Below are 111,159 nucleotides of genomic sequence, written 5' to 3' on the forward strand. Positions count from 1 at the left end.
GCGGATCCCGACGCCGACTCCCTGTTCGAAGCCTTCTCCACGTGGACGGCCGAGCGGGGCATCCAGCTGTACCCGGCCCAGGAGGAGGCGCTGATCGAGGTCGTCTCGGGCGCCAACGTGATCCTCTCGACGCCCACCGGCTCCGGGAAGAGCCTCGTGGCCGTCGGCGCCCACTTCACGGCGCTCGCCCATGGCCGCCGCAGCTACTACACCGCCCCGATCAAGGCGCTGGTCTCGGAGAAGTTCTTCCAGCTCATCGAGATCTTCGGCGCCGACAAGGTCGGCATGATGACCGGCGACTCCAGCGTGAACGCGGACGCGCCGATCATCTGCTGCACCGCGGAAATCTTGGCGAACATCGCGTTGCGCTTCGGTGCCGACGCGCCCGTGGGCCAGGTGATCGCCGACGAGTTCCACTTCTACTCCGAGCCCGACCGCGGCTGGGCGTGGCAGGTCCCGATCATCGAGCTGACGGGCGCGCAGTTCGTGCTCATGTCGGCCACTTTGGGCGACGTCTCGTTCTTCCAGAAGGACCTCGCCCGGCGCACGGGCCGCTCGACGGCGGTCGTCACGTCGGCGGAGCGGCCGGTGCCGCTGACGTTCCGCTACGCGCTCACGCCCATCCACGAGACCATGTCCGAGCTGCTCCACGGCGGCCAGGCGCCCGTGTACGTCGTGCACTTCTCCCAGGCCGCGGCCATCGAGCGGGCGCAGACGCTGATGAGCATCAACGTGACGACGAAGGCCGAGAAGGACGCGATCGCCGACCTCATCGGCGACTTCCGCTTCTCCGCGGGCTTCGGCAAGACACTCTCGCGGCTCGTGCGCCACGGCATCGGCGTGCACCACGCGGGCATGCTGCCGAAGTACCGGCGCCTGGTCGAGACGCTCGCGCAGTCCGGGCTGCTCAAGGTGATCTGCGGGACGGACACGCTCGGCGTCGGCATCAACGTGCCCATCCGCACGGTGGTGTTCTCCGCCCTGACCAAGTACGACGGCGTGCGCCAGCGCCATCTGAAGGCGCGCGAGTTCCACCAGATCGCCGGCCGCGCGGGTCGCGCCGGGTACGACACCGACGGGTACGTGGTCGTCGAGGCGCCCGACCACGTCGTGGAGAACGCGAAGGCCCTCGAGAAGGCGGGCGACGACCCCAAGAAAAGGAAGAAGATCGTCCGGAAGAAGGCGCCGGAGGGGTTCGTCAACTGGACGGAGAGCACGTTCGACCGCCTGATCGCAGCTGACCCCGAGCCGCTGACCTCGAGTTTCCGGGTCAGCCACTCGATGCTGCTGAACGTGATCTCCCGGCCGGGCAACGCGTTCGACCACATGCGCCACCTGCTGGAGGACAACCACTCCGACCGTCCGGCGCAGCGGAAGCTGATCCTGCGGGCGATCGCCATTTACCGGGCGTTGCTGGCCGCGGGTGTCGTCGAGCGTCTGTCCACGCCGGACGCTGATGGCCGGATCGTGCGGCTGACGGTGGATCTGCAGTTCGACTTCGCTTTGAACCAGCCGTTGTCGCCGTTCGCGTTGGCGGCGGTGGAGCTGCTGGATGTGGAATCGCCTTCGTACGCGCTTGATGTCGTGACCATTGTGGAATCCACTGTGGACGACCCGCGGCCCGTGCTGTCGCAGCAGCAGTTCAAGGCCCGCGGCGAGGCCGTGCAGGCGATGAAGGCGGAAGGTATCGAGTACGACGAGCGCATGGAGCTGCTCGAGGCGGTGACGTACCCGAAGCCGTTGGAGGAGCTGCTTTCCGCGGCGTACTCCAGCTACCGCCAGGGCCACCCGTGGGTCGCGGACTACGAGCTGTCCCCGAAGTCCGTGGTGCGCGACATGTACGAGCGCGCGATGAACTTCGTGGAGTACATCGGCTTCTACCAGCTGGCGCGCTCCGAGGGCCTGGTGCTGCGGTACCTGGCGGACACCTACGACGCCCTGCGCCACACCGTCCCGGACGAGGCGAAGACCGAGGCGCTGCAGGACCTCATCGAATGGCTGGGCGAGCTCGTCCGCCAGGTCGACTCCAGCCTGCTGGACGAGTGGGAAGCGTTGCGGCATCCGTCTACTGACGGTTCTCCTGTGGAACGCCGGCCTTCCGAGCCACCCGCGGTCACCCGCAACGAACGCGCCTTCCGCGTCCTGGTGCGCAACGAGCTCTTCCGCCGCGTCGAACTTGCCGCCCGCCGCAACTACTACGCCCTGGGCGAGCTCGACGCCGCCGCCGGCTGGGACGCCGACGCCTGGGAAGACGCTATCGAGGACTACTTCGACGAGCACGATTCCCTGGGCATCGGCCCCGACGCCCGCGGGCCCGCGTTGCTGCTCATCGAGCAGGAACCCGACGTGTGGCGCGTTCGCCAGATCTTCGACGACCCCGCCGGTGACCACGACTGGGGCATCAGCGCGGAGGTCGACCTGCGCGCCTCGGACGAGATCGGCTCGGCCGTCGTGCGCATCACGGACGTCAATCAGCTCTGACGACGCGCGTCCGTTTGAGTGAGGTTTGTCCAAGTGACCGTGGGGCTCCGCGGTGCGCCTTAGCGTTGGGCGCGCCGAGAAGGAGGAGGGACCATGGTGGAGGACAAGAACAACAGCGGTGGTGACGTCGAGGCCAAGCCGGCCAGTGGCGGGGATGTGGAAGCGAAGCCGGCGAGTGGCGGCGACGTCGAGGCCAAGCCCGCCAGCGGCGGAGACGTCGAGTGAACGAGCGGCAGCGTCAGGCCACGGCCAGGCGCTGCCGCCGCCCGCTGAGCAGGACGATGAGCATCACCAGGGACAGCGCGGGCAACGGGTAGCCCAGCACCAGACCCATGGTGGTGTCGAGAACCGGCGCGACGATCGCCGCCACGAACACCCACGTGGGCGCCGTCGCGGGTTTCGCGGCGGGGGACCAGGGTGTGCGGGACCACGGCTTCGCCACGGAAATCCACGCCTGCACGGCCAATCCACCCGCCATGAGCCCCGCGCCGGCGGCCTGCTGCCACGTCGGGGTGGCCGTCGCGGCGGCGTTCTCGAGGGCGGGTGACAGCAGGAAGATCCCGGCGTACAGCTGCACCAGCGTGAGCCCGAACTTCACCAGCACCCACCAGTGCCGGAAGAACCCCCAGGCCGTCGCGCCCGCCAGCACCAGCCCGGTGAACGCGGCGGCGTTCGCCATGGGTGCCAGCAACGCCGTGTCCAGGTGCCGCGCCATGTTCATCGCGGCGGCGCGCGTGGCCGCGTCGCCCTGGAGCGCCACGAGCGTCAGCGTCATGAGCCCGATCGCCTGGCTCATCCACGCGATCGACGACACCGCGTGCAGCCACACCACCGCCTGCCGCCACCGCGGCGAAACCCGAGTCACGGCAATAACAATCGCCTGGACACCACCGCGGGCACATCCGGTGAACACCCTGAGATCACCCCGAGACGAACGCCGCCCGCGTGTCGAAGACAGCGTCTGCGGGGGCCGGCGCGCATGCACAAAGGGTTGTCGCGGGTGGGTTGTGCTCGCTGTGGTCCGGGAAGTTCGCGGTGTTCGGTGGTGTCGTAGGCCCGGGTTTCGGCGCGCTGTGAACTGCCTCCAGCGACGTGGCCTGAGTCGCGGACTCTGCCTGCAAGTGCGGTGAGCTGCGCCCGCGCTGCCGTGGTGAGCTGCGGAGCACATCGGTGGGTGCAGTCGGGAGGTGCTGTCCGAGACAGCCCACCGGCTCGAGGCGCGTTGCGCTGGTGAGTGGCGGTGAAGGTTGATGTCCTCGTCGCGCGCGGTAAACCATGCTCGAACGTTCGGCCGACAACCGCCTGAGCGGCGACATCGACCGTCCGAAGCCGGCAACGCCTGAAGACTTCGTCACAAACCCTGCCCCAGCCGGACAAACCCAGGTTACCGTCCCCCGGGACGAAACCCGAGGAGGCGAGCCATGGTCGATTGGGCCGGATTTGTCCCCGCCGCGGTCCTGGTGTCGCTCATCCCGGGCGCCAACCAGCTGCTGGGCCTGCGCAACGCCGCCCGCTACGGCGTCGGCTACGCCATGGCCGGCATCGGTGGCCGGTTCGTGGCGTTCGTGGTCCTGATCGGTCTGGTCGCGGCCGGGCTGGGGACGCTGCTGGCCGCGTCCGCCGAGCTGCTCACGATCCTCAAGTGGATCGGCGTCGCCTACCTGCTGTGGCTCGGCATCAGCAGCATCCTCAAGGCCCGCCGCGAGATGAGCCAGACGCAGGATCCGCCCAAGAGCAGGAACCTGCGAGCCGTAGTGGTCAACGAGTTCGCAGTCGCCATCAGCAACCCCAAGGCGCTGCTGCTCTTCGCCGCCCTCCTGCCGCAGTTCACCACGACCGGCAGCCCGACAGCGCTCGCCGAGCTGGGCGCCGCCTACCTCGGGGTGGAGCTCGTCGTCGGCCTCGCCTACGTGCTGGTCGGCCGAGCCATCGGCGTCGCCGGCGTCAAGGCCAAGACCCAGCGGAAGGTCGACGCCGGCTCGGGCATCTGCTTCGTCATCCTCGCCGGTGTGCTCGCCGTCGACAGCTCACTCTGACAAAGGCCGCTTCTCCGCCAGCTCCAGCAACGGCACCGCGGCCGCCGCGTCCGTGATGAGCGTCGACACCATGCCGGACCTCAGCACGGCGTCCACCGCGGCCGCCTTCGGTTCGCTGTAGCCGATCGCGATCACCTCCGGCACCGCGAGCAGCTCCTCCGTGCTGATCGCCAGGACGTGGTGCGCCAGACCCGTCGACAAAGCGTTTCCCGATGCGTCGAACAGCCGAGCCGCGACCTCGGCCGTCGCCCCGCGCGCGGCGATGGCGGCGCGCTCGGCTTCGTCCAGGGCGTCGTACACGGTGGACTCGCCGGGTGACCAGGCGCCGATGCTCACCACGGCCTTCGTCAGCTTGCCGAACTGCCCGAAAGTCTCAGCGATGCCGGGCTGGTGGCGCAGGATCTCCGTGGTTCGCCGGTCCGGCAGCACGAGCGGGCCGAAAATCGGATAAGCGTCGCCGCCGGAGACCGAGGTCACGCGGCTCACGGTTTCGACGGAGCGCCCGCGCATGTCCATGCCGGCTTGCACTCCGCACAACTGCACGATCGGGCAGCGCGGAAGTGTTCTGATGGCCTCGGTCATCGCGTTGACCGACCGGGCCCACGACAGCCCGATGACGTCCGTCGGGCGGGCGATCTCCTCAAGGAGGTGAGCGGCGAGCGTCCCGACCTTCTTGCGCACGACCTCGCGCGGCTCCTTCGCCGCCGCTCGTTCGAGCACCAAAGCGCGGCGAAGCCCGTACGCGCGCCTGACCTCGTCGGACAGCTCCACGTCGAGCGGCGCGGGCAGGTCGAACTCCACCCTGACCAGGCCCGTCTCCCGGGCGGTGTCGAGCAGGCGCGCGACCTTGAACCGGCTCACGCCGAACTCTTCGGCGATCTCCAGCTTCGAGCGGCCCTGCACGTAGAAGCGGCGGGCCATGGTGGCCAGCTCCAAGCTCTCGGTCAGCAGCGGCCGGGCCTTCTTGCTGCTCATATGAGCACCATAGCGCAGAATCCAACCCGAAAGGTTGACGAAACCCCTAGAAAACCCCTGTAATGCTTTCACCAATTAGCTGCGCCACACGTTGATGCTGCTCAGATGAGCGCCTAGGAAGGGGATGAGGCATGCGTGCCGCGATCGTGGACCGGCCCGGGGAAATCCGGGTCGGCGACGTTCCCGATCCGAAGCCCGGAGAGCGCCAGGTCGTCGTGAAGGTCGGCGCCTGCGGGATCTGCGGGACCGACCTGCACATCGCCGACGGGCACTTCCCGCCGACGCCGTACCCCATCGTTCCCGGCCACGAGTTCGCCGGCGAGATCGTCGAGCTCGGCGCCGACATACCGGGTGAGTGGAAGATCGGCGACCGCGTGGCCGTCGACCCGTCGCTGTACTGCGGCTACTGCACGCCGTGCCGCTCCGGCCACGGCAACCTCTGCGCCAACTGGAACGCCACCGGCGACACGGTCAACGGCGCGTTCGCCGAGTACGTCGCCGTACCGGCCGACACGTGCCACAAGATGCCTGACTCGATGACGTGGGAACAGGGCGCGCTCGTCGAACCCGTCTCGTGCGCCGTGCACGGCGTGCGCCGCATCGGCGTCGAGGCCGGCGAACGGTTCCTCGTGGTCGGCGCCGGCACGATGGGCCTGATCATGCAGCAGCTGTTGCAGCGCGCGGGCGCCGAAGTCACTGTCGTCGACCGCAACGCGAGCCGCCTGCCGCGCGCCACCAGCCTCGGCGCCACCGCCGTGGCCGAGGACGTGTCCGCTTTGGACGGTGAGCTCTACGACGCCGCCGTCGACTGCACCGGCGCCGCCCCCGCCATCGAGTCGGCTTTCGACGCGCTGCGCCGTGGCGGCCGCCTGCTCGTGTTCGGCGTCGCGCCCGCCGAGGCCCGCGTGGCGCTCTCGCCCTTCCGCATCTACAACGACGAGATCACCATCGTCGGCTCCATGGCCGTGCTCAACAGCTACGCGAGCGCGCTCGACCTCGTCGCCAAGGGCTTCATCGACACCGAAGCGCTGATCACCGACACGCTCCCGCTGGAGCAGTACCCCGACGCGTTGGCCAAGATGCGCGGCGGCTCCGGCCTCAAGATCCAGGTGCTCCCCGGAGGTGGCCGTGCGTAAGCTCCTGTGCCTCCTTGCCGCAACAGCGTTGTTCGTCACGGGATGCGCCGGAGCCGGATCGTTCGGCAACGGTGGGCGGACGCTCGTCATCGCGATCGTCTCGAACCCCCAGATGAAGGACGCCATCTCGCTCTCGAGTGAGTTCGAGAAGGCGAACCCGGGCGTGCACCTCAAGTTCGTCTCCCTGCCGGAGAACGAGGCACGCGCGAAGATCACCGCGTCCACCGCCACGCAGGGCGGCGAGTTCGACGTGGTGATGATCAGCAACTACGAGGCCCCGCAGTGGGCGGCCAACGGCTGGCTCGAAAACCTCGAACCGCACATGAAGGCCACTCCTGGCTACGACGAGAACGACTTCATCCCCAGCATCCGGCAGTCGCTGTCGTATGAGAACCAGATGTACGCGGTGCCGTTCTACGGGGAATCGTCCTTTGTGGTCTACCGCAAGGACCTGTTCGCCAAGGCCGGGATCACGATGCCGGCGCACCCCACGTGGCAGCAGATCGCGGACTACGCGGCGAAGCTCGACGACAAGAACGCCGGCATCGCGGGCATCTGCCTGCGCGGCAAGCCGGGCTGGGGCGAGAGCCTCGCGCCGTTCACCACCGTTGCCAACACCTTCGGCGCGCAGTGGTTCGACAAGGACTGGAACGCCAAGCTCACCAGCCCGGAGTTCACGCAGGCGGCCAACTTCTACGTGAACCTCGTGCGCGACCACGGTGAGGTCGGCGCCTCCAGCGCCGGGTTCTCCGAGTGCGGCACGCGCTATGCCCAGGGCCAGGCCGCGATGTGGTACGACGCCACGTCGATGACCGGCACCACCGAAGACCCCACCAGCAGCAAGGTCGTCGGCAAGAACGGCTACGCGCCGGCCCCGGTCGAGAAGACGCAGGCCAGCGGCTGGCTCTACACATGGGCGCTCGGGATCCCGAAGGTCGCCAAGGACAAGGACGACGCCTGGAAGTTCATGGCTTGGATGACCGACAAGGCGTACGCGAAGAAGGTCGGCGAGACCTACGGCTGGAACCGCGTGCCGCCGGGCACGCGCCAGTCGACATACGAGATCCCGCAGTACCGCGATGCGGCCAAGGCCTACGCCCAGCCGACGCTCGACGGGATCGCCGACGCCAACCAGCAGAAGGCCATGGTGAGCCCGGTGCCGTACCCGGGGATCCAGTTCGTGGGGATCCCGGAGTTCCAGGACCTCGGCACGCGCGTCAGCCAGCAGTTGTCGGCGGCGATCGCGGGCCAGACCTCAGTAGCGGACGCGCTACAGCAGTCGCAGAAGTACGCGGCCACAGTCGGCGAGTCCTACCAGGCGGTGAAGCCATGAGTACGATTTCGGTCCCCGCCGGCACGGCGCCGGCCACCACCCACCCTGCGAGCACGAAGAAGGCCACCAACAAGGCGGGGAAGCGGCGGCTGCCCCTGTTGCCCGCGTTGATCTTCGTGATCGCGGTGACGCAGATTCCCTTCCTGCTCACCATCTACTACTCGTTCCAGTCGTGGAACCTGGTGCGGCCGGGTTCGTTCCACTTCGTCGGCTTCCAGAACTACGCCGACGTTTTCACCGACTCGACGTTTCTCGGTGCGCTGCTCAACACCGTGGTGCTCACCGTGGTGTGCGTGTTCCTGTCGCTGCTGCTCGGGCTGGGCCTGGCGATCCTGCTGGACCGCAAGTTCGTCGGCCGCGGTTTCGTGCGGACGCTGCTGATCACGCCGTTCCTGATCCTGCCCGCGGCCGGCGCGCTGCTGTGGAAGACCACGATGTTCGACCCGACCTACGGCCTGCTGCATTTCGTGTTCGGCACCGACGTCGACTGGCTTTCGCAGTTCCCGCTCGCCGCGGTGATGGCGCAGATCATCTGGCAGTGGACGCCGTTCATGATGCTGCTGACGCTCGCCGGCCTGCAGAGTCAGCCGAAGGACGTGCTGGAGGCCGCGTCGGTCGACGGCGCGGGCCGCTGGCGCACGTTCGTGTCGATCACGCTGCCGCACCTGTCGCGGTTCCTGCAACTGGCGACGCTGCTGGGCGCGATCTACATCGTGAACAGCTTCGACGCGATCTTCCTGATGACGCAGGGCGGTCCGGGCACGGCCAGCACGAACCTGCCGTTCTACATCTACCAGCGCGCGTTCGAGGGCTTCGACATCGGCCAGTCGTCGGCGATGGGTGTGGTGGTCGTGATCATCACGATGATCGTGGCGACGTTCGCCCTGCGCCTGATGTTCCGCGCGTTCTCGGTGGACGGAGGCACGAAATGACCACGGCTGTTTCCGAGGTTTCGGGGGTTTCCGGGCGCAAGCGCCGCTACGGGGCGGGTTCGCTCACGGTCGTCACGTGGATCGTCGCGATCCTCTTCGTGTTCCCGCTGCTGTGGATGATCCTCACGGCGTTCAAGCAGGAATCCGACGCCTACACGGACCCGCCGAAGCTCTTCTTCAGCCCGACCTTCGACCAGATCTCCGGGGTGCTGAAGGGCGGTTTCCTGCCGTACCTGGCGAACTCGGCGTTCGTGACTGTGGTGTCGACGCTGTTGGTGCTGCTGCTCGGCATCCCGGCGGCGTACGCGCTTTCGCTGGCGCCCGTGAAGAAGACGAAGAACGCCCTGAGTTTCTTCCTGTCCACCAAGATGCTGCCGATCGTCGCGGCCATCATCCCGCTGTACGTGATCTCCCAGAACACCAACCTGCTCGACACGGTGTGGGCGCTGATCATCCTGTACACGTCGATGAACCTGCCGCTCGCGATCTGGATGATGCGCTCGTTCTTCCTCGAGGTCCCCGGCGAGATGATCGAGGCGGCCCACATCGACGGCGCCAACCTCCCGACGCTGCTGCGCAAGATCATCATGCCGGTCGTCGCCCCGGGCGTCGCCGCGACGGCGCTGATTTGCGTGATTTTCTCGTGGACGGAGTTTTTCTACGCGGTGAACCTGACGGCCGCCCGTGCTGGGACGGTGCCGGTGTTTTTGGTCGGGTTCATCACGAGTGAAGGTTTGTATTGGGCGCAGTTGTCCGCTGCGGCGTTGTTGGCTTCGCTGCCGGTGATGATCGTGGGGTGGTTCGCGCAGAACCACCTGGTGCGGGGGTTGTCGATGGGTGCGGTGAAGTAGGTTCTGTTTTTCGGGTGGCCATCCTCGTCGGTTCGGGGGTGGCCACCTTTTTATGCCAGCGCGCCTGAAAGGACCGCCGCGACCATGGGACGCAAGGACGACGCATCGGGGGAGCGGTCGGCGAAGTGAAGGTGCCCGGCGCCCACCAAGGTCGGGGCGAGGGTGTCGACATCGGCGTCCGGGGTGAGGCGGCCGAGGGTGCGTTCGGCGGTGAGGTAGCGCGCGAGCATGCGGGCGGCGTCGGAGGCGAGGGGGACGCCGGTGCCGGGGCGAGCGGCGCGGAGGCGGGTGCGGAGTTCGTCGCGGAAGGTGATGAGGGCGACGATGGAGACGGCGACCGAGGTGAAGACCTGCTGGAGAGCCGTGGACGTTGTCGACCATCGAGCCGGTGCCTGCCGCATCCGTGAGGGTGTCGGAGAAGGCCCGGACCTGGGCGATGCGGTCGAGGACGAGTTCGGTCAGGAAGCCGTCGAAGTCAGTGAAGTGCTTGTGCCGCATGCCTTTCGTCCAGCCGGGTTCTGTAGTGCGCGGGAGTTTCGTCGCGAGTTGTCCACAGGGCCGTCGAGTTGTGGACTACTCGGCACATTTCCGTCTTGGGCCCGGGTTTCGTCGGGGGTGGCCAGTAGACTGGACATGGGCACGCCCCCCTAGGGAGGGCGGGGGCCTGTCTGAGGGGAGTGGGCGTGATGGGGGTACCTGAGCCGCACGAGTTGAGGAAGACAGCCGAGTCGTTCGGGATCGACGCCGGGCGCTACGACCGTGCGCGGCCGAGGTATCCGGAAGTGCTGATCACCGAGATCGTCGGAAACACCCCCGGCGCAAGCATCCTCGACGTCGGCACCGGCACCGGCATCGCCGCGCGGCAGTTCAAAAACACGGGCTGCCAGGTGCTCGGAGTGGAACCCGACGAGCGCATGGCCGAGTTCGCCCGAACCACCGGGATCGACGTCGAAGTCGCCAATTTCGAAGAGTGGGACCCGAAGAACCGCACCTTCGACATCCTCACCGCCGGCCAAGCCTGGCACTGGGTGGATCCGCGGAGGGGTGCCGAGAAAGCCGCCCAAGTGCTCAACCCAGGAGGCACCTTCGCCGTCTTCTGGCACCTTTTCCTGCCGCCGGACGACATCGCGAAAGCCTTCGGCGAAGCGTTCCGCAAGGTAGCCCCGAACTTCCCCATCAAGGTCGACAGAACCCCGAACAGAGAAGCCTACAAACCCATCATCGACAAAACCGAAGAAGCACTGCACAAAACAGGCTTCCACAACCCGCAAAGGCACTTCTACACCTGGCAACAGAACTACACCCGCGCCGAGTACCTCGATCTGCTCCCCACTCAGGGCGGCCTCACCCGCGTCCCGAAGCCACAGCAGGAAGAGGTACTGGCCGCCGTGGGCGCCGCCATCGACGCCCGCGGCGGTCAGTTCACCTGCGACTACACCACGGTGCTCTTCACCGCGGCCAGCTAACTCACTCCTGCAACGAAAGCGCCTGGCTCGGGCACACGTTCACGGCCTCGCGGGCCTTGTCCACGAGCTCGCCCTCGGGCGTCTCGTTGAGCACGATCACCGTGCCGTCGTCCTCGCTCTGGTCGAACAGGGCGGGCTCGGTGAGCACGCACTGGCCGGCGCCGACGCACTTGCCGGTGTCCGCGATGATCTTCATGACTTCCTCTTCCTGGCTCGTGGTGGGAGCAGACTGATCTCTACCAGGTCACCGGCAGCCGGTACAGCCCGTAGATCGACGCGTCTTCCTTGAACGGCAGGTCGTCCACGTCGACGGCGAGCCGTAGCGTCGGGATCCGGCGGAACAGCGTGTCGAAGACGATCTGCAGCTCGGCGCGCGCGAGGTTCTGGCCCAGGCACTGGTGCGGCCCGAAACCGAACGCGACGTGGTGGCGCGCCCCGCGAGTGATGTCCAGCTTCGAAGGCTCGTCGAACACTGCCGGGTCCCAGTTGGCGGTGTATCCGAGCGCGAGCACACCTTCACCCGCCCGGATGGTGACGCCGTCGAGCTCCACGTCCTCCACCGCGACACGCGCGGTGGCCGTGTCGACGATCGTGAAGTAGCGCAGCAGCTCCTCGACCGCGTCGAGCGTCTTGCCCGGGTCGGCTTCCTTGGTGGTGATCAGCCGGCCGAGGTAACCGCGCACACGCTCGAACGCCGCGCGCCGCTCGTCGAAGCTCACCGTGCGCTTGAGCAGCTTCGCCGTGTTCTCCTGGAAGAAGTCGTGCTCGGAGTACGGCACACCCAGCAGCTCGCAGATCACGAGCGACGGGACCGGCAGCGACAGTTTCTCGACCAGGTCCACCGGTCCCTCGGACGCGAGGATCTCGTCGAGCAACCCGTCGACGATCTCCTGGATCCGCGGCCGCATCGCGTTCACGCGCTTCACGGTGAACTCGCCCAGCACCGACTTGCGCGCGGGGCCGTGCTCCGGCGCGTCCATCGTGATCATCGTGCGCTCGGCGTTGGTCTGGCGGAAGACGTTGCCGCCCTTGACCAGGATCGGGAAGTTCGGGTTGAAGCGGTCGGAGGAGAAGCGGCGGTCGTTGAGCACCGTCCGCACGTCCTCGTGCCGCGAGACCACCCAGGCTTCCTTGCCGTCGGGGATCTTCACGCGCGTGATCGGCTGTTCCTCGCGGATCTGCGTGTACTCCTCGGGCGGTGCGAACGGGCACTTTCGCGCCACCGGCAGTTCGAGTTCCTCGGCCGTGGTCATCGCTCCTCCTTCACCGGGTCACGGGCAGTTCGTAGAGGCCGTAGATGAGCGCGTCGTCCTTGAACGGCAGGTCGTCGACGTCGACGGCCAGCTGCAGAGAAGGGATCCGGCGGAACAGCGTGTCGAACACGATCTGCAGCTCCGTCCGGGCGAGGTTCTGGCCGAGGCACTGGTGCGGCCCGAACCCGAACGCCACGTGGTGGCGCGCCCCGCGCTCGATGTCGAACGCCGACGAGTCCTCGAACGCCTCGGGGTCCCAGTTCGCCGCGTACGTCATCACCACCACGCCCTCACCGGCGGGAATGGTGACGCCGCCGATCTCGACGTCCTCCTTCGCCATTCGCGTGGTGTTGTCGACGATGGAGAAGTAGCGCAGCAACTCCTCGACGGCGGTCAGCGTCTTGGCCGGGTCGGCCTTGATCAGCGCCAGCTGCTCCGGGTTCCGCAGGAACGCGACGGTGCCGAGCGAGATCATGTTCGCCGTGGTCTCGTGCCCGGCCGCGAGCAGCAGGAACGCGAGGCTGACGAGCTTCGCCCGGTCGTACGTGCCGTCTTCGCGCCGCTTCGCGATCTGCCGGCTGATGAGGTCGTCACCAGGGTCGGCTTCCTTTTTCGCGATGAGCTCGCCCATGTACCGCTGCACGCGCTCGAAGGCGGCGCGCCGGTCGTCTGCCGAGGTGGCGCGATTGATGAGCTGCTTGGTGTTCTCCTGGAAGAACTCGTGGTCTTCGTAGGGGACGCCGAGCATTTCGCAGATCACGAGCGAGGGGACCGGCAGCGCGAGCTTTTCCACGAGGTCGACGGGCCCGTCGGCTTCGAGGATGTCGTCGATCAGACCGTCGACGATCTCCTGGATCCGCGGCTTCAGCTCGGCGACGCGCTTGACGGTGAACTCCCCGAGCACCGCCTTGCGTTCCGGGCCGTGCTGTGGCGCGTCCATCGCCAGCATCGTGCGCTCGGCCTCGGTGCGGCGGATGACGTTGCCGCCCGGGACGAGCGTCGGGAAGTCGGGGTGGAAGCGGTCGGCGGAGAACCGCGGGTCGTTGAGCACGGCTCGCACGTCCTCGTGCCGCGAGACCGTCCAGGCTTGCTTGCCGTCCGGGATCTTCACCCGGTGCACGGGCGCCTCTTCGCGCGTGGCCGTGTACTCCTCCGGCGGCGCGAACGGGCACTTCCGGGCGACCGGGAGTTCCTCCATCGTGCTCATGCTTCCTCCCTCACCAGGTGACGGGCAGACAGTGGAGACCGAAGATCGCGGAGTCGTGCTTGAACGGCAGCTGGTCGACCGGGGTGGCCAGCTTCAGGGTCGGGATGCGGCGGAACAGCGTGTCGAACACGATCTGCAGCTCCATGCGCGCGAGGTTCTGGCCGAGGCACTGGTGCGCGCCGAAGCCGAACGCCACGTGCTTGCGCCCACCACGGGTGATGTCGAGCTTTTCGGGCTCGGGGAAGGCATCGCCGTCGAAGTTGGCGGCGTAGCTGAGGCCGATCACGCCGTCGCCGGCCGGGATCGTGATGCCCGCGATCTCCACGTCCTCGGTCGCGACGCGCGTGGTCGCGAACTCGGCGATGGTGAAGTAGCGCAACAGTTCCTCGACGGCGTCGAGGGTCTTGCCAGGGTCGGCCTTGATCGCTTCGAGCTGGTCCGGGTTCTCCAGCAGCGCGACGGTGCCGAGCGAGATCATGTTCGCCGTGGTCTCGTGACCGGCGATGAGCAGCAGGAACGCGAGCGACGTGAGGTCATTGCGGTCGTACTCGCCCTCTTCGCGCTTCTTCGCGATCTGGCGGCCAAGGAGGTCGTCGGAGGGGTTCTCCTCCTTGTCCGCGACCAGCTTGTCGAGGTACTCCTCCAGCGCGATCACGGACTCGAGCCGCTCGTCGGAGGAGACCTCACGGCTGAGGATGCGCGAGCTGTGCTGCTGGAAGAAGTCGTGCTCGGCGTAGGGAACGCCGAGCTGCTCGCAGATCACGAGCGACGGGACCGGCAGCGACAGCGCCGAGACCAGGTCGGCGGGCTGGTCGCCGGCGAGGATCGCGTCGATGTGCTCGTCGACGATCTCCTGGATGCGCGGCTGAAGTGCCTTCATGCGCTTCACAGTGAACTCGCCGACGACCTCGCGGCGCGCGGGGCCGTGCTCCGGCGCGTCCATGTTGATCAGCGACGGGTTGAGCTTGCGCTCGCGCCGCGGCGCTCCGTCGCGGAACAGGACCGGGAAGCCCGGGTTGAAGCGGTTGGAGCTGAACCGGGGGTCGTTCAGCATCGAGCGCACGTCTTCGTGCTTCGACAGCACCCAGGCGCGCTGGCCCGAGTCGAGCTCGACGAGCTTCGCCCGCTCGTCCTCGAAACGCTCGTACTCCGGCGGCGGCGCGAACGGGCACGTGCGCGCCATCGGGAAGCTGGCGAGCTCGGGTTCGGCAACTTCTGTCATGGTGTGATCCCCTTTTGGTGGTTTTGAACCTTTACGCAATGTATGTGGAGGATTACATTCCGGTTCATTTCCCACGGTACCGAAGCGGAGGATCTTCGTCCACTAGCAAAGGGGTGACGGGTTGTGGTCGCGGTGCGTGGAGCGCTGTCCATGCGAGAATTTGCGCGCGTAACGAGTTCCCGGCGAGCGGAAGGTGGGCCATGAGTGCGGATCCCCAGGTCCCCTTGCGTGCGGACGCGCGGCGCAACCGCGACCAGATCATCGCCGCGGCGCGCACGATCTTCGCGGAGTTCGGGCCCGAGGTGCCGATGGAGGAGATCGCCCGCGCGGCCGGCGTCGGCGTCGGCACGCTGTACCGGCGCTTCCCCGACCGCGAAGCGCTGATCCGGGCGGTGGCCGTCGACAACTTCTCGCGGGTGCTGGACGACGCGCGCGAGGCGGCTGAACAGGAGCCCACGGCTTGGCGGGCGCTGGTGCGGCTGCTGCACCAGTCCGTTGAGCTGCACCTTTCCGTGCAGCTGGCGATGTTGTCGAAGAAGGCGCACGAGATCCTGAAGGAAGACCCGGCGATCGCGAGGTTGCGCGAAGAGCTGCTGGTCGAGCTGGAAGCGATGGTGCAGGGCGCGCAGAACGAGGGAACGTTGCGCCCGGACGTCGCCGAGGGCGACGTGGCCATGCTGTTCGCGCTACTGCTGCGTCAGCTGGAGTCCCGTTCGCCGGAAATCGCCCGGATGTCGACCGCACGCAGCATCGCGATCATGATCGACGGGCTGCAGGCCCGGCCGGGGACGCCGTTGCCGGGTCGGCCGCTGGGCCGGCACGACATCAACTGAACCGCCCTGACCAGCTGAACGGCACCGGTCAACTGAACCGCGCCCGCGCGCGTGTTCACTCTTTGTGACGCTTCGGGGTGGCTGGGGTTGCGTTTCTGCGGCTGATCCCACAGCCGGACATCCCGCCCGTGGCGTGGACGTCTTTCCTGGTGAGAGCGACCGAGGGGAATGAATCACCAAAACGGTCGTTCTGCCGGGCGGAGAGGCTGCCCGGGTTCGAACAGGGGAGAGTCCGAGATGACCACACGCAAGACCATCAGCCGCGTTGTCGCCGCCGTCGCCGTGGCCGGGATCGCCGCAGGGGCAACGGCTCTGGCTGCCGGGACCGCGAACGCCGCGCCGGCTTCGTCTGCTTCGCCTGCGTCGTCTGCTTCGTCGGTGCAGCCGTGCACGTCGAACCAGTTCACCTCGAAGCTCGTCTACGGCGGCGCGGGCGCGGGCAACCGCTACGGCGCCCTGCAGTTCACGGCCAACCCGGGCGAGCGCTGCTACCTGCCCGGCAACCTCGAGGTGGACCTCATCGGCGCGCACAACGTGCTGATCAACAACCAGGCCCCGGCCGACGCGCCCGCCGTGGCGCTCGTCGACGGTTCCTCGGCCTACGTGCCGCTGCACTGGACCGGCATCGAGCCCTACGCCCAGCAGCAGACGCCCAACGGGCTCAACGTCGTGGCGCCGTCCGACTCCAACCAGCACGGTGACTACATCAACCCGAACGTCAACGTGGACTGGACCCTCGGCGAGGTCGACGCCGACTCGGTCAGCCACACCATCGACGTCGGCGCGGTGACGCAGGGGCTCGCGCCGACTGCGTGACGGCTCTGGTTTCAGGGGCGGGCGGCACACCAGGGGGTGCCGCCCGCCCCTTTTCTATGTCTGGCTTTCAGCCCGGGATCAGACGCCCAGCGGGTGCCAGACGGTCTTCGCCTCCAGGTACCGGCGCAGCCGCGAGAGGTCCGGCGTCGGCGTCCAGTCGGGTTCGGCGTCGGGGACCGTGAGCACGCGCTTGACCGTGCCCGCCGCCTCGCGCGCCAGCGTGATGCGGTCCTCCGGTGTGGCGCCGGTCGGGTCGAGCGCGTTGACGTCACCGTGCGAAGCCAGCCACGGGCCGAGCTCGGCCGCGCGGCCGGTCAGCACGTTGGCGACACCGCCGGGCAGATCGGACGTCGCCAGGACCTCCGACAGCGTGATCGCCGGCAGCGGCCGCTCGGCGCTCGAGACGACGACGGCCGTGGAGCCACCGGCCAGCACCGGCGCCAGCACGCTCACCAGGCCGAGCAGCGACGACGCCTGCGGCGCGAGCACGCCGACCACGCCCGTGGGCTCGGGCACGGTGAACGAGAAGTACGGCCCCGCAACGGGGTTCGCCGCGCCGAGCACCGACGCGATCTTGTCCGTCCACCCGGCATACCAGACCCAGCGGTCGATAGCGGCGTCCACAAGGGACTCCGCCTGGCTCGGCGCGAGACCTTCCGACGCGGCGACCTCGCTCACGAACTGCTCGCGCCGGCCCTCCAGCATCTCGGCGACGCGGTAGAGCACCTGGCCGCGGTTGTAGGCCGTGGCGCCCGACCAGCCGGGGAACGCTTTGCGCGCCGCCACGACGGCATCACGCACGTCCTTGCGCGACGCGTGCGCTGCGTTGGCCAGGAACTTCCCCTGCGGATCGGTGACGGGGTAGACCCGGCCCGACTCCGAGCGAGGGAAGGCCCCGCCGATGTAGAGCTTGTACGTCTTCGCGACGGATATGCGCGACTCAGACTGCTTTGAATCAGACACTGAGGTAGGCCTCCAAGCCGGTGCGCCCGCCCTCGCGGCCGAACCCGGACTCCTGGTAGCCGCCGAACGGCGCGGCGGGGTCGAAGCGGTTGAACGTGTTGGCCCAGACGACGCCGGCCCGGAGCTTGTTCGCCATCCAGAGGATGCGCGAGCCCTTCTCGGTCCAGATGCCGGCCGACAGCCCGTACGGCGTGTTGTTGGCCTTCGCGACGGCCTCGTCCGGCGTGCGGAACGTGAGCACCGACAGCACCGGCCCGAAGATCTCCTCGCGCGCGATCCGCATCGACTGGTGCACGTCGGAGAACACCGTGGGAGCGAAGAAGAACCCGCGGTCGGGCACCGGGCACGGGCTGGTCCAGCGCTGCGCGCCCTCCGCGTCGCCCGATTCCACGAGCCCGCGGATCTTCGCCAGCTGCTCGGCGGAGTTGATGGCGCCGATGTCGGTGTTCTTGTCGAGCGGGTCGCCCATCCGCAGCGTCGAGACGCGGTAGCGCAGCTTCTCCATGACCTCCTCGGCCACGGATTCCTGCACCAGCAGCCGAGAACCCGCGCAGCAGACGTGGCCCTGGTTGAAGAAGATCCCGTTGACGATCCCCTCCACGGCCTGGTCCAGCGGCGCGTCGTCGAACACGACGTTGGCCGCCTTGCCGCCCAGCTCCAGCGTGAGCTTCTTGCGCGTGCCCGCCACCGTGCGCTGGATCAGCTTGCCGACCTCGGTGGAGCCGGTGAACGCGATCTTGTCGACGTCACCGTGTTCCACGATGGCCGCACCGATGTCCCCGGCGCCCGGCAGGATGTTCACGACACCCGGCGGCAGTTCGGCCTGCTGGCAGATCTCGGCGAACACCAGCGCCGTGAGCGGCGTGGTCTCCGCAGGCTTGAGGACGACGGTGTTGCCGGTGGCGAGCGCGGGCGCGATCTTCCACGCCAGCATCAGCAGCGGGAAGTTCCACGGAATCACCTGGCCCGCGACGCCCAACGGCTTCGGGTTCGGGCCGTAGCCCGCGTACTCCAGCTTGTCGGCCCAGCCGGCGTGGTAGAAGAAGTGCGCCGCCGCCGTGGGGACGTCGGAGTCGCGCGATTCCTTGATGGGCTTGCCGTTGTCGAGCGACTCCAGCACGGCCAGCTCGCGCGAGCGCTCCTGGATCAGGCGAGCGATGCGGAAGAGGTACTTCGCGCGTTCGCTGCCGGGCATCTTCGACCAGACGGTGTCGTAGGCTTTGCGCGCCGCGCGTACCGCGGTGTCCACATCGGACACCGACGCCGTGCCGACCTCGGCGAGGATTTCCTCGGTGGCCGGGTTCACCGTCTTCAGCGGCTCGCCCGAACCGTCGACGAACTCGCCGCCGATGAACGGCCGGTAGTGGTCCTTGAGGTTCGCGATGTCGCGCGACTCGGGCGCGGGGGCGTATTCGAAGATGCCCATGTCAGTCCACCGTCACGTAGTCGGGGCCACTGTAGTGGCCGTCCACCTGGGTCCGCCGCTGCAGCAGCAGGTCGTTGAGCAGGCTGGACGCGCCGAAGCGGAACAGGTCCGGGGTCAGCCACTGCTCGCCGGCCACCTCGTGCACGGCGACCAGGTACTTGATCGCGTCCTTCGCCGTGCGGATGCCGCCCGCGGGCTTCACGCCGCGCAGCTCGCCGGTCTGTTCGTGCCAGTCGTGCACCGCCTGCAGCATCACGTGGGTGACCGGCAGCGTCGCGGCGGGGGACACCTTGCCGGTGGACGTCTTGATGAAGTCACCACCCGCGAGGAGCGCGAGCCACGACGCGCGGCGGACGTTGTCGTACGTCGCCAGCTCGCCGGTCTCCAGGATCACCTTCAGGTGCGCTTCGCCGGACGCCGCCTTGATCGCGCGGATCTCGTCGAAGACGTCCATGTAGCGGCCCTCGAGGAACGCGCCGCGGTCGATCACCATGTCGACCTCGTCGGCGCCGTATTCCACGGCCAGCCTCGTGTCGGCCAGCTTGACCTCACGGCTGGTGCGCCCGGACGGGAACCCGGTCGCGACGCTCGCCACGTGCACGGCACTGCCCTTGAGCGCGTCGACCGCGGCCTCGACCATGTCGGGGTACACGCACACGGCGGCCACGCGCGGGCAGTCCTGTCGCTCCGGGTCCGGGCGCAAGGCCTTCGCCGCGAGCCCGCGGACCTTGCCGCGTGTGTCGGCGCCTTCCAGCGTGGTCAGGTCGACCATCGAGATGGCGGTGTCGATCGCCCAGCGCTTGGCGTCTTTCTTGATGCTGCGTGTGCCCAAGGCCGCCGCTCGCTGCTCGACCCCGACCTGGTCGACGCCGGGCAGCCCGTGCAGGAACCGCCGCAGGCTCGCCTCGTCGCGAGTCACGTCCGCCAGCGGCGCCGGGGTGTCCGGCGCCGCGTTCGGGCTGGTGGTTGTGGTCATGCCTGTGAGTGTAGGTCGGCCACGTCCTGTGCCGGGTCACTCACGGAAATCTGTGGATGACTGCCCGGGGTCGGGTGGGTTGTCCACAGATCACGAAGGAGGTATTGCGGGCCCGCATGGACCGATGGCCGGTTCCGCTGTTCGGGTTACTTGCGACCGTTTGATCCCGCGGTGTCATCGTGCGAGGCAAGATCAACCGGCGGCGATGCCCTCGGGTGACGTAGCGAGGAAACCGTCCCCGCATGGACGCGCACCTGTCGCAACGCTGAAACCGTTGGCGCAGGGGAAAGTTCCCTGCGGGCTTCGGCAGTTCGGTCGCTCACATCATGAGGGCACCGGCGATCACAGCTAGGGGAGAGTCCATGACAGGCGTGACGAAGGGCCTCGGCCTGGGGGCAATCATCGTGATCACGGTCGGCGCGGTGGTGCTGTCTGTCGGATCCATCAGTTACCAGGCCTCTGACTCCGGAAATGGGGCGAACATCGGCGCCGACGTCGCACTGACGTTCGGCCCCTATCTCGTCGCCCTCGGCCTGATCTTGGGAATCGCGGCTGCCGTCGCCCACTTCACCAGCCGGGCACGCCAACCCCGCTAGTGATCAGTTCCCACGGGGTCGATGTCCACACCACGTGGGCGTCGACCTTGTTGTGCTACCTGGCCTGCGTTCAGGATTCGATCTGCGGGTTGTCCTTCTTCGCCTTCTTGCGGTAGACGACCACGCCGCCCCAGAAGGCGAGGCCGTTGATGGTCAGGGTGGGGGCTGTGGCCGGCGCGGGTGGGGCGCCGGACTTGTCTTCGAGGACGAAGCCGCCCATGAGGCCGAGGCCGGTGACGTCGACGTTGATGTCGTCGGGGACCGTGATCTCGATGCCGCCCATGATGGCGACGGCGGTGATGGTCGACTGTTTGTCGGCGAAGCGGGCGCTGCGGAGGTCGATCTCCGCGCCGCCCCAGAAGGCGACGCTCGTGTGCTGCGGCGGGAGTACCCAGCTGCCCTTGCGGATGGCGCCGGAGAGAACGCCAATCGAGACGTTGGAGCCCGGGTGGCCGCCGATGCGGCTGTCGGGGAGGCCGAGGGCGCGGCTGGTGGCCGGCTGCAGAGCTGTGGAGGGCGTGGTGGGCGTGGCGCCGATCGGCAGGTCGCGGGTCACAGGCTTCAGCTCGCCGATGGTCTTCGCCGCGTAGACGGTGGAGAGCCGTTCCTCGAGCTCGGTGATCGTGATGCGGCCCTCGGACAGCGCTTGGTGCAGAACCTGCGCGACCTGCTCGCGGTCGGCGTCGGAGGCCCGCATCTGGTCGGGGCTCGGAAGGGCTGCGTCGTCACTCACCCGCGGCAGCCTAGCCCGATCGGGGTCGCTCGGGGTCCATCGAACGACGGATAAGGGCCAAGATGGGGCGATGGCATCTGCTCTGGTGGGGACCCTCGCACTGCCCGACGGCGCCCAGGTCCGCGGCCGCGGCCTCGGCCGGCCCGCGCCGGAAGGCCCGGCGCCGACTTATGGTCTGTACCTGGGCTCGGGACGGTTGCGCCGCAAGTACGACGCCGGGCTGACCTGGGAGCACGACTGGATCCGCTGGCCGGACTTCCTGCTGCCCCTGAACTGGGGCGACGCTCGGCGCAAGATCCTGGCGCTGCACGCCCGCGCGCTGGCGGGGGAATCGGTGGAGGTGGCCTGTTACGGAGGGGTCGGCCGCACCGGCACGGTCCTCGCCTGTCTTGCCACGCTCTCCGACCTTGGGCCTGACGACGCTGTGACGTGGGTACGCGAGAACCACCACCACCGGGCCGTCGAAACGGCCTGGCAGCGGCGGTGGGTTCGCTGGTTCGCTAGCGCGCGGAGCTGAGGAAGGCGGTCCACGCGGTCCGCGACACGGTGAGGTGGCCGCCCGCGCGGTCCTTCGTGTCGCGGATCCCGATCTCGACCAATGAGGTGGCAACCTCGACACAGTTGGACTGGTCTGTGGTGTAGGAACTCGTTTGCCAAGCCGCGAACTCGACACAGTTGGAGTCGCTGGTGGTGTAGGAGCTCTTCCGCCACATGGCCTGGGCGAAGTCGGGGGCGATCATGGTTCGTACTCCTCGGCTTGAGTCGACTCGCCGATCATATCGGCAATCATCCGGGCTGAGGCGTCTGATGACAGGGCGATGGAGCGGATGCTGCGCCAAGCGGTCTTGACGCTGTCGATGTAGTCATCTTCTTCGAGAAAGCTGCTGGTACCCCGGCTCTCGACGTGCGCAAGGGTCGGCTCGCTGTGAAATTCGAGGAGGACAAAGGGGCCGCGCAAGCCAGGGTGCGCGCCGGCCGCGAAGGGAGCGATCTCCACGGTTACGTTCGAGCGTCGGCTCAGCTGCAGGAGATGCCGGAGCTGATTATGCATTGTTGCCGAGTCGCCAATTTGGCGGTGCAAGGCCATTTCATCGATGATGAGGTGAACCGAGGGGGCATCTCTGCGGCTCAGAATCAGTTGCCGGGTAGCGCGCGCGGCTACCAAGCTCTCGACCTCAGTCTCGGTGAGTAGGGTGTCGTTGCCGCGGATGAGTTCGCGACTGTATTCAGGGATCTGCGCGATGCCGGGGATCAGCAGCGTCTCGTAGTTCTTGATGACCGAAGCCTGCTCCTCGAACCGGATCAGGTCCTTCCAAGTGGGTGGCAACTTCCCGTTCACTTCATGCCAGTTGCGCTCCTCGCCACCCCTCACGAGCGCCATGAGCTCTTGCCGCAGATCCGACGGAGCCTGCAGAAAACCGAGGATCGCCGCGACGTCGTCGGGGTACAAGCCGCGGTCGCCCGTTTCCATGCGGGAGATCTTGCTCTCCGAGAAGTCCACGCCTTCGGCCACCTGTTTGCAGGTCATCTTCCGCAGTAACCGCAGGCGGCGCAGTTCCCCGGAAACTCTCCGCTGCCGAACGGAGACTCCTTTGTTCTTCGTCATGGGCACACTTTGTCCTCTTGCCACGGTGGCACGAAAGATCGCTCACCTGAAGGAAGGTTGCGTGCGGTTCTGGCATCGGGAGAACGTTTGGCTCGTGTTCTCGCGGAGGAGGAAACCCATGCGCCAGTCTTGGAAGATCAGTGGATCGTACGCCAACTGGAGGATGATTGTCTGCATCGAGCCGCCGGATGATGCGAACGTGGCGGATGTGCCGGCGTGGCCGTTCGACAAGCTGGCGCCCGTGGTGGGGCATTTTTTCGAGGCGGTGAACTACTACGAGATGAGCCGAGACGCGGACGACACTCGGCAGCTAAGTTAGGCGGCATGGATGTGCACGTCGTCGATCACCCGTTGGCCAAGGCCCGCCTGTCCACGATGCGTGACGCGCGGACGGACAGCGCGGCGTTCCGGGCCGCGCTGCACGAGCTGACTGTGATGCTCGTGTACGAAGCCACCCGCGACGTGCCGGTGCGCACCGAGCGGATCCACACGCCCGTCGCGCGCACGGAGGCCTACCGGCTGGCCAGCCCGCCGCTGCTGGTCCCCGTGCTGCGCGCCGGCCTTGGCATGGCCGACGAGGCGCACAAGATGATCCCCGACGCGCAGATGGGGTTCGTCGGGCTCGCGCGCGACGAGGAGACCCTCAAGCCGACGCCCTACCTGGAATCGCTGCCGGAGTCGCTGGCCGACCGGCCCGTGATGGTGCTCGACCCGATGCTCGCGACGGGCGGGTCGATGGAGTACACCATCCGGCTGCTGACGGACCGGGGTGCGACGGACGTGACCGCTATTTGCGCCCTGGCCGCGCCCGAAGGTCTGGCGCACCTGGAGAAGACCGGCCTGCCGGTGCGCGTGGTCACCGCGAGCATCGACGAGCGGCTCAACGACTCCGGCTTCATCGTCCCCGGGCTCGGCGACGCGGGAGACCGCCAGTACGGCGCGGTCTGAACCAAGCCGTCTAACCAAGCGGTCTGATCAAGCGGTCTGAACCACCAGCGCAACACTCACAACACTTCGGAGGTTCCCGGCCACTTCCCGGTGTGACCATCCAAGGGGCAACCGTGGACGCCGAGCTCTTCGGGCGCGCGGCAGGCGGGGACGAGAGGGCGTTCGGCGAGCTGTTCGAACGCCACGCGCAGGCGGTGTGGAACCACGCCTACCGGCTGACCGGGTCGTGGGCGGTGGCCGAGGACCTGACGTCGAACACGTTCCTGATCGCTTGGCGCAAGCGCGCCGAGCTGAAGCTGATCAGGGACAGCGCGCTGCCGTGGCTGTACACCGTCGCGGGCAATCTTGCCCGCACGGAACACCGCGGCGCGCGCCGGCGGCTGCGGCTGCTGAGCCGGATCCCGGAACCGCAGGTGGTTTCGGATCACGCCGAAGCCGTCGCGGCCCAGCTCGACGGCGAGGAACGCCTGAAGGCGATCCTCGACGCCGTCGCCGGATTGTCCAAGGCGCAGCGCCAGGTCGTGGAGCTGTGCCTGCTGGGCGACGTGCCGACCGCCGACGCGGCGGCGCTGCTCGAAGTAGCGGAGGTCACCGTCCGCTCGCACCTGTCCCGGGCGCGAGCCCATTTGCGTGCCCTTCTGGAGGACAAATGATCGACAACCTCCCCCCGCGCCGTGAACTGCCGCCCGAGGTACGCGACCGCATGCGGCTCCGGATCCGCGCCGGGCTCGCCGACGAGAGCCGGCCCTCGCGCCGCCGTCCGATGTGGCTCGCCGCGGCGGCCGTGGTGGTGCTCGCCGCCGGTGCGGTGTTCGCGACCGGCGTAGTGCGCGACGGCGCGAACGGACCGGTGACGCCCGCGGCGCCGAATGCGGGGAGTGACGCCGCGCAGGCGGTGCTCGACCGTTGCTGGAACGCGGCGAAGCCCTACAGCTCCGCCATCACCGATCCGCGGGGCTGGAACATCGAGTTGATCGCCGGCCACGGCGCCGCCATCGTGATCGCCGCGACGATCGGGGACAAGCCGGTGTTCTGCGAGGTGACGGCGACGTCGGTGACCGTCTCGGACCCGGGGGCGAAGCCGGTGCTGGTGCCCGGCACGAATACGAAGGTGCTCCTGCGCACGGCCGACGGCCTGGTCGCGGGGTTGGCGGACCCGTCATGGCAGAGCGTGCAGGCAGTTGCGCCGGGGTCGAACCCGCTGCTCGGCGGCCCTCCTGTCTCGACGGTTTCGGCGAGGTCCCACCAGTTCGCGGTGTTCACCGACTCTGCGCCGACCGTGCCGGTCGCCCTCGGACCGGTGCTGCCCCTCAGGCCGGTGGACGCGTCCGCTGTCGTGCCGGTGGCCCCGGCGCCGTTGGTGACGACGGTCGATCTCCCGGCACCGGCGGAGCGGACGTCGGAAGCGGGCAAGTTCCTCGGCGAGTGCCTGGCCGGGTCCCAGCGGCAGGTGCCGGACCGCGACGCCTACGTGGCGGGCGCCTACCTCAGCTGGAACAACCGCAGGTTCGTTGTCGCGCGGCTGGGGCAGCACGTGATCACCTGCTCAGCGCGCCCCTATCCGGGGAGGGCGGGGGACACTTACTACGCGGTCGACCCGGCCGGCGGGCAGGGTGAGCTGAGGCCGCTCTCGGGTTTCGGGGTGCTCAGCTCGGTGCTGGCCCCGGTGAAGGAAACGGGTGAGCCCGAGCGACAGGTGTTCGCCGGCGGTGTACCGCCGAACGTGACGCGGGTTTCGGTCACCTACCCGGGCCGGCAGCCGCAGGACGCGGTGCTGTCGCACGGCACCTTCGCGCTTTGGCACACCGACGCCGACAACTACCCGGACACGGACCCGGGGTCGAAGGTGAAGGCCTACGACGCCGCGGGCAACGTGGTGATCGAAGCCCAGCTCAAGCTGACCTGACGGTGGCGGTGACCATCGCCCGCCGTGGCGCTTACGCCGGGTTCGGTCCCTTGAGCCAGCCGGAAGCGTTGGCGCGCAAGGCTTCCTCGTACGCACCGCTCACGCTGAACTCCGGCGGCAGGTTCCCCGACAGCTCCAGCGACACCAGCCCGTGCACGAGTCCCCACGAGCTGACGATGATCACCTCGGGCGCCACGTCTGCGAACTGCCCCGACGCGATTCCGCGCCGGATGGTGTCCTCGAGTGGCTCGAGGGTGGTGCGGGCGAGGCGGTCGGCCTCGGCGTTGGGCTCGAAGCCGGGCACGGAGCGCGTGAACATGATCGCGTACAGGTGCGGATCGGCCTGCGCGCTGGCGCGGTAGGCGACGCCGAGGCGCACCAGATCCGCGACGGCGTCGTCGGTCCGCTCCACGGCGTTCAGTCGCTCGCCGAAGCGGCGGAAGCCCTCGACGTACAGCGCGTTGACCAGGTCCGGCTTACTGCCGAACAGTGAGTACACGGCCGTGGTCGACGTCCCGGCGTCGGCGGCCAGCTTGCGCAGGGACAGGGCCTTCGGGCCGTCGGCGGAGATCAGCTCGCCGGCCCGGTCCAGCAGCTTCAGCCGGAGGGCTTCGTCGTGCGTACGGGGACGGGGCACGCGCTCAGGGTAACGCAACGGTGTTACGGTACGCGACCGTCAGTCGGGTGATGTGGTCGGTCCAGGGTGTTGAGGGCTGGGCGTGAGTGGGCGGGCCGGCGCGCATTTCACGGGGGTTGACCGGCTGACCTGCGCAATCCGGGCATCACCCCACCCGATCGGGATTTGACCTGGAGCGCACTCCAGGTCGTACTGTCGAGCGTATGAGCTACTCGATAGCGGAAGCCGCACGACGTAGCGGCCTGTCGATCGACACCCTTCGGTACTACGAGCGGATCAAGCTCCTGGACCCGCCGGCCCGCGACGCGGCGGGGCGACGCGCGTATTCGGACGACGATCTGAACTGGCTCGGGTTCCTCACCAAGCTGCGGCTCACCGGCATGCCCATCAAGAGCATGCGCGAGTACGCGTCACTGCGGCGCCACGGCGTCGCGAGCGCCGGGCGCCGCAAGGCGATCCTCGTGGAGCAGCGCCAGTCGGTAGCCGACCGGATCGCCGAGCTCCAGGGGTGCCTGGACATTCTGGATTACAAGATCAGTAACTACGACCAGGTGGAACGCAAGGTCCTCGGCCACGTGTCCGCCATGGAGGAGATCTCCGCGTGATCGCTACGAGGAAACTCGGTGAGCTGGAAGTAAGCGCCCAGGGACTGGGCTGCATGGGAATGAGCCAGGCCTACGGCGTGCGCGACGACGACAGCGAGTCGATCGCCACCGTGCACCGCGCGCTGGAGCTGGGTGTGACGCTGCTGGACACGGCCAACGTGTACGGGGCGGGGGAGAACGAGAAGCTGGTCGGCCGCGCGATCGCGGACCGGCGCGACCAGGTGGTGCTGGCCACCAAGTTCGGCATCGTGTGGAAGGACGGCGGCATGAGCGCGCGCGGCGACGCCGCGTACGTGAAGCAGTGCTGCGACGAGTCGCTGCAGCGCCTGGGTGTCGACCACATCGACCTCTACTACCAGCACCGTGTGGACCCGGACACGCCCGTCGAGGAGACGTGGGGCGCGCTGGCCGAGCTCGTGGCTGCCGGAAAGATCCGCTACGCCGGGATTTCCGAGGCGAACGCCGACACGATCCGGCGCGCCCACGCGGTGCACCCGGTCACGGCGCTGCAGAGCGAGTGGTCGCTGTGGACGCGCGGCATCGAGGACGAGATCCTCGCGACCTGCCGTGAGCTGGGCATCGGCGTGGTGCCGTTCTCGCCGCTCGGCCGCGGTTTCCTGACCGGCGCTGTGACGTCGGTGAAGGACCTGCCCGAGGACGACATGCGCCGCGGGATGCCGCGCTTCGCCGACGGCAACTTCGAGCAGAACATGGCCATTGTGGACGCTTTGCGCGCACTGGCCGAGGCGAAGGGCGTGACCGCGGGGCAGCTCGCGCTCGCGTGGGTGCAGGCCCAAGGCGACGACGTGGTGCCGATTCCGGGCACGAAGCGGCGCAAGTACCTCGAAGAGAACGTCGCCGCGGCTCAGCTGCAACTGTCCGAAGAGGACATCGCGGCGATCGAGCAGGCGGCTCCGGCCGGCGCCGTGGCCGGGGCGCGCTACCCCGAGCGGCTCGCGCGCGCGGCCGGCAAGTAAATCCTTTCCGTGAAGGGCCCCTGGGACTCCCGGGGCCCTTCACAGACCGAACTCCAGGAGAAAACATGGCTGGGTCGACGCTGCCTGCCCGCCGCCTCGGCACGCTCGAAGTGAGCGCGCAGGGCCTCGGCTGCATGGGGATGAGCGAGTTCTACGGAGAGGGTGACGACACCGAGTCGATCGCCACCATCCACCGCGCGCTGGAGCTTGGCGTGACGCTGCTCGACACCGCCGACATGTACGGCATGGGGGCCAACGAAGAGCTCGTCGGCCGCGCGATCGCCGACCGGCGCGAGAAGGTCGTGCTGGCCACGAAGTTCGGCTTCGTGCGCGACCGCGAGGACCCGAGCAAGCGCGGGGTGCGCGGCGACGCGGAGTACGTGCGCGAGGCCGTGGAGAACTCGTTGCGGCGCTTGGGCATCGATCACATCGACCTCTACTACCAGCACCGCGTGGACCCAGACGTCCCCATCGAGGAGACGGTCGGGGCCATGGCCGAGCTGGTGCGGCAGGGCAAGGTGCGCCACCTGGGCCTGTCCGAGGCCGGCGCCGAGACGATCCGCCGCGCCCACGCCGTGCACCCGATCTCTGCCGTGCAGACGGAGTGGTCGCTGTGGTCGCGCGACATCGAGGACGCCGTGGTGCCGGCGTGCCGGGAGCTCGGCATCGGCCTCGTGCCGTACTCGCCGCTGGGCCGTGGGTTCCTGACCGGCAAGTTCACCTCGGCCGCCGACTTCGGTGAGGACGACTTCCGCCGCCAGACGCAGCCGCGATTCGCCGAGGGCAACCTCGAGAAGAACCTCGCGATGGTCGAGGCGCTGCGTGCGCTGGCCGAGCGGAAGGGCGTGACCGCGGGGCAGCTCGCGCTCGCCTGGGTGCAGGCCCAAGGCGACGACGTGGTCCCGATCCCGGGGACGAAGCGGCGCAAGTACCTCGACGAGAACGTCGGCGCCGTCGCGCTCGAACTGTCCGAAGAGGACATCCGAGCGATCGAGACGGCCGTGCCCGCCGCCGAAGTGGCCGGCAAGCGTTACTCCGAGACGGCGATGAAGCTCCTGTCACGCTGAGCCACCTGACCGTGAAGGGCACCTTGAGGGACGCTGGTTCCCCCGAGGTGCCCTTCACGGATTTTCGCCCACCCGCTGATCGGGATCTCTGAGCCTTTTCTGAGATCTCGGGTTCAGGCTGTCGGCCGTCAGGCGAAGATCGAGGCTGGAGGCCGGTGTGGTGGACGACGTTCTGGACTATCTGGTGGTCGGCGCGGGGCCCGCGGGCCTGCAGCTCGGCCGGCAGCTCGAACAGGCGGGTCACCGCTACCTCTTGCTCGAAGCCGGCCCCACGCCGGCCACGTTCTTCACGAGGTTCCCGCGCCACCGCACGCTGATCTCGGTGAACAAGAAGCACACGGGCTGGACCGACCCGGAGCTCAACCTGCGCGTCGACTGGAATTCACTCCTCGACGACGGTCCCGACCCCCTGTTGTTCACCGACTACAGCGCCGAGCTCTTCCCGCCGGCCGAGACGTTCGTGCGCTACACCGCCGACTACGCGGCGAAGCACAAGATCGCCATCCGCTACGGCACCCGGGTGACGCGGATCAGCCGTGACAAGGAAAGCGCTCTCTTCACGATCACCGACGGCGACGGAGTCGCGTTCACCACCAAGCGCCTGATCATGGCGACCGGTGTGACGAAGCCGTACATCCCCGACGTTCCGGGCATGGAGCTCGTGGACCAGTACGCAGACTTCGACACCGACCCCGCGCAGTTCACCAACAAGCGCGTGCTCATCCTCGGCAAGGCCAACTCGGCCTTCGAGACCGCCGACAGCATCAACGCGTACGCGGCCGTGCTGCACGTGGCCGGTCCGCGCCCGGTGAAGCTCGCCTGGCGCACGCACTTCGTCGGCCACCTGCGCGCGTTCAACGCCGGCGTGCTCGACATGTACCAGCTCAAGCTGCAGCACGCGATCCTCGACGGCGACGTGCGGGAGATCCGCAAGGACGAAGACGGCTACCACGTGAAGTTCGCCTTCGCCCGCGCCGACGAGGTCGTGAAGGAGATCCGCTACGACCGCGTGATCGCCGCCACCGGCTTCCGCTTCGACGCCTCGATGTTCGACGAGGACTGCCGCCCCGAGCTCACGATCAACGACCGCTTCCCGGCGCAGACGTCGTCGTGGGAGTCGGTGAACGTGCCCGGCCTGTACTTCGCCGGCACGATCACGCAGGCCCGCGACTTCAAGAAGGCCACCAGCGGGTTCATCCACGGCTTCCGCTACGGCGTGCGCGCGCTGTCGAAGGTGCTCGAAGAGCGCTACCACGACAACGAGTGGCCGCAGACCGTGCTCAAGGCCGAGACCGGCGAGCTGGTCGACGCCGTGCTCAAGCGGATCAACCGGACCTCCGGGCTGTTCCAGCAGTTCGGTTTCCTCTCCGACATCCTCATCGTCGAGGGCGGCCAGGCCCGCTACCTCGAAGAGATGCCGGTGGCCCGCTTCGCCGACTCTCCGCTCAACGGCGCCGAAAACGCCTTCCTCATCACGCTCGACTACGGCCCGGACCACGACAAGGTCGACCCGTTCGACTTCACCGTGAAGCGCGCGAGCCAGGACGTCGCCAACGACAACGGCGAGGGCCACTACCTGCACCCGATCGTCCGCCACTACCGGCGCGGCGAGCTCGTGGCGACCCACCACGTGACGGAGAACCTCGAGAACGAGTGGGACCGCCCCGTGCACGTGGACGCGCTCACGAAGTTCTTCACCGACCAGCTGGCCTGACCCGTGCGCACGATCGCGGAACTCGAAGCCGCGGCGCGCGAGCGGCTCGACCCGGCGCACTACGACTTCTACGCGGGTGCCGCCGGCGACGAGCTGACGCTGCGGGCCAACGAAGAGGCGTTCTCCCGGCGTGTGCTCGTGCCCCGCGTACTGCGGGGCGCGGCCAAGCGCGACCTCTCGACCGAGCTGGTCGGCTCGCCGCTGTCGATGCCGGTGCTGGTGTCGCCGACGGCGTTCCACCGGTTGGCGGACCCCGACGGCGAACTGGCGACGGCGAAGGCGGTCGCGAAAGCCGGCACGGTGCTGGTGGTGAGCATGGCCGCGACCACGGCCGTGGAGGACATCGCCGACGCCGCGCGCCAGGCCGCGGCCGACCCGGCGCTGTGGTTCCAGCTGTACTTGCAGCCGGACCTGGAGTTCACGGAGTCCGTGGTGCGCCGGGCCGAACGCGCGGGCGTGCGGGCGTTCGTGGTCACGGTCGACTCGCCGGTGTTCGGCCGGCGGGAACGCGACCACCGCAACGGCTTCCACGACCTGCCGCCCGGGCTGGTTGTGGAGAACCTGCGCGACGGCTCGGGCCGTGTGCGCGACATCGAGATGTCGGCCGAGTTCACGTGGGAGCACGTGGCGTGGCTCAAGCGCACGACGGCGCTTCCCGTGCTGCTCAAGGGAGTGCTGCACCCGGACGACGCCCGCCTCGCGGTCGGGGCCGGCGTCGACGGGCTCGTGGTGTCGAACCACGGCGGCCGTCAGCTCGACACCGCCGTGTCTACTGTGGACGCTTTGCCCGCGCTGGCCGAGGCCGTGGCGGGCGCGATCCCGCTCGTGCTCGACGGCGGCGTGCGGCGGGGCACCGACGTGGTGAAGGCGCTCGCGCTGGGCGCCACCGCCGTCGGCGTCGGCCGGCCCGTGGTGTGGGGCCTCGCCGCGGCGGGTGAGGAAGGGGTGACGGAAGTGCTGGAACGCCTCCGGGAAGAGACCGACCACACGCTCGCGCTGTGCGGGGCCGCCGCGCTCGGCGACCTGACCGCGGACCTCGTCCGATGAGGCGGCTGCTCACGGCCGCGCTGGCGGCTGGGCTCGTCGGTTCGCTGCCGAAGTGGCTGCCCGGCCGCGTGGTCGCGTTGCGGGTGAAGATCTTCGCGCTGGTCAACGGAGACGAAGGCCTGCCGATCCCCGGTCACCGCGTCGGGGTCAAGGACTTCCGCCGCGTGTACGCCGACCCGGCGGCCAACGGGCGCAGCAAGGGCGCGGCGCTGTCGGATCTGTTCTGGTACTGGCTCGCGCCCGGCCCGGAGGTCCACCAGGAGCACCTGGAGGCCGGGCCGCGCTACGACGAGGTCGCCAAGACCACGCGCCACATCCTCGTGAAGACGCGCGCGGAGTCCGAAGAGCTCACGCGCCGCGTGGCCGAGCACGTGCTCGACGGCCTGGAAGTCGGCGACGGCCGGCTGATCCGGCTGCGCGACGAGATGATGCCGATCTGGGCCGAGCTGTACTACGAGCTCGTGTTCGGCGAACCGTGCCCGCCCGAGGCGCGCGACCTCATCGTGGGCCACGCCGACGACGTCGTGTCGGCGCTGAAGTGCGTGCGGCCCCGCAACATGCGCCGCCGCGCGAAGCTCACGAAGTACCTGCGGCGTCGCCTCGGCGACATCCCGCACGCGCTGCCGACCCGGCTCACGCGCGACGAGCAGGTGTTCTACCTGCAGGGCACGTTCTTCAATACCGCCGTGGTGCAGATGTCGGAGGCGATGGCGCACCTGCTGATGATCATCGCGCAGCACCCGGACGTGCAGCGGCGGCTGGCGGCCGATCCGGACGACGACGAGTACCTCGACCGCGTGATCGACGAGGGCCTGCGCACCTACCCGCTCTTCGGCATCGCCCACCGCATCACCACCGGCGACATCGAGCTCGACGACACGACGATCGACGCCGGCACCGTGCTCCTGTTCAGCTACCCGGACTTCCACCACGCGGGCTTCGAGCGGCCCGACGAGTTCGACCCGTCCCGCTGGGAGCCGCCGGTCGGTTGCCCGGCGCACGCAGCAGGTTCCAGCAAAGCGCCCGCCAAGAAGGACGTGAACTTCCTGCCCTTCGGCGTCGCGCAGAACCGCGCGTGCCCGGCCCGCGGGCTGGCGCCGATCACGATGCGCGTGGTGACGCGGGAGTTCCTGCGCCGCTACTCCGTCGTGTCGAGCGCGGCCCACACGCGCTCGATCCCCAACCGCGGCCCGGTGTTCCTCACCCCGCGCGGCTCGGCGCGCTCGACCCGCGGCCCGCTGGCGTACCTCGCCGTGCGCGATCGCTGGGAAGACGTGTGGCGCAGCCTCGCCCAGCTCGTGTTCGGCACCTACATGGTGCTCGACGCGCGGCAGAAGCGTTTGTGCGTGAACTACTTCGCGAACCACGGAGGCGAATGATGACCGCGTCAGAGGCGGCTCCCGCGTTTTTCCTCGCGGCGGTGGTGATCCTGGTGGTGGTGCGGCTCGTGACCATGCTCGCCGTGAAGCTCGGGCAGCCGCCCGTCGTCGGCGAGATGGTGTCGGGGGTGCTGCTCGGGCCGTCGCTGCTCGGGCTCCTGCTGCCGGGCGTCCAGTCGTACCTGTTCCCCGACACCGTGCGCACGCTCGTGTACCTGGGCGGGCAGATCGGGCTCGTGCTCTACATGTTCGGCGCGGGCTACGAGTTCCGCACCAAAACGGTGCGGGAGTCCTCGAAGCTGGTGGCCGCCGTGTCGAGCGCCGGGACCGGGATTCCGCTCGTGCTGGGGATCGGCGTCGCCGTGGTGGGCACGGGCTGGGTCGGCATCACCAAGCCGGGCGTGTCGCCTGTGGTGTCGGCGGCGTTCGTCGGGGTCGCGATCGCGATCACGGCGTTCCCGATGCTCGCGCGGATCATCACCGAACGCGGCCTGACGAAAACGCGCTTCGGCTCGCTCGCGCTGGCGTGCGGCGCGGTCGACGACGTGCTCGCGTGGATCCTGCTGGCGGTGGTCGTCGGCATGCACGCGGGCTCGGCCGGGCCGATCGCGCTGGCGCTGGGCGGCGGCGTGGTGTTCGCGCTGTTGGTGTGGATCGTGGCGCGGCGGGTGTTCTCGAAGATGTTCGCCAGCCCGCGGATGTCGGTGGACCAGCGGCTGCTCGTCACCGCGATGATCCTGTTCGCCGCCGCGTGGTTCACCGACACCATCGGGCTGTACGCGGTGTTCGGCGCCTTCGTCACCGGCATCGCGTTCCCGCGCGGCGAAGCGGCCGACGCCGTGGTCTCGAAGCTGCTGCCGGTGGGCAACGTCGTGTTCCTGCCGCTGTTCTTCACCTACTCCGGCCTGAACACGCGGTTCGCGCTGCTGGCCGACCCGAACCTGCTGCTGTTCGCCCTGCTGTGCGTGGTGGTGGCGATCGTCGGGAAGCTCGGGGCGTCGTGGGGCGCGGCGCGGCTGGCGGGGGAGCCGCAGCCGGTCGCGTTGCGGATCGGCGTGCTCGTGAACGCGCGGGGGCTGATGCAGCTGATCGCGCTGAACGTGGGACTGCAGGCGGGGATCGTGTCGCCGGCGCTGTTCACAGTGCTGGTGCTCGTGGCCCTGGTGACCACGATCATGACCGCCCCGCTGCTGAGCTGGATCGACCGGCGGGATCGGAAGAAGTACTCGTCCGATCAGCTGCCGGAGTTCCTCCTTTCGGCCCAACCAGCGGGTAAATGATCGATTCCCTACGAAAGTTGAGGGTTCAATCGGCGCGCTGACTGCGAGTATGAACACGTGCACGAAGAGGCAGGAAGCGCAGCCCGAGTGCTCCTCGTGGAGGACGATCGTGAACTGGCCGGAATGCTGTCCGAGCTGCTCACCGACGAGGGCTACGAGGTCGAGCTCGCCCACGACGGGCAGCGCGGCCTGCACCGCGGCCTCACCGGCCACCACGACGTGATCATCCTCGACCGGCGGCTGCCGGTGATGGACGGGCTGGAGGTGCTCGCCGGGCTGCGGCGCCGGGCCGTGACCGCGCGCGTGCTGGTGCTTTCGGCGCTGGGCGAGCTGGCCGACCGCGTCCACGGTCTCGACGCGGGCGCCGACGACTACCTGGTGAAACCGTTCGAGACCGACGAGCTGCTGGCCCGGCTGCGCGCGTTGTGCCGGCGGGACCTCGACGGTGCCGAGTGCCTGCCGCTCGGCACCGCGGCGCTCGACCTGCTGCGCCACGAGGTCGTGCTGCCCCGCGGGGAGCGTGTGACGTTGTCGGGGCGCGAGTTCGAGCTGCTGCGCACGCTCGCGCAGCGGCCGAAGGCCATCCACCCGCGGGAGGCGCTGCGCACCCACGTGTTCGCCGACTCGACGGGGGAATCCATTGTGGACACCTACGTGTACTACCTGAGGCGCAAGCTGGGTCGCGAGGTGGTGAAGACCGTCCACGGCCTGGGTTACCAGATCGGGGCCATGTGACGGTGATCGTCGATCCCGACACGCGGGCGCTGCGGCGCGCGCGGCGGACGATCGCGAGCCAGATCGCCGTGGTGATCACGCTGGTCGTGCTCGCCGCCGGCGCCATCGCGTACTGGGTGCTGGTGCACGGCCAGGGCGAGGAGGTCGACCGGCAGATCGACTACACGCTGGCCCAGGGCCTGTCGGCGACGCCGCCGGGCTGCGTGTTCCTGGTGACGCCGGCCGGGCACGTGCCCGCCGCGTTGCCGTTCGTGCCGCCGCCCGCGCCCACCGTGCCGCCCGGCGGTTCCGTGACCACGGAACAGGAACTGGCCGGCTCGACGTTCACGGTCCGCGCCGTCGACCACGGCGGCCAGGTGTGGCAGGTCTTCGTCGACCAGCGCTACCAGGCCGCCGACCGGCAGCAGCTGCTGATGGGCCTGGTGATCGCGGAACTGGTGGTACTGCTGGTTTCCGTCTTCAGCGGCTTCGTCCTGGCCGCGCGCGCGATCCGGCCGCTGGGCGAGGCGTTGCGGCGCCAGCGCACCTTCGTCGCCGACGCGTCGCACGAGCTGCGCGCGCCGCTCACCCGCCTGCACACGCGCGCGCAGCTGCTGGCGCGGCGGGCACGGGTGTCGCCGGTGCCCTCGGACGACCTGGACCTGCTGGTCTCCGGCACACGCGAGCTGGGTGAAGTCGTGGAGGACCTGCTGCTGTCGACGCAGGCGTGCAACGAGCGGCCATTGCTGGAGCCGGTGGAGCTCGGTCTGCTGGCCGAGCAGGCGGTGGAGGCCGAAGCCGTGCGCGCGGGGGACCGGCGCGTGCGGATCGAGGTGCGCCGTTCGCCGGGACTGCTCGACGTGGTGCCGGGCGTGCCGGCGGCGTTGCGGCGGGTGCTGTCGGCTTTGCTGGACAACGCGATCGGCCACACCCCGCCCGGCGGGTCGATCGAGGTGACGCTGGAGAACCCGGACGACCGGCACGTCGAGATCCGCGTCGCCGACACCGGAGTCGGCTTCGCGCAACGGGATGCGGAGCGGCTGTTCGAGCGGTTCGCCCACGGCGGCCAGGGTGAGGGCCGCCGGTTCGGGCTCGGTTTGGCGCTGGTGCACGAAGTCGTGACGGGCCACGGCGGAACCATCGCCGCGGCGGGGGTTCCGGGCGTCGGGGCGACGTTCACGCTGAGGTTCACGAGGGCCTGAGCGCCAGCGGCCGGCGCCCCGGAACCCGGCTGCTCCGCCTCCCACCTCACGCCCGGCAACTGCGATCGATCTCGTTCCCGAGCCGTCCGCGACTACGCGCCACCACCCACCAGCCGAGTAGCAGCAACGTTGATCCCCATCGCCCACGGCACCAAGCCATCCACCGCGAGCGGTTCGACCTCCGCCAGGAACCTCTCCCGCAACTCGGCCACCTCATCCTTCGGCACCACGGACAACTCGTAGAACGTCTCCGCGTTGTCCTGCCATACCGCCAGCGGGGTACTGCGGTGCCGGATGGTGATCCGCTCCCACGTCACCGGCGCGAACCCCACCGGCCCGAGGATCTCGTCGAGACCCTCCCTGGTCCGACTGCGCTGATCACCGAACCTCGGCAACAACCCTTGCCCGCGAGCAGCCCGAAAGAGCGGCAGGGCGAGCGACCGGAACACCTCGAGGGCAGCACTTTCCTCGGCACCACCGCTTCCCACCGCGATCGCGAACCGCCCACCGGGCATCAGCACTCGCGCCGCTTCCGCCGCAACTTGATCCGGCTCGCTCATCAGCATGAACGCCATGTGCGACACCACCGCATCGAACGACTCGTCTTCCCAGGGCAGCTCCTGTGCCCGACCGACGCGAAGATCCGCGTGCTGCAGCTCCGGCCGCCGGCGTGCGAACGCGAGCTCGTTCACCGAAAGATCGATCCCCGCCAACCGCTGCGCTCCGTGATCGGCGAACACGGACAGCAGCTCCCCGTCCGCGCACCCGAGGTCGAGCACCCGATCGGCGTCTCCGACGCGGTCGGCGAACGCCTCATACGCCGTGCGGCCGTCCGGAGTCAGGACTTCGCGAATGCTCACCGACTGCTTGCCAGGGTCACGGTCGTGAAAGGTCCGGAGGAACTGCTCGACGGAAGGCCGTGAAGTCATCGGTCGACCCTATTCGCCGGGACGACGACCGAATCTCACCGCCGCGCCGCCGCCGACGTCGAACGGGCGCGCCGGTGGGCGTTGCGAAAGGCGTAGCGTGACAGTGTTTTAAAACGGTGTTATGGTTACTTCCAGAACGCTCTGGGAGGAGAAAGCCATGCACGGACCGGTCCAGCTGTTCACCGTCATCGCCCTCGTGTCGCTGCCCACGGTGATGTACGGCGGCTACGCGCTGATGGGGCTGCTCAAGCGCGGGGTGCTCAACGACCAGCAGAAGAGTTTCTTCCGCGCCGGCCACGCGCACGCCGGGGTGCTGCTCGTGCTCGCGGTGGTGGCGTTGCAGGTGCTCGACCGCAGCGGGCTGTCGGATTCGCTGCGGTGGGTGGCGTGCTTCCTGCTGCTGTTCGGCGTGCTGGCGCAGTCGGGCGGGTTCTTCCTGGCGATGCTGCGCACGCGGGTCGGCATGTCGATCACCACCGCCGGAGCCGTGCTGCTCGGCGCGGCCATGCTCATCACGGCGTACGGGGTGGCCTTCCTTTAACGGCTGGGCACGGTCGTTAAGCTTGATGACGTGCCTGAATACCTGTCGACCGCGCCTGTCAAGGGGACCCGAGACTTCGTCCCCGCCGAAATGTCCGTTCGCACGCAGGTGTTCGGCCATCTCTACGACGTCCTGGAGCGCTACGGCTTCCTCCGCTACGACGCTCCCGTGCTGGAGCCCGCCGAGATCTACGAGCGGAAGTCGGGCCAGGAGATCGCCGACCAGCAGCTCTACACACTGACGACGAAGGGCGGCGAGCGCCTCGCGCTGCGCCCGGAGATGACGCCGTCGGTGGCCCGGATGATCGCCGGCAACGCGAAGTCGCTGTCGTTCCCCGTGCGCTGGTACAGCCACCCGAACTGCTTCCGCTACGAGCGCCCGCAGCGTGGCCGCGTGCGGGAGCACTGGCAGATCAACGCGGACATCTTCGGTTCCGAGAGCGCGAACTGCGAGATCGAGATGTTCGAGCTGATCCACGACCTCATGGAGTCGGTGGGTGCGTCTTCGGACATGTTCGCCGTGCGCGTGAACGACCGGAACCTGCTGACGTCGGCGCTCATCGACGTGGTGGGCGTCTCCGCGGAGCACCTGCCGGCCGTGTTCGGCTTGGTGGACCGCTGGGAGAAGACGTCGGCGGAGGAGCACGCTTCGTCCGCCGAGGAGATCGGACTCACGGACAAGCAGTTCGAGAAGCTCACCGAGGCCCTCGGCTCCGGTGCCGCGCTGCTCGACGAGCTGCCCGCGGAGGTCAAGGAGCAGTCGAACCTGGTGCGCGTGCTGTCCAGCTCGGCCGCGAGCCTGGTGAAGTTCGAGCCGATGATCGTACGCGGGCTGGCCTACTACACGTCCACCGTGTTCGAGGTCTTCGACACCTCGCCGAAGAACCGCCGCGCCCTCTTCGGCGGCGGCCGCTACGCCGACCTCGCCTCGCTCTTCACCAAGGAACGCATCCCGGGCATCGGCTTCGGCATGGGCGACGTCACGCTCATGGACTTCCTCGACACCCACGGCCTCACGCCCGCCCCGCGCACCGAGGTGGACGTCATGGTCATCCCGGTCACCGAGGAACTCGCCGACGCCGCTCGCCAGGTCGCGACCTCCCTGCGCCGCGCCGGCCTCCGCACGTCGACCCCGATCGAGCACCGCAAGCTCGGCAAGGAGCTCACCCGCGCCGACAAGGCCGGCGCCGCGGCCGTGGTGATCGTAGGCCAGGAGGACTGGGACGGTGGGAACGTGACCGTCCGGAGCCTGGCCACGCGGGAACAGCAGCAGGTCGCGCTGGCCGACGTCGCCGCGACCGTGGGTGGGCTGGTTACGCCGGCTTGAGTTTTTCCTTGTAGATCACCGAAAACAGCCCCGCCCGGCGAAAGCCCGGCGGGGCTGTTTTCGTGTCTCCCTCGCAGCCGCTGCAGCGGTCCCGCCCCCTCGGCGGGGCCGGGTCAGGGCTGGAGGGAGAAGGAGGCGACCAGCGAGGCGACTTCGGCCGGCTGGTCGACGAACGGGGTGTGGCCGGAATCAAGGAAGGTGACGTCGGCGCCGGCGGTGTGGTAGCGGGTGGCGGCGGAAGTGTGGTCGTAGAGGCGGTCGCGGCGGCCGAGGATCGCGAGGGTGGGCAGGCCGAGCGCGGAGATCTGCGCGTCGAGCGGGTTGGTGGCCAGGAGGCGGCGCCGTTCGGTGAGGACGGCGTGGGCCATGGCCGGGCTGGTGGCGGAGAAGTCGGCGTGGGCCTGGCGCAGCGGGGTAGGGCGCAACACGAAACCGACAGGGGCCGACGAAGCCAAACGGTGCAGCAAGCGGCCGGCGAACGGCGCCGCGAGCAAACCGTTGCCCGGCGGGAAAGTGGCGTGGCTGTAGTCCGGCGCCTGTCCGATGAGGACGGTCCGGGTCACGGCCCCCGAAAGCGAAGCCAGCGCCAGCACCACGTCGGCGCCGAAGGAGTGACCGACGGCCGTCACGTGGCCGGCGCCGATCAGCTTCAGGGCGCCGGCCAGGGTCGTGGCCTGGGAGACGGCGTCGAGGCCCGTGTGGCCGCCCGTGCAGCCGTGGCCGCGCAGATCGGGACGCAGCACGCGGAAGCGGTCGGCCAGCAGGGGCGCCAGGCGGTCGAAGGAGTGCAGCGAGCCGCTGAAGCCGTGCACGAGCAGCACGGCCGGCGCGTCGGCGGGGCCGTCTTCGCGCAGGTGCATTGCGACCCCGTCGACGTCGAGGACGGTGCCGGTCGTTCGCCGCGTCACTTCACCGCCCGGGCCATGGTGCGCCCGGCGGCGCGGCCGGAGAAGATGCAGCCGCCGAGGAACGTACCCTCCAGCGCGTTGTAGCCGTGCACGCCACCGCCGCCGAAGCCCGCGACCTCGCCCGCCGCGTACAGCCCGGTCAGCGGCGTGCCGTCGGCCCGCAGCACGCGCGAGTCCAGGTCCGTCTGCACGCCGCCCAAAGTCTTGCGCGTGAGGATGTTCAGCCGCACGGCGATCAACGGCCCGTGCGCCGGGTCGAGGATCCGGTGCGGCTTCGCCACGCGCGCCACGCGGTCGCCGACGAACTTGCGCGCGTTGGCCACCGCCATCAGCTGCAGGTCCTTCGAGTACCGGTTCCCGACCTCGAGGTCACGAGCCACGATCTGGCGCTCCAGCAAGGAAACGTCCAGGGCCGGCCCGCGAGCGATCTTGTTCATCCCGTCGACGAGCGTCGCCAGATCGTCGGCCACCACGAAGTCGACGCCGTGGCGCTTGAACGCGTCCACCGGCCCCGGCGCGCCCTTCGCGGCGCGGCTGAGCAACGTCTGCTTCAGGTCTTTCCCCGTGATGTCCGGGTTCTGCTCGGAGCCCGACAGCATGAACTCCTTCTCGAGGATCGACTGCGTGAGCACGAACCACGAGTAGTCGTAACCGGTCGACAGCACGGCCTTCAGCGTCCGCAGCGTGTCGAACCCCGGGAAGTTCGGCGCGGGCAGCCGCACCCCGTTGGCGTCGAACCACATCGACGACGGCCCGGGGATGATCCGGATCGCGTGATCCGGCCAGATCGGGTCCCAGTTGTGGATGCCCTCCACGTAGTGCCACATGCGGTCCCGGTTCACCACGCGCGCGCCCGCGGCCTCGCTGATGCCGATCATGCGACCGTCCACATGGGCCGGAACGCCGGGGATCATCGTCGCCGGCGCCGGGCCCAGCCGGTCGACGGGCCAGTTCTGCCGCACCAGTTCGTGGTTGTGGCCGATGCCGCCGGAGCTCACCAGCACCGCCGGCGCCGACAGCTCGAACTCACCGGCGGCGACCCGCGAAGACTTCTTGCCCCGCGGCAGATCACTCGGCTCCAGCACGGTCCCGCGCACACCCGTGACCACGCCGTCGGTCTCCACCAGCTCGTCGACCTGGTGCCGGAACGCGAAGCGCACCTGGCCGCGCTGCTCCGCCGCCAGCACCGGCTCGGCGAACACCCGCACCACCTCGGGCCCGGTGCCCCACGTCAGGTGGAACCGCGGCACGGAGTTGCCGTGCCCGCCCGCCTTGCCGCCGCCGCGCTCGGCCCAGCCGACCAGCGGCGTCACGCGCAGGCCCAGCTCGTGCAGGTAGTCGCGCTTCTCGTACGTGGCGAAGCGGACGTACGCCTCGGCCCACTTGCGCGCCCACAGGTCCTCGTCCTCGCGGTCGAAGCCGGCCGAGTCGAGCCAGTCGCGCAACGCCAGCTCGTAGGAGTCCTTGATCCCCAGCCGGCGCTGCTCGGGGCTGTTCACGAACAGCAGCCCGCCGAGAGACCAGAACGCCTGGCCGCCCAGGTTCGCGCGGTTCTCCTGGTCCAGCACGAGCACGCGGCGCCCGGCCTTCACCAGCTCGTGGGTCGCGACCAGCCCGGCCAGGCCGGCGCCGACCACGATCGCGTCCGCTTCGAAGGCGTCCAACCTCATGTCTCCTCGGTGTAGGCCGTGATCACCTGTACGCACAGGTCACGGCGCCGCTGCCACACGAGCGGGTTGTCGGGGTCCATCAGGCATTGCGCGCTGGTGCCGTCGTGCATCGCGACGAGCGCCTGGCCCAGCGCCACGGGATCGGGGATCGAGCGGCCGGCCCGCGCGAGCAGCTCGACCATCAGCGGCATCAGCGCTTCGGCGATGGCTTCCTCGCGCGCGGTCATCACGCGCCGCAGGCTGGGGTTGCGCAGGGCGTGGGCGGTGAACTCGGCGCTCACGCGGAACCACGCGTCGTCCACGGGGATCGCGGGCAGCACGCGCTCGACGACCGCCCGCACGTCGGGCAGATCGACCGGCGTGAACGCGTCGAACGCCGCGCGCACGGCCGCGATCATCGCCGCCGACCGCCCTTCCCACATGGCCAGGAACAGCTCGTCGAGCGAGGCGAAGTTCGAGTAGAACGCACCGCGTGTGTAGCCCGCGCGCTCGCAGATCTGCTCCACTGTGGACCGTCCGAAGCCCTCTTCGGCGAACACCGGGAGAGCGGCTTCGAGCAGGCGCCGGCGGGTCTCCGCGCGACGGCGCGGCACGCGGTCCGCCGTCGGTTCGATCATCAGGCCTCCCGCTTTCGATACGCCAGCGTACTCAATGCACCGACGTATCGAAAGGGAGCGTGAGCAAGGTCAAGATCGACCCTGTTCAGTAACTAAGTACTTCAGTAAGCGCGCAGCTCAGGAAGCCGCGACGCCCCGCGCCATGACCAGCAGTGGCTTGCCCAGCGCCGCCAGTTCGGCCAGCGGGTCACCGTCGACCACCAGCAGGTCGGCCGCCAGCCCGGGCTCCAGCCGACCTGTGACCGAGCCCAGGCCGAGGCCCGCTGCGCTGTCCTCGGTGGCGATCTCGAGGATCCGCCGCCGCGAGAAGCCGAGCCATTCGTACAGCTCGAGCGCGCCCACGGGGTCGTCGAACGTCGAGCCGGGCAGGCCCGCGTCGGTGCCCGAGAGCAGGCGCACACCGTGTTCCTCCAGCCACGGCAGCCGCCCGTAGACGCGGCGTGCGAGGTCCTCGCCCATGCGCTCGACCATCATCCGCCAGTTGCGGCTGCTCGTGGAGCACGCCGAGACGCCGCCCTTGGCCATGCGGCGCGCGACCTCCGGGCGCAGGTCGGTCTGCTGCGGGCCGGTCATGAACGTGCAGTGCTCGATCGTCGAGACGCCGGCCTCGACGCAGTCGGCGATCGCGTCGGCGCCGTGGGCGTGCGCGGCGACCGGCAGTCCGCGCCGCGCGGCCTGCGAGACGACCACGCCGAGCTGCCGCGCGTCGAACTGCGACTCCCACATCTCCGCGCCACCAGGCGTGATCTGGCCGCCGCCCGCCATCACCTTGATCACGTCGGCGCCCGCGGCCGCGTTGGCGTCGATCCGCGCGCGGATCTCGGCGTCGGAGGAGACCACGCCGCCGAAGAAGTGGCAGTGTCCATCCGGGACGGTCAGCGGCGGCCCGGCCGCGAGCACCCGCGGTCCGCCGGCCGGCTTCACCACGGTGCGGCCGCCGAGGTCGCGTACGGTGGTGACGCCGCTGCGCAGCAGTTGCCCGAGCCGTTCCTCCGCACCGTTCGCGACATCGGTGTCATCACTGGCCAGGAAGTTCGGCAGCATCTCGCGCGTGGCGTCGAAACACAGGTGCACGTGGGAGTTGAACAGTCCCGCCAGCACGGTCGCGTCCGGGAAATCGCGCACCACGGGGTCGACGGCCGCCGCGGCCACCTCGTCGGGCCGTCCGACTGCGACAATCTCGCCGTCGCGCACCAGCACGGCGCCGCCGTCGATCGGGGTCGAGGGCCGGGGCAGCACCCGGGCCGCCGTGATCAGGGTGTCCACGTTCAGTTTTCCTTTCCCACAAGCGTTGCCGACAGCGACAGCAGCGGCCGTACGTCCGATTCCAGGTCCGCGCCGCCGCCCGGCAGCACGAGCTTGGCCCGCCCGTCGCTCACCTCACCTGAGGCCTGGCGGGCCAGCGCGGTCCGCAGTGCCGCGGCCGCGGCGGACGGATCGTCGGCCGCGAGTGAGGCCAGGTCCGTCTCCAGGTACGGGCTCAGCTGCACCAGCCCGTCGCGGATCTCGATCACGCGCCGGTAGTAGCGGCGGTGCACGGCGAACCGGTCGCGCAGGCCGTTGCCCGGCGGCGTCCGCAGCACGATGCTCGGGTAAGCCGCCACCAGGAGTGTCCACAGTGGAGCGAGGCGGTGGTGGTCGGCCCGGTGCCGGCGCCGCCGGACCACAGCCGCCACGCGAGCCCGCACACCGGGATAGGTGATGCCCGCGAGGAACAGCACGCTGCCGAGGATCACCAGAGGCACCACGAGCCACAGCAACGCCGGCACGGCCACGTCGAACACCCACGCCACCACCAGGTACAGCGCCCGCAACACGCTGCCGGCGGCCGCCGCGAGGAGGCTCGCCGCACCGATGCGCAGGCCCGTGCGCAGGTGCGGGTCGGCCACGCGCTGGTAGCGCACGATCCACACCGCGCACGCCGTGATCGCGTAGATCAGGTACGCCCCACCACTGAAGTAGAACAACGCGATCCCAGGCTCGTGCACCGTGTCCGGCCCGAGGGCGGCACCCCGCAGCGGCACCGGCGTGATCGCCAGCGCGAACGTCATCACGGCGATCGCGGCGGCCAGCGGCACGAGCTCCAGCGCGACGCCGCGCGCCTGGCGCGGGCCGAGCGCGGAGCCGAGGAAGAAGATCAGCAGCGAGCAGACGCCGCACGAGAGCAGCACGTTGTTCGCCAGCCGCGCGCCACCCGGGGCGGTCAGGCCGTCGAACCACGTGGTCACCCCGCGTTGCTGAGCGAGGAACGCCAGCGCGAACGCGGCGATGGTGACCGTGACGGCCCAGTTCGGCAGCCGCGGCGAGCGCACCAGCTGGTAGACGCGCCAGGCGAGCGCCGCGGTGAAGAGGGCGAAGAAGGCAGCGGTCACAGCCAGCCCTGGTGGTCGCCCAACGTGCCTTGGATGCGCCGCAGGTCGTGGTCGGCCGCGGCGCGCGGGATCGTGTAGTTCAGCACCGACGCCCACTCGAGGATGATCGTGGCCACCGTCTCGGCCTCCCACTCGTGGGCCTCGTCGTAGGAGGTGCGGCGCAACGCGCGGCGCACGGAGTCCCCGTCGAGGCTTTCCACGGCCGGGCCCCGCAAGAAATCGGCCGGTTCCGCGTCTCCGCCCGGTTCGTGGTCGGCGAGCAGGTGGCCGAGCTCGTGCAGGATGATGTGGTCCTGGTGGGCTTTCGTCGTTTCCTGCTGGAAGAAGATGTAGTCGGCCGAGGCGGTCGCGATCCAGCAGCCGAACGGGCCGGGCACTTCGAGCGGGTAGGCCATGAGCCGGATCGGGCGGCCGCGGCGCTCGCCGAGGCGTTCGCAGAGCTGCCCGACGTCGAGCGGCGGCCTGATGTCGAGGTCCTTCAGCAGCCGCCGGCAGCGTTTGCGGAGTTCGCGTTCCTTCACGGTCCGCTGTGGCCTTCCCGTTCGGCGCGCTCATAGCGCTCGACGAGGTCGAGCAGGTCCATGACCTGACGGCGGCCCTGCGGCGAGAGCTCCTGCGCGCGCATGGCCATCAGCTTCGCCTCGACGGCCGGCGCGTCTCCGGAGACGCGCTCGTCCTCGTCGTCGAAGAAGTACGTGACCGGCACCCCGAACAGCTTCGCCAGCGCCTCGACGTAGTGGATCTTCGGGTTGATCCGCTTTCCGGTCGCCAGCTGCTGCAGGTACGCCGGCGACATCGCGGGCCCGCCCGTGCGCTCGATCGCCGCCGACATCTCCCGGTAGCTGTGCGGTGCGCGGCCGTCCGCCCGGGACGAGTCGATGAGCGTGCTCAGCTTCTCCGCGAAGGTGCGTTGCCGTGGCATCACCGCCCCCTTCCCCTTGTCCGGATAGTACTGTGCCGTCTGTTACCAATCCGACCACAGCCACGGCGGGATTGGTTGCCAGACGCGAGAGCGTCCGGCTCGGTGCCCGCCTACTTTTGGCCGGATTGGTAACGGCGTGTCTACTGTACGCACCTGTTGACACCGCCTGTATGCAGTGGTTTACAGTGGCCGCGTCCCGCTCCGGACACGTCCGTACTCTGGGGGTGTTCGGAACCCGGAGCGGGATCTTGTCCTGCGCCTGGCTCGCCGTGATCAGCCATTTGTAGTACGCTTGAGTGGTCAAGGTTGATCGCCTCGTAGCGAACCCTTGATCTGGCCTGTTGCCGGAGGTCGACCCCCAGGGCTTCCGGTGACAGGCCCCTTTATTTTCTGGGCCGGTCAGCCCATGAGTGTTGCGGCCACCGTCGCACCCAGCTCCTGCAACGCTTCCAGCGCCGCCTTGTCCGGTTCCCCCGTGAGCAGCACGGGGTCGGCGACCTGTATCCAGCCCAGCCCCGTGGTGATCGACGCGAGCTGGCGCGCGGTGCCGGCCGTGTCGTTGTTCCCGTGCACGTACGCGCCGAACGGACGGCCGCGCGTCGAGTCGAGGCACGGGTAGTAGACGGTGTCGAAGAAGTGTTTGAGGGCGCCGCTCATGCTGCCGAGGTTCGCGGGGGTGCCGAGCAGATAACCGTCGGCGGCCAGCACGTCGGCCGCGGTCGCGCCGAGCGCGGGGCGGCGGACGACGTCGACGCCTTCGATGTCCGGGTGCTTCGCGCCGGCGAGCACGGCTTCGAACATCGCCTGCATCGACGGCGAAGGGGTGTGGTGCACGAGTAACAGCGTGGCCATGACCGCAGCCTGCCACTTGTGCCCGTGTCCACGCGCGGGCAGGCTGGGTCCGGTGATGGGGGAGAGACTGCGGCCCCGTCTTGTGGTAGCCGCAATCGTACTGCTCGGCTTGGCGGGGCTCGTCAGCACGCTCGCGCTGGTTTTCGCCGTGTTCACCGACGCGATCTTCGCGCCCCACGGCTGGACCAGCGAGATGGACCGGCTGTGGCCGTGGATGGTGCCCGCGGTGGTCGGCCTGCTCGCCGCCATCCTCTCGCGGCGGCGGGAGTTCATCGCGGCGTTCGTGGTGCTGCTGCTGGTCGACGTCGTCGGCCTGTTCGGACCGACCCTGCTCGGCCGCGACGTCGAACCGGGGCCCCCGGTCCCGGTCAGCTCAGCAGCATGTTTATGTCTTCCCGCACCGCGCTGAGGCGAGTGGACGCGGTTTCCCGCGCCGCCGCGAGGTCACCGGTCACCGGCGTGACCACCTGCAGGTAGGCCTTCAGCTTCGGCTCGGTGCCCGACGGGCGGATCACCACACGCAGGCCGTCGCCGCGCAGCCGCAGCACGTCGGCGTCGGGCAGGAGGTCTTCCTGCTTGACAGGTGTGCCGCCGAGTGTCACCGGCGGCTCGGCGCGCAGGCTCGCCATCAGCTTGCCGCGCACGGCAAGGTCGGTGACCCGCAAGGAAAACTGGTCCGTCAGGTGCACGCCGTGGCCGGTGGCGATGTCGTCGAGCACGTCGAGAGGCGTGCGGCCCTCGGCCTTGAGCGCCGCGGCGAACCCGGCGGCGAACACGGAGGCGGCGATGCCGTCCTTGTCCCGCACGAAACCCGGGTTCACGCAGAGGCCGAGCGCCTCCTCGTAGGCGAAGATCAGGCCTTCGCCCGCGCGCACCAGCCACTTGAAGCCCGTGAGCGTCTCGGCGTAGCGCGCGCCCGCGGCCTTCGCCAGCTCGCCGAGTAGCGAGGACGACACGATGGTGGTGGCCACGAGCGGATCGGGATTGTCCGTTGTGGACAGCAGGTGTGAGCCGAGCAGCACGCCCGTCTCGTCGCCGCGCAGCATGCGCCACTCGCCGTCGCGGCCGCGCACGCCGAGGGCGCAGCGGTCGGCGTCCGGATCGAGCGCCACGGCGAGGTCGGCGTCCACTTTGGACGCGAGCGCCAGCAGCAGGTCGGTGGCGCCGGGTTCCTCGGGGTTGGGGAACGAGACGGTGGGGAAGTCGGCGTCGGGCCGCGACTGCTCGGCGACGAAGTGCACGTCGGTGAACCCGGCTTGCGTGAGCGCCGTTTCCAGCGTCGCCGCGCCGACGCCGTGCAGCGCGGTGGCGGCGATCCGCAGCTCGCGCTCCGGGCTTCTGGGCAGGTTCGCGACGTCAGCGAGGTACGCGGCGCGCGGGTCGACGACCTCGGCCCCGGGTGCGCGCGGCACGTCGACCGCGGCGGGCGCGGCCTGGATGGCGTGCTCGATCTCGCCGTCGGACGGCGGCACGATCTGGCCGCCGGTGCTGTCGTAGAGCTTGTACCCGTTGTCCGCGGGCGGGTTGTGCGACGCGGTGATCTGGATTCCGGCGATCGCGTCGTAGTGCTTCACCGAGTACGCGAGCAGCGGCGTCGGCAACGGCAGCGGCATCGTCTTCACGGCGAAGCCCGCCGCGGTAAGCACTTCGGCGGCCGCCTGCGCGAACGCTTCCGACCCGTGCCGCGCGTCGCGCCCGACCACGACCACGCCACCCGCGAGGCCCTTTTCGGTGAGCCACTGCGCCACGCCCGCGGTGGTCCGCGTGACGACGGCGACGTTCATCCCGTTCGGCCCCGCCCGCACCGGCCCGCGCAACCCGGCCGTGCCGAACTCGAGCGGTCCCGCCATCCGGTCGGCGATCTCGTCGGCCGCGGTGGCGTCGCCGGCGAGGGCGCGGTCGAGCACTTGCCGCAGCTCCTCGCGCATCGACGGGTCGGGGTCCTCGGCGATCCACCGGTGGGCGGCGTCGCGCAGCTCGGGAGTAATCGTGTTCTGCACCGGGTCAGCGTACGGGTTTCGGGCGCCGGACCCCGGCCACGACCAGGGTGAGCAGGGCGTCGGCGCGGTCCGCATCGTCCTCGGTGGCCAGGGAGATCGCGTTGACGAGCAGGAGCAGGTCGTCGATCCCGGTGGCTTCGTTCGCCTCGCCCGCCTGCTGCGCGCGGGCCAGGAGGCGGTGGCCCGCGTCGAGGATCTTCGCGTGGTACTCGCGGCCTTCCTTGGCGCCGAGCAGCAGGGCCGCGCCGAGGCCGCGGGCGGCGGAGGCGTGGGCGACCACCGCGCGCAGCCACGTGACCAGCGCGTCGCCGGGGCTCGGGGCAGTGGCCAGCTCCGCGGCGAGGGTGCAGAGGTTCTCGACGCGTTCGCGGAACACGGCTTCCAGCAGCGCGGCGCGGCCGGGGAAGTGGCGGTGCAGCGTCGCGGAGCCGACGCCGGCGCGTCGAGCGATCTCTTCGAGCGAGGCATCTGCGCCCTGCTCCGCGACGACCTCGACGGAGGTCGCTAGCAGCCGCTCGTAGTTGCGGCGGGCGTCGGCGCGCATGGGCTTGCCTCTTGTCGCTGTTGGCTGCGTGTTTGCAAAACGGGGCGGTCCTCCGTATCGTACCGGTCTTGAAACGGGGTGGTACCCCACTTAGGAGGATCAGGTGAAAATCGGGATCGCGGTCGGGGATCTGCGGGGTCCGACCGGGGCCGCGGAGCTGGTCGAGCAGGCGCGGGTCGCGGCAGCCGCGGGGTTCGCGACGGCGTGGGTGAGCCAGGCGCTGGGGTGGGACGCGATGGTTGCGTTGGGTGCGCTCGGGCCGGTGCCGGGAATCGCGTTCGGAACGGCCGTGGTGCCGGTGCCACAGCGGCATCCGCTGGTGCTGGCCGGGCAGGCGCTGAGCGTGCAGGCGGTGACGGGCAACAGGCTGACGCTCGGAGTCGGGGCGGGGATCGCGGGAATGGTCGGGCCGATGTTCGGGCTGCCGGTCGACCGCCCGGCGCGGCGGATGCGGGAGTACCTGGCGGTGCTGATTCCGTTGCTACGAGGGGAAAGTGTCGCGTTTTCCGGGGAGACGCTCACGGCTTTCGGATCCGTGGCGGTGCCGGGTGCGCGGCCGCCGTACGTGGTCGTGGCGGCTCTCGGGCCCGCGATGTTGAGGGTCGCGCGCGAGCTGGCCGACGGCACGGTGACGTGGCTCGCGGGGCCGAAGACGTTGGGAGAGTATGTGGTTCCGTCGATCGGGAAGGCGGCCCGCGTGATCGCCGCGCTGCCGGCGTGCGTCACAGCCAAGGAAAGCGTTGTGCGGGCGCGGATTTCGGCGGATTTCGCCTTGGCGGCGCGCTCGCCGGAATACCGCGCGGTGTTCGACCGTGAGGGCGTGGCCGGGGCGGGTGACGTCGCAGTGGTGGGCAACGAGGACGCGGTCGCCACTCAGCTCGGCCGGCTGCGCGACGCCGGCGTGACCGAATTCTTCTTTTCGCCCCAAGGATCCGCCGCCGAGCAACAGCGGACGGTGGAAGTCCTTGCGGAATTCACCTGACGGAGTTGGAGAAAGTCACTACCGTCGCAGTGGTGCGACTTGTGTTCACCTCCCTCGCGTCCCACGGTCACCTCTACCCCCTGATTCCGCTCGCGGTCGCCGCGCGCGGCGCCGGGCACGACGTCGCCTTCGCGACAGCGGAGGACTTCCATCCGGTGCTCGAAAAGGCGGGCCTGCGGCCGGAGAAGGCCGGCCTGACGATCTACGACGCGTTCGCCTCGAAGTACGCCGGTGATCCGGCCCAGCGCCGGCGTGAGGCGTCGGAGGAGGAAATGGCCGAGGTCATCGGCCAGGTGTTCGGCCGGGTGCTGCCCGAGCGCTTCGTCGCCGACCTCGGCGCACTGTTCGAGCGGGATCGGCCCGACCTGGTGATCTACGAGGTCGGCAACTCCGGCGGCGCGTTCGCGGCCAGGAAGGCCGGCATCCCGGCCATGGGCCACGGCTTCGGGCGCGTCTCGGCCGACGCGCTGATGGCGGAGATCCGCGGCGCCCTCGACGACTACGCCGCCGAGCTCGGCATCACCGGCGGAGACCGGCCTTGGTGGGGCAACCCGTTCGTGGACATCTGCCCACCGTCGGTGCAGTCGCCCGAGTTCATCGCACGCGCCCGGAGGCTGCCGTTGCGGCCGGTGGGCTGGAGCGAGCCGGGCGATCTGCCCGCGGGGGTCGTGGACCACGGCCGCCCGCTCGTCTACCTCACGCTCGGCACCACGCCGATGAGCCAGGCGCACATCCTCACCGCGGCGATCGCCGGGCTCGCGGCGCTCGACGTCGACGTGCTGGTGGCGACCGGACCGTCGGTCGACGTCGCTTCACTCGGCGAGGTGCCGGCCAACGTGCGGCTCGAAGCGTGGGTGCCGCAGTCGGAACTGCTGCCGCACGTCGACCTCGTGGTGCACCACGGCGGCAGCGGCACGACGATGGGCGCGTTTTCCGCTGGGGTGCCGCAGCTCGTGCTGCCGCAGGGCGCCGACCAGTTCACCAACGCCGAAGCCGTCGCCGGGTCCGGCGTCGGCGAGCGACTCCTCGGCGACGCGGTGACGGCCGACGCGGTGCGGGAGAGCGCGCGGCGGCTACTGGCGGACTCGACGGTGGCCGACGCCGTGCGGGGGCTGGCGGCTGAGGTGGCGGCGATGCCGTCGCCGGACGAGGTAACCGCGCAGCTGCCCGACTACGTCTGACGACGGGAAGGGCACCTCGCGTTCGAGGTGCCCTTCGCAGCACGTCGTCACGCGCGGGCGATGAGCTCCTTGAGCAGCGAACCCATGCGCGTGGCCGCCTGGCGGCCGGCTTCGAGGACCTCTTCGTGGTTGAGCGGCTCGCCCGTCATGCCGGCGGCGAGGTTGGTGACGAGCGACAGCCCGAACACCTCGACCCCGGCGGCGCGGGCCGCGATCGCCTCCAGGACCGTCGACATGCCAACGAGGTCCGCGCCCATCGTGCGCAGCATGCGGATCTCGGCGGGCGTCTCGAAGTGGGGGCCGGTGAGGCCGGCGTAGACGCCTTCCTCCAGCGAACCGTCGATCTCCTTCGCGACGCCGCGCAGGCGGGCGGAGTAGAGGTCGGTGAGGTCCACGAACTTCGCGCCGACGATCGGCGAGCGGGCCGTGAGGTTGAGGTGGTCGGAGATCAGCACCGGCTGCCCGACGCTGAAGCCCTCGCGCAGGCCGCCGGCCGCGTTGGTGAGCAGCACGGTGCGCGCGCCGGCCGCCGCGGCGGTGCGCACGTTGTGCACCACCGGGTCGATGCCCTTGCCCTCGTAGAAGTGCGTGCGGCCCAGCAGCACCAGCGCGCGCTTGTCGCCGATCTTCAGCGACCGGACGGTTCCACCGTGCCCCACGGCGCCGGGAGTGGTGAAACCGGGCAGCTCGCCGAACGGGATCTCCGCCTCGGCCGTCCCGATCACGTCCGCGGCCGGGCGCCAGCCCGAGCCCAGCACCACGGCGATGTCGTGCTTCTCGACGCCGGTCCGCTCGGCGATGGCGGCCGCGGCCGCTTCCTCGTGGTTGGTCATGGCGCCGAGCGTATCCGGGCACTACGCAGCGCCAGGAACACCACCAGTCCGAACGGAGACAGGAAAATCGTCAGCACCAGCACTGGGCTGACCTGCCACCACGGGATCCCCCGCTCGCGCGCCTCGAAGAACATCCACCGCCCGAGGAACAGGTCGAACGCGATCAGCTGTGCCCACAACAACGCCGCCCCCGCCGACGACCCCGCAAACGCTTGCAGCAGGGCGAGGTCCGGTCGGCTCACCGCCTGCCACAGCTCGCCGAAGTGCGGGATCGCGATGGCGAAGTAACACGCCAAGGGCAGCAACGGCACCCACGGCGACGCCATGATCTGCCGCGTCCGCCGCCACGTGGGAGCGAAGATCATCAGCGCCCAGAAGGGCGTCGCGAGGGGGAAGGTCAAGGTGAACGACTGCTGGGTCATCGCACGAGCTCCCGATGGGGTGGGCGGCCCGCCGACCGCGCGGCGGCCCGGCCGCCGCGCCGCCGCGGAGTGCGGGCGGCGAAGGGCGGCTCGCCCCCGCTGCCGAAGGTGACTGCGAGCGCGGTCATCGCACGAGCTCGCGGGTCGGGCGGTACACCGAGGCGAAGCCGCCCAGCGCTACCGCGGCGAGCAGGGCGCCGGCGGCCGCGAGGGTCGGGGCGCTCGGGTGGATCAGCGACTCGCCGCGCAGCGCCTGCCAGGTCACGAGGGCGACGAGGCCCGCGTAGCCGAATGTCGCGACCCACACCAGCCGGACACGAACCGCACTGTCGCGAAGGCGCGGCACCCGCGTGGCGAGCAGGCCCAACCCCAGCGCAACCAGCGGCAGCAGCTGGAGCGCGTGCATCCCGGTGAAGTGCGGGATGCGCAGGTCGCCGCCGGTGGTGCTCCAGCCGAGGATGGGCAGGCCGGGGCCGCCGTCGGGGACGCCGACGCTGTGGGCGCCCACGAGAGCCGACACGCCGGTCGCGTTCAACGCCTGCTGCTGGGCGGCCGTCGGGCCCGTCATGAGGGCGCCGAGGCCGATGCCGATGAGCGAGATGACCGCGCCGGTACGGACGGCCCAGTGGGTGGCGCGGTCTTCGAGGCGCGTGAACATCAGGAGCACGGTGAGCACGAGCGTCGCGATCCAGATGGTGGCGACCATGCCGCCCATGAGCTGGAACAGCGTGTTGTCCAGGGGCGTCGCGTTGTTGAAGTGGCTCGGCCGGCCGCGCACCGCCTGGAAGACCATCACCACGTACTCGGCGGCGAACAGCACGATCACCACGGTCGTGGCGACGTGCGCGGTCCGGCGGAAGCGGGGCAGCAGCGACACCAGCCAGCCCCACGTGAAGAAGTACAGCGCACCCGAAATGGCGAACTTCAGCAGCTTCGCCCACACGGGCGCGCCGAGCACCGTGCGCTGGTCCACCACCATCGCGACGACGCAGGCCAGCGCGGTGACGACGAGTCCCGCCGCGAAGAGCGTGGACGGCCGGTGCCAGGTGTTCGTTCGGCTCGGAAGCAAGGTCATGATGTCCTCCCAGGATGGATAGTCACAGTATCCATTATGGGAAGCTAGACTATCCAAGCTGAGAAGTCCTCAGGGTTATCCCTGAAATCACCCGAGTCCTGAAATGACCCGAGTCCTTTGACCGAGTCCCGAGTTCGAGGAGTTGATGCGGCCGTGCGGATGGCCGAACTGAGCGCCGAGTCCGGCATGCCGGTCGCGACGATCAAGTACTACCTGCGCGAAGGCCTGCTCCACCCGGGCGAGCGCACCAGCCCCAACCAGGCGCGCTACGGCGACGAGCACGTGCAGCGCCTCAAGCTCATCCGCGCGTTGCTCGACGTCGGCGGCCTGTCCGTGGCCACCGTCGGCGGCGTGCTCGCGGCCATCGACGCGGGCGAGCCCACCAACGACGTCCTCGGCGTCACCCAGCGCGCCCTCGTGGGCGGCACGTCCGACGTCGACGACGAGGCCCGCGCGTGGGCGCTGGACCTGCTGGAAAAGCTGACCGCGGCCCACGGCTGGAAGTTCGCGCCCGAGCACCCCGCGGCGCCCGGGCTGATCACCACGCTGTGCACGATCCGCGCGCTCGGTCACCCCGCGCTGCTGGACCGCATCGAGGACTACGCCACGCTCGCCGACCGCATCGCCGAGGTCGACCTCGACACGCTCGCCGCTCATCCGTCACTGGATCGGATCGTGGAGGCGGCCGTGGTCGGCACCGTGCTGGGCGACCGGCTGTTCGCGGGCCTGCGCCGCCTCGCGCAGGCGGCCGAGTCGGGCCGGCGCTACCCGGACGGCCTGGGCTGAGGTCCTACTGGTCGCCCGGGAACGACAGCGTCTGCTTGATCCGGTCCCACGTTTCGGCGCCGTCGGGCTCGATCTCCGGCGGCACGGTGAGCGAGACGGCCCACAGCGACTCGCCCGAGGTCTTCAGCAAGGCGAAGGTCGTGCGGGTGATCGAGGAATCGGGGCCCCTCTGCGCGGAATCGCCGTGCTCCACGGTGCGGTAGATCATCTCGGTCCCGGCGTCGGTCTGCACGGGGACCTTGGCGAAGGCGAACCCGCCCGGGTCCGCTGAGGCCCGGAGACTCCCCTCGTAGTCCGCGACGTCGTGCTTCTTGAGGAAGTTCGGGAAGCGTTCGATGCGCAACGACTGGTGCCCGTCCGGCGACACGTACTGCACGACCGTGGACGCGCCGACGCTGTTCGAGGACCGGCCGGCGATGAAGCGCTGCCAGCCTTCCGGCACTGAGATGACGTACTCGGTGTCGCGCGTGGAATTGGCCGTTTCGCTCGCGTGGCCGCGCTGCTGCACCAGGTTCACGTCCTGCGGTGGCGGCACCGTCGCGCCCGGCGCACCGGCGGACGTGGCGCTGCCGGCGGGCGGGATCAGCGACTGCCCGCTGATCAGGCGCGCCAGCGCGAACCCGCCGATACCGGCGACGAGGAACAGCACCACCGCCGCGACGGCCAGCAACGCCGACGCGCGCGGGCTGCGTCGCCGCGAAGCAGAGGCAACCGGAGCGGCGACAACAGGAGCCGGAGCCGCGCCCTGCCGCAGGAACGGCAACGGACCCGGGTCCGCCGCCAGTGCGCCACTTGCCTCCGACTTCTTGTCGGTCGGCGCCACCGTCTCCAAGACCTGCGTGTCGGTTGCATCGAGCTGTGCCGAAGTCTTCTTCCCGTCCGGCGTGCGGAACAGCTCCGGCCCGAACAGGTCGAGCGCCGTCTTGCCCTGCAACGGGTACAGCCGGTGACGCACCTCGCGCAGCGAGATCCGCTTCTCCGGCTCCTTCTTCATCAACGCGGCGATCACGTCGGCCAGCGGGCCCGGCTTCGGCTTGGGCACCGAGCCGTTCACGACCTTGCCGACTGTCTCCAGTGGATCGCCGTCCGCGTCGTACGGCGGCGCGCCCTCGACGGCGGCGAACAGCGTCGCGCCCAGGCCCCACAGGTCGGCCGCCGGCGTGACCGCGCCACCCGACGCGACCTCCGGCGCGATGTAGGCGGGCGAGCCGAGCATGATCCCGGTGCGCGTCATCGTGGCTTCGGAGACGTTGCGCGCGATGCCGAAGTCGGTGAGCTTGATCCGCCCGTCACCGGCCACGAGCACGTTGCCCGGCTTCACGTCGCGGTGCGTGATGCCCGCGTCGTGCGCCGCTTCGAGCGCCGCGGCGACGGCGATGCCGACGGCTGCCGCCTGCTCCACGTTCAACGGCCCGTGGTCGCGCAGGATGTGCGCGAGGCTGCGCGAGGGCAGCAGCTCCATGACCACGAACGGTTCGTCGTTGTCGCGCGCGACGTCGTGAAGGATGATCACGTTCGGGTGGGACAGCACCGCGATCGCGCGCGCCTCGCGCAGCGTCCGCTCACGCAACTCGTCCGCTTGCGACGCCGGGACGCCCGGCGGCAGCTTCATCTCCTTGACGGCCACCGGCCGGTGGAGGAACTCGTCGTAGGCCGACCACACCGTGCCCATCGACCCCGAGCCGAGCACGGATCGCAGCCGGTAGCGCCCGGCGACCACACGGGACTGCGGCTCGGCTGCGCTCGACTGTGCTGGGCTCGGCTCTTCCTTCGAGGAGGACACCCCCTGATTGTGTCGTAAGGCAGCGACACTCTTCGACCCAGTGTGCAAGACCTGCCCACCCGTGTTCCGCGGATACCCCTGAACACTCTGGTGGGGCGACTAGAGTCACAGGTGCCGGCACTGGCGTGCCTCTACCATCACTGGGTATGACGAACGTGGCTGGGCCGGAGTCGGTGCCGATCTCCGAACCCGAGCTCGCGCTGGCGGCCGGGTTTCCTGCCGCCGACCGGGCCCGGTGGCAGGAACTCGTGGCGGGAGTGCTGCGCAAGAGTGGCCGTCTGCCGGAGGACTTCGCGGGGGCGCCGGAGAGCAAACTCGTCACCCACACGTACGACGGCATCGACATCCAGCCGCTGTACACGCGTGAAGACGCCGCCGGCGAGCCCGGCTACCCGGGGCTGCCGCCGTTCGTCCGTGGCGCGCGGCCCGAAGGCGTGATCGGCACCGGGTGGGACGTGCGCGTGCGCCACCTGCGGGCCGACGCCAAAGCCACCAACACCGCGATCCTCGCCGACCTCGAAGGCGGCGCCACGTCCGTGTGGCTGCGCGTCGGCGGCGAAGCGCTCCCGCTCGACGCGCTGGCCGACGCGCTCAACGAGGTCTACCTCGACCTCGCGCCGGTGGTCCTCGACGCCGGCGCGGAGTACGCCGCCGCGGCCGACGCTCTGCTGGACGTGTTGGCCGAGCGTGAAATTCCGCCCAGTGAGGCCGTCGCCGTGCTCGGCGCGGACCCGATCGGTGTCGGCGCGCGAACGGGCGAAGCGCTGCCTGTCGCCCCCGCCGCCGAGCTGGCCGCGCGCGTCGCCGCGAAGTACCCGAAGGTGCGCACGCTCGTGGCCGACGGCCTGCCGTTCCACGAGGCCGGTGGTTCCGACGCGCAGGAGCTGGGCGCGACGATCGCCGTCGGTGTCGCGTACCTGCGGGCGCTGACCGAAGCCGGTCTGGACGTCTCCGCCGCGGCCGCGCAGCTGGAGTTCCGCCTGGCCGCCACGGCCGACCAGTTCCTCACCATCGCCAAGTTCCGCGCCGCCCGCCGGCTGTGGGACCGCGTGCTCGAAGTTTCGGATGCGCCCGCCGGCGCGCGTGGTATGCACCAGCACGCCGTGACCTCGCCCGCGATGCTGACTCAGCGCGACCCGTGGGTGAACATGCTGCGCACCACCGTCGCGTGCTTCGCCGCGGGCGTCGGCGGCGCCGACGCCGTGACCGTGCTGCCGTTCGACTCCGCGATCGGCCTGCCCGACGCGTTCTCCGCGCGCATCGCCCGCAACACCAACGCGGTGCTGCTGGAGGAGTCGAAGCTGGGCAGCGTGATCGACCCGGCCGGCGGCTCCTGGTACGTCGAGCAGCTCACCGACGAGCTGGCGAAAGCCGCGTGGACCGAGTTCACCGCGATCGAAGGCGCGGGCGGCGTCGAGGCCGAGCTGGCGTCGGGCGCGTTGGCCGCGCGGCTGGCCGCGACGTGGGACAAGCGCGCGAAGCGCCTGGCCACGCGCCGAGACCCGATCACCGGCGTGAGCGAGTTCCCGAACCTGGCCGAGAAACCCGTGACCAGGGAAACGGTGAGCTCCACTGTGGACGGTGGCCTGCCGCGCCACCGCTACGCCGAAGCGTTCGAGCAGCTGCGCGACGCCTCCGACAAGTACCTGGCCGAGCACGGCGAACGGCCGAAGGTCTTCCTCGCCACGCTCGGTCCCGTCGCCGCGCACACCACGCGCGCCGGGTTCGCCGCGAACCTGTTCCAGGCCGGCGGCCTCGAGGCCGTGAACCCGGGGGCGACCGACGACCTGCCCGCTGCGTTCCGGGAAAGCGGTGCGCGCATCGCGTGCCTCTGCGGCACCGACGCCGCGTACGAAGAACAGGCGGCCGACGTCGCCGCGTCGCTCGGCGCCGAGAAGGTGCTGCTCGCCGGCAAGGCGAGCTACCCCGGCGTGAGCGGCAACGTCTTCGCCGGCTGCGACGCGCTCGAAGTCCTGACCGGCATCCACGTACAGCTGGGAGTGGAAGCATGAGCATCCCGAATTTCGCCGACGTCCCGCTCGGCACCCCCGAGCCGGGGGACCGTGCCGCGTGGGCGCAGGCCGTGCAGGACGCCACCGGCAAGGGCCCCGACGCGCTGGCCTGGGAGACGCCCGAGGGCATCGGCGTGAAGCCGGTGTACACGGCCGAGGATCTGTCCGATGTGGACTTCCTGGGCACCTACCCGGGCATCGCGCCGTTCCTGCGCGGGCCGTACCCCACGATGTACGTGAACCAGCCGTGGACGATCCGCCAGTACGCCGGGTTCTCCACCGCGCAGGAGTCCAACGCCTTCTACCGCCGCAACCTCGCGGCCGGGCAGAAGGGCCTGTCGGTCGCCTTCGACCTGGCCACCCACCGCGGCTACGACTCCGACCACCCGCGCGTGTCCGGCGACGTCGGCATGGCGGGCGTGGCGATCGACTCGATCTACGACATGCGCCAGCTCTTCGACGGCATCCCGCTCGACAAGATGAGCGTGTCGATGACGATGAACGGCGCCGTGCTGCCGGTGCTCGCGCTCTACGTGGTCGCGGCGGAGGAGCAGGGGGTGAAGCCGGAGCAGCTCGCGGGGACGATCCAGAACGACATCCTCAAGGAGTTCATGGTCCGCAACACCTACATCTACCCGCCGCAGCCGTCGATGCGGGTCATCTCCGACATCTTCGCGTTCACCTCGCAGCACATGCCGAAGTACAACTCGATCTCGATCTCCGGCTACCACATGCAGGAGGCCGGGGCGACCGCCGACCTGGAGCTGGCGTACACGCTGGCCGACGGCGTCGAGTACATCCGCGCCGGCGTCGACGCGGGGCTGGACGTGGACAAGTTCGCGCCGCGGCTGTCGTTCTTCTGGGCGATCGGCATGAACTTCTTCATGGAGGTCGCGAAGCTGCGTGCGGCTCGGCTGCTGTGGGCGAAGCTGGTGAAGCAGTTCGATCCCAAGAGCGAGAAGTCGCTTTCGCTGCGCACGCACTCGCAGACGTCGGGCTGGTCGCTGACCGCGCAGGACGTGTACAACAACGTGGCGCGCACCTGCGTCGAGGCGATGGCCGCGACCCAGGGCCACACGCAGTCGCTGCACACGAACGCGCTCGACGAGGCGCTCGCGCTGCCCACCGACTTCTCCGCGCGCATCGCCCGCAACACGCAGCTGCTGCTGCAGCAGGAGTCGGGCACCACGCGGGTGATCGACCCGTGGGGCGGCAGTGCGTTCGTCGAGAAGCTGACCTACGACCTCGCGCGCAAGGCGTGGGGCCACATCACGGAGGTCGAGAGCGCGGGCGGCATGGCGCGCGCGATCGACGAGGGCATCCCGAAGCTGCGCATCGAGGAGGCCGCCGCGCGCACGCAGGCGCGCATCGACTCCGGCCGCCAGCCCGTGATCGGGGTGAACAAGTACCAGGTCACCGACGACGAGCAGATCGACGTGCTGAAGGTCGACAACGCCGGCGTGCGGACGCAGCAGCTGGAGAAGCTGCGGCGGCTGCGTGAGGAGCGTGATTCCGCCGCGACGGAAGACGCGTTGCGCCGGCTGACCGAGGGTGCTCGGGGTGGTGGGAACCTGCTCGCGCTGGCCATCGACGCGGCGCGCGCGAAGGCCACCGTCGGCGAGATCTCCGACGCGCTGGAGAAGATCTGGGGCCGCCACTCCGGGCAGATCCGCACGATCTCCGGCGTGTACCGGGAAGAGGTGGGGAAGTCGGACAACGTCGACAAGGCGCGGGCGCTCGTCGAGAAGTTCGCCGAGAACGAGGGGCGCCGGCCGCGCATCCTGATCGCGAAGATGGGCCAGGACGGCCACGATCGCGGCCAGAAGGTGATCGCCACCGGCTTCGCCGACCTGGGCTTCGACGTTGACGTCGGCCCGCTGTTCTCCACGCCCGGTGAGGTCGCGCGGCAGGCGTCGGAGGCCGACGTGCACGTGATCGGCGTGTCTTCGCTGGCCGCCGGGCACCTGTCGCTCGTGCCGGCGCTGCGCCACGAGCTGGCCGAGCTCGGGCGGTCGGACATCATGGTCGTCGTGGGCGGCGTCATTCCGCCGCAGGACTACGACGAGCTGCGCGCCGCCGGTGCCGCCGCCATCTTCGGGCCCGGCACGGTCATCGCCGACGCGGCGATCGGCCTGCTGGAGCAGCTCGCGCACCAGGAGTCCTGAGCCTTGCCTCGCAGGATCGACGTCGCCGCCTACGCGAAGGGCGTGCTCGCGGGCGACCGCGGCACCCTGTCCAAGGCGATCACGCTGGTCGAGTCGCACCGGGCGGACCACCGGGCGCAGGCACAGGAGCTGCTCGTCGAGCTGCTGCCGCACGCCGGGGGCGCCCAGCGGGTCGGCATCACGGGCGTACCCGGTGTCGGCAAGTCGACCTTCATCGACCAGCTGGGCACAGACCTCACGGCGGCCGGCCACCGCGTCGCCGTGCTCGCCGTGGACCCGTCCTCCACCCGCACGGGCGGCTCGATCCTCGGCGACAAGACGCGCATGTCGCGGCTGGCCGTGGATCCCCGTGCCTTCATCCGCCCGTCTCCGACGTCGGGGACGCTGGGTGGAGTCGCGCGGGCGACCCGCGAGACGATCGTGCTGATGGAAGCCGCGGGCTTCGACGTGGTGCTGGTGGAGACCGTCGGCGTCGGGCAGTCCGAGGTCGCGGTGGCCAACATGGTCGACTCCTTTCTGTTTTTGACTTTGGCCCGCACGGGCGACCAGCTGCAGGGCATCAAGAAGGGCGTGCTCGAACTGGCCGACGTCATCGCCGTGAACAAGGCCGACGGCCCGCACACCCGCGACGCCGCCCGCGCCGCCCGCGAGCTCTCGGGCGCACTGCGGATGATCTACGGCAAGGACGCACCGTGGACACCACCCGTGCTGACCTGCAGCGCCCTCGAGGGCTCCGGCCTGGACGAGGTGTGGGCGACCATCGGCCGGCACCGCTCGCTGATGCAGGAGTCCGGCGAGCTTTCCAGCCGCCGCCGCCAGCAACAGGTCGACTGGACCTGGTCGATGGTGCGGGAGCAGTTGCTGGACCGCCTGACGTCGCACCCTTCGGTGCGGGCCCAGGTCTCGGACATCGAACGCGCGGTCCGCGACGGCGAGCTGACGGCGACGCTGGCGGCGGAGCGGATCTTGACGGCGTTCGGGGAACCGACGGACAGCTGAGCTGTCTTTTGTGCCAGACAGCCCCGCCCGGCAGACAGCCCCCGCCCGCCAGACAGCCCCCGCCCTCCCTTGGGGGGCGTCCCCATCCCAGTCTATCGGCCCCTGACCTTGAAAAACGGCCGAAACGGAATCTGTGGACAACTCCGCCCACCGCGAGCGCCATGTGGATAAGGGGAGCCGCCACCCGCCATCCCCGCAGATGACTGCGGAGCCGCCGCCCGCCATCCCCGTGGATGACAACGAAGCCACCACCGCCAACCCCGCAGATGACCGCGAAGCCGCCACCCCCCAACCCCCGTTCGAGCAACCGAGGCGACAAAAGGCCCGCCGAACCCACCCTCGGTGGCCCACCGGCCCCGTTCGGCTGACGAACGGTCCCCCGAAGTGACTTTGGTCTGACCTCACGACCGCTCCACGCTCCGTGACGACCGGTCACCGTGTGGAGATGCGGTCGGCGGGCGGTGGCGCGGGCTGAACGGAGCGCCTCCACCGCGTGGCGGCTGACGTCGCGGCCGTTCGGCGGGCAGAATGCGACGCAGTGCCGTAGAAGGGATGTCATGGCGAAGGTGCGGGGACTGCTGCTGGTCGGCCTGCTGGGCGCGTTGTTCTACTGCGCGGCTCCGGCTCAGGCGGCCGTCGTCGAGGCGCCGGCTCAGGCTCAAGCCCAGGTCCAAGCGCAGACCGCGGCACCTGCGGAAGCGCTGCTCCCGGCCCCGCAGCAGGCGGCGCCGGGTCCGGTGCTGGACCCGACGCAGACCGACAAGGCCAACGCGCAGAAGACGCGGAACAAGCTGATCGCGGGCGGTGTCGCCGTCGTGCTGCTCGCCATCGTGTTCTTCGGGCGGCGGAAGCGTAAGAAGGGCAACGGCTGAATCGGCCCGGTTCACCCTGACCGAATTCCGTCGGGCCGTTCAACGCAGATCCGGTACCGGCCGTCTCGGGTCCCCCGTCGGGGCGAGCGGCTTGCCACCTGCATGGTGCACGATCATCTGCAAATGCGTACGACAGATCGAACGGCACGGTGCGAGTCCCAGGCGCCACCGGTGTTGCGGGAGCGGGAGGAGGTGCGGTGTGACTGTGCTTGACTCACGTCCGGACGTTCCAGGTGACCCCGAGGGTCGCATGGCCAACCCGATCGAGGCGCCCATCGCGCTGATCACCGAAGCCGGCGTCAGCATGGCACCTGTGGACGATCTCGGTGCGGGGCGTGGGCCGTTCTGGCTGGACGACTGGCTGCGGGCCAACGTCACCGACGTGCTCGCGTGGCGCCGCCACATCCACGCCCACCCGGAGCTGTCGCGGCACGAGTTCGCGACCACGGAGCTGGTCGTGTCGCTGCTGCGCGCCGTCGGGCTCAAGCCGTGGGTGCTGCCCGGCGGCACCGGTGTGGTGTGCGACATCGGCCAGGGCGAGCGCTGCGTCGCTCTCCGTGCCGACATGGACGCGCTGCCGCTCACGGAGGACACGGGTCTGCCGTATGCCTCCACCACGGAAGGCGCGGCCCACATGTGCGGGCACGACGCCCACACCGCCATCCTGCTGGGCGCGGCCCGCGCGCTGGCCGGCGCTCCCGAGCTGCCCGGCCGCGTGCGCCTGATCTTCCAGGCCGCCGAGGAGGTCATGCCTGGCGGCGCGCTGGACATGATCGCGGCGGGCGCGCTCGAAGGCGTCGAGCGGATCTTCGGCCTGCACTGCGACCCGCGACTGGAGGTCGGCAAGGTCGGCACCCGCGTGGGCGCGCTGACCTCGGCCGCCGACCTGATCGAGCTGCGCCTCACCTCGCCCGGCGGCCACACGTCGCGGCCGCACCTCACCGCGGACCTCGTGTACGCCCTGGGCACGGTCATCACGTCGCTGCCGTCGGTGCTGTCGCGCCGCGTCGACCCGCGCTCGGGCACGGTGCTCGTGTGGGGCGCGGTGCACGCCGGCCAGGCCGCCAACGCGGTCCCGCAGGACGGCGTGCTGCGCGGCACCTTGCGCACGGCCGACCACGAGGTGTGGACGGCGCTCGAACCGCTCGTCGCGTCGTCCGTGGAGTCGCTGCTCGCGCCCACCGGCGTCGGCTTCTCGCTCGACTACCGCCGCGGCGTGCCCCCAGTCGTCTCCGACCCGGAGTCCACGGCGCTGCTGCGCGCGGGCGTCGAAGCCGCTCTCGGGGAGCAAGGCCTGGCCGGCACGGAGCAGTCCTCCGGCGGCGAGGACTTCGGCTGGTACCTCGAGCACGCCCAGGGCGCGTTCGCCCGCCTCGGCGTGTGGCCCGGCCCGCCGGCTCCTCAGGCCGACATCCACCGCCCCACCTTCACCCTCGACGAGCGGGCGCTGATGGTCGGTGTCCGCACGCTGGTCCACACCGCGCTGGCCGCTCTCGCCTGAGTTGTCCACAGCCTCACCCGCTTGAGTTATCCACAGCTCGGCCGAGCTGTGGATAACTCAAGCGGGTGGTTTTTGCGTCCAGGCAAAGCCCTGTGAACACCGTTTTCACCCGGTCTCGTGAACCCTCATCGAGCCGTCGAGCCGCCTATTCACAGCGGGTGATCAACGGCCGCCGGGGCACTTCGGTGAAAGTGGTTGAAACGAGCGTTTTTACCTATACCCCAACGGATCCAAGCCGCCTATAAGCACCTTTGACAACTCGCACGACGGCCGCAAAACAAAGCGTCGCAAGCAGAAAACGTGAAGCCGTGTCAGAGCTTTACCGACTGATGGTGAACACCGTTCATGATGCCCAGGTCGGCGCGTAAATCCGCCGAGTTGTCCACAGGGCTGTGGTCAGCCGGTGATCCCGGAGCACGGCCGGGTGCGCAGGTCATCCACATAGTCGGCGGGGGCTCCGGCGGCCTCGGCCGCGTCGGCGAGCACGCCAAGGTAGCGCGCGGACGGCAGGCCGCCCTCGTACGCGTCGAGCACGTACAGCCAGGCGAGCACCGAGCCGTCCATGGTCTGGACCCGCAGGCGGATCTTGTTGTGCATGCCGAGCTCGCCGCCTTCCCAGCGGTCGAGCCCGGTCTCGTCGAGCGAGGTCACGTCGTAGAGCACCACGAAGACCCGGGAGGCCGGGTCCTCGACGATGGTGGCCAGCGCGCCTTCCCAGCCGAGGTCTTCGCCCCCGAAGGTCAGCCTCCAGCCCTCCAGCCAGCCGGTGCCGGCCATCGGTGCGTGCGGGGCGCGCTCCAGCATCTGGGCGGGCTCCATGTTCGATCCGTAAGCGGCATACAACGGCACGGGCGACAGCCTAGCGACCCGCTCAGCGCACGAGCGGATGCACATGCCGTGTCCGGCCACTTCGCTTGGCGACGGACCCCTCCGCGTACCGTTGGACCCACCGGCCACACGCGTATCGAGGAGGACCTCAGGTGACCAGGATCGTGATCATGGGCGGGGGCCCGGCGGGTTACGAAGCCGCCTTGGTCGCCGCGCAGCACGGCGCCGACGTGACGATCGTCGAGCGTGACGGCCTGGGCGGCGCTTGTGTCCTCTACGACTGCGTTCCGTCGAAGACGTTCATCGCGTCTTCCGGCGCGCTGGCGAAGATGCACGACCTCGGTGAGCTGGGCATCAACACCGATCTGGCCGACACGAGCGTCGACCTGCCGACCGTCCACGGCCGGGTGAAGGGCCTCGCGCTCGCGCAGTCGGCCGACATCCGCGCCCGCGTGCAGCGCGAGGGCGTGCGCGTGATCAACGGCACCGCCAGCTTCTGCGACGAGGAGCCGGGCCTGGCGACGCACAAGGTCGCCGTGACCCACGCCGACGGCACCACGGAGGCCGTGGGTGCCGACGTCGTGCTGATCTCCACCGGCGCCACCCCGCGCGTGCTGCCCGGCGCCGTGCCCGACGGCGAGCGCATCCTCGACTGGCGCCAGCTCTACGACCTCACCGAGCTGCCCGAGCACCTCGCCGTGATCGGTTCGGGTGTCACCGGAGCCGAGTTCGCGTCGGCGTACACCGAGATGGGCGTGAAGGTCACCGTGGTGTCCAGCCGCGACCGCGTGCTGCCCCACGAGGACGCCGACGCCGCCGCGGTGCTCGAAGAGGTCTTCTCGCAGCGCGGCACCACCGTCGCGAAGCACGCGCGCGCCGAGCGCGTGGAGCGCACGGAGAAGGGCGTGGCCGTGCACCTGGCCGACGGCCGGGTGATCGAGGCCAGCCACGCGCTGATGACCGTCGGGTCCATCCCGAACACCGCCGACATCGGCCTCGACCGCGTGGGCATCGAGCCCGGCCCCGGTGGGTTCATCACCGTCGACCGCGTGTCGCGCACCAGCGTGCCCGGCATCTACGCGGCGGGTGACTGCACCGGCCTGCTGATGCTCGCGTCGGTGGCGAGCATGCAGGGCCGCATCGCGATGTGGCACGCGCTGGGCGAGGGCGTCGCGCCGATCAAGCTGAAGACCGTGGCCGCCAACGTGTTCACGCACCCGGAGATCGCGACCGTCGGCATCAGCCAGCACGCCATCGACTCCGGCGAGGTGCCGGCGCGCACGATCATGCTGCCGCTGGCCACCAACGCCCGCGCCAAGATGGAAGGCCTGCGCCGCGGTTTCGTGAAGCTCTTCTGTCGCCCCGCCACGGGTGTGGTGGTCGGCGGTGTGGTCGTGGCGCCGTCGGCGAGCGAGCTGATCCTGCCGATCGCGCTGGCCGTGCAGAACCAGCTGACGGTGGACCACCTGGCGCTGACGTTCTCGGTGTACCCGTCGTTGTCGGGCTCGATCACCGAGGCGGGGCGTCAGCTGATGCGCCACGACGACCTCGACTGATCCCGGTCGATCTGGTTGGGACAGTTTTTCCATTCCCGCGCAACCCCACGTGGCTCGCCGCGTCTTGTGCGGTGACAGGCTGATGACTGAGCGGGACAAGGGGGCCGAGGGTGCGCAAGAGGGCGGTTTTCGTTGCGGCGGTGGCGATCGGGACGGTCGCCGTGGCCGGACAAGCGGTGGCGGCGACCGGAGGGCCCGCGGCCGCGCCCGCGCCGGCCGTGACCGTGCAGTTGAACCAGGACACGGCGGCCCTGCACGGGCTGGTGAACCACTTCCAGCGCGGCGAGTCCAACGTCGCCCTCGCCGACTGCCCCGGCGCCAAGGCCGGCTCGACCACGTTCAGCTCGCCCGTGCTGAAGTTCGCGAACTACGACTTCGGCCCCTTCATCGGCGTACGCGCCACCGTCTCCGCCGACGCCGACCTCGTGTCCGGCACCGCCGCCGGCGACTACCCGCTCACCGTGGCGTGCGGCGGAAAGACCTACGTCGCCACGTTCACCGTGCCGGCCGCCCAGGTGGCGACGGTTCCTGCTGGCGCCGCGAAGGCGGGCGACGGAAGCCTCGCCGAATAGCGCATCCAGACCCACTGAAAGCCGCCGGGAACCATTTCCGGCGGCTTTTTCGTGTGCGCCGGACCGAGTTCCCGACGTGCTCGAATCGTTACCCTTATTGACAACCCGGTGCAGGTCAGAGACGTCTTCATGGTGTCGGAGGAGCACGGTCGCGCGGCAGGGGGAACTGTACGCGCGGGGTTGTGGAATCCGCTGTTCTCCGTTGCGGGAAATCAGTTGAGGGGAAACTCCATGAAACGCATTGCAGTTTTTTCGTCGATTCTGGCGGCCGGTCTGCTCACGGCCGCGCCGGCCTTCGCTGCCGAGTCCACCGCGCCGACCACGCCCGGGCAGCCGGCGTCGAGCACCTCGACGCCGGTCCCGCCCACGTCGGACAAGCCCACACCGCCGACGGGCGAGCACCGGCCGCCCAAGCCGTCGCTCACGGTCCTGCCACGCGCGGCCAGAGCCGGTGACTCGGTCACGGCGCGGGTGGTGTGCCCGCCGGAGACGAGCATGAAGCTGTCTTCGCCGGCGATCACGTTCGGGGAGCTCCACGCCGTCGGGACGGAGCAGCCGCTCGAGACCGCGTACGTGTACCAGACGCTGGCCGACGTGAACAAGAACGCGAAGCCGGGGACCTACACCGTCACGTTCCTCTGCGGCAAGGCCAAGCTCGCGCAGAGCTTCAAGGTCCTGCCGGCCAAGGACGCCGTGGTGACCACGCCGACGACGCCGAAGCAGGTCACCAAGGTGCCGGTGGGGGCGCCGCAGACCGGTGGCACCGACGGTCCCGTCGACGACTCGTCGTCCGGGCTCGCGGTGGCCGCGGGCGCGATGGGCGTGCTGGCCCTCGGCGGCGCGGGGATGGTGCTGGCGCGGCGGCGCTCGCGCGGCTGACGAAACCCGGTCGCCGGAGGGGAGCCGCGGCCCCTCCGGCGACCGCGCTCGGTCACCTGGTTGGGTGCTCAGTGCGCCCTCGGGACCCGAAGGGGGAGACATGTTCAGAAAGACTTTCGCCGCGGTGGCTCTGGCTGCGCTGGCCGTGCTCGGTGGCTGCGCCGCTCCGTCCGCTTCGTCCCCGCCGCCGGTGGGACATTCCCTGACGCCGCCGGCGCCCGAGACGTCCGTGGTGCTGCCGAAGTCCAAACCAGTGTCGCTGGACATCCCGAAGATCGACGCGCACTCCACGCTCGTCCCGCTCGGGCTCAACGCCGACAACACCGTGCAGGTGCCGCCGGTGAGCACGCCGTTGCAGGCCGGCTGGTACGAGTACTCGCCGACGCCGGGGGAGCGCGGCCCGGCGGTGGTGCTCGGGCACGTGGACGGCAACAAGCACGAGGGGATCTTCTTCCACCTCAAGGAAATGGCGCCCGGGGACCAGGTCTCGATCAAGCGGGAAGACGGCAGCACGGCGCGCTTCGAAGCGACCAAGGTGGACCAGGTGCCGAAGGACGTGTTCCCGAGCGACGCGGTGTACGGCGACACTCCCGACGCGCAGCTGCGGCTCATCACGTGCGGCGGCGCGTTCGACCGCGCGGCGCACAACTACGAGGACAACGTGATCGTCTACGCGCGGCTCGTCGCCGACGGTCACTGATCGCTGCTCGTTCGTGATGGTTCGCGGTTTTGTCGGTGGCCGGTGTAAGACTGTGGCCGCAGACACAATCCGCATCGCAACTGATCATGGGGAGTGCAGATGTTGTTCCGCGACGAACGCTGGCCCGACGGCACGCCGTGCTGGGTCGACCTGATGGTGCCCGACAGAACCGCCGCCGCGAAGTTCTACGAAAGCCTGCTGGGCTGGGACGTGCAGTTCGGCGGCGCCGAAACCGGCTATTACGGCATGGCGCAGCTCGCCGGGCGGCCGGTGGCCGGGGTGGGGGAGATCCCGGCTGAGCAAGCCGGCATGCCGGCCGCGTGGACCACGTACCTGGCCGTGTCCGATGTGGACAAGGCCGTGGCCGCCATCGCCGAGGCCGGCGGCCACGTCGTCGCCCCGCCGATGGACGTGATGACCCAGGGGCGCATGGCGATCGCGACGGACTCGACAGGCTCCGTGTTCGGCCTCTGGCAGGCCGGTCAGCACTCCGGTACGCAGGTCACGCTCGCACCGGGCGCGCTCGCGTGGAACGAGAACATGTCGCGCGACTTCGCCGCCGCCAAGACCTTCTACGGCAACGTCTTCGGCTACTCGTTCAACGACATCTCGAACGACGAGTTCACCTACGCCACCCTCGACATCGACGGCCGCCCGACCGGCGGCCTCGGCCAGGCGAACGGTGACTACGAGCCGGGCTGGATGACCTACTTCTGGTCTGTCGACGTCGACGCCGCCGCGGCCAAGATCCCCGAGCTGGGCGGCACCGTGACCGAGAACCCGGTGGACACGCCGTTCGGGCGGATGCTCATGGCCAAGGACAACCAGGGCGCGTCCTTCCAGCTCATGGCACCCAACGAGCAGTCCGGCACCCAAGAGGGCTGGGGCGCCTGACCCGAACACCTGCCGGATCCAGGAACGCGACCGGCCCCCGTCCGAAGCAGGACGGGGGCCGATCGCCGAAACGAAACCGCGGGTCAGTCGACCCAGTCGAACGTCTTCGTCACGGCCTTCTTCCAGTTGCGGTACTCCGATTCGCGGCGGGACTCGTCCATCGACGGGTCCCACTGCTTGTCCTGCGCCCAGTTCGTGCGGATGTCGTCCTCCGACGCCCAGAACCCGACGGCCAGCCCGGCCGCGTAGGCCGCGCCAAGGGCGGTGGTCTCGGCGACCACCGGCCGGATCACGGGCACGCCGAGGATGTCGGCCTGGAACTGCATGAGCAGCTCGTTCACGACCATGCCGCCGTCGACCTTCAGCGACTTGAGCGGCACGCCGGAGTCGGCGTTCATCGCGTCGATGACCTCACGCGACTGGAACGCGGTCGCCTCGAGCACGGCCCGCGCGAGGTGGCCCTTGTTGACGAACCGCGTGAGGCCGACGATCGCGCCGCGCGCGTCCGAGCGCCAGTACGGCGCGAACAGACCGGAGAACGCCGGCACGAAGTACGCACCGCCGTTGTCCTCCACCGTGCGGGCGTGCTCCTCGATCTCCGCGGCCGACGCGATCATGCCCAGGTTGTCGCGCAGCCACTGCACCAGCGAACCGGTGACGGCGATCGAGCCCTCGAGCGCGTAGACGGTGTCGTTGGAGCCGATCTTGTAGCAGACCGTGGTGAGCAGGCCGTTGTCCGACATGACTTTTTCAGTGCCGGTGTTGAGCAGCACGAAGTTGCCGGTGCCGTAGGTGTTCTTTGCCTCGCCGGGCGAGAGGCAGGCCTGGCCGAACGTCGCGGCCTGCTGGTCGCCCAGGATCCCGGCGATCGGCACGCCCGCGAGCGCACCCTTTTCGCGAACCTTGCCGTACTCCTCCGACGACGAGCGGATCTCCGGCAGCATCGAGAGCGGAATGCCCATCTCCCCGGCGATGTCCGCGTCCCACTGCAGCGTGTCGAGGTCCATCAACAGCGTGCGAGACGCATTGGTCGGGTCGGTGACGTGGATACCGCCGTCGGCGCCGCCCGTCATGTTCCACAGCACCCAGGTGTCCATGTTGCCGAAGATCAGGTCACCGGCCTCGGCTTTCGCGCGGGCGCCGTCGACGTTGTCGAGGATCCACTTGACCTTCGGGCCGGAGAAGTACGTCGCGAGCGGGAGGCCGACCTTCTGGCGATAGCGTTCCTGGCCACCGCCCAGCGCGCCGAGCTCGCCGACGATCTTGTCCGTGCGCGTGTCCTGCCAGACGATCGCGTTGTACACCGGCTTGCCCGTGGTCCGGTCCCACACCAGCGCCGTCTCGCGCTGGTTGGTGATGCCGACGGCGGCGATGTCCTTGGTGGTCAGGTCCGCCTTGGCGAGCGCGCCCCCGGCAACGGCGCGCGTGTTCTCCCAGATCTCTTCGGCGTTGTGCTCGACCCAGCCGGCCTTCGGGAAGATCTGCTCGTGCTCGCGCTGGTCGACGGCGACCACCCGGCCGGAGTGGTCGAAGATCATGCAGCGGGTCGACGTGGTGCCTTGGTCGATCGCGGCTACGTACGAAGTCATGATTGCTCCCTCGCTCTGGCGAGACCCAGCTGAAACGTGATCTTGCCGGTCATTCGGCGCTCGACCGATGGCTCGGCTCCTCGGCCGGGACCCGCCCCGGCTCCGGCTCGACCTGGACGAGCGCGTTCTCGCGTGCCGTGAGCACCTGGCCGATGAGCAGGTCGTAGATCAGGATGCCGACCACGCCACCGATGAGAGGCCCGGCGATCGGGATCCACCAGTAGTTGCTGAACCAGTCGCCGTTGCCAGGGAAGGCTTTGTTCCCCCACCCTTCGAACAGGGTCAGCAGCCTTGGCCCGAAGTCGCGTGCCGGGTTGATCGCGTAACCCGCGTTCGTGCCGAACGACAGCCCGATCCCCACGACCACGAAGCCGATCAGGAACGGTCCCATGTTGCTCTGGGGCGCGTTGTTGCGGGTGTCGATCAAGGCCGCGATGATGCCGACGAGGATCGCGGTGCCGACGATCTGGTCGAGCAAGGGTCCCCACACTCCGCCGCCGAAGTACTCGGCCGGGAAAGTCGCGAAGATGGAGAACGTGCCCAATGAGTCCGGTCGCGACAGTGGTGGGTTCTGTGTGGCGTTGAAGGTGTTGATCGCGTCGTGGTACACCGCGTAGACCACTGCGGCCCCGGCCAGCGCGCCGACCACCTGGGCGAACCAGAACGGCAGCACCTTGGCCCACGCGAACTTCCGCCGGACCGCGAACGCCAGCGTGACGGCCGGATTGAGGTGCGCTCCGCTGACGCCGGCGGTCATGTAGACCGCGAACATCACGGCGATGCCCCAGCCGAATGCGATGATCAGCCAGTTGGACGCACCGAAATCGACCGATTGCCGGCCGGAGCCGGGCAGCCCCACCACCGCGACCGCGACCGAGCCGCAGCCGAGGAGGATGATGACGGCGGTTCCCAGAAACTCTGCGAGTAATTCGCCACCAATACTCGAGCTTAGTCGGCTCCAAGCGTTTGACCTCTGAGAGATTTGTTCGCTCATCGCTTCCCTCCCAATTCGCCGCTTCGTTGCGCCGAGATCGTCCATGCTGCTCTGCCACGCCGGTACGGACAAGTTTCCGGCCGGGCGAAGTGCTCGGTAGTCGTGCAATGCTGGGGGTGTGCAACAGCCAGTCGCGAGGAGGGCAGCCGCGGTGACGGAAGCGAAGCTGGGGCCGACGGTGCGCGAGGAGTCCTGGCAGCGCCTCGGCAAGGAGACCTTCGACCTGGTCGTGATCGGCGGCGGGGTCGTGGGTGCCGGGACGGCGCTCGACGCGGCGACCCGCGGCCTGCGCGTGGCGCTCGTAGAGGCCCGTGACCTGGCATCCGGCACGTCGAGCCGGTCGAGCAAACTCTTCCACGGTGGCCTGCGCTACCTGGAACAGCTGGAGTTCGGCCTGGTCCGCGAAGCGCTCCACGAGCGCGAGCTGATGCTGACCACGCTGGCCCCGCACCTGGTCAAGCCGGTGAGCTTCCTGTACCCGCTGACCCACCGCGTGTGGGAGCGGCCGTACACCGCCGCGGGCCTGTTGATGTACGACCAGATGGGCGGCGCGCGGTCCGTTCCGGGGCAGAAGCACCTCACCCGGGCGGGTGCTTTGCGGATGGTTCCTGCGTTGAAAAGGTCGTCGCTCATCGGTGGCATCCGCTACTACGATGCGCAGTCCGACGACGCCCGCCACACCATGACCGTCGCCCGCACCGCCGCGCACTACGGCGCCGTGGTGCGCACGTCGACCCAGGTGGTGGGGTTCCTGCGCGAGGCCGACCGCATCTCGGGCGTGCGGGTGCGCGACGTCGAGGACGGGCGCGAGACGGAGATCCAGGCCGGCGCGGTCATCAACTGCACCGGCGTGTGGACCGACGAGCTGCAGCGCCTTTCGGGCGGGCGCGGGCGGTTCCGCGTGCGCGCGAGCAAGGGTGTGCACATCGTGGTGCCGCGCGACCGGATCGTCTCGGAGTCGGGACTGATCCTGCGCACTGAAAAATCTGTCCTCTTTGTCATCCCGTGGCGCAACCACTGGATCGTCGGGACGACCGACACCGACTGGCACCTCGACCTGGCGCACCCCGCGGCCACGAAGCACGACATCGACTACATCCTCGACCACGTGAACACGGTGCTGGCCACACCGCTCACCCACGACGACATCGAGGGCGTGTACGCCGGCCTTCGTCCGCTGCTGGCGGGCGAAAGCGAGGAGACGTCGAAGCTTTCGCGTGAGCACGCCGTCGCGCGCGTGTCGCCGGGCTTGGTCGCGATCGCGGGCGGCAAGTACACGACGTACCGCGTGATGGCGGCCGACGCCGTCGACGCCGCCGTGGTGGACCTGCCGGGCCGGCCGCCGTCGTCCATCACGGACAAGGTGCCGCTGCTCGGCGCCGACGGCTACCACGCGCTCGTGAACCAGGCCGACCACCTGGCCTCGCAGCACGGCCTGCACCCGTACCGCGTGCGGCACCTGCTCGACCGGTACGGCTCGCTGGTCCACGAGGTCCTGACGCTGGCCGACGGCCGTCCCGAGCTGCTCAAGCCGATCGACTCCGCGCCCGACTACCTGGGCGTCGAGGTCGTCTACGCCGCCAGCCACGAAGGCGCGCTGCACCTGGAAGACGTGCTCGCGCGGCGCACCCGCATCTCCATCGAATACGCCCACCGCGGCGCCGACTGCGCCGACCAGGTCGCGCGCCTCGTCGGCGAGGTGCTGGGCTGGTCCGCGGAGACGATCAAGCGCGAGGTCGACGTCTACACGGCTCGCGTGGAGGCCGAACGCGAGTCGCAGTCGCAGCCGACGGACGAGTCGGCGGACGCGTTGCGGGCTTCGGCGCCGGAGGCTCGGTCGGGGATCATCGAGCCGGTGAGCTGAGGTCTGTGAAGGGCACCTTGAGGGACTTGGATTCCCCGAAGGTGCCGTTGGCGGCTTTGCACCGAAGGGCGCCCCGGCTCGGCCGAGGCGCCCTTCGCTGAATTTTCACCGCTGGTTCAGGCCTTGCGGATCCACCTGATCAACGGCTCGCCGGTCGGCGCCGGCGTCCGCTCCGGTCCGACGTACGCGAACCCGCACTTCGCGGCGACCGACGCCGACACGACGTTGCTCTCCTCGTGCCGGTAACTGATCTCCTGCAGCCCGAGCCCGCCGAAGCCGTAGCGCAGAGCCGCGCTCAGCGCCGTGCTCGCCACGCCCTTGCCCCGCTCCGTGGGATGCGTCCAGACGGAGGCCTCGGCGGTGTCGAACGTCAGGTCCAGATCCCGCAACCCGACCTCCCCGAGCAGCCGTCCGGTCGTCGGCTCCGCGACCGCCCACGAGCACCGCTCGTCGCACGACCACTGCACCGTGCGCAGCGCGATGTACTCGGTCGCTTCGTCGAGCGTCCGCAGCCGGTAGTTCAGCACGTACCGCTTGTGCTCCGGATCGGCGAACGCCTCCATCAGCGCGGCCCGGTCGTCGAGGTGCCGGTCCGCCCGGAGCTGGCGCAGGTAGTACGCGCCCGCGTTGATCTCCACGGGTTCCACGCCACGAGGGTAACCAGAGCCGGGCCGTCAGCGCTCCCAGATGACGGGTGCGCCACCCTCGTCGAGCGGCCCGTTGGACACGATTCCGCCGATCGTGTCGTCGTCGCCGACGGAGTGGACGTCGCCGCTGCGGTAGCCGTCGGGCAGGGGCAACTTGCCGAGTGGCGTGGTGTCCTGCCAGGCGAAAGGAGCGCCGGCGTTCGGCGTCGTCAGGTTGGGCAGCTGACCGGCGCTCAGCCCGGTGCTGTTGACGAACCGGGCCTGGTCACCCTGGGGCAGTGGCTCGGGGCGGTCCGGGGCGGTCCACCTGAACGCCTGGCTCGGCGGCGGGCCGTCCGGGTTCGCGAACCCGACCACCACGCCGTCGCGGATGGCGAGCGCGAACGCCGAGGAGTAACCGGCCGGAAGGGTCAGCGGCGTGCTCCCCCCGTTCTTCCACAGATGGTCCGAGAACAGCACGGTGCCGTCCTCGTCGAGGTCGCGTGCGTCGGCCCACTCACCGGTGTGCGGGACGATGACCAGGCCTTGCCCGAGAACGGGCCACAGTGCGACGGCGTCCTTGGCCGGGTCGTCGGCGAAGAGCAGCGCCAGCACGTCGCCGCGGTCGTTGAGCGCGGTGGCCTGGCTGCCGACGTAACCCGGAGCCTCCGGCAGGAGGTGGAAACCGTTGCCGTCCAAGAGGAATCCGCGGCTGAGGCCGGTGTCGTAGTCGACCGCGTCGCCGAGGACCACGCCCGAGCTGTTCTCGTCGACCACCCTCGCGAACTCGTAACCCGCCGGGAGCCCGCGCACAGTGGGCTGCCCGTTGGTCCACGTCACGACCTGTGAGGTGCCGTCGATGGCGAACTCGCCGGCGAAGCCGCCGTGGCCGTCGGTGCCCATGAGGAAGCCGGTCGCGTCCTCGTGCCCCTTCGGCAGGGGCAGCAAGGTCGCGTGCCAGGTCTCCGCGCTCGCCGGGACTGCCCCCAGGCCGGTCACGACGACAGCGGCCGCGGCGACCGCCAGTGCTCTGAGCTTCATGTAATTCCTCCCCTTTGTCGGAGAGTTCACGAAGCAGACGAACCGGACGTTGTCCGGCAAATGGGTGAAGGTCAGAGCAGCCCGCGCCGGTAAGCCTCGCCGACGGCGGCCGCGCGGTCGTTCACACCCAGCTTGGCGTAGACGTGCAGCAGGTGCGTCTTGATGCTGGCCTCGCTGATGAACAGCTGGTTCGCCGCCGCGCGGTTGGTGGCGCCGGCGGCGACCAGCCGCAGGACATCGAGCTCGCGGGAGGTCAACGCGCCCGGCTTGGGGCGGCGCAGCGGTGCCATCAGGCGGGCCGCCACCGCGGGCGCGAGCACGGACTCGCCGCGGGCGGCAGCACGGACGGCATGCTGCAGGTCGGCGACGGGCGCGTCTTTCAGCAGGTAACCGGTGGCGCCCGCCTCGATGGCGGGCAGGACGTCGGACTCGGAGTCGTACGTGGTGAGGACCAGCACGCGCACGGCGGGGTGCTCGGTGGCGAGCCGGCGGATCGCGCCGACGCCGTCGAGCTCGGGCATGCGCAGGTCCATGAGGACGACGTCGGGGTGATGGCGCGCGACGAAGGCCAGCGCCTCGACGCCCGTGGCCGCCTCGCCGATCACCTCGATGTCGGAACAGCCCTCGAACGCGCCGCGCAGGCCGTCGCGGACGATCGGATGGTCGTCGGTGAGCAGGAGGCGGATCATCGGTCCGCCGGGATGGCCGGGAGCTGCACGTTGACCGCGGTGCCTTCGCCCGGTGCTGATTCGAGCACGAACGTCCCCGCCACGCGCCGCACGCGCTGGCGCATCGCCTGAAGGCCGAAGCCGGTGCCGTCGCCACACGCCGGTGACGCGGGGTCGAAGCCGGCGCCGTCGTCGCGGACATCGAGGAGGACGACGTCGCCGGTGTAGGTGAGGGAGACGGCGATACGCGAAGCGCGCGCGTGTTTTTCCGCGTTGGCCAAGGCTTCCTGCGCCACGCGGTACAGCGTCACCTCCAGCTCCGGCAGCAGCGGCACGGGTTCGCCGGAGGTCTCGGCCGTCACCGCGACGCCCGACGTGTCCGTGACGCGCCGCGCCAGCTCCGCCAACGCTTCGGGCAGCCGCGAGTCCGTGAGCGGCTCGGGCCGCAACGCCTGCACGGCGCGGCGGGCCTCGGTGAGGCTGTCCTTGGCGAGCGTGTGGACCTGGGTGAGGTGGCGCTGCCGGGACTCCGCGGACGAAGCCCGGTCCGCGGCCTGCAGCTGCGTGACGATGCCGGTGAGGCCCTGCGCGAGCGTGTCGTGGATTTCGCGCGCCATGCGCTGGCGTTCGTCGTGCACGCCGGCCTCGCGCGCCTGCGTGAGGAGCTGCGCTTGGAGCCCGGCGTTCTCCTCGAGCGCGGTTTCGAGCCGCGCGTTGGCCTCGGCGAGGGCCGCGTTGGCGCGTCGCCGTTTGTCGTTCTCCGCGCCGACGAACCACGCCGCGTACAGCATCGGCCCGACCACCGAGACGACGAACACCCAGGCCGGCGTCGGCGTGTCCGCGCCCCAGATTCCCTTGGCCAGCAAGGGAACCACGGCCGTCGCAGTGACGGCGAAGATGCTCCAGCGGGCGGCGAACAGCACGAACGCGATGGGGTAGCCGATCGACGCGAAGGCCGTGTAGGTGGTGTCGAGCGTCGTGAGGGCGGCCACTCCGGCCAGCAGGCCGGCGAAGAACCCGACCGCGAGCCACGGGTGCTGCGCCCGGCGCGGGAACAAGGGTACGAGCAGCAGCAGCCACGCCGCCGACAGGCCCGCGACGACGAGCGTCACCGCACCGACGTGGTCACCCGCCGCCCAGATCGTGCACACGGCGAGCACCACGATCCCGATCGCGGCGAACAGCGGCCCGGCCAGCCGCTCGCCGTGCGGGTGCACGACACCCGGCACCACACCCATCATGGGCGCGATTCTCGCAGGTCGACGCGCACGCCGGGGTCCACTGTTCGACGCCGGCCTCCACCGATCGGTGGATCAGCGCCGGCGCCAGCCCGTGATCAGGAGGATCGCCAGGGGCAGCGCGAAGACGAGGATGAGCCGCCCGCGCGACAGCACGAACACCGCGATCGCCACCACCACCGCGATCGGCACGGCGAACCGCAGGGCGAAGCGCATCAACGCGCTGTCGCCGGCGGCGCTCGGAGCAGGCACGGTGTTGGCGTTGGGCCGCGAAATGGCCAGCAGCGCGCTCGGCCGGGGTGAGGGCAGGTCGTCGAACAGGGGTTCCAGGTCGCTGACCCGCTTGGCGGCCGTGACCTTGGCCGAACGGGTGCCGTATTCGTCGACGTCCAGGCGGCCGGTGCGGACGTGCTCGGAAAGCACGTCGAGCGCGTCCTGGCGTTCCTCGTCGCTCAGCCGCATGTCGGACACGGGGTGCGCCTCACCAGCGGTCGCGTCGGCGACGGAACTCGTCGCGCATCTCGTCGCGCATCTCGCGACGGGCTTCGCGGTGGTCGATGCGGTGTTCGCGGTGGCGGTCCCGGTGGTTGTGGTGGTTGCCGCCGCCGTGGCCCCACAGGGCTCGGCCGATGATGCTGAGCGCGATCGGCACGATGACCAGCGGCCACGCGGGCAGCGTGCCCGTGGCGATCAGCGCGATCGTCGCGATCCACACGAGTGGTACCAGTGCGGCCGCCGCTCGCTGGCCACCGTTCCACCCGTCCGGCCGGGCCACCGCCGTCTGCGGAGCGGTGGCGGGAACCGGAGGCGCGGCGGGAACCGGTGCGGGCGCGACGGGCGCCGCACCGCCGTACACCGGGTGCGGAGCAGGGAGGTCGTCGAACAGCCCCGCCAGCTCACCCCGCGTCTTGGCCGCGGTGATGCGCGCCGAGCGCTCGCCGTACTCGTCGATGTCGATCCGCCCCGCGCTCATGTGCTCACCGAGCGCATTCAGCGCGGATTCCCGTTCCTGGTCGCTGATCCGCAGTTGCGGAGACGGAACCTCTGTCACACCGACGATGGTATGCCGCCGCGGGCTCGGGGACCCACGACATTCGGCACAAGTTCAGTCCTTGAGCTCCAGAAGTTGCGTGCCCTGGGTCACGGCGGCGCCGACCTCGATCGAAAGCCCTGTGACGGTGCCCGCTTTGTGCGCCGTGACCGGGTTTTCCATCTTCATCGCCTCGAGGACCACGATCAGCTCGCCCGCCTCGACGTGCTGGCCTTCCTCCACCGCGATCTTCACGATCGTGCCCTGCATCGGCGCCGTGACGGCGTCGCCACTCACCGCTGCCTTCGCGCCGCCCGAGCGCTTGCGCGGCTTGGCCTTCGTGGCCGTCGCCCCGCCGCCCGCGCCTTCGAGCGCGAAGCCGCCCGGCAGCGACACCTCGAGGCGCCGGCCGCCGACCTCGACCACCACGTTCTGCCGCGGGGCCTCTTCCTCGGCCTCTGCGTCAGGTGCGACGAACGGCTCGATCTTGTTGTCGAACTCGGTCTCGATCCAGCGCGTGTGCACGGAGAAACCGTTCTCGTCGCCGATGAACGCCGGGTCGTCCACGATCACGCGGTCGAAGGGCAGCACGGTCGCCATGCCCCCCACCACGAACTCGGCCAGCGCGCGCCGGCTGCGCTCAAGCGCGTTGTTGCGGTCGGAACCGGTGACGATCAGCTTCGCGAGCATCGAGTCGAACTGGCCGCCGATCACGCTGCCGGACTCCACGCCGGAGTCGACGCGCACGCCGGGGCCGTTGGGCGAGATGAACTTCGTGACGGTGCCCGGCGCCGGCAGGAAACCGCGGCCGGCGTCCTCACCGTTGATGCGGAACTCGATGGAGTGCCCGCGCGGCTCGGGGTCTTCGGTGATGCGCAGCTTCTCACCGCGCGCGATGCGGAACATCTCGCGCACGAGGTCGAGGCCTGTCGTCTCCTCGGACACGGGGTGCTCCACCTGCAGGCGGGTGTTCACTTCGAGGAAGGAGATGGTGCCGTCGGTGGCCACGAGATATTCGACGGTGCCGGCGCCGTAGTAGCCGGCTTCCTTGCAGATCGCCTTGGCCGATTCGTGGATGCGCCGGCGCTGGTCGTCGGACAGGAACGGCGCGGGCGCCTCCTCGACGAGCTTCTGGTGGCGGCGCTGCAGCGAGCAGTCGCGCGTGCCGACGACGATCGCGGTGCCGTGCTGGTCGGCCAGCACCTGCGCCTCGACGTGGCGCGGCTTGTCGAGATAGCGCTCCACGAAGCACTCGCCGCGGCCGAACGCGGCCACCGCCTCGCGCGTCGCGGACTCGAACAGCTCAGGGATTTCCTCACGCGTACGGGCGACCTTGAGGCCGCGTCCGCCGCCGCCGAATGCCGCCTTGATCGCCACGGGCAGGCCGTGCTCGTCGGCGAACGCGATGATCTCGTCCGCGTTCTTCACCGGCTCCTTGGTGCCGGGCACGAGCGGCGCGCCGGCGCGCGTCGCGATGTGCCGCGCGGTCACCTTGTCGCCGAGGTCGCGAATGGACTGTGGGCTCGGGCCGATCCACGTGAGCCCGGCATCCAGTACGGCCTGGGCGAAATCGGCGTTCTCCGACAGGAACCCGTATCCCGGGTGGACGGAGTCGGCGCCGGAACGCTTGGCCACGTCGAGGAGTTTGTCGATGGAGAGGTAGCTCTCGGCGGCGGTCGTGCCGCCCAGCGCGAACGCTTCGTCGGCCAGGCGCACGTGGGGTGCGTCGCGGTCGGAATCGGCGTACACGGCCACACTTTCGAGACCCGCGTCCTTCGCCGCCCTGATCACGCGGACCGCGATCTCACCGCGGTTGGCGACGAGAATCTTGGTCACCGGACCACCCGTGCTCGCGACGTCCTGCTCGGTCACCCGGTACCTCCCGTGAGCTCCACTGCCTGGTGTCCCGGAGTCTACGGACCGCACTACCCGCTTGGATGAGAGCTGGACCACCCGGTGGTTTCGTTATACCCGCGCGGTGTGGCGCAGCTCGACCGGGAGTTCGGAGTCGAGCACGATCACGTCGTAGGGGTTGACCTGGTGGATCTTCGGCAGGTGCTCGGTGTTGATCATGATCCACGGCTGGTGGTCGCCGCAGCAGTCGATCAGCCGGTCGAGCGCGGTGAACGCGACCAGTGCCACGCGGCCGTCGGGGGTGCGGCGCAGCTCGATGTTGGCACCGGTGCCGCCGTCGGTGGTCCCGGAGACCGGGCCGGTCGGCAGGTACAGGGCCGGGGGGAGGTTGGGGTTCGTCACCGGAACAACATAGACGGCCACCCTCCGCAAGGTCGCCTACAGTCTCGGCTATGCGGATTTCGCCGACCCGGACCCCGCGGTCCGCGCTGCTCACGGCGGTGCTCGCCGCCGTGGTGACGGTGGCCGCGCTGGTGGTCGTCGTCGTGCTGCGCCCGAAACCCGACGGTGCGCCCGGCGTTCCGCCCGTGAGCCTGGAGCCGGCGGCGCCCACCACGGCGACGTGCGGCAGCGGCGCGTGCCGCCAGCTGGCCGCGATGACCGTGGGCGGTACCCCGGTCGTGCTGCTCTCCGACGCGTCGGGCGGCTGGGGGCGCGTGCAGGTGGGGCCGCAGCCCGGCACGGAGTTCGAGCTCGCGATCACCACGATGGGGGCGAAGCTGACCGCGGAGTCGTTGCGCTGCATCGCGGGGGAGACGTCGGCGTGCCTCGTGACCGGCGACGTCGGCGGGGGCGACGGCGCGGGCGGCGCATTCGGCGAGCTGCTCGTCGGCTCGGGCGGGGTGTGGCGCGACTTCGGGAAGCCCTACTTCGCCGACGCCGGCACGCTTTCGCTCTTCGACGTCGACACCGACGGCCGGCCTGACGTGATCGTCGTGCGGCACGAGTGTCCGGATGCGACACCGGGCACGCCCAAGTGCCAGGCCGCGCCGGTGCTCGCCGAGGTCTACCAGCTCGACGGTACGGAGCTCGGCTGTACCGAGAAGGTGGCGTCGCCGTCGGATCTGAGGGGGTGGCCGCAGGTCGAGGTGCGGGCCTCGGAGCTGCGGCCGTGCGCGGACGGCGGCTGAGTTCGGCTGGTGCTGTTGCCCAGCCGCCGTCGCGTCGGATCAGGCGGTTTGGTCAGGCGGTTTGGTCAGGCACTGACCGGCTCGGCCTGGACCTTGGGGGCCGGGGTGTCGCGCACCGTGTCGTCGAGCAGGCCTTCGGCGCGGGCGACGATGGTCGGGACCACGATCTGGCCGGCGACATTGGTGGCCGTGCGCATCATGTCCATGATCGGGTTCACGGAGTAGATGAGCGCGATGCCCAGCGCCACCTGCTTGGCGTCGAGGCCGATGAACGCGGTGGTGAGCGTGAGCGCGGTGAGCCAGCCCGTGGTGCCCGCGGTGGCGAGCGCGCCGAGCACGGCGACCACGACGATGCCCACGTACTGTCCGATGCTCAGCTGCACGCCCGACAGGTTGGCGATGAAAATGGCGCCGATGGCAGGGAAAACGGCGGCGCAACCGTCCATTTTGGTCGCACTGGCGAGCGGCGTGGCGAAGGCGGCGTAGGACGGTTCGACACCCAGGTTCACCGCGGCCTGGCGGGTGAGCGGCAGCGTCGCGGCGGAGGACTGCGAGGCGAATGCGAACTGGATCGCCGTGCCGGCCTTGGCGAAGAACGTGGCCGGGCTGATCTTGGCGACGAACTTCAGCAGGATCGGGTAGACGACGAACAGCACCAGCAGGCACCCGACGTAGACCGCGGCCGTGGTGGAGAGCAGCGGGCGGAAGAGGGCGTCGCCGTAGTTGGACACGGCGGCGCCGATCAGGCCGGCGATGCCGAGCGGGGCCAGGCGCACGATCCAGCCGAGGTAGCGCTGGATGATCTCGAAGACGCTCGTGGTGAAGTCGACGAACGGCTTGGCCTTGTCGCCAAGGCTGTAGGCCGCGGCGCCGATCAGCACGGCGAGAAAGAGCACCTGGAGGGTGTTGCCGTCGGCGAAGGCGGAGAAGAAGTTCTGGGGGAGCAGACCGTCGATGAAGGAATCCCACGAACCCCAGTTGCTCACGCTCTTGGCGGCCTTGTCGGCGTTCTTCGCCGTGGCCGCGATGCCCGCGCCGAGGCCGCCGGCACCGGGGCTGAACAGCGTGCCGATCGCGATGCCGATGAGCGAGGCGATGAACGACGTGATGGCGAACCACAGCACCGTGCGGCCGCCGAGCCGCGCGGCCGTGCGCCCGCCGCCGAGGCCGCGCAGGCTGGTGATGCCGACCACGATCGCCGTGAAGACCAGCGGGATCACCGCGATCTGCAGCAGCGTCGTGAAGATTTCGCCGATTTCGTGGAGGACGTTGGTCAGCGTTGTGGCGCTCGTCGTCCGGGCGAGGACGCCGAGCGCCGCGCCCACGACGAGCGAGCCGATCACCGCGGCCGCGAAGACTCGAGGTTTGGTGTACGCGCGGAGGAAGGACACGAAGCCACCCCAGAGGTCGAAAGTTCCCGTTCAGGCCCGAACCGGGCCGAACATGAACTTTCTTCGATCACTCGGTGGAGTGAAAGTCTTCTCAGAATGTGGGAGGCGTCCAGAGATCCACGACACTCACGCCGACCTCGGTCAGCAGGCGCCGCACGAGCGGCAGGCTGAGCCCGATGACGCTCGACGGGTCGCCCTCGATGCCCTCGACGAACCAGCCGCCGAGCCCGTCGAGCGTGAACGCGCCCGCGACCTGCAGCGGCTCGCCGGTGGCGATGTAGGCGTCGAGCTCCTCGGCGCTGGGCCGTCCGAAGTGGACGGTGGTGCGCTGCGTGCCGGCGGCTTCCTTGGTGCGGTGGCCGTTCTCGACGCGGATGATGGCGTGGCCGGTCAGCAGCTCGCCGGAGTTGCCGGCCATCACCTCCCACCGCTGCCGCGCGATCTCCGGCGTGCCGGGCTTGCCGACCATCGCGCCGCCGATCGACAGCATCGAGTCGCACGCCACGATCACCGCGTCGGAGTGGATACCGGCCACCTCGGCGAACACGGCGTTGCCCTTCGCCGCGGCGAGCGCCATCACGAGCTCATCGGGCGCCGGATCGGTGAGCGCCGCCGCCACGGCGTCCTCATCGACGCCGGACACCACGACACTCGGCTCAAGCCCAGCGGCGCGCAACAACGCGAGACGGGCGGGGGACTGGGAAGCAAGTACGAGACGCACGGGTGAAAGCTACCGCGCGTAGCGAGCGTTGCCGAATTGTGACCTGCAACACCCGAACGTGGAGCTAGTTTGTTGTTGCTCGCAACATATCGACTCAGCTCGCCTCGACGGTATCAAGGCAGATGCCGGGAAGGGACCACGGTGCCGCATGACGGTCCGGGTGACGGAATCCACGCCGCCGACCAGGCTGCGCTCCGCGTGGTGGGCACGCCTGCGCGCGCCGAAACACCGCGACCCAGTTCGTGCTGGTGGTTCTGAGGCTCTGAAGAGCTCCCCACCTCTGCGCGGGTGAGCTTGCTGCCGCCCGGCCGGTCGACTCCGGCCGTACCGGGCTGCTGACCCCTCGACTTTTCTCCCGCGGTAAACGTGCCGCCCCTCGGCCCCGGCTCCCGCACCGGCGGCCGAGGGGCAGCACGTCGTTTTGTGCCGCACCGGCCAAGCCCCGTGAGTGCGGGCTGGGTTCGCCGGTTTGGCCACTCATAGGCGCCGCGAGCCCGCAGCTGTCGTCCGCCACTGCCCGAGCCGGCCGATGCGGCCGGTCTTGGGCAGCGTGGTTGAGCTGTGCACGAGGCTCGGTTGGCCTGCCAAGTCAGGCGGTGACCGGGGTTTCCGACGAGGTCGGGGTGGTGGCCGTCGGGGCGGGGCGGGGGGTGACGCGGCGCAGGAAGGACGCCGAGACGACGCCCAGGATGAGCACGGCGATCGGCAGGATCAGCGTGGCGCGGGCGGCGTCGCTGAGGCCGTTGTGGACGGCTTCGGAGGCGAGGCGGCCCGCCTGGGCGGCGACGTCGGCGGGGAGGCCCGGGATGGGCGCGGGGCTCGCGGAGGAGCCGAACTCACCGGTCGAGGCGGCGGCGTGGGCGATGCCGTCGGTGAAGGGCTGGCGGTACTGCTCGGGCAGCTGCGCCGCGGCGGTGGTGGCCTCGTCGGCGATGGAGGCGCTGATGCGGGCCTGCAGGAGCACGCCGATGGCCGCGCTGCCGAGGACCCCGCCGACCTGGCGGGCGGTGTTGAAGATGCCCGACGCGGTGCCGGCGAGCTGGGGCTGGACCGAGGCCATGGTCAGGTTGCTCATCGGCGAGAAGATGCAGCCGATGCCGAGACCGCAGACGAGCAGCGCCGGGATCAGCGCCCACGGGCTGGTTTCCGGGCGAGCCTGCACGGCGATGATGCCGATGCCCACTGCGAGCAGGGAAAGCCCGCCCATCACGAGGTACTTGCCGTTGATGCGGTCGGACGCGCGGCCCACGAACGGCGCGATGACGCCCGACAGCAGCGACATCGGCGCGGTCAGCACACCGGCGAGCGTGGGGCTCAGGCCGAGCACCGTCTGGATGTAGATGATCAGCGGCAGGAACATGCCGGTCATCGTGAAGCCGACCGTGGTGGCCGTGAGCGTGCCCGCGGAGAAGTTGCGGTTGCTGAACACGTTGAGCGGCACGAGCGGTTCGCGGCGGTTGTACTTCTGCCACAGCACGAACGCCACGAGCAGCACCACGCCGGCGCCGATGAACTCGAACACCGTGATGCCGGCGAAGACCGTGCCCCAGTCGTACTGCTGGCCGTTCTGCACGCCGAACACCAAGCAGAACAGCCCGGCCGCCGACAGGAAGATGCCGATGAAGTCGAAGGCGTGCGCGTGTTTCGGCTGCCAGTCGGGCACGAGCAGCACTGTCAGCACGATGGCGATCACGCCGATCGGCACGTTGACGAAGAAGATCCACTCCCAGCCGAGGTGGTCGACCAGCACGCCGCCCAGCAGCGGGCCCGCGATGGTGGCCAGGCCGGCGACGCCGCCCCACGCGCCCATCGCCGGGCCGCGCTTGGCGGGCGCGAACAGGTGCGTGATGAACGCCAGCGTCTGAGGCGTCATCAGCGCGGCGCCGAGGCCCTGCACGGCGCGCGCCGCGATGAGCATCTCGACGCTGCCGGACAGGCCGCACCACAGCGACGCGCCCGTGAACACGACCAGGCCGGCGAGGAACACGCGCTTCGGCCCGAAGCGGTCGCCAAGGCGGCTGGTGAACAACATCGGCACGGCGTAGGTCAGCAGGTAGACGCTGATCACCCACACCACGGAGTTCAAGCCCGTGTTGAGCGTGCTCAGCATGTTCGGCACGGCGATGGACACGATGGTGGTGTCCAGCAGGATCATGAAGAACCCGAGGCACAACGCGCTCAGCGCGGCCCACGGGTTAGCTTGTCTTGCGTTCATGGTGTTCCTTGATGAGGCTGAGGGAGGGCTTCTCGTCCTGGAACCGGATGCGCCCTGAGGAAAGATCGGCGTGCAGGCGTTCGCACCACTCGAGCTCGAAAGCCCGGTGGGCGGCGGCGTAGCGGAAATCGAGCCAGTAGATCTCGGGGACCGCGTTGTCCCGCACCTTCTTGAACATCACCTGGTCGGCCGCGATGCTCGCGCGCAGCAGCGTGAGGCGGTGCTCCAGCTCGGCCAGCGACTTGTCCCGGCCGAGGTCGTCGATGACCGCCAGCCCGCTGAGGAACTCCGGGTACTCCTGGGCGACGTCGCCCAGCATCTCCCGAGCTCGCTGCTCGAACACGTCCTTGCCGGCCGCTGTCATCGCGTACACGGTCCGCTCGGGCCGCCGACCGTCGCGCTGGGTGTCGACGATCTCGACGAAACCGTTGTGCTGCAACCGTTCCACGGTGTGGTAGAGCGACCCGGCCTTCAGCTTCACGCGCTGGTCCACGTAGCGCTCGCGCATGAGCTGCGCCATCTCGTAGGGGTGCATCGGCTTCTCGTGGAGAAGCTCCAGCACGGCCACCCCCAGAGCGGTCAGCTTCGCCGCAACCATGGCTGTTGATCCTTTCGAGTGATCCGGCGTGGTTATTCCATGTGGACTATATTCAACGGGACTATACGACTTCGGGTACGGGCGGGTCCAGTGCGATTTGCGCTGGTGAGCGCGTTGTCGCGCACGGTGATGGCAAGGACTGGACCCGACGAAGACACCGTAACCGGCGGCACCGACAAAAACCGCGGTCGCTGTGCGTGACCAGCGCAAACGCGGATGCCCGCCGCCCCGGACAAGGGGCGACGGGCACCGAAAGGACTCCAGACCTCAGTCAGCCACGTGCTGCAACTGCTTCCGCGCCTCCCGCGCCCGCTTCCCCCACAGCGAGTACCAGCCGGAAATACCCGTCCCCACCGTCAGCGCGGCCGCGCTCAGCCCGAGTGACCAGTGCACCCCCACCGCCGCACCGAGCAGGCCGACGGTGAACCCGCTCCCGGCGCGCAGGCCGTTGGCGGAGACGTTGTAGACCCCGATCACCCGCCCGCGTTCGGCCGGTTTCGCCAGCAGTTGCACCACCGTCTGCCCGATCGACATCGACGCCAGGTTCGCGACACCGCCGATCACCAGCATTACCAACGCCAGCGGATAGCTCGCCGTCATCGCGAAGAACAGGCTCGACAACCCGTAGATCGCCGTGCTGACCACCGCCGCGAACACGCTCGGCTTGATCCGGCCCGTCGCCTCCAGCAGGATGCCGCCGAGTACACCGCCGGCTCCGTTGGCGAACAGCAGCACGCCGTACGCCGTGCCGGCGCTGCCCGCGCCCAGGTCCTGGGCGAAGATCGGCATCGCGCTCTGCAGGGAAGCGCCGACGAAGAACGCGCCGAGCCCGGCCAGGATGATCATCCCGACCATCGTCGGGTTCGCGCCGACCTCGCGCAGTACTCGCACCGAGTCGAACAGCCCCACGCGCGGCCGCGCCACGATGCCGCCGTCGCGCGTGTGACCGGTGAACTTGGTGCGGAACAAGAAGATCGTGAGCGGCAGGTAGAACGCGACGTTCACGAAGATCCCCGCCACCGGCCCCAGCCCGAGCAGCAGTGCCGACCCGACGACCGGGCCGAAGAGAATTCCCAGGCTGCGGAAGGTCGCGTTGAGCCGCACCGCGCTCGGCAGCTCGGACGGGCCGACGAAGTCGTGCAGCATCAGCTGTTCGCCCGGACCCCAGACCGCGCCCGCGACACCGTGCAAGATCAGCAGCACGCACGCGCTCCAGATCTGCAGCGTGTCGGTGAGGATCAGCACGCCCCACAGTGCCGACACGAGCATGAACAACACCTGCGCGGCCTGGATGATCCGCCGGCAGTCGTGCCGGTCGGCCAGCCCGCCGAAGTACACCGAGAACAGCAGGAACGGCACCCAGTGGCTGATCACCTCGAAGCCGGTGAGCGCGGGCGAGTGGAACTTCTCCCACAGCACCCAGTACGTGATGACGTGCTCGATGTTGTCGGCCATCATCGCGAGCGCCGCGCCGAACAGGTACGGGCGGCAGTCCTTGTTGTACAGCGCGGCGAACTTGCGCGGCGCGGTCGCGACCGCGCCGTCCCCGCCGCCTTCCTCCAGGACGTGCGTCGGCACGCCACACGCGGAACACATGTCGAGTGACCCCCTTTTGCCGCGGCCTACGCTAGACGCGACGTTGCGTCTTGTCTAGAAGCCGATTAGGCTCGCCGAGGTGGGAAACACCACTGCACCGGACACGCGCCGGCATCACGGGAACCGCTACGGCCGCAGTGAAGACGCACGGCGCGCCGTGCTGGAGGCCGCCGACGACCTGCTGGTGGAACACGGTTTCGCCGGGCTCACGATCGAGCGGATCGCGGCGGCCGCAGGCGTGGCGAAGCAGACGATCTACCGCTGGTGGCCGTCCAAAGTGGACATCCTGCTGGACGCGCTTGGCGACGACCTCGCCGAGGAGCTCGTGCCGCCCGACCACGGCGACCTGCGCCGCGACCTGCGGGAGCACCTCGCGGCTGTCGCGACCTTCCTGACCACGGCCGACGCCGGCGCAGTGTTCCGCGCGCTGATCGGCCAGGCGCAGCACGACCCGGAGCTGGCCACGCGGCTGCGTGCGGAGCAGGTCCACGGGCAGCACGAACGCGACCGGCTGCCGTTCGAACGGGCGGTCGCCCGCGGCGAGCTCCCCGCCGACACCGACCTCGACTGCCTGGTGGAGCAGGCCATCGGGCCCGTCCACTACCGCGTGCTGGTCACCGGCGCGCCCGTCACGCGCGAGTTCACCGACGCGCTGGCCGACCGCGTCGTGAACGGTTGCACGGGCTGAACCCGGTCAAAGCTCGGGTCAGCGCGGCAGCGCCGAAGCCCGCCACGCGCCGTCGCCCGGCTGCGGCGTCGTGCCCAGCCGTGCCGCGCGGTCGTTCCACCACGACGTCCGCCTCTCGGGCGCGGGCGAGCCACCCGAAGACGCCGCCACCGCCGCCACAACAGCGGTGAGGGCGGCGAGTTCGGCGTCGTCCGGGTTGCCGCGGACGACGCGAAGCAAGGGGCGATCGCTCACGGGAGACCTCACAGGGGGATGTTGCCGTGCTTCTTGGGCGGCAGCGTTTCGCGCTTGGTCTTCAGCAGCGCCAGCGCCTTCGTGATGTGGCCGCGCGTGTGCGCCGGCACGATCACCGAGTCGACGTACCCGCGTTCGGCGGCGGCGTACGGGTTCAGCAGCGTGTCCTCGTACTCCTGGATCAGCTCGGCGCGCAGTGCGTCGACGTCACGGCCCTCGGCCGCGGCGGCCGCGAGCGTCTTGCGGTGCACGATGTTCGCCGCACCCTGCGCGCCCATCACGGCGACCTGCGCGGTCGGCCAGGCCAGGTTGACGTCGGCGCCGAGGTGCTTGGAGCCCATCACGTCGTACGCGCCGCCGTAGGCCTTGCGCGTGATCACGGTGACCAGCGGGACCGTGGCCTCCGCGTAGGCGTAGATCAGCTTCGCGCCGCGGCGGATGATGCCGTTCCACTCCTGGTCGGTGCCGGGCAGGAAGCCGGGCACGTCAACGAAGGTGAGCACGGGGATGTTGAACGCGTCGCACGTGCGCACGAACCGCGCGGCCTTCTCCGACGCCGCGATGTCGAGGCAGCCGGCGAACTGCGTCGGCTGGTTCGCGACCACGCCCACGCTCTGCCCGTCGACGCGGCCGAAGCCCACGAGGATGTTGGGCGCGAAGAGCTCGTGGACCTCGAGGAACTCGCCGTCGTCGAGCACGCGGGTGACGACCTCGTGCATGTCGTATGGCGTGTTCGGCGAGTCGGGGATGATCGTGTCGAGCTCGCGGTCGGTGTCGGTCACGTCGTCGAAGAACCCGGCGGGCTCACCCGGCTCGAAGGCCGGCGGCTCGGACAGGTTGTTCTGCGGCAGGTACGACAGCAGTTCCTTGACGTAGGCGATCGCGTCCTCGTCGTCGGAGCCGAGGTAGTGCGCGACGCCGGACTTGGTGTTGTGCGTGCGCGCGCCGCCGAGCTCCTCGAAGGTCACGTCCTCGCCCGTCACGGTCTTCACGACGTCCGGGCCGGTGATGAACATCTGCGACGTCTCGTCGACCATCACCACGAAGTCGGTGAGCGCGGGCGAGTAGACGTGCCCGCCGGCGTTCGCGCCCATGATCAGGGAGATCTGCGGGATCACGCCCGAAGCGTGGGTGTTGCGGCGGAAGATCTCGGCGTAGAGGCCGAGGGACACCACACCTTCCTGGATGCGCGCGCCGCCGCCCTCGTTCATGCCGATGATCGGGCAGCCGGTCTTGATCGCGAGGTCCATGACCTTCACGATCTTCTCGCCGTACACCTCGCCGAGCGCGCCGCCGAAGACCGTGACGTCCTGGGAGAACACGCACACGGGCCGGCCGTTGACGGTGCCGTAGCCCGAGACCACGCCGTCGCCGTACGGGCGGTTCTTCTCCAGCCCGAAGTTCGTGGAGCGGTGGCGCGCCAGCTCGTCGAGCTCGACGAACGACCCCTCGTCGAGCAGCAGATCGATGCGCTCGCGGGCCGTCTTCTTGCCCTTGGCGTGCTGCTTCTCGATGGCACGCTCGGATCCGGCGTGCACGGCCTCGTCGTAGCGGCGGTAGAGGTCCGCGAGCTTGCCGGCCGTGGTGTGGATGTCCGGTTCTTCCTCGGGCGGAGTCCCGAGCGGCTGCGTCGCACTGCTCATGAAGCGGAGCTTAGCTACCGCCAGGTCGCTTCGCGTGTGGCGTACGCCTCCCCGGGCATAGGCTGGCTGCGTGCTTCCCGTCCGCCCGCTCGGGCCCGCCGATCTGTCCGCTTGCCTCGATCTCGGAGCCGACCGCGACTGGCCGCGGGAGCACCGCAAGTGGTCGATCCTGCTCGACGTCGGCCGCGGCTTCGGCATCGACGCGCCTGACGGCGGGCTCGCCGCCACCTCGATCCTTGTGGAGACGGGACCGGTCGCGTCGATCTCGATGGTCGTGGTCGCCGCCCGGCACGGACGCCAGGGCCTGGGCGGTCGAGTGACGGCCGAGGCGGTTTCGGCCGCGGGCGACGCCACGGTGTTCCTGCACGCGAGCGACTTCGGGCTGCGGCTGTACGAGTCCCTGGGCTTCGTGGTCGACGGCGGCTGCGAAGGCCACATCGGCGTGCTCACCGACGACGGTGGTCCGGCTTCGCGGCCGATCACGCCGGCCGACGTGGCCCGGGTGTACTCACTCGACGCCGGCGCGCAGGGCTTCGCGCGGGAGGCGCTGCTGGACCGGCTGCTGTTCGAGGCCGAGCACGTCCACGTGACCGACGACGGGTTCGCTCTGGGCACCGTGCTGGACGGGGTGACGGTGATCGGTCCGGTGGTCGCGCCGGACGAGGAGCAGGCCCGGGCGTTGATCCGCGGCATCGCGCGGGCGGCCGGCGGACGGATCCGGGTGGACGTGGATCTGGCCCAGGCGGGCCTTTCCGAGTGGTGCCGCGCGTCGGGGCTGCTGCCGATCGGCCCGGCTCCCCGGCTGGTCCACGGCGGTAGGTCGCTGCCGGGCGAAGCGGCGCGGAGGTTCGCGCCGTACAACCGCGCGCTGGGCTGAGCTTCTCGGGGCGGGCCGGAGTCAGGCGGTTCGGACCGACGCGATCGCGGCCGCGAGCGACGGGTCGGCGCCCGCCTTGTCGAGCGCGGCCGTGAGAGTGGTGCGGTAGGTCGTCTCGACTTCGGCGTGCCGGGCTCGGCCCGCTTCGGTGATCACGGAGTAGACGCCCCGGCGATCGTCTTCGCAGAGATCGCGGACGCTCAGGCCCCGGTCCTCGAGGCGCGCCACCATGCGGCTCACCGAGCTCTGGTTGAGCCCCACCGCTTCGGCCAGCTCCTGCATCCGCAGCTCGCCCTTGGGCGCGGCGGCCAGCTTGCCGAGCGCGCGGTACTCGGACAACCCGATGCCGTGCTTGCGCTGCAAGGCTTTCGCCAGTTCCTGCTCGACTCGGGTGTGGAGCAGGAGCAGCCGGCCCCACGCGTCTTCGTCGTTGCTCATCGGCCCTCCCCCTTGACGTCAGAGTACATGCAGTGACAACATTTGAATGCACATGCATAGACTTGATGGGGAGAGATCGTGATGGATCGGAGCTTCCTGTTTCTGGTGGCGGCCGCTCGCGCCGGGGGCAACACGGAGATGCTGGCCCGGCGCGCCGCGAGGGAGATCACCCGGCAGCACGAGCAAACGTGGATCCGGCTGCCGGAGGTGCCGCTGCCCGCGTTCGAGGACCGGCGGCACGGCTTCGGCGAGCACCCGGAGCCGGCGGGCAACGAGAAGGTGCTGATGGACGCGACGTTCGCGGCCACGGACCTGGTGATCGCGTCGCCGGTGTACTGGTACTCGGTCGCGGCGAGCGTGAAGCTGTACCTGGACTACTGGTCGGGGTGGATGAGGGTGCCGGGGGCGGAGTTCAAGGCTCGGATGAAGAGCAAGACGCTGTGGGGCGTCAGCGTGCTGAGTGAGGGGCCCGAGCAGGCCGACCCGCTGGTGGGCACGCTGGAGAAGACCGCCGCGTACCTGGGCATGCACTGGGGTGGTGTGCTGCTGGGCAACGGGAGCAGGCCCGGCGACGTGCTGGCCGACGAGGCGGCCATGAAGTCGGCCGCGTCCTTCTTCACCGGGTAGCCGTCAGCGGCCGGGTGCGCCTCTGGTGGTGCCGCAGAGGTGAACGTCCAGGCCTTCGCGGCCGGGCGCCACTTCGGGGCGCAGCACGAGGTCGCGGCCGTAGTCGCCGCCGTTCTGGGGGCGGAACGGGAGGGGTGAAGCCGTCTCGAGGTCACTCAGCCGGGCCCGCAAGGCCGAAGCCGCCGAGGCGAACGCGCACGCCGTCATGCGGTCCGCGTCGTACACGGCGAAAGGCGGCAGCACCGACATGCCGGTATAGAAGAGCGTGCCGTGCTGGAGGCCGAAGAGCAGGTCGGGCAGCGGGCCGTTGACGCCGCGCGGCCCGAGGGCCGGGGCGGGGGAGCCGGTGGTGACGACGACCAGCGCGCGTTTGCCGGCCAGCGCGCCTTCGCCGTAGCGGGCGGGGCGGCCGTCGGGGCGGTGGACGTCGTAGGCGTAGCCCTTCACGAAGACGCGGTCGAACCAGCCCTTCAGCATGGCGGGCGTGCCGTACCACCAGAGCGGGAACTGGAAGACCACGGCATCGGCCCAGGTCAGCTTGGCCTGTTCGGCGCGGACGTCGTCCGGAACCGCCGCGATCTCGTCGACGACCGGGTTCCAGTGCATGGCGTACAGATCCGACTCGCGCACGTTGTGACCGAGGGCGCGCAGCGTTGCCAGGCCCTCGTCGCGCAGCGCGCCGCCGAGGGAGTGCGGGTCGGGGTGGGCGAAGAGCCAGAGGACGTTCATGTCGCCAGGGTCGCTCGCGGCCCGGCCCGGAAAAAGTGGCCCGATGGACAACCTGTGAAAGAATCAGGCCATGTCCGTTTTCCGGCACCCGGAGAGGCGCCACGTGGCGGTGCTCGTGCGCCACGGCATGCTCGTGATGGAGCTCGGCATCGTGCACCGGCTGTTCGGCCAGGCGCGCTCGGCCGAGGGCGAGCTGCTGTACGAGGTGGTCACCTGCACACCCGAGCCGGGCGACGTCCGCACCGACTCCGACGTCGTCATCCCCGTCGCGGTCGGACCGGAGGCGATCGCCGAGGCCGACACGGTGGTGATCCCGGCGTCTTCGCTCGAGTACGAGCCCACCGGCCGCGAGTACCCGCCGGCGCTGGCCGGCGCCATCGACCGCATCCGCCCCGGCGCACGCATCGCGTCGATCTGCACCGGCGCCTTCGTACTCGCCGCCGCGGGCCTGCTCGACGGCCGCCGTGCGACCACGCACTGGCGTTCGGCGTGCGAGTTCCAGCTGGAGTACCCGCGGGTGAAGCTGGACCCTGACGTGCTCTACACCGAGGACGGCAACGTCTTCACCTCCGCCGGCGTCGCGTCCGGCATCGACCTCTGCCTGCACTTGATCCGGCGCGACTTCGGCGCGGCTGTGGCCAACGAGGTCGCGCGCGGCACCGTCGTCTCCCCGCACCGCGAGGGCGGGCAGGCGCAGTTCATCCGCCGCCCGGTGCCCGAGCCGCAGTCCGCGTCGACGGGCGCCGCGCGGGCGTGGGCGCTGGAGCACCTCGACCGGCCGCTGACGCTGCGCGACCTGGCGTCGAAGGAGGCGATGAGCGTGCGGACGTTCACGCGGCGCTTCCGCGAGGAGGTCGGGATCTCGGCGTTGCAGTGGCTCACGCAGCAGCGCGTGGAACGCGCGCGGCAGCTGCTGGAGGAGACGGACCTGCCGATCGACCGCATCGCGACCGACTGCGGCTTCGGCACGGCGGCGTCGCTGCGCCAGCACCTGCAGAGCGCGCTCGGGGTGTCGCCCAGCGCCTACCGGAGCACGTTCCGCCGCACGGCGTGAAATCGGCGGTCCGTGGGGCACCCTTCGCCCGGGCCACCCCACGGACCGACCCCCAGAATCCGTCGAAGACGGGGGAGGCACGCCTTCGCTGCGATCTATTTTCCGGCGGGAACGGGGTGTTCGGTACCGACCTGACCAGGTCTTACAGAATCTGACAGCGTCAGGGGACGACGGTCACGAGCACGTACACCGGACGCTTCGTCGTGAAGAACTCCGTGCCCGCGGCGTCGACCATCTTCCAGCCGATCCAGCAGCGGCCCGGCGCGTCCGACGCCGTCAGCGGCACGCTGATCATCACGTGCTCGCCGGGCGCGGTGTCGCCGATCAGCACGCGGTCGGGCGTGCGGCAGGTGCCCGGCGCGGGCGGCAGGTCCATGCGCTGCAGGTAGCGCTCGTGCCAGCGGACCGAACCCGAGTTCTCGAGCTCCCACACCTTCTGCACGGTCACGCCGACGTGCACCGCCGCGCCGTCGGGCACCGTCACGTCGGCGATGAACTTGGTGTTGTCGCCGGGGACGCGGGCGCTCGCGTCGCCTGCCGGAGCGTTCAGCTTGCCGGGGATGACGAACGCGGCCACCGCGGCCAGCACGGCGATCACGGCAGCGGCCACGACCAGCGCGTTCCGCCGGGTGGAGCGCTTGCGCGGCGGCGGGGCGAGGCGGACACCTTCGACGTCCGGGTCGGGACTGCGAGGCTCGGCAGGACCCGGCGCGGCCCGCGCGGCCACGGCGACGGGTTCCGGCACCGGTGGCACGCCCTTGAGCTCCACCCACCGCGCCCGCCACGGCTCCTCGCCCGCGCCACACGCCTTCACGAACTCCCGCGTGGTCTCCCACGACGGGAACCGCGTGCCCTTCACCGCCTCGTGCAAGGTGGTGTGGGAGATGCAGCCGGAGCGCTCGGCCATCTTGCGGAACGACGGGTTGCCGGCGCTCGCGCGCAGCGCGGCCAGCTCCGCGGCGAGCACGTCGGCCGGGTCCGGCTCCGCGCTCATCGCTCTCCCTGGGTGTCAGATCCGCTGTTCCGGACAAGTCTGACACCCGTCGGCGTCCGGGCGACGATCAGCCCAGCGCCGCCGGCGACTCCGCGTCCGGCACGAGCACGCGCGGCACGCCGCTGCCGTCGGCCGACACCGTCCAGACGTCCGAGTGCTGGGTGCCGCGCGGAATGGCGTACGCGACGGAGCGCTCGTCGAGCCACGCCGCCTGGTCGTCGACGCTGCGGGTCTCGGCCAGTGGCGTCACGCGGCCCGACGCGAGGTCGAGCACCGACAGGCGCCAGCCCTTCGCGGGGTCGTCGTCGATGGCCGACTTGAACGCGATGCGCGTGCTGTCCGGCGACAGCGACGGGCACTCCACGTTCTCCCGCAGCGACACGATCGTGTGCGCCCGGAAGTCGCCGCGCACGAGGTAGCGGTGCCCGGCCGTGGACATCGTGGCGTAGAAGGTGTGGTCGTCGCGGGTGAACGTGACACCCCAGAAGTTGAGGTCCACGGCCTGGTAGGGCTTGCCGTTCAGCGTCACCGCGAAGTCCTCCAGCGACGGCGCCAGCTCGCCCGTGCGCGTGTCGAGGATGCCGGCGCGCGTGGAGAACACGCCGCCGTTGTAGGAGTCGCCGGTGACGAACACCGTCCACGCGACCAGGTTGCCGCTCGGCGAGACGCGCGCGCGGTTGGGCAGGCCGACCAGCGGGATCTCGCGCTTCGACGTGAGCCCGGAGTCGAGCACCGCCAGCTGGTACGTGGTCAGGTCGCCGTCCTGGCGCAGGCACAGGCCGGTGCCCGCGGCAGCGTAGACGCGCGCGCACGTCACCGGAGACACCGCGCGCGGGCCGCCCGGGTCTGCCACCGACACCGTGACGACGTGGCCGCGCGAGGCGTCGGCCGTGCTGCGCACGAGCAGCCGCGGGCCCGGAGCCAGGGACACCGTGCCGGTGGCCGCGACGTCGCGGTTGCGCGCCGCCGCCATCCCGACGTACACCGCCGCCGCGGCGACCAGCACCACGACGCCCGCCACTGCCACCAAGATCCGCGTTTTCATCGCGCCTTCCGAAGGAGTCCGAACGTCACCACGATCGCGAGCACGGCCGCGCCCGCCGCCACGGCCATCGACGGCCCGATGCCCCACACCTGCCACGCCAGCCCGAACAGCGCGGACGAGACGAAGTACGCCACCGCCTGGCCGGTCTGGATGAGCGAGATGCCCGTGGTCCGCAGGGCTTCCGGCAGCACCGGTCCCGCCAGCGCCATCAGCACGCCGTCGGTGGCCGCGTAGAACGCGCCGTAGAGCGCGAGCGACAGCACCACCAGCGGCCAGCCCGACACGGGCCCGGCCAGCAGCAGGTAGACCACGACCAGCGCGCCGTAGCCGCAGAGCACCACCGGCAGCCGCCCGAACCGGTCGGCCAGCGAGCCGAGCGGCGCGGCCAGCACGAGGTAGGCGAGGTTCGTGCCCACGGCCAGCAGTGGGAACCAGCCCGTGCCGATGTCTTCGCGGCGTTGCAGCAGCAGGTAGACGAAGCCGTCGCCGATGGTCGCCGTGCCGAGCACACACGCGGCGATCAGCAGCCGCCGCACGGGCGCCGACTTCAGCAGCGCTGCCGCCGCGCGAGGGGACACCGTGCCGGTGGCCGGGCGCGGCGTGCGGTGGTCCCGCACGAAGAGGATCAGCAGCAGCACGCCGATCGCCGCGATGCAGAAGCTGGTGACGAACACGGCGTCGAACGCGTCGGTGCTCGAAGCGCCGACCAGCGCGAGCACGCCCAGCGCCACGAGCGGTCCCGCGAACGCGCCGGCGCTGTCCATCGCGCGGTGCACGCCGAACGCGCGCCCGAGCATGTCCTGCGGCGCCGACAAGGTGATCAGCGCGTCGCGCGGGGCTGTGCGCAGGCCCTTCCCGGTGCGGTCGGCGGTGATCACCGCGCCGATCGCGCCCGCCGACGCGCCGGCCGCGACGAGGCCCAGCTTCGCGACGGCCGAGATCGCGTACCCGATCCCGGCGATGGTCTTGCGCCGGCTCACGCGGTCGGCGAGGTAGCCGCCGACGAGCCGCAACAGCGCCGTCGCACCGGTGTAGAGGCCGTCGACCAGGCCGTAGATCGCGGGGCTCAGGTGCAGGCTGAGGACGAGGTAGATGGGCAGCACCGCCGTGACCATCTCCGAGGAGATGTCCGTGACGAGGCTGACGGTGCCGAGCGCGAGCACGTTCGCGGCGATCTTCCCTCGGGAGACCTTGTGCTCGCGGCGGCCGATGGTGGAGAGGTACACGGACGCGCCCTTCTGGAGCCCGCGGGCGCGCCCCCTGTGTCCGCTGTGGACACAGGGGACACGCCCGCGGGAGGGATCACTGCCAGACGTCGAGGATCGGCGACTTGCTCGCCGCGCCCGCGATCCCGGGCAGACCGTAGGAGGCCTCGATGGTGCGCAGGACCGTGTAGTGGTTGATGGATTCGGAGTAGCTGCCCGGCTTCACGTGGGCGCCGACGAACGTGGTGTAGATCTGGTTGACCGAGGTGCCGCTGTCCTCGTCGAACGTGACGATCAGCAGGCTGTTGTGCGTCTTGGCCCACTGCGCGTACGAGTCGAGGTGGCTCTTGAGCCAGGTGTCACCCGTGCCGATCGAGCAGTCGTGCATGTCGCTGCACATGTTCGGCGTCACGAAGGAAACCGTGGGCAGCGTCGTGTAGTCGGTGGGGAAGCTGGAGTAGCGGACGTTGCTGGCCGCCGGGACGTTCGAGAAGTCCACCCAGCTGTTGTGCTTGCGCATGTAGGTGCCGCTGGAGCAGCCGGTGTAACCGTCCGACGGCATCGACTCGGAGTAGCCCTTGAACGACTTGCCGGCGCCGATCAGCTGCTGGCCGAGGTTGGCCTTGCTGCCGAGGTTGGCGGGGCAGGAGTCGCTCGTGACGCCCTGGGTGGCGCCGGAGAACAGGGCGACGTAGTTGGGCTGGCTGGGGTGGGTGATGGCGAAGGAGCTGGTGAACTTCGCGCCTTGGCTCGCCAAGGACGTGAAGTACGGGGCGGCCGACGAGGTGATGGACGAGGCTTTCTTGTTCTCGAACATCACCAGCACGACGTGGTCGAACGCCGGCACGGCCGCGGCGGCGGGCGCCACGTCCGGTTCGCCGGTGTTCGTCGCGGCCGCCGTGACAACGCCGGCCGCGGCCAGCGTCGCCGCGGCGAGCGCGGCCACGATCCGCTTGCGGATCATGAGTCCTCCTGGGTCGGGGGAAGGGCGACTCATGATGGGGACGCCAGCGGGCCGGGGCGTGCCCGGTTGGGGTCCGGCGCGTGGTCGGAAAATGAACAACAAGGGGGTGGAGTAGCGCATTCGTCCGGTTGGCGCGGTGCATGGCCGGATCAGACCCGAGCGACCAGGAAGTCCTCTCCGTCATCGCGAGCGTCGTGCCGCTGGCCAGGCCGGCGATGGCGCGCAGGGTTTCCGCCGTGGTGGCCTTCGACAGGTACATGCTCACGCCCGTGGACGCGAAAACCGCGAGTTGTGTCGGGTCGAAGCCCGCGGCTTCGAGTTCGGCGGGCCACGACTGGCCGGATTCGAACTCGATGGGCACCAGCGTCGGCAATGGGTAGCCGAGGGCTTGCAGGCGCTCGCGTTTCCAGGCCTGGGTGCCGGGTGGTCGATCTCGAAGACAGTGCTCTTTCCGGGGTACCGCTGGGCGAAGGAATCGAGGCCGGCACCGAGGATCACGTACTGGCTCACGCTTCGTTCCAGCACCAGCTCCTAGGGCATGTCTGACAAAGCCTTGGTCCAGGTGATCACGGCATGGAGGACTACTGCGGAGCGGTAGACGATGGCCAACTTGTCGAAGCGGGTGGCCAGGCCGCGCCATTGTTTGAGCAGGTTGAAGCCGCGTTCGACGACGTTGCGGCCTTGGTAGTCGACCGGGTCGAACGCTGGTGGGCGGCCGCCTCGTGAACCCCGCCGTGCGCGGTGCCCGACCTGATCGGCAGGTTCGGGGATCACGGCGGTGATGCCGCGGGTGCGCAAGTGCCCGCGGATCGCTCGCGAGGAGTAGGCCTTGTCGCCCCGGACCCGGTCGGGACGGGTGCGCGCCCGGCCACGCCCCATTCGAGCGACGCGCAGATGTCGCATCAGGTGCGGAAACATCGGCGCGTCCCCGGCTTGGCCGGGCCCGACCAGAGCTACCAGCGGCCGCCCGTTGCCGTCGACGAGGTGGTGAACTTTGGTGCTCCAGCCTCCGCGGGAGCGGCCGATCGCGTGATCAGGCGGCTCGGCGAGCAGATCCGTGTAATTCGACCCAGCCCCCCGTGACACGCCTGACGTTGGTGGCGTGCTGATGCGCCCGCGCGATCGTGGAATCCACCGACACCGCCCAGTCGATCTGCCCGGCCGCGTCCGCGGCGGTGAGCAGCCGCTGCAGCACCATGTCCCACGTGCCGTCCCCCGCCATCCGGCGATGCCAGGTCCAGATCGTCTGCCACGAACCAAACACCTCGGGCACGTCCCGCCACGCGATCCCACACCGATATCGGTAGACGATCCCCTCCACCATCGCCCGCGCATCCGAAAACGGACGACCCCGCTTACCGGTCCGCGCCGGCAACAAGTCTTTGATCAACGCCCACTGCTCGTCTGACAGCAACTGAAACCGCGACACGACCGACAGCATCCCAGCTGCCACAGACGATGTTTGTCAGACACGCCCTAGGTGACCACCGGCGAGATCGGCTCAAAGGCGATCTCGCACGCCCCGGCTAGCAAGCTGGCCCGCAACGGTCCGGCGCCAGTCCGAAGGGCTGACGCCGCGGGCGCGCTTGAACGCCACGCTGAACGCGAACGCGTCGGTGTAACCGGTCTCGCGGGCGACTTGGGCGATCGGGTTTTCCGTGTCCCGCAACAGATCCGCGGCCAGCGTCATGCGCCAGCCGGTGAGGTAGGTGAGCGGCGGTTCGCCGACGAGCGTCGCGAACCGGGCGGCGAACGCGGCTCGGGACAAGCCGACTTTGGCGGCCAGCTCGCCGACCGTCCACCGGTGCGCGGGATCGCCGTGCAGCAGCCGCAGCGCCTCGCCGACGCCTGGGTCGGCCAGCGCGCGGTACCACGACGGCGGGGTCGGCGACTCGGCGCACCAGGCCCGCAAAGCCTGGACCAGCACCAGATCCAGCAGCCGATTGAGCACGGCGCCCTGGCCCGGTTCGTCGCGGGAGACCTCGGCGGCGAGCAGGTCGAGCGTCGCGCCCGTGCGTGGCCCCGCCGGCACCACGGCCAGCTCCGGCAGGAGGGTGAGGAGCCGATCGCTGACCTCGCCGTGGAGTTCGTATGCGGCCCGGAGCATCACGGTCGCACCGGGCAGCCCGTCGCCGTACGTGCGCGGGGCGAGAAACCAGTGCTCCGTCGTGGGTTCACCGCTGGGCAGGTACTTGCGGTTTCCGCGGATCGTGACCTGCTCGGCCGTGCCCGGGTCGTCGGCGATGGTGTAGTCGCGGCTGGTGACCAGCGCGATGTCCCCGGCTTCGAGGCGCACCGGCTCGCCGCCGACCCGGATCGACGCGTGGCCGCCGAGCGTGGCCATCACGGTGAGCGCGGGAGCGTCCGCGTACGCGACCGACCAAGGCGGGCGCTGGATCAGTTGGCGCACCAGCGCGGTCCTCGCGCGGGCGCGGTGCAGGAGGTCGGTGAGCACGTCCATGACTACGACGGTAGACGATCACAAAGGAATCCTGGACCGTCGACCATGGATAGTCTGGCTTCGGCGGAGTTGGCTGGTCACCATGACCAAGTCGCTAGTCGTGTTCGGAGCCGGCCCGGGTGTCGGCCGCGCCATCGCCCGCCGCTATGGAAAGGCGGGTTACGACGTCGTCCTCGTCGCCCGCCGCCGGGCTCCGCTGGAGGAGTTCGCCGCCGTGCTGGCGGCCGACGGCAGCACCGCCCACGTCCTCCCCGCAGACCTGTCCGAAACGGCTTCGATTCCCGTTCTCGCCACGCGGATCCGCGCTCTTGTCGGCGACCCCGACGTCGTCTACTACGCCCCTTCGCCCGCCGACCCGGGCTTCACCGCCGCCGTCTCCCTCACCGCCGCCCGGCTGCACGAACTGATGCCGCTCACGCTCGACGCCCTCCTCGCCGTGGTCCAGGAGTTCCTTCCCGCCATGCTCACTCGCGGCGAGGGCGCGATCCTCACCGCCCAGGGCGCCGCCGCCGTCTCCGGCCGGGCCCACATGACCGGCTGGGCCACGCTCCTTGCCGCGCAACGCAACTACCTCCAGGCGCTGGCCGCGGAGGTCGCCGACCAGGGTGTGTTCGTCGGCCAGCTCCACATCGGCGCCCGCATCACCGGCACGCCCTTCGACGACCACTACCGCGCATCGGGCCAACCCGAGGCCGCCTTCCCGGCCGCCGATCCGGCCGACCTGGCGGAGCTGTTGTGGACCATGCACGCCGACCGCAAACCGCAGGAGCTGCTGGTTCCTTCGGACTGGTGACGCGTTTCCCGCCGCCGTAACTCGGTTGAGCGCCGTCGTACAGTGATCAGTACCCATGGGGAACTCGTCGAAGGAGCCGGACGTGCCATTCACCGATGCGACCGAACCTGTTCCCCCGGAGCTGAAGACCGACGAGTTCTCCTTGCGTCCGATCGTGGTCGGCGACACGGAGAAGGACTACGCCGCCGTGATGGAAACGCGGGAGCCTCTGCGGTTGTGGCGGCAGTCGACGTGGCCCGAAGACGACTTCACGGTGGAAGAGAACCGGAAAGACGTCGTGGATATGGAAGAACGCCATGCCGCGCACCGCGCGTTCAACTACACCGTGCTCGACCCGTCCGGCGCCAGGTGCGTGGGCTGCGTCTACGTCTTCCCCCCGAGCGCCACGTTCCTCGCGAAGTCCACGGTGATTCCCGTCGGTGCCGACGAGTGGGCGGACGTCGACGCGGTCGTCTTCTTCTGGGCTCGCCGGCCCGAAATGGAGAAGGGAATGGACGAACGTCTTCTCGGCGCGCTCCGCACGTGGTTCAAGGACGAGTGGAAGTTCGAGAAGACCGTGTACGCCACGAGTGAGCCGTTCACCCAGCAAGTGGAGCTCCTGGCTCGCACCGATCTGAGCCTGAAGTTCGAGCTGCTGGAGCCCGGCAAGGCGGGAAAGCGGCTCGTCTTCGGCTGAGTGGCCCCGAACTGAGTGCTCAGGCCTTCGAGTCGACCGACCAGACGTACACGGTCACCCACCGGTCGGCGGCGACCCGCATGGCGTACACGTCGCCCGCCGTGGCTGGTTCCGTGCCGACGGATCGTGGAACCGCGCCGGTGCGGGCTTGCTTCGCCAGCTCCCGGACCCGTTTTCCGACGCCGGCCACGATCGTCGCGCCGGGCAACGGGTCCGGCGCCGGCCGCGGCGCGTCGAGGTCCAGGGACTCGACGTCGAAGTCGGCGAACACCTCGTGCACGACGTCCTCGCGCAAACCGTCCGACGATCGCCACCACGCCAGCGGTCCCTGGACCTCGATCCGGTCGTTCGGGCGCTGGTCCCGCTCGACGTAGTCCGACCAGCGCCGCACCAGTCCGGGGTGGTCCGCCGCCGCCAGGCGCGCCCTCGGTGTGCCGCCGGTACCACTCCTCCGTCGGGGCGAGAACAGGCAACGCGTTCGTCCCGCACACCCGGCAGACGGCTGATCCCCGATACGGAACGGACTCGTGCTCGGGCAGCCCGCGCGCGAGCAGGACCCCGGTCAGCGCGGGGCGCCACGCCCACGACGCCGACCACAACCCCGCAACCCACACCGACGCCGCACCACGAACGTCCCACGCGGCACCGAGTTCCCGGAGTGTGGTGACCGCGTCGTCGTGGGTGGTCCGCCGCAGTACGTCGTGGGGCCGACCGGAGGCAGCCAACACGTCCGCGTCGCGCTCGTCGCATCCGTCACCCTCGGCAGGGAGACACCCGCGTCCTTCAGGAACGTCCTGTCCGCGTTCACCCGTGCGTAGCGCGCGAGCAGATCGACCAGCGGCTCACCGGATTCCTGGCTGTGCACGGCGAAAGGCCAACCGAGCCCGCCCGTCGCCAAGGCGGCTGAAGTAACGGTGATCAGGCCGGGCGGCCCGCGCCCGCGTAGTCGTCGCCGCGGGAGTGGTAGGTGTGGATTTGGATGGCTTGGCCCTCGGTGGGCGCGTTGATCATCAGGCCGTTGCCCAGGTACAGGCCGACGTGGTGGATGCGCGTGGCCGGGGAGCCGTAGAAGACGAGGTCGCCCAGCTGGGGTTCGCCGGTGACCGGGGGCAGGGAGCGGAACTGGCTGTCGGCCGTGCGGGGCAGCGCGACGCCGGCGCTGTCGTACGACGCCTTCGTCAGGCCGGAGCAGTCGAAGCCCGCGGCGCCGGCGTCGGGGCCGTTGCCGCCCCAGACGTAGGGGAGGCCGAGCTGGCCGAGGGCGAAGCGGGTGGCGCGCACGGCCGGGCTGTTCGCCTTCGCGGGGTCGAGGGAGAGCGTGGCGTAGAGCTGCGCGTTGCCGAGCACGCGCTGGCGGAACAGCTCGGTGTCCTTGCTCGCGTACGCGGCGATCGACTTCCACCAGCCCGTGCCCGCGGACAGGTCGGCGCCGCCGGCGCACAGGGCGCGGCCCGCGGCGACCGACGCCGAACTGGGGTCGGTCAGAGCAGGCTTGTCGATGCCGGGGATCTTCGCGCCGTACTTCTTCCACGCTGCCGGCGACAGGCCCATCGGGTTGTCGCCGTGGCGGCCGTGGTCCGAGCCGGCCTCGCCGACGCCCGCGAGCGTCACCCACGAAAGGTGGCAGCCGGGGTCTTCGGAGCGCAGCGCGAGCTCGCCGTTGGCGTAGCCGATCAGCGCGTCGGCGGGGATGTCGAGGGGGCCGGCGAGCGACTCGGCCCACTGCTGCAACGGCGTCTTGCCGCCACCGCCGGAGGCGCCCTGCCCGGGTTCCTGCGCCGCGACGGGCGCGCTCACCTCGAGCACCGATGGTCCGGCCTGAGCCGTGGCGGTCGCGACCGGAGTCTGCGGCGCTGGTTGGTCACGGTCGGCCACGAGCCAGCCCGCGGTGACGAGGCCGGCCACGAGCGGCAGCGCGACGAGTCCACGGTGGAACGCACCGCGAGCCCAGGACTTGCCTGTCCCCTTGCCGGCAGCGGCAGACGAGGGCACGGCAGCTTCTTCCGGCCCGGTTTTTGAATCCGGCACGTCTTTTGAATCGAGCACAGCGCTGTGCTCGGGGTCAGGCGGCGTCACAGCGTCCAATCTAGGAGAGCGCACCTCTGCGTAACGAGCGAGTCGCTTGCACGTTAGGGGGACTCTCATATTCTGGGCACATGTCTGGCATGGACGCAGCGCGACTGCGCGAGGGACTCGGCGATCGGTACTCCCGGGTGGACGTGGTGGAGTCCACTGGCTCCACCAACGCCGACCTGCGGGAAGCCCTGGAAAACGGGGGTGCGGACCGCACAGTGCTGCTCGCCGAGCAGCAGACCGCGGGCGTCGGCCGGCGGGCGCGTTCGTGGAGCTCGCCGAAGGGCGCCGGGCTGTACTTGAGCGTGGCGCTGCGGCCCGCGGGCGTCCCCTTCGCGGCGCTCGGTTCACTGTCCGTGGTGGCCGGCCTCGCCGTGCGCGGGGTCGCCGCCCAGTTGGGGGTCGACGCCGTTCTCAAATGGCCTAACGACGTGCTGGCCGGACCCGACCGCGCCAAGTGCGCGGGGATCCTGGCCGAGGCCGTCGCGGGCGGCGAGCCGGCTGTCGTGCTCGGCATCGGCCTCAACGTGCTGCCGCTCGGCGAAGACGTGCCGGCCGGCCCCGGCGGCCTGCCCGCGACGTCGCTCGCAGAGCAGGGCGCCGCCGACCCGGACCGCACCGAGGTCGCGCTGGCCCTGCTCACCCGCCTCGACGACCTCGAACGCCGCTGGCGCGCCGCGTCCGGCGACCTCACCGCCGCCGGCCTGCTCGACGACTACCGCGCCCACTGCGCGACCCTCGGTCAGGAGGTGCGCGTCGAGCTGCCCGGCGGCCGCGCCCTCACCGGCCGCGCGGCCGACCTCGACGCGACCGGGCAGCTGCTGGTCGACGCCACCGACGGCCGCCGCGTGACCGTGTCCGCCGGCGACGTGGTGCACGTGCGCCCGGCGTGACCTACTGTGCCGATCGTTACCAATCCGACCACAGTCACGGCCGACGGCTTCGCGGCAACGGTTACGTGCCGCGCGAGAGCCGGCCTACTTTTGGTCGGATTGGTAAACCGCGGTGTCCGGGCGCCGCCGGCGCCCTCGCGCCGGTACGGTAAGTCGACCAGCGCAGACACAGCACAGGCACACACCAGGGGAGCGTCCGCCGTGGCCTATCCGGACGATTTGCTCAGCCAGAACGAGGAAGTGGTGGTGCACAGCCACCCGCATTTCAAGATGCTGATCTTCCCGTTCGTGGCCTTCGTGATCACGATCGCGGCCGCCGTCTGGCTCATCTTGCTGGCGCAGGACGTGACGGCGCCTTGGAACAACGTCGCGATGATCGCCATCGGCGTGGTGGCGCTCGTGCTCGTGGTGTGGCTGTTCCTCGCGCCGCTGGTGCGCTGGCGGACCACGCACTTCATCGTGACCACCGACCGGTTGATCGCGCGCGAAGGCGTGGTGAAGCGCACCGGCATCGACATCCCGATGTCGCGCATCAACAGCGTCCAGTTCGAGCACGGCCTGCTGGACCGGGTGTTCGGCTGCGGCACGCTGATCATCGAGTCGGCTTCGGACGAGCCGCTGAAGTTCGACGACATCCCTCACGTCGAGCGCGTGCACACGGTGATCTACCGCGAGGTCAACGACAACCCGTACGACGACTACCGCGGCGCACCGGGGCAGGGGGGACAGGGTGGTGCCCAGGACACCGAGCCGCTGCCGCCGACGAACCACCCGCCGCGCGGACGGCGGCGCTGACGTGGGCGCCCGCGAAGTCGGCCTGCCCGAACGGGTCCCCGCCGAGGGCCTGCCCCAGCGCGTGACGATCTGGGAGGTCGGTCCGCGCGACGGCCTGCAGAACGAGTCCGCCGTCGTGCCGGTCGAGGTGAAGCTGGAGTTCCTCGACCGCCTCGCCGGCGCCGGTCTGACCACGCTCGAGGCGACCAGCTTCGTGCACCCGAAGTGGGTGCCGCAGCTCGCCGACGCCGAACAGCTGCTCGCCGGCCTCGACCGCCGCGAGGGCGTGCGCTATCCGGTCCTCGTGCCCAACGAGCGCGGCCTCAACCGCGCGCTCGACGCCGGCGTCTCCGACATCGCGATCTTCGCCAGCGCCACCGAGACCTTCGCGCAGAAGAACCTGAACTCCACGCTCGACGAGCAGTTCGCCATGTTCGAGCCGGTCGTCACGCGGGCGCGCGGAGAGGGCCTGGACGTGCGTGGCTACCTGTCGATGTGCTTCGGCGACCCGTGGGAAGGCGTGGTGCCGGCCGAGCAGGTCGTGCGCGCGGGCAAGCGGCTGCTCGACTTCGGCTGCTCGCAGCTGTCGCTGGGCGACACCATCGGCGTCGCGACCACCGGTCAGGTCACGCGGCTGGTCCAGGAGTTCGAGAAGTCCGGAGTGGACGTTTCCGCGCTGGCCGTGCACTTCCACGACACCTACGGCCAGGCCCTGGCCAACACCGAGGCCGCGCTGCGCGCCGGAGTATCCACTGTGGACTCATCGGCCGGCGGCCTCGGCGGCTGCCCATACGCGGAGTCGGCCACGGGCAACCTCGCCACCGAGGATCTCGTGTGGCTGCTGGAGGGCCTCGGCGTGGAGCACGGCGTGGACCTCGGCAAGCTCGTGGAGACGAGCGTGTGGATGGCCGGGCAGCTCGGCCGGCCGTCCCCGTCGCGGGTCGTGAACGCCCTCGCCGGCTGACGTGCGCGAGTTCGTCCCGCTTGACGCAGCTTCGTGGCCGCTGTTCGAGCAGCTCTTCGGGCCGGGCGGCGTGCAGGGCGGCTGCTGGTGCGCGTTCTTCCGCCTGACCGGGCCGGACTTCAAGGCCGCGGGGCGCGACGGCCGCAAGGCGCACGTGCGCCGCGAGGCCGAATCCGGCGTGCCGCTGGGTCTGCTGGCCGTGGTCGACGGTGAGCCGCTCGGCTGGGTCGCCGTGTCGCCGAAGCCGGACAACCCGCGGCTGGCGCGCTCTCCCGTGGCGGCTTCGGCCGAACCCGGGAACGCCTGGGCGGTGACGTGCTTCTACGTCGACCGCCGCGGCCGTCGGCAAGGACTGGCGGCCGAACTTCTGCACGCGGCCGTCGAGTACGCGGCGGAGCGCGGCGCCGACGTCGTCGAGGGCTACCCCGTGGCCGCCGGCGACCGCCCGCCCGCGGATCTTTACCACGGGACCCTCGGCCTGTTCACGCGCGCGGATTTCGAGGTCGTCGAACGACGCGGAGTGGCGCGGGCCTTGGTGAGGCGGAAGATCGCCTCCGCCGGATAAGGTGGAATCACCACCTTGTCCGGTGCCGCGCGGAAGTTCCCCCTATCGGGGAATTGTGTGGAACCGGCTGGCGCGGCGGACGTCTTTCCTGAAGCCGGAGCAACCGAGAAGAGGGTGTCCGTGTCCGAACACGCCGAACCGGTCGACACCGACTTGGCCACCGGGCCCATCCGGCTGCCCGCACAGTACGGCGGCTTGCTCGACGGCGGGTTCGACGACGTCCCGACACCCCCGACCGGCACCCGCCTCCCGCCCGCACAGCCGGCCCCGCGCCTGCCGTTCGCGGGCCGGCCGTACAACCAGGTCTTCCGCGGGCCCGTGCCGTACCCGGCGCCCCCGCCTCCGCCTCCGCCGATGGGGGCGCTGCGCACCGAGCGCGAGAGCGTGCTGGCGTTGTTCCTGGTCCACATGTTCCCGATCGGGCACCTGCCCGTGGCCGCGGACCGGCCCGCGCTGCAACTGCCGTTGCCGGACAACGGTTCCGGCCCGTTCGACCACCCGGACTCGGCGCTGCTCGACGACACCGCGACGCTCGAGTACGTCTCGCGGGGCCTCCGTCGCACGCCCGCGCCGCCCGCCGACCCGCAGCCGCCCGCCGCGCTCTTCGAGGGCTACGAGCCGGGCGCAGAGGACACCGGGTGGCCACCGGTCCAGGAAGAAAAAGCCGTGGTACTCCCGGAAAACACGTGGCTCGACCGCTTCGGCGACGAGCACGGCCGCCTCTTCACCGTCGACGGCACGCCGTTCGCGCAGCGTTCGCTGCCGGAGTCCACGCGCCACGCGGGCTACCGGCGCTATCGCGTGGTGAAGCCCGTGCCGATGTGGAGTTCGACCGCGCCGGAGTGGTTCGGGCAGCCGGGCGGCGGGATCCGCTACCGTGCCGTGCTGGCCGCCGACGAGCTGGTCACCCTGGGATTCCTGGCCGACGTCACGCGGGAGGCGCGATGAACACGCAGTCGATCCGGCGCTGGCTCGACCGGCTGGGCGTGCCCGCGGAGGTCGTCTCCGTCGGCACCGAGGCCGACAACGCGTGGTGCCTCATGCCCGCCGACGACGAGGGCTGGGAAGTCTTCTGGCGCGAGCAGGGCAACCGCTACGACTGGGCGCGCTTCACGTCCGAGCAGGTCGCCTGCCACTACCTGTTCGGCCGCCTCGCGTGGTCGCAGGTCGCGCGCGGCGCTGTCGGCGTGCTGCCCGGACACTGAACCGCTCGCGAGTGGCGGGGCGAACCGCCACTCACGAGCCCGTCGGAGCAGTACCAGGAGCAGGCCGGCTCAGCGCTTGAGCACGGCCAGCGCGGCGTCGTGCAGCGCGCCGTTGCTCGACAACGCCGAGCCGCCCTCGTAGGTCGCCGCGCCCGTGAGGTCGCTGAACCGCCCGCCGGCCTCCGTCACGAGGACCTGCGCGGCCGCGACGTCCCACGGGTTCACAATGCACTCCGCCGCGAGGTCCAGCGCGCCCTCCGCCACCAGGCAGTGCTGCCAGAAGTCGCCGAACGCGCGGCTCTCCCAGCAGGCCTCCGTCAGCGCGAGGTACTTCTCGCGGGAGTGGTACTCGGTCCACGTGTTGAGGTCCGTCGTGGAGAGGTACGCGTCTTCCAGCGAAGCCACGGCCGACACCGCGAGCCGCCGCACGCCGGCCGTGTCGCTGCAGTACGCGCCGTCGCCGCGCGAAGCCCACCAGCGGCGGCCCAGCAGCGGCGCGGTGATCATGCCGACGACGGGCGAACCGTCCTCGACCAGCGCGATCAGCGTGGCCCAGACCGGCACGCCGCGCAGGAAGTTCTTGGTTCCGTCGATCGGGTCGAGCACCCACGCGCGGCCGGTCGCGCCGGCCGTACCACCGCGTTCTTCGCCCGCGACCGCGTCGCCGGGGCGCTCTGTGGCGAGGATCGCACGGATGGCGTCCTCGACGGCGGTGTCCGCGTCGGTCACCGGAGTGCGGTCGGGTTTGCGGGACACCGAGAGGTCGAGCGCGCGGAAACGCGCTGTGGTGATCGCGTCGGCGGCGTCAGCCAGCCGGGTGGCAAGGGTCAGATCATCCTCATAGCCAGGCACGGTCACGATGGTTTCACGGGTGTTCGCCGTAAGGTTGGCGAGGTGAGCATGGTCCTACTTGCCGAAGACGATCCCACCATCGCCGAGCCGCTGTCCCGGGCGCTGCAGCGAGAGGGGTACGAGGTCGAGGTCGTCACCGATGGACCGGCGGTGCTCGGCGCCACCTCCGCCCACCGCGTCGACCTGCTCGTGCTCGATCTGGGCCTGCCGGGCATGGACGGGCTGGAGGTGTGCCGCAGACTGCGCGCCGGCGGCACCGAGCTGCCGGTGCTGATGCTCACCGCCCGCACCGACGAGGTCGACTTCGTCGTCGGGCTCGACGCGGGGGCCGACGACTACGTGGCCAAGCCGTTCCGCCTGGCGGAGCTGCTGGCCCGCATCCGCGCGCTGCTGCGCCGCCGGGTGCCGGAGGTGCTCGAGTCCGGGGGCGTCCGCATGGACCTCGGGGCGCGGCTCGTCACCGTCGACCTGCACGAGGTGCAGCTGGCGAACAAGGAGTTCGAGCTCCTGCGCGTGCTGATGACGCGCGCGGGCCAGGTCGTGAGCCGCGACGAGATCCTCGCCGAGGTGTGGAACGAGCTGGAGTCGAAGACTTCGAAAACGCTCGACATGCACATGTCCTGGCTGCGGCGCAAGCTCGCCGTCGCGGCCGACGAGGCGGCCGGGCGCCCCGCCAAGTCCACGCACTCCGACGGCGAACGGCGCATCGCGACCGTCCGCGGTGTCGGCTTCCGCTTCAACGTCGAATAGCGTCGCGCGATGAGCATGCGCCGCCGCATCCTGATGGCGATCCTGCTGGCCGTGCTCGTGACCGCGGCCGTGCTCGGGATCCCGCTCGGCGTCACGGCCTGGCGGCTGGTGGAGAACCTCAACCGCGAGAGCCTGGCCGAACGCGCGCGGGTGATCGCCGCGACCGTCGACACACAGGTCGCCAACGGCGACGACATCGACATCCAGCAGTTCCGCGTGGGCGTGCCGCACGGCGGGTTCCTGGAGGTCCGCGGCGACGGGCTGATCGAGAAGCACCTCGGCGTGAACCCCGGGCCCGACCCGGTCGTGGAGATCGTGCCGACGGCACGCCACGGTGAGGTGGTCCTGTCGATCCCCAGGGGTCCCGTCCGCACGAAGCAGACGCAGGTGACGCTGCTCGTGGTGCTGCTGGTGGTGCTGTCCGTCGGCACCGGCGCGGTGGTGGCGACGGTGACCGCGCGCCGGCTGGCGAAACCGTTGCGGCACGTCGCGGACCGCGCGTCGCGCCTCGGCGGCGGTGACTTCCGGCCCGACCCGGGCCGCTACCGCGTGGCCGAGCTGGACATGGTCGCGGAGGCGCTGGACACGTCGGCCTCGGCGCTGGCGCAGCTCGTGCAGCGGGAGCGGCAGCTCGTCGGCGACGTCTCGCACCAGCTGCGCAGCCGGCTCACCGCGTTGCAGCTGCGGCTGGAACCGCTGACGGTGCACGGCGACCCCGACGTCGTCGAGGAGTCGCGGGCCGCGCAGGAGCAGGCCGACCGCCTGGCCGAAGCCCTCGACGAGCTGCTCGCCGCCGCCCGCGCGGCTCGCGAGGTGGACGCCGAGCCCGTCGACCTGCACGCGACGCTGCCGCAAGTCGCGGAGGAGTGGCGCCAGCTGCTGCGCGTCGAGGGCCGCAACCTGCGCCTGAAGATCGCCGACGGCCTCATGGCCCGCGCGACCCCCGGCCGCCTGCGCGAGGTCATCGGAGTCCTACTGGACAACGCTCTGCGCCACGGTGCC

The 111,159-nt window shown here is 70.1% G+C and carries 117 protein-coding genes and 1 pseudogene (2 of these 118 running past the window's edge); 58 read left to right on the top strand and 60 right to left on the bottom strand.

The window, feature by feature from the left end; all coding sequences use genetic code 11:
* Positions 1-2,481 carry the 3' portion of an RNA helicase gene (locus K1T34_RS22825; protein WP_220246233.1) on the top strand. The gene continues 24 nt to the left of window position 1, outside the view, so the window shows 2,481 of its 2,505 coding nt (coding positions 25-2,505); the start codon falls outside the window, past its left edge; it ends in the stop codon at positions 2,479-2,481.
* A gap of 93 nt (positions 2,482-2,574) precedes the next feature.
* Positions 2,575-2,706 (top strand): hypothetical protein, encoded by a 132-nt coding sequence (locus K1T34_RS53440; RefSeq protein ID WP_255638653.1) that lies wholly within the window; start codon positions 2,575-2,577, stop codon positions 2,704-2,706.
* Positions 2,707-2,719: 13 nt separating this feature from the next.
* Here the strand turns inward: K1T34_RS53440 and K1T34_RS22830 are convergent, their stop codons facing one another.
* Positions 2,720-3,346, bottom strand: a complete 627-nt coding sequence (locus tag K1T34_RS22830; protein ID WP_220246234.1) for a hypothetical protein — start codon at positions 3,344-3,346, stop codon at positions 2,720-2,722.
* Between the two features lie 556 nt (positions 3,347-3,902).
* Here K1T34_RS22830 and K1T34_RS22835 point away from each other — a divergent pair.
* Positions 3,903-4,517, top strand: coding sequence for a LysE family translocator (locus K1T34_RS22835; RefSeq protein WP_220246235.1), 615 nt, complete (start codon positions 3,903-3,905; stop codon positions 4,515-4,517).
* Here the strand turns inward: K1T34_RS22835 and K1T34_RS22840 are convergent.
* Positions 4,509-5,492 (bottom strand): sugar-binding transcriptional regulator, encoded by a 984-nt coding sequence (locus tag K1T34_RS22840; RefSeq protein ID WP_220246236.1) that lies wholly within the window; start codon positions 5,490-5,492, stop codon positions 4,509-4,511. The two genes, K1T34_RS22835 and K1T34_RS22840, sit on opposite strands and share 9 nt — an antisense overlap.
* 131 nt (positions 5,493-5,623) lie before the next feature.
* On the opposite strand from K1T34_RS22840, the gene K1T34_RS22845 reads away from it, so the two are divergent.
* Genes K1T34_RS22845 through K1T34_RS22860 form a run of 4 tightly spaced genes read left to right on the top strand, consistent with a single transcriptional unit; the run spans position 5,624 to position 9,744 of the window.
* A complete protein-coding gene (locus K1T34_RS22845) occupies positions 5,624-6,628 on the top strand; it encodes a zinc-dependent alcohol dehydrogenase family protein (protein ID WP_220246237.1) in 1,005 nt (334 codons plus the stop codon).
* On the top strand, positions 6,621-7,961 hold the full coding sequence (locus K1T34_RS22850; RefSeq protein WP_220246238.1) for a sugar ABC transporter substrate-binding protein: 1,341 nt from the start codon (positions 6,621-6,623) through the stop codon (positions 7,959-7,961). Before K1T34_RS22845 ends, K1T34_RS22850 begins: the two co-directional genes overlap by 8 nt.
* A complete protein-coding gene (locus K1T34_RS22855; protein WP_220246239.1) occupies positions 7,958-8,893 on the top strand; it encodes a carbohydrate ABC transporter permease in 936 nt (311 codons plus the stop codon). The genes K1T34_RS22850 and K1T34_RS22855 overlap by 4 nt, the downstream gene beginning before the upstream one ends.
* On the top strand, positions 8,890-9,744 hold the full coding sequence (locus K1T34_RS22860; RefSeq protein ID WP_220246240.1) for a carbohydrate ABC transporter permease: 855 nt from the start codon (positions 8,890-8,892) through the stop codon (positions 9,742-9,744). The genes K1T34_RS22855 and K1T34_RS22860 overlap by 4 nt, the downstream gene beginning before the upstream one ends.
* A 50-nt stretch (positions 9,745-9,794) precedes the next feature.
* Here the strand turns inward: K1T34_RS22860 and K1T34_RS22865 are convergent, their stop codons facing one another.
* A complete protein-coding gene (locus tag K1T34_RS22865; RefSeq protein ID WP_220246241.1) occupies positions 9,795-10,145 on the bottom strand; it encodes a hypothetical protein in 351 nt (116 codons plus the stop codon).
* Positions 10,146-10,430: 285 nt separating this feature from the next.
* On the opposite strand from K1T34_RS22865, the gene K1T34_RS22870 reads away from it, so the two are divergent.
* On the top strand, positions 10,431-11,210 hold the full coding sequence (locus tag K1T34_RS22870) for a class I SAM-dependent methyltransferase (RefSeq protein WP_220246242.1): 780 nt from the start codon (positions 10,431-10,433) through the stop codon (positions 11,208-11,210).
* A 1-nt stretch (position 11,211) separates the two neighbouring features.
* Here the strand turns inward: K1T34_RS22870 and K1T34_RS22875 are convergent, their stop codons facing one another.
* Genes K1T34_RS22875 through K1T34_RS22890 form a run of 4 tightly spaced genes read right to left on the bottom strand, consistent with a single transcriptional unit; the run spans position 11,212 to position 14,892 of the window.
* Entirely contained in the window at positions 11,212-11,406 is a 195-nt protein-coding gene (locus K1T34_RS22875; protein WP_204091560.1) for a ferredoxin, read from the bottom strand.
* A 40-nt stretch (positions 11,407-11,446) separates the two neighbouring features.
* Entirely contained in the window at positions 11,447-12,463 is a 1,017-nt protein-coding gene (locus tag K1T34_RS22880; protein ID WP_220246243.1) for a cytochrome P450, read from the bottom strand.
* Between the two features lie 10 nt (positions 12,464-12,473).
* A complete protein-coding gene (locus K1T34_RS22885) occupies positions 12,474-13,670 on the bottom strand; it encodes a cytochrome P450 (protein ID WP_220246244.1) in 1,197 nt (398 codons plus the stop codon).
* Positions 13,671-13,680: 10 nt separating this feature from the next.
* Entirely contained in the window at positions 13,681-14,892 is a 1,212-nt protein-coding gene (locus tag K1T34_RS22890; protein WP_220246245.1) for a cytochrome P450, read from the bottom strand.
* 200 nt (positions 14,893-15,092) lie between these two features.
* On the opposite strand from K1T34_RS22890, the gene K1T34_RS22895 reads away from it, so the two are divergent.
* Positions 15,093-15,725, top strand: coding sequence for a TetR/AcrR family transcriptional regulator (locus tag K1T34_RS22895; RefSeq protein WP_220246246.1), 633 nt, complete (start codon positions 15,093-15,095; stop codon positions 15,723-15,725).
* A gap of 237 nt (positions 15,726-15,962) precedes the next feature.
* Positions 15,963-16,541, top strand: a complete 579-nt coding sequence (locus K1T34_RS22900; RefSeq protein ID WP_220246247.1) for a DUF4232 domain-containing protein — start codon at positions 15,963-15,965, stop codon at positions 16,539-16,541.
* 78 nt (positions 16,542-16,619) lie between these two features.
* Here K1T34_RS22900 and K1T34_RS22905 read toward each other — a convergent pair whose 3' ends face one another.
* From K1T34_RS22905 to deoC, 3 genes are read right to left on the bottom strand one after another with little or no spacing between them, the layout of a single operon-like run.
* The gene (locus K1T34_RS22905) at positions 16,620-17,504 is read right to left on the bottom strand and encodes an aldehyde dehydrogenase family protein (protein WP_220246248.1); all 885 of its coding nucleotides are present in this window, start codon (positions 17,502-17,504) and stop codon (positions 16,620-16,622) included.
* Complete coding sequence (locus K1T34_RS22910; protein WP_220246249.1) at positions 17,497-18,930, bottom strand: aldehyde dehydrogenase family protein; 1,434 nt, start codon at positions 18,928-18,930, stop codon at positions 17,497-17,499. Before K1T34_RS22910 ends, K1T34_RS22905 begins: the two co-directional genes overlap by 8 nt.
* Before the next feature lies 1 nt (position 18,931).
* Positions 18,932-19,906 carry a deoxyribose-phosphate aldolase gene (gene deoC, locus K1T34_RS22915; RefSeq protein ID WP_220246250.1) on the bottom strand — a complete coding sequence of 325 codons (975 nt, stop codon included), beginning with the start codon at positions 19,904-19,906 and terminating at the stop codon, positions 18,932-18,934.
* 362 nt (positions 19,907-20,268) lie between these two features.
* On the opposite strand from deoC, the gene K1T34_RS22920 reads away from it, so the two are divergent.
* The gene (locus K1T34_RS22920) at positions 20,269-20,502 is read left to right on the top strand and encodes a hypothetical protein (RefSeq protein WP_220246251.1); all 234 of its coding nucleotides are present in this window, start codon (positions 20,269-20,271) and stop codon (positions 20,500-20,502) included.
* 70 nt (positions 20,503-20,572) lie between these two features.
* Here the strand turns inward: K1T34_RS22920 and K1T34_RS22925 are convergent, their stop codons facing one another.
* Positions 20,573-21,199 (bottom strand): DUF1707 domain-containing protein, encoded by a 627-nt coding sequence (locus tag K1T34_RS22925; RefSeq protein WP_220247358.1) that lies wholly within the window; start codon positions 21,197-21,199, stop codon positions 20,573-20,575.
* A 106-nt stretch (positions 21,200-21,305) separates the two neighbouring features.
* On the opposite strand from K1T34_RS22925, the gene K1T34_RS22930 reads away from it, so the two are divergent.
* Positions 21,306-21,752, top strand: coding sequence for a protein tyrosine phosphatase (locus tag K1T34_RS22930; RefSeq protein ID WP_220246252.1), 447 nt, complete (start codon positions 21,306-21,308; stop codon positions 21,750-21,752).
* On the opposite strand, the gene K1T34_RS22935 is transcribed toward K1T34_RS22930, so the two are convergent.
* Both K1T34_RS22935 and K1T34_RS22940 read right to left on the bottom strand, forming a co-directional pair.
* Positions 21,736-21,975, bottom strand: coding sequence for a DUF397 domain-containing protein (locus K1T34_RS22935; RefSeq protein ID WP_220246253.1), 240 nt, complete (start codon positions 21,973-21,975; stop codon positions 21,736-21,738). The two genes, K1T34_RS22930 and K1T34_RS22935, sit on opposite strands and share 17 nt — an antisense overlap.
* The gene (locus K1T34_RS22940) at positions 21,972-22,841 is read right to left on the bottom strand and encodes a helix-turn-helix transcriptional regulator (RefSeq protein ID WP_220246254.1); all 870 of its coding nucleotides are present in this window, start codon (positions 22,839-22,841) and stop codon (positions 21,972-21,974) included. The genes K1T34_RS22935 and K1T34_RS22940 overlap by 4 nt, the downstream gene beginning before the upstream one ends.
* 118 nt (positions 22,842-22,959) lie before the next feature.
* On the opposite strand from K1T34_RS22940, the gene K1T34_RS22945 reads away from it, so the two are divergent.
* The 4 genes from K1T34_RS22945 (at position 22,960) to K1T34_RS22960 (ending at position 25,695) form a co-directional block, all read left to right on the top strand.
* The gene (locus K1T34_RS22945; RefSeq protein ID WP_220246255.1) at positions 22,960-23,160 is read left to right on the top strand and encodes a hypothetical protein; all 201 of its coding nucleotides are present in this window, start codon (positions 22,960-22,962) and stop codon (positions 23,158-23,160) included.
* 5 nt (positions 23,161-23,165) lie between these two features.
* The gene (gene upp, locus K1T34_RS22950) at positions 23,166-23,789 is read left to right on the top strand and encodes a uracil phosphoribosyltransferase (protein WP_220246256.1); all 624 of its coding nucleotides are present in this window, start codon (positions 23,166-23,168) and stop codon (positions 23,787-23,789) included.
* Between the two features lie 113 nt (positions 23,790-23,902).
* Entirely contained in the window at positions 23,903-24,442 is a 540-nt protein-coding gene (locus K1T34_RS22955) for an RNA polymerase sigma factor (protein ID WP_255638654.1), read from the top strand.
* Positions 24,439-25,695, top strand: a complete 1,257-nt coding sequence (locus tag K1T34_RS22960) for a hypothetical protein (protein WP_220246257.1) — start codon at positions 24,439-24,441, stop codon at positions 25,693-25,695. Before K1T34_RS22955 ends, K1T34_RS22960 begins: the two co-directional genes overlap by 4 nt.
* 31 nt (positions 25,696-25,726) lie before the next feature.
* On the opposite strand, the gene K1T34_RS22965 is transcribed toward K1T34_RS22960, so the two are convergent.
* The gene (locus K1T34_RS22965) at positions 25,727-26,332 is read right to left on the bottom strand and encodes a TetR/AcrR family transcriptional regulator (protein ID WP_220246258.1); all 606 of its coding nucleotides are present in this window, start codon (positions 26,330-26,332) and stop codon (positions 25,727-25,729) included.
* A 203-nt stretch (positions 26,333-26,535) separates the two neighbouring features.
* On the opposite strand from K1T34_RS22965, the gene K1T34_RS22970 reads away from it, so the two are divergent.
* From K1T34_RS22970 to K1T34_RS23010, 9 genes are all read left to right on the top strand, one after another.
* On the top strand, positions 26,536-26,937 hold the full coding sequence (locus K1T34_RS22970) for a MerR family transcriptional regulator (protein ID WP_220246259.1): 402 nt from the start codon (positions 26,536-26,538) through the stop codon (positions 26,935-26,937).
* The gene (locus tag K1T34_RS22975) at positions 26,934-27,914 is read left to right on the top strand and encodes an aldo/keto reductase (protein ID WP_220246260.1); all 981 of its coding nucleotides are present in this window, start codon (positions 26,934-26,936) and stop codon (positions 27,912-27,914) included. Before K1T34_RS22970 ends, K1T34_RS22975 begins: the two co-directional genes overlap by 4 nt.
* Positions 27,915-27,979: 65 nt before the next feature.
* Entirely contained in the window at positions 27,980-28,981 is a 1,002-nt protein-coding gene (locus tag K1T34_RS22980; protein ID WP_220246261.1) for an aldo/keto reductase, read from the top strand.
* A 157-nt stretch (positions 28,982-29,138) separates the two neighbouring features.
* Positions 29,139-30,695, top strand: a complete 1,557-nt coding sequence (locus K1T34_RS22985; RefSeq protein ID WP_220246262.1) for an NAD(P)-binding domain-containing protein — start codon at positions 29,139-29,141, stop codon at positions 30,693-30,695.
* A 3-nt stretch (positions 30,696-30,698) separates the two neighbouring features.
* Entirely contained in the window at positions 30,699-31,742 is a 1,044-nt protein-coding gene (locus K1T34_RS22990; RefSeq protein WP_220246263.1) for an alpha-hydroxy acid oxidase, read from the top strand.
* A gap of 5 nt (positions 31,743-31,747) precedes the next feature.
* Positions 31,748-33,121, top strand: a complete 1,374-nt coding sequence (locus tag K1T34_RS22995; RefSeq protein ID WP_370643833.1) for a cytochrome P450 — start codon at positions 31,748-31,750, stop codon at positions 33,119-33,121.
* The gene (locus K1T34_RS23000; protein ID WP_220246265.1) at positions 33,121-34,401 is read left to right on the top strand and encodes a cation:proton antiporter; all 1,281 of its coding nucleotides are present in this window, start codon (positions 33,121-33,123) and stop codon (positions 34,399-34,401) included. Before K1T34_RS22995 ends, K1T34_RS23000 begins: the two co-directional genes overlap by 1 nt.
* Positions 34,402-34,488: 87 nt before the next feature.
* Positions 34,489-35,136 carry a response regulator transcription factor gene (locus K1T34_RS23005; RefSeq protein ID WP_220246266.1) on the top strand — a complete coding sequence of 216 codons (648 nt, stop codon included), beginning with the start codon at positions 34,489-34,491 and terminating at the stop codon, positions 35,134-35,136.
* A 2-nt stretch (positions 35,137-35,138) separates the two neighbouring features.
* Complete coding sequence (locus K1T34_RS23010) at positions 35,139-36,317, top strand: cell wall metabolism sensor histidine kinase WalK (protein ID WP_220246267.1); 1,179 nt, start codon at positions 35,139-35,141, stop codon at positions 36,315-36,317.
* Positions 36,318-36,409: 92 nt separating this feature from the next.
* On the opposite strand, the gene K1T34_RS23015 is transcribed toward K1T34_RS23010, so the two are convergent.
* Complete coding sequence (locus K1T34_RS23015) at positions 36,410-37,246, bottom strand: class I SAM-dependent methyltransferase (RefSeq protein ID WP_220246268.1); 837 nt, start codon at positions 37,244-37,246, stop codon at positions 36,410-36,412.
* A 157-nt stretch (positions 37,247-37,403) separates the two neighbouring features.
* On the opposite strand from K1T34_RS23015, the gene K1T34_RS23020 reads away from it, so the two are divergent.
* Entirely contained in the window at positions 37,404-37,787 is a 384-nt protein-coding gene (locus K1T34_RS23020) for a hypothetical protein (RefSeq protein WP_220246269.1), read from the top strand.
* Between the two features lie 30 nt (positions 37,788-37,817).
* Positions 37,818-39,113 (top strand): histidine--tRNA ligase, encoded by a 1,296-nt coding sequence (gene hisS / locus K1T34_RS23025; protein WP_220246270.1) that lies wholly within the window; start codon positions 37,818-37,820, stop codon positions 39,111-39,113.
* A 113-nt stretch (positions 39,114-39,226) separates the two neighbouring features.
* Here the strand turns inward: hisS and K1T34_RS23030 are convergent, their stop codons facing one another.
* From K1T34_RS23030 to K1T34_RS23065, 8 genes are all read right to left on the bottom strand, one after another.
* A complete protein-coding gene (locus tag K1T34_RS23030; RefSeq protein ID WP_255638656.1) occupies positions 39,227-40,021 on the bottom strand; it encodes an alpha/beta fold hydrolase in 795 nt (264 codons plus the stop codon).
* Entirely contained in the window at positions 40,018-41,691 is a 1,674-nt protein-coding gene (locus K1T34_RS23035; RefSeq protein WP_220246271.1) for an FAD-binding dehydrogenase, read from the bottom strand. The genes K1T34_RS23030 and K1T34_RS23035 overlap by 4 nt, the downstream gene beginning before the upstream one ends.
* Positions 41,688-42,308, bottom strand: coding sequence for a TetR/AcrR family transcriptional regulator (locus K1T34_RS23040; protein ID WP_220246272.1), 621 nt, complete (start codon positions 42,306-42,308; stop codon positions 41,688-41,690). The genes K1T34_RS23035 and K1T34_RS23040 overlap by 4 nt, the downstream gene beginning before the upstream one ends.
* 117 nt (positions 42,309-42,425) lie before the next feature.
* Positions 42,426-43,574 (bottom strand): amidohydrolase family protein, encoded by a 1,149-nt coding sequence (locus tag K1T34_RS23045; RefSeq protein WP_220246273.1) that lies wholly within the window; start codon positions 43,572-43,574, stop codon positions 42,426-42,428.
* 2 nt (positions 43,575-43,576) lie between these two features.
* Positions 43,577-44,680, bottom strand: a complete 1,104-nt coding sequence (locus K1T34_RS23050; RefSeq protein WP_255638658.1) for an MAB_1171c family putative transporter — start codon at positions 44,678-44,680, stop codon at positions 43,577-43,579.
* On the bottom strand, positions 44,677-45,201 hold the full coding sequence (locus K1T34_RS23055; RefSeq protein WP_220246274.1) for a hypothetical protein: 525 nt from the start codon (positions 45,199-45,201) through the stop codon (positions 44,677-44,679). Before K1T34_RS23055 ends, K1T34_RS23050 begins: the two co-directional genes overlap by 4 nt.
* Entirely contained in the window at positions 45,198-45,602 is a 405-nt protein-coding gene (locus tag K1T34_RS23060; RefSeq protein ID WP_220246275.1) for a helix-turn-helix domain-containing protein, read from the bottom strand. Before K1T34_RS23060 ends, K1T34_RS23055 begins: the two co-directional genes overlap by 4 nt.
* Before the next feature lie 399 nt (positions 45,603-46,001).
* Positions 46,002-46,454: a flavodoxin family protein gene (locus K1T34_RS23065; RefSeq protein ID WP_220246276.1), complete on the bottom strand. Its 453-nt coding sequence runs from the start codon at positions 46,452-46,454 to the stop codon at positions 46,002-46,004.
* Between the two features lie 109 nt (positions 46,455-46,563).
* On the opposite strand from K1T34_RS23065, the gene K1T34_RS23070 reads away from it, so the two are divergent.
* On the top strand, positions 46,564-46,863 hold the full coding sequence (locus K1T34_RS23070; RefSeq protein ID WP_220246277.1) for a hypothetical protein: 300 nt from the start codon (positions 46,564-46,566) through the stop codon (positions 46,861-46,863).
* Here the strand turns inward: K1T34_RS23070 and K1T34_RS23075 are convergent.
* Together K1T34_RS23075 and K1T34_RS23080 are read right to left on the bottom strand one after the other, a co-directional pair.
* The gene (locus K1T34_RS23075) at positions 46,823-48,382 is read right to left on the bottom strand and encodes a phospho-sugar mutase (protein ID WP_370643834.1); all 1,560 of its coding nucleotides are present in this window, start codon (positions 48,380-48,382) and stop codon (positions 46,823-46,825) included. The two genes, K1T34_RS23070 and K1T34_RS23075, sit on opposite strands and share 41 nt — an antisense overlap.
* A gap of 76 nt (positions 48,383-48,458) precedes the next feature.
* Positions 48,459-48,998 carry a TetR/AcrR family transcriptional regulator gene (locus tag K1T34_RS23080; protein WP_220246279.1) on the bottom strand — a complete coding sequence of 180 codons (540 nt, stop codon included), beginning with the start codon at positions 48,996-48,998 and terminating at the stop codon, positions 48,459-48,461.
* A 103-nt stretch (positions 48,999-49,101) separates the two neighbouring features.
* Between K1T34_RS23080 and K1T34_RS23085 the strand changes: the two genes are divergently transcribed.
* Together K1T34_RS23085 and K1T34_RS23090 are read left to right on the top strand one after the other, a co-directional pair.
* Positions 49,102-49,980 (top strand): TIGR03564 family F420-dependent LLM class oxidoreductase, encoded by an 879-nt coding sequence (locus K1T34_RS23085; protein WP_220246280.1) that lies wholly within the window; start codon positions 49,102-49,104, stop codon positions 49,978-49,980.
* A 32-nt stretch (positions 49,981-50,012) separates the two neighbouring features.
* Positions 50,013-51,161, top strand: coding sequence for a glycosyltransferase (locus K1T34_RS23090; RefSeq protein WP_220246281.1), 1,149 nt, complete (start codon positions 50,013-50,015; stop codon positions 51,159-51,161).
* Between the two features lie 47 nt (positions 51,162-51,208).
* Here the strand turns inward: K1T34_RS23090 and K1T34_RS23095 are convergent, their stop codons facing one another.
* From K1T34_RS23095 to K1T34_RS23105, 3 genes are all read right to left on the bottom strand, one after another.
* Positions 51,209-51,994, bottom strand: coding sequence for a purine-nucleoside phosphorylase (locus tag K1T34_RS23095; RefSeq protein WP_220246282.1), 786 nt, complete (start codon positions 51,992-51,994; stop codon positions 51,209-51,211).
* Positions 51,991-52,416: an ABA4-like family protein gene (locus tag K1T34_RS23100; protein WP_220246283.1), complete on the bottom strand. Its 426-nt coding sequence runs from the start codon at positions 52,414-52,416 to the stop codon at positions 51,991-51,993. Before K1T34_RS23100 ends, K1T34_RS23095 begins: the two co-directional genes overlap by 4 nt.
* Positions 52,417-52,540: 124 nt before the next feature.
* Positions 52,541-53,491 (bottom strand): hypothetical protein, encoded by a 951-nt coding sequence (locus K1T34_RS23105; RefSeq protein ID WP_220246284.1) that lies wholly within the window; start codon positions 53,489-53,491, stop codon positions 52,541-52,543.
* Positions 53,492-53,650: 159 nt separating this feature from the next.
* Between K1T34_RS23105 and K1T34_RS23110 the strand changes: the two genes are divergently transcribed.
* Complete coding sequence (locus K1T34_RS23110; RefSeq protein ID WP_220247362.1) at positions 53,651-54,277, top strand: MerR family transcriptional regulator; 627 nt, start codon at positions 53,651-53,653, stop codon at positions 54,275-54,277.
* Between the two features lie 4 nt (positions 54,278-54,281).
* On the opposite strand, the gene K1T34_RS23115 is transcribed toward K1T34_RS23110, so the two are convergent.
* Entirely contained in the window at positions 54,282-55,997 is a 1,716-nt protein-coding gene (locus tag K1T34_RS23115; RefSeq protein WP_220247363.1) for a serine/threonine-protein kinase, read from the bottom strand.
* Between the two features lie 209 nt (positions 55,998-56,206).
* Between K1T34_RS23115 and K1T34_RS23120 the strand changes: the two genes are divergently transcribed.
* The 5 genes from K1T34_RS23120 to K1T34_RS23140 all read left to right on the top strand — a co-directional run bounded on the left by K1T34_RS23120 (position 56,207) and on the right by K1T34_RS23140 (position 63,609).
* The gene (locus K1T34_RS23120; RefSeq protein ID WP_220246285.1) at positions 56,207-58,072 is read left to right on the top strand and encodes a methylmalonyl-CoA mutase subunit beta; all 1,866 of its coding nucleotides are present in this window, start codon (positions 56,207-56,209) and stop codon (positions 58,070-58,072) included.
* Complete coding sequence (gene scpA / locus K1T34_RS23125; protein ID WP_220246286.1) at positions 58,069-60,237, top strand: methylmalonyl-CoA mutase; 2,169 nt, start codon at positions 58,069-58,071, stop codon at positions 60,235-60,237. The genes K1T34_RS23120 and scpA overlap by 4 nt, the downstream gene beginning before the upstream one ends.
* A 3-nt stretch (positions 60,238-60,240) precedes the next feature.
* A complete protein-coding gene (gene meaB, locus K1T34_RS23130; protein WP_220246287.1) occupies positions 60,241-61,236 on the top strand; it encodes a methylmalonyl Co-A mutase-associated GTPase MeaB in 996 nt (331 codons plus the stop codon).
* A gap of 557 nt (positions 61,237-61,793) precedes the next feature.
* Positions 61,794-62,108, top strand: coding sequence for a hypothetical protein (locus K1T34_RS23135; RefSeq protein ID WP_220246288.1), 315 nt, complete (start codon positions 61,794-61,796; stop codon positions 62,106-62,108).
* A 199-nt stretch (positions 62,109-62,307) separates the two neighbouring features.
* Entirely contained in the window at positions 62,308-63,609 is a 1,302-nt protein-coding gene (locus K1T34_RS23140) for an amidohydrolase (RefSeq protein ID WP_220246289.1), read from the top strand.
* Between the two features lie 396 nt (positions 63,610-64,005).
* Here the strand turns inward: K1T34_RS23140 and K1T34_RS23145 are convergent, their stop codons facing one another.
* Positions 64,006-64,458 carry a gamma-glutamylcyclotransferase gene (locus K1T34_RS23145; RefSeq protein WP_220246290.1) on the bottom strand — a complete coding sequence of 151 codons (453 nt, stop codon included), beginning with the start codon at positions 64,456-64,458 and terminating at the stop codon, positions 64,006-64,008.
* 131 nt (positions 64,459-64,589) lie between these two features.
* Here K1T34_RS23145 and K1T34_RS23150 point away from each other — a divergent pair, with 131 nt between their 5' ends.
* The 5 genes from K1T34_RS23150 to K1T34_RS23170 all read left to right on the top strand — a co-directional run bounded on the left by K1T34_RS23150 (position 64,590) and on the right by K1T34_RS23170 (position 69,038).
* Complete coding sequence (locus K1T34_RS23150) at positions 64,590-65,993, top strand: NAD(P)H-quinone dehydrogenase (protein ID WP_220246291.1); 1,404 nt, start codon at positions 64,590-64,592, stop codon at positions 65,991-65,993.
* Between the two features lie 110 nt (positions 65,994-66,103).
* The gene (locus tag K1T34_RS23155) at positions 66,104-66,565 is read left to right on the top strand and encodes a hypothetical protein (RefSeq protein WP_220246292.1); all 462 of its coding nucleotides are present in this window, start codon (positions 66,104-66,106) and stop codon (positions 66,563-66,565) included.
* Between the two features lie 231 nt (positions 66,566-66,796).
* Positions 66,797-67,444, top strand: a complete 648-nt coding sequence (locus K1T34_RS23160) for a hypothetical protein (RefSeq protein WP_220246293.1) — start codon at positions 66,797-66,799, stop codon at positions 67,442-67,444.
* Positions 67,445-67,544: 100 nt separating this feature from the next.
* The gene (locus tag K1T34_RS23165) at positions 67,545-68,144 is read left to right on the top strand and encodes a class F sortase (protein ID WP_220246294.1); all 600 of its coding nucleotides are present in this window, start codon (positions 67,545-67,547) and stop codon (positions 68,142-68,144) included.
* A 99-nt stretch (positions 68,145-68,243) separates the two neighbouring features.
* The gene (locus K1T34_RS23170) at positions 68,244-69,038 is read left to right on the top strand and encodes a VOC family protein (protein ID WP_220246295.1); all 795 of its coding nucleotides are present in this window, start codon (positions 68,244-68,246) and stop codon (positions 69,036-69,038) included.
* Positions 69,039-69,121: 83 nt separating this feature from the next.
* Here the strand turns inward: K1T34_RS23170 and glpK are convergent, their stop codons facing one another.
* Together glpK and K1T34_RS23180 are read right to left on the bottom strand one after the other, a co-directional pair.
* The gene (gene glpK, locus K1T34_RS23175) at positions 69,122-70,627 is read right to left on the bottom strand and encodes a glycerol kinase GlpK (RefSeq protein ID WP_220246296.1); all 1,506 of its coding nucleotides are present in this window, start codon (positions 70,625-70,627) and stop codon (positions 69,122-69,124) included.
* Positions 70,628-70,676: 49 nt separating this feature from the next.
* Positions 70,677-71,621 carry an MIP/aquaporin family protein gene (locus K1T34_RS23180; protein WP_220247364.1) on the bottom strand — a complete coding sequence of 315 codons (945 nt, stop codon included), beginning with the start codon at positions 71,619-71,621 and terminating at the stop codon, positions 70,677-70,679.
* Between the two features lie 151 nt (positions 71,622-71,772).
* Between K1T34_RS23180 and K1T34_RS23185 the strand changes: the two genes are divergently transcribed.
* Positions 71,773-73,485, top strand: a complete 1,713-nt coding sequence (locus tag K1T34_RS23185; protein ID WP_220246297.1) for a glycerol-3-phosphate dehydrogenase/oxidase — start codon at positions 71,773-71,775, stop codon at positions 73,483-73,485.
* A 116-nt stretch (positions 73,486-73,601) separates the two neighbouring features.
* On the opposite strand, the gene K1T34_RS23190 is transcribed toward K1T34_RS23185, so the two are convergent.
* From K1T34_RS23190 to K1T34_RS23225, 8 genes are all read right to left on the bottom strand, one after another.
* Positions 73,602-74,132 (bottom strand): GNAT family N-acetyltransferase, encoded by a 531-nt coding sequence (locus K1T34_RS23190; RefSeq protein ID WP_220246298.1) that lies wholly within the window; start codon positions 74,130-74,132, stop codon positions 73,602-73,604.
* 27 nt (positions 74,133-74,159) lie between these two features.
* Positions 74,160-75,152, bottom strand: a complete 993-nt coding sequence (locus K1T34_RS23195; RefSeq protein WP_220246299.1) for a hypothetical protein — start codon at positions 75,150-75,152, stop codon at positions 74,160-74,162.
* Between the two features lie 71 nt (positions 75,153-75,223).
* The gene (locus K1T34_RS23200; protein ID WP_220246300.1) at positions 75,224-75,841 is read right to left on the bottom strand and encodes a response regulator transcription factor; all 618 of its coding nucleotides are present in this window, start codon (positions 75,839-75,841) and stop codon (positions 75,224-75,226) included.
* Entirely contained in the window at positions 75,838-77,061 is a 1,224-nt protein-coding gene (locus K1T34_RS23205) for a sensor histidine kinase (protein WP_220246301.1), read from the bottom strand. Before K1T34_RS23205 ends, K1T34_RS23200 begins: the two co-directional genes overlap by 4 nt.
* Positions 77,062-77,133: 72 nt before the next feature.
* Positions 77,134-77,520, bottom strand: coding sequence for a DUF1707 domain-containing protein (locus tag K1T34_RS23210; protein ID WP_220247365.1), 387 nt, complete (start codon positions 77,518-77,520; stop codon positions 77,134-77,136).
* 19 nt (positions 77,521-77,539) lie between these two features.
* Entirely contained in the window at positions 77,540-78,109 is a 570-nt protein-coding gene (locus K1T34_RS23215; protein WP_220246302.1) for a DUF1707 domain-containing protein, read from the bottom strand.
* Positions 78,110-78,163: 54 nt separating this feature from the next.
* Positions 78,164-79,960, bottom strand: coding sequence for an acetyl/propionyl/methylcrotonyl-CoA carboxylase subunit alpha (locus K1T34_RS23220; protein WP_220246303.1), 1,797 nt, complete (start codon positions 79,958-79,960; stop codon positions 78,164-78,166).
* 93 nt (positions 79,961-80,053) lie between these two features.
* A complete protein-coding gene (locus K1T34_RS23225; RefSeq protein WP_220246304.1) occupies positions 80,054-80,344 on the bottom strand; it encodes an SAV_915 family protein in 291 nt (96 codons plus the stop codon).
* A 50-nt stretch (positions 80,345-80,394) separates the two neighbouring features.
* Between K1T34_RS23225 and K1T34_RS23230 the strand changes: the two genes are divergently transcribed.
* A complete protein-coding gene (locus K1T34_RS23230) occupies positions 80,395-81,132 on the top strand; it encodes a hypothetical protein (protein WP_220246305.1) in 738 nt (245 codons plus the stop codon).
* A 65-nt stretch (positions 81,133-81,197) separates the two neighbouring features.
* On the opposite strand, the gene K1T34_RS23235 is transcribed toward K1T34_RS23230, so the two are convergent.
* The 5 genes from K1T34_RS23235 to K1T34_RS23255 all read right to left on the bottom strand — a co-directional run bounded on the left by K1T34_RS23235 (position 81,198) and on the right by K1T34_RS23255 (position 87,635).
* Positions 81,198-82,523: a dicarboxylate/amino acid:cation symporter gene (locus K1T34_RS23235; protein ID WP_220246306.1), complete on the bottom strand. Its 1,326-nt coding sequence runs from the start codon at positions 82,521-82,523 to the stop codon at positions 81,198-81,200.
* A 91-nt stretch (positions 82,524-82,614) separates the two neighbouring features.
* Complete coding sequence (locus tag K1T34_RS23240; protein WP_220246307.1) at positions 82,615-83,244, bottom strand: nucleoside triphosphate pyrophosphatase; 630 nt, start codon at positions 83,242-83,244, stop codon at positions 82,615-82,617.
* Positions 83,245-83,833: 589 nt separating this feature from the next.
* Positions 83,834-85,459, bottom strand: a complete 1,626-nt coding sequence (locus K1T34_RS23245; protein WP_220246308.1) for a DHA2 family efflux MFS transporter permease subunit — start codon at positions 85,457-85,459, stop codon at positions 83,834-83,836.
* Positions 85,440-86,057, bottom strand: coding sequence for a PadR family transcriptional regulator (locus K1T34_RS23250; protein ID WP_220246309.1), 618 nt, complete (start codon positions 86,055-86,057; stop codon positions 85,440-85,442). Before K1T34_RS23250 ends, K1T34_RS23245 begins: the two co-directional genes overlap by 20 nt.
* Positions 86,058-86,324: 267 nt before the next feature.
* On the bottom strand, positions 86,325-87,635 hold the full coding sequence (locus K1T34_RS23255; RefSeq protein ID WP_255638660.1) for an MFS transporter: 1,311 nt from the start codon (positions 87,633-87,635) through the stop codon (positions 86,325-86,327).
* A 97-nt stretch (positions 87,636-87,732) separates the two neighbouring features.
* On the opposite strand from K1T34_RS23255, the gene K1T34_RS23260 reads away from it, so the two are divergent.
* On the top strand, positions 87,733-88,341 hold the full coding sequence (locus K1T34_RS23260) for a TetR/AcrR family transcriptional regulator (RefSeq protein WP_220246311.1): 609 nt from the start codon (positions 87,733-87,735) through the stop codon (positions 88,339-88,341).
* 18 nt (positions 88,342-88,359) lie between these two features.
* Here K1T34_RS23260 and K1T34_RS23265 read toward each other — a convergent pair whose 3' ends face one another.
* Together K1T34_RS23265 and K1T34_RS23270 are read right to left on the bottom strand one after the other, a co-directional pair.
* Complete coding sequence (locus tag K1T34_RS23265; protein WP_220246312.1) at positions 88,360-88,575, bottom strand: acyl-CoA carboxylase subunit epsilon; 216 nt, start codon at positions 88,573-88,575, stop codon at positions 88,360-88,362.
* An 8-nt stretch (positions 88,576-88,583) separates the two neighbouring features.
* A complete protein-coding gene (locus K1T34_RS23270; protein ID WP_220246313.1) occupies positions 88,584-90,218 on the bottom strand; it encodes an acyl-CoA carboxylase subunit beta in 1,635 nt (544 codons plus the stop codon).
* Positions 90,219-90,288: 70 nt separating this feature from the next.
* Here K1T34_RS23270 and K1T34_RS23275 point away from each other — a divergent pair, with 70 nt between their 5' ends.
* Positions 90,289-91,095: a GNAT family N-acetyltransferase gene (locus tag K1T34_RS23275; RefSeq protein ID WP_220246314.1), complete on the top strand. Its 807-nt coding sequence runs from the start codon at positions 90,289-90,291 to the stop codon at positions 91,093-91,095.
* Positions 91,096-91,116: 21 nt separating this feature from the next.
* Here K1T34_RS23275 and K1T34_RS23280 read toward each other — a convergent pair whose 3' ends face one another.
* Complete coding sequence (locus tag K1T34_RS23280) at positions 91,117-91,533, bottom strand: MarR family winged helix-turn-helix transcriptional regulator (RefSeq protein WP_220246315.1); 417 nt, start codon at positions 91,531-91,533, stop codon at positions 91,117-91,119.
* 81 nt (positions 91,534-91,614) lie between these two features.
* Here K1T34_RS23280 and K1T34_RS23285 point away from each other — a divergent pair, with 81 nt between their 5' ends.
* Positions 91,615-92,160 carry a flavodoxin family protein gene (locus K1T34_RS23285; protein ID WP_255638661.1) on the top strand — a complete coding sequence of 182 codons (546 nt, stop codon included), beginning with the start codon at positions 91,615-91,617 and terminating at the stop codon, positions 92,158-92,160.
* 3 nt (positions 92,161-92,163) lie between these two features.
* Here the strand turns inward: K1T34_RS23285 and K1T34_RS23290 are convergent, their stop codons facing one another.
* Positions 92,164-92,889 (bottom strand): NAD(P)H-dependent oxidoreductase, encoded by a 726-nt coding sequence (locus tag K1T34_RS23290; RefSeq protein ID WP_220246317.1) that lies wholly within the window; start codon positions 92,887-92,889, stop codon positions 92,164-92,166.
* 70 nt (positions 92,890-92,959) lie between these two features.
* Between K1T34_RS23290 and K1T34_RS23295 the strand changes: the two genes are divergently transcribed.
* Positions 92,960-93,943: a GlxA family transcriptional regulator gene (locus K1T34_RS23295; RefSeq protein ID WP_220246318.1), complete on the top strand. Its 984-nt coding sequence runs from the start codon at positions 92,960-92,962 to the stop codon at positions 93,941-93,943.
* 160 nt (positions 93,944-94,103) lie between these two features.
* On the opposite strand, the gene K1T34_RS23300 is transcribed toward K1T34_RS23295, so the two are convergent.
* From K1T34_RS23300 to K1T34_RS23315, 4 genes are all read right to left on the bottom strand, one after another.
* On the bottom strand, positions 94,104-94,937 hold the full coding sequence (locus tag K1T34_RS23300; protein WP_220246319.1) for an NBR1-Ig-like domain-containing protein: 834 nt from the start codon (positions 94,935-94,937) through the stop codon (positions 94,104-94,106).
* A gap of 67 nt (positions 94,938-95,004) precedes the next feature.
* Positions 95,005-95,982 carry a hypothetical protein gene (locus K1T34_RS23305; RefSeq protein WP_220246320.1) on the bottom strand — a complete coding sequence of 326 codons (978 nt, stop codon included), beginning with the start codon at positions 95,980-95,982 and terminating at the stop codon, positions 95,005-95,007.
* Positions 95,979-97,208 (bottom strand): MFS transporter, encoded by a 1,230-nt coding sequence (locus K1T34_RS23310; protein ID WP_220246321.1) that lies wholly within the window; start codon positions 97,206-97,208, stop codon positions 95,979-95,981. The genes K1T34_RS23305 and K1T34_RS23310 overlap by 4 nt, the downstream gene beginning before the upstream one ends.
* A gap of 76 nt (positions 97,209-97,284) precedes the next feature.
* Entirely contained in the window at positions 97,285-98,151 is an 867-nt protein-coding gene (locus K1T34_RS23315; RefSeq protein ID WP_220246322.1) for an alkaline phosphatase family protein, read from the bottom strand.
* A 140-nt stretch (positions 98,152-98,291) separates the two neighbouring features.
* On the opposite strand from K1T34_RS23315, the gene K1T34_RS54735 reads away from it, so the two are divergent.
* Positions 98,292-98,531, top strand: coding sequence for a hypothetical protein (locus tag K1T34_RS54735; protein ID WP_370643772.1), 240 nt, complete (start codon positions 98,292-98,294; stop codon positions 98,529-98,531).
* Here the strand turns inward: K1T34_RS54735 and K1T34_RS23320 are convergent.
* From K1T34_RS23320 to K1T34_RS23330, 4 genes and pseudogenes are all read right to left on the bottom strand, one after another.
* A pseudogene (locus K1T34_RS23320) lies at positions 98,423-98,676 on the bottom strand (class I SAM-dependent methyltransferase); the annotation flags it as partial. The gene K1T34_RS54735 and the pseudogene K1T34_RS23320 sit on opposite strands and share 109 nt — an antisense overlap.
* Positions 98,677-98,682: 6 nt before the next feature.
* On the bottom strand, positions 98,683-99,237 hold the full coding sequence (locus K1T34_RS53445; protein ID WP_255637898.1) for an IS5 family transposase: 555 nt from the start codon (positions 99,235-99,237) through the stop codon (positions 98,683-98,685).
* Complete coding sequence (locus tag K1T34_RS53450; RefSeq protein WP_255637899.1) at positions 99,185-99,592, bottom strand: transposase; 408 nt, start codon at positions 99,590-99,592, stop codon at positions 99,185-99,187. The genes K1T34_RS53445 and K1T34_RS53450 overlap by 53 nt, the downstream gene beginning before the upstream one ends.
* A gap of 60 nt (positions 99,593-99,652) precedes the next feature.
* The gene (locus tag K1T34_RS23330) at positions 99,653-100,612 is read right to left on the bottom strand and encodes an AraC family transcriptional regulator (protein WP_220246323.1); all 960 of its coding nucleotides are present in this window, start codon (positions 100,610-100,612) and stop codon (positions 99,653-99,655) included.
* Positions 100,613-100,694: 82 nt separating this feature from the next.
* Here K1T34_RS23330 and K1T34_RS23335 point away from each other — a divergent pair, with 82 nt between their 5' ends.
* Together K1T34_RS23335 and K1T34_RS23340 are read left to right on the top strand one after the other, a co-directional pair.
* Positions 100,695-101,405: an SDR family oxidoreductase gene (locus K1T34_RS23335; RefSeq protein WP_220246324.1), complete on the top strand. Its 711-nt coding sequence runs from the start codon at positions 100,695-100,697 to the stop codon at positions 101,403-101,405.
* 82 nt (positions 101,406-101,487) lie between these two features.
* Positions 101,488-102,081 (top strand): hypothetical protein, encoded by a 594-nt coding sequence (locus K1T34_RS23340; RefSeq protein WP_220246325.1) that lies wholly within the window; start codon positions 101,488-101,490, stop codon positions 102,079-102,081.
* 19 nt (positions 102,082-102,100) lie between these two features.
* On the opposite strand, the gene K1T34_RS23345 is transcribed toward K1T34_RS23340, so the two are convergent.
* Positions 102,101-102,472 carry a hypothetical protein gene (locus tag K1T34_RS23345; protein ID WP_220246326.1) on the bottom strand — a complete coding sequence of 124 codons (372 nt, stop codon included), beginning with the start codon at positions 102,470-102,472 and terminating at the stop codon, positions 102,101-102,103.
* Between the two features lie 527 nt (positions 102,473-102,999).
* Positions 103,000-104,073 carry a C40 family peptidase gene (locus tag K1T34_RS23350; protein WP_220246327.1) on the bottom strand — a complete coding sequence of 358 codons (1,074 nt, stop codon included), beginning with the start codon at positions 104,071-104,073 and terminating at the stop codon, positions 103,000-103,002.
* A gap of 164 nt (positions 104,074-104,237) precedes the next feature.
* Here K1T34_RS23350 and K1T34_RS23355 point away from each other — a divergent pair, with 164 nt between their 5' ends.
* From K1T34_RS23355 to K1T34_RS23380, 6 genes are all read left to right on the top strand, one after another.
* Complete coding sequence (locus K1T34_RS23355) at positions 104,238-105,047, top strand: biotin--[acetyl-CoA-carboxylase] ligase (RefSeq protein WP_220246328.1); 810 nt, start codon at positions 104,238-104,240, stop codon at positions 105,045-105,047.
* Between the two features lie 201 nt (positions 105,048-105,248).
* Entirely contained in the window at positions 105,249-105,842 is a 594-nt protein-coding gene (locus K1T34_RS23360; protein ID WP_220246329.1) for a PH domain-containing protein, read from the top strand.
* A gap of 1 nt (position 105,843) precedes the next feature.
* A complete protein-coding gene (locus tag K1T34_RS23365) occupies positions 105,844-106,785 on the top strand; it encodes a hydroxymethylglutaryl-CoA lyase (protein WP_220246330.1) in 942 nt (313 codons plus the stop codon).
* A 1-nt stretch (position 106,786) separates the two neighbouring features.
* Positions 106,787-107,350: a GNAT family N-acetyltransferase gene (locus K1T34_RS23370; protein WP_220246331.1), complete on the top strand. Its 564-nt coding sequence runs from the start codon at positions 106,787-106,789 to the stop codon at positions 107,348-107,350.
* A 120-nt stretch (positions 107,351-107,470) separates the two neighbouring features.
* A complete protein-coding gene (locus tag K1T34_RS23375) occupies positions 107,471-108,298 on the top strand; it encodes a TNT domain-containing protein (RefSeq protein ID WP_255638662.1) in 828 nt (275 codons plus the stop codon).
* Positions 108,295-108,555: a hypothetical protein gene (locus K1T34_RS23380; protein ID WP_220246333.1), complete on the top strand. Its 261-nt coding sequence runs from the start codon at positions 108,295-108,297 to the stop codon at positions 108,553-108,555. The genes K1T34_RS23375 and K1T34_RS23380 overlap by 4 nt, the downstream gene beginning before the upstream one ends.
* Before the next feature lie 69 nt (positions 108,556-108,624).
* Here the strand turns inward: K1T34_RS23380 and hisN are convergent, their stop codons facing one another.
* Positions 108,625-109,413, bottom strand: coding sequence for a histidinol-phosphatase (gene hisN / locus K1T34_RS23385; RefSeq protein WP_220246334.1), 789 nt, complete (start codon positions 109,411-109,413; stop codon positions 108,625-108,627).
* Between the two features lie 42 nt (positions 109,414-109,455).
* Here hisN and K1T34_RS23390 point away from each other — a divergent pair, with 42 nt between their 5' ends.
* Both K1T34_RS23390 and K1T34_RS23395 read left to right on the top strand, forming a co-directional pair.
* Positions 109,456-110,157 carry a response regulator transcription factor gene (locus tag K1T34_RS23390; RefSeq protein ID WP_220247366.1) on the top strand — a complete coding sequence of 234 codons (702 nt, stop codon included), beginning with the start codon at positions 109,456-109,458 and terminating at the stop codon, positions 110,155-110,157.
* A gap of 15 nt (positions 110,158-110,172) precedes the next feature.
* On the top strand, positions 110,173-111,159 hold the 5' portion of the coding sequence (locus K1T34_RS23395) for an ATP-binding protein (RefSeq protein WP_220247367.1). The gene runs 297 nt beyond the window's last position; only the first 987 of its 1,284 coding nucleotides appear in the window; the start codon lies at positions 110,173-110,175; its stop codon lies off the right edge, out of view.

It is taken from the genome of Amycolatopsis sp. DSM 110486, assembly GCF_019468465.1.
Lineage (GTDB): Bacteria > Actinomycetota > Actinomycetes > Mycobacteriales > Pseudonocardiaceae > Amycolatopsis.

Excerpts from the sequence above, each read along its gene's own strand:
- K1T34_RS53440 (WP_255638653.1), top strand. The coding sequence starts at position 2,575 with ATGGTGGAGGACAAGAACAACAGCGGTGGTGACGTCGAGGCCAAGCCG.
- K1T34_RS22835 (WP_220246235.1), top strand. The coding sequence starts at position 3,903 with ATGGTCGATTGGGCCGGATTTGTCCCCGCCGCGGTCCTGGTGTCGCTC.
- K1T34_RS22840 (WP_220246236.1), bottom strand. The coding sequence starts at position 5,492 with ATGAGCAGCAAGAAGGCCCGGCCGCTGCTGACCGAGAGCTTGGAGCTG.
- K1T34_RS22845 (WP_220246237.1), top strand. The coding sequence starts at position 5,624 with ATGCGTGCCGCGATCGTGGACCGGCCCGGGGAAATCCGGGTCGGCGAC.
- K1T34_RS22855 (WP_220246239.1), top strand. The coding sequence starts at position 7,958 with ATGAGTACGATTTCGGTCCCCGCCGGCACGGCGCCGGCCACCACCCAC.
- K1T34_RS22860 (WP_220246240.1), top strand. The coding sequence starts at position 8,890 with ATGACCACGGCTGTTTCCGAGGTTTCGGGGGTTTCCGGGCGCAAGCGC.
- K1T34_RS22865 (WP_220246241.1), bottom strand. The coding sequence starts at position 10,145 with ATGCGGCAGGCACCGGCTCGATGGTCGACAACGTCCACGGCTCTCCAG.
- K1T34_RS22870 (WP_220246242.1), top strand. The coding sequence starts at position 10,431 with ATGGGGGTACCTGAGCCGCACGAGTTGAGGAAGACAGCCGAGTCGTTC.
- K1T34_RS22875 (WP_204091560.1), bottom strand. The coding sequence starts at position 11,406 with ATGAAGATCATCGCGGACACCGGCAAGTGCGTCGGCGCCGGCCAGTGC.
- K1T34_RS22880 (WP_220246243.1), bottom strand. The coding sequence starts at position 12,463 with ATGACCACGGCCGAGGAACTCGAACTGCCGGTGGCGCGAAAGTGCCCG.
- K1T34_RS22885 (WP_220246244.1), bottom strand. The coding sequence starts at position 13,670 with ATGAGCACGATGGAGGAACTCCCGGTCGCCCGGAAGTGCCCGTTCGCG.
- K1T34_RS22890 (WP_220246245.1), bottom strand. The coding sequence starts at position 14,892 with ATGACAGAAGTTGCCGAACCCGAGCTCGCCAGCTTCCCGATGGCGCGC.
- K1T34_RS22895 (WP_220246246.1), top strand. The coding sequence starts at position 15,093 with ATGAGTGCGGATCCCCAGGTCCCCTTGCGTGCGGACGCGCGGCGCAAC.
- K1T34_RS22900 (WP_220246247.1), top strand. The coding sequence starts at position 15,963 with ATGACCACACGCAAGACCATCAGCCGCGTTGTCGCCGCCGTCGCCGTG.
- K1T34_RS22910 (WP_220246249.1), bottom strand. The coding sequence starts at position 18,930 with ATGGGCATCTTCGAATACGCCCCCGCGCCCGAGTCGCGCGACATCGCG.
- deoC (WP_220246250.1), bottom strand. The coding sequence starts at position 19,906 with ATGACCACAACCACCAGCCCGAACGCGGCGCCGGACACCCCGGCGCCG.
- K1T34_RS22920 (WP_220246251.1), top strand. The coding sequence starts at position 20,269 with ATGACAGGCGTGACGAAGGGCCTCGGCCTGGGGGCAATCATCGTGATC.
- K1T34_RS22925 (WP_220247358.1), bottom strand. The coding sequence starts at position 21,199 with ATGCGGGCCTCCGACGCCGACCGCGAGCAGGTCGCGCAGGTTCTGCAC.
- K1T34_RS22930 (WP_220246252.1), top strand. The coding sequence starts at position 21,306 with ATGGCATCTGCTCTGGTGGGGACCCTCGCACTGCCCGACGGCGCCCAG.
- K1T34_RS22935 (WP_220246253.1), bottom strand. The coding sequence starts at position 21,975 with ATGATCGCCCCCGACTTCGCCCAGGCCATGTGGCGGAAGAGCTCCTAC.
- K1T34_RS22940 (WP_220246254.1), bottom strand. The coding sequence starts at position 22,841 with ATGACGAAGAACAAAGGAGTCTCCGTTCGGCAGCGGAGAGTTTCCGGG.
- K1T34_RS22945 (WP_220246255.1), top strand. The coding sequence starts at position 22,960 with ATGCGCCAGTCTTGGAAGATCAGTGGATCGTACGCCAACTGGAGGATG.
- upp (WP_220246256.1), top strand. The coding sequence starts at position 23,166 with ATGGATGTGCACGTCGTCGATCACCCGTTGGCCAAGGCCCGCCTGTCC.
- K1T34_RS22960 (WP_220246257.1), top strand. The coding sequence starts at position 24,439 with ATGATCGACAACCTCCCCCCGCGCCGTGAACTGCCGCCCGAGGTACGC.
- K1T34_RS22970 (WP_220246259.1), top strand. The coding sequence starts at position 26,536 with ATGAGCTACTCGATAGCGGAAGCCGCACGACGTAGCGGCCTGTCGATC.
- K1T34_RS22980 (WP_220246261.1), top strand. The coding sequence starts at position 27,980 with ATGGCTGGGTCGACGCTGCCTGCCCGCCGCCTCGGCACGCTCGAAGTG.
- K1T34_RS23000 (WP_220246265.1), top strand. The coding sequence starts at position 33,121 with ATGACCGCGTCAGAGGCGGCTCCCGCGTTTTTCCTCGCGGCGGTGGTG.
- K1T34_RS23015 (WP_220246268.1), bottom strand. The coding sequence starts at position 37,246 with ATGACTTCACGGCCTTCCGTCGAGCAGTTCCTCCGGACCTTTCACGAC.
- K1T34_RS23020 (WP_220246269.1), top strand. The coding sequence starts at position 37,404 with ATGCACGGACCGGTCCAGCTGTTCACCGTCATCGCCCTCGTGTCGCTG.
- K1T34_RS23035 (WP_220246271.1), bottom strand. The coding sequence starts at position 41,691 with ATGAGGTTGGACGCCTTCGAAGCGGACGCGATCGTGGTCGGCGCCGGC.
- K1T34_RS23040 (WP_220246272.1), bottom strand. The coding sequence starts at position 42,308 with ATGATCGAACCGACGGCGGACCGCGTGCCGCGCCGTCGCGCGGAGACC.
- K1T34_RS23060 (WP_220246275.1), bottom strand. The coding sequence starts at position 45,602 with ATGCCACGGCAACGCACCTTCGCGGAGAAGCTGAGCACGCTCATCGAC.
- K1T34_RS23065 (WP_220246276.1), bottom strand. The coding sequence starts at position 46,454 with ATGGCCACGCTGTTACTCGTGCACCACACCCCTTCGCCGTCGATGCAG.
- K1T34_RS23075 (WP_370643834.1), bottom strand. The coding sequence starts at position 48,382 with ATGCGCGAGGAGCTGCGGCAAGTGCTCGACCGCGCCCTCGCCGGCGAC.
- K1T34_RS23080 (WP_220246279.1), bottom strand. The coding sequence starts at position 48,998 with ATGCGCGCCGACGCCCGCCGCAACTACGAGCGGCTGCTAGCGACCTCC.
- K1T34_RS23095 (WP_220246282.1), bottom strand. The coding sequence starts at position 51,994 with ATGACCAACCACGAGGAAGCGGCCGCGGCCGCCATCGCCGAGCGGACC.
- K1T34_RS23100 (WP_220246283.1), bottom strand. The coding sequence starts at position 52,416 with ATGACCCAGCAGTCGTTCACCTTGACCTTCCCCCTCGCGACGCCCTTC.
- K1T34_RS23105 (WP_220246284.1), bottom strand. The coding sequence starts at position 53,491 with ATGACCTTGCTTCCGAGCCGAACGAACACCTGGCACCGGCCGTCCACG.
- K1T34_RS23110 (WP_220247362.1), top strand. The coding sequence starts at position 53,651 with ATGGCCGAACTGAGCGCCGAGTCCGGCATGCCGGTCGCGACGATCAAG.
- K1T34_RS23120 (WP_220246285.1), top strand. The coding sequence starts at position 56,207 with ATGACGAACGTGGCTGGGCCGGAGTCGGTGCCGATCTCCGAACCCGAG.
- scpA (WP_220246286.1), top strand. The coding sequence starts at position 58,069 with ATGAGCATCCCGAATTTCGCCGACGTCCCGCTCGGCACCCCCGAGCCG.
- K1T34_RS23135 (WP_220246288.1), top strand. The coding sequence starts at position 61,794 with ATGGCGAAGGTGCGGGGACTGCTGCTGGTCGGCCTGCTGGGCGCGTTG.
- K1T34_RS23160 (WP_220246293.1), top strand. The coding sequence starts at position 66,797 with ATGAAACGCATTGCAGTTTTTTCGTCGATTCTGGCGGCCGGTCTGCTC.
- K1T34_RS23165 (WP_220246294.1), top strand. The coding sequence starts at position 67,545 with ATGTTCAGAAAGACTTTCGCCGCGGTGGCTCTGGCTGCGCTGGCCGTG.
- K1T34_RS23170 (WP_220246295.1), top strand. The coding sequence starts at position 68,244 with ATGTTGTTCCGCGACGAACGCTGGCCCGACGGCACGCCGTGCTGGGTC.
- glpK (WP_220246296.1), bottom strand. The coding sequence starts at position 70,627 with ATGACTTCGTACGTAGCCGCGATCGACCAAGGCACCACGTCGACCCGC.
- K1T34_RS23180 (WP_220247364.1), bottom strand. The coding sequence starts at position 71,621 with ATGAGCGAACAAATCTCTCAGAGGTCAAACGCTTGGAGCCGACTAAGC.
- K1T34_RS23195 (WP_220246299.1), bottom strand. The coding sequence starts at position 75,152 with ATGAAGCTCAGAGCACTGGCGGTCGCCGCGGCCGCTGTCGTCGTGACC.
- K1T34_RS23200 (WP_220246300.1), bottom strand. The coding sequence starts at position 75,841 with ATGATCCGCCTCCTGCTCACCGACGACCATCCGATCGTCCGCGACGGC.
- K1T34_RS23205 (WP_220246301.1), bottom strand. The coding sequence starts at position 77,061 with ATGATGGGTGTGGTGCCGGGTGTCGTGCACCCGCACGGCGAGCGGCTG.
- K1T34_RS23210 (WP_220247365.1), bottom strand. The coding sequence starts at position 77,520 with ATGCGGCTGAGCGACGAGGAACGCCAGGACGCGCTCGACGTGCTTTCC.
- K1T34_RS23230 (WP_220246305.1), top strand. The coding sequence starts at position 80,395 with ATGCGGATTTCGCCGACCCGGACCCCGCGGTCCGCGCTGCTCACGGCG.
- K1T34_RS23245 (WP_220246308.1), bottom strand. The coding sequence starts at position 85,459 with ATGAACGCAAGACAAGCTAACCCGTGGGCCGCGCTGAGCGCGTTGTGC.
- K1T34_RS23250 (WP_220246309.1), bottom strand. The coding sequence starts at position 86,057 with ATGGTTGCGGCGAAGCTGACCGCTCTGGGGGTGGCCGTGCTGGAGCTT.
- K1T34_RS23270 (WP_220246313.1), bottom strand. The coding sequence starts at position 90,218 with ATGAGCAGTGCGACGCAGCCGCTCGGGACTCCGCCCGAGGAAGAACCG.
- K1T34_RS23280 (WP_220246315.1), bottom strand. The coding sequence starts at position 91,533 with ATGAGCAACGACGAAGACGCGTGGGGCCGGCTGCTCCTGCTCCACACC.
- K1T34_RS23285 (WP_255638661.1), top strand. The coding sequence starts at position 91,615 with ATGGATCGGAGCTTCCTGTTTCTGGTGGCGGCCGCTCGCGCCGGGGGC.
- K1T34_RS23290 (WP_220246317.1), bottom strand. The coding sequence starts at position 92,889 with ATGAACGTCCTCTGGCTCTTCGCCCACCCCGACCCGCACTCCCTCGGC.
- K1T34_RS23295 (WP_220246318.1), top strand. The coding sequence starts at position 92,960 with ATGTCCGTTTTCCGGCACCCGGAGAGGCGCCACGTGGCGGTGCTCGTG.
- K1T34_RS23300 (WP_220246319.1), bottom strand. The coding sequence starts at position 94,937 with ATGAGCGCGGAGCCGGACCCGGCCGACGTGCTCGCCGCGGAGCTGGCC.
- K1T34_RS23305 (WP_220246320.1), bottom strand. The coding sequence starts at position 95,982 with ATGAAAACGCGGATCTTGGTGGCAGTGGCGGGCGTCGTGGTGCTGGTC.
- K1T34_RS23315 (WP_220246322.1), bottom strand. The coding sequence starts at position 98,151 with ATGATCCGCAAGCGGATCGTGGCCGCGCTCGCCGCGGCGACGCTGGCC.
- K1T34_RS54735 (WP_370643772.1), top strand. The coding sequence starts at position 98,292 with ATGGCCGGATCAGACCCGAGCGACCAGGAAGTCCTCTCCGTCATCGCG.
- K1T34_RS53450 (WP_255637899.1), bottom strand. The coding sequence starts at position 99,592 with ATGCTGTCGGTCGTGTCGCGGTTTCAGTTGCTGTCAGACGAGCAGTGG.
- K1T34_RS23330 (WP_220246323.1), bottom strand. The coding sequence starts at position 100,612 with ATGGACGTGCTCACCGACCTCCTGCACCGCGCCCGCGCGAGGACCGCG.
- K1T34_RS23335 (WP_220246324.1), top strand. The coding sequence starts at position 100,695 with ATGACCAAGTCGCTAGTCGTGTTCGGAGCCGGCCCGGGTGTCGGCCGC.
- K1T34_RS23355 (WP_220246328.1), top strand. The coding sequence starts at position 104,238 with ATGTCTGGCATGGACGCAGCGCGACTGCGCGAGGGACTCGGCGATCGG.
- K1T34_RS23380 (WP_220246333.1), top strand. The coding sequence starts at position 108,295 with ATGAACACGCAGTCGATCCGGCGCTGGCTCGACCGGCTGGGCGTGCCC.
- K1T34_RS23390 (WP_220247366.1), top strand. The coding sequence starts at position 109,456 with ATGGTCCTACTTGCCGAAGACGATCCCACCATCGCCGAGCCGCTGTCC.